This is a genomic window from Dissulfuribacter thermophilus (genome assembly GCF_001687335.1).
Taxonomy (GTDB): domain Bacteria; phylum Desulfobacterota; class Dissulfuribacteria; order Dissulfuribacterales; family Dissulfuribacteraceae; genus Dissulfuribacter; species Dissulfuribacter thermophilus.
Map to the genome: position 1 here is coordinate 1 of NZ_MAGO01000008.1, position 115,343 is coordinate 115,343.

99 protein-coding genes, 1 tRNA gene and 1 riboswitch (1 of these 101 running past the window's edge) are annotated in these 115,343 nt (G+C 43.1%); of the genes, 44 read left to right on the forward strand and 56 right to left on the reverse strand.

The window, feature by feature from the left end; translation table 11 throughout:
• Positions 1-194 precede the first annotated feature (194 nt).
• On the reverse strand, positions 195-914 hold the full coding sequence (locus DBT_RS07780) for a phosphoribosyltransferase (protein ID WP_067618784.1): 720 nt from the start codon (positions 912-914) through the stop codon (positions 195-197).
• A gap of 893 nt (positions 915-1,807) precedes the next feature.
• Here DBT_RS07780 and DBT_RS07785 point away from each other — a divergent pair.
• Complete coding sequence (locus tag DBT_RS07785; protein WP_067618787.1) at positions 1,808-2,518, forward strand: YwaF family protein; 711 nt, start codon at positions 1,808-1,810, stop codon at positions 2,516-2,518.
• 141 nt (positions 2,519-2,659) lie between these two features.
• On the opposite strand, the gene DBT_RS07790 is transcribed toward DBT_RS07785, so the two are convergent.
• A complete protein-coding gene (locus DBT_RS07790; protein ID WP_067618789.1) occupies positions 2,660-3,562 on the reverse strand; it encodes an AEC family transporter in 903 nt (300 codons plus the stop codon).
• A 230-nt stretch (positions 3,563-3,792) separates the two neighbouring features.
• On the opposite strand from DBT_RS07790, the gene DBT_RS07795 reads away from it, so the two are divergent.
• Positions 3,793-5,427, forward strand: coding sequence for a multiheme c-type cytochrome (locus DBT_RS07795; RefSeq protein ID WP_067618791.1), 1,635 nt, complete (start codon positions 3,793-3,795; stop codon positions 5,425-5,427).
• Positions 5,428-5,527: 100 nt separating this feature from the next.
• Here the strand turns inward: DBT_RS07795 and DBT_RS07800 are convergent, their stop codons facing one another.
• Positions 5,528-6,637, reverse strand: a complete 1,110-nt coding sequence (locus tag DBT_RS07800) for a DEAD/DEAH box helicase (protein WP_067618794.1) — start codon at positions 6,635-6,637, stop codon at positions 5,528-5,530.
• Positions 6,638-6,980: 343 nt separating this feature from the next.
• Between DBT_RS07800 and DBT_RS07805 the strand changes: the two genes are divergently transcribed.
• Complete coding sequence (locus DBT_RS07805) at positions 6,981-7,490, forward strand: hypothetical protein (RefSeq protein WP_067618798.1); 510 nt, start codon at positions 6,981-6,983, stop codon at positions 7,488-7,490.
• Between the two features lie 368 nt (positions 7,491-7,858).
• On the opposite strand, the gene DBT_RS07810 is transcribed toward DBT_RS07805, so the two are convergent.
• A complete protein-coding gene (locus DBT_RS07810; protein ID WP_067618801.1) occupies positions 7,859-10,585 on the reverse strand; it encodes a cation-translocating P-type ATPase in 2,727 nt (908 codons plus the stop codon).
• Positions 10,586-11,186: 601 nt separating this feature from the next.
• Here DBT_RS07810 and DBT_RS07815 point away from each other — a divergent pair.
• A complete protein-coding gene (locus tag DBT_RS07815; protein WP_067618803.1) occupies positions 11,187-11,762 on the forward strand; it encodes an HDIG domain-containing metalloprotein in 576 nt (191 codons plus the stop codon).
• 22 nt (positions 11,763-11,784) lie between these two features.
• The gene (locus DBT_RS07820; protein ID WP_083186708.1) at positions 11,785-12,507 is read left to right on the forward strand and encodes a metal-dependent hydrolase; all 723 of its coding nucleotides are present in this window, start codon (positions 11,785-11,787) and stop codon (positions 12,505-12,507) included.
• Positions 12,508-12,673: 166 nt separating this feature from the next.
• Here the strand turns inward: DBT_RS07820 and pabB are convergent, their stop codons facing one another.
• Complete coding sequence (gene pabB / locus DBT_RS07825) at positions 12,674-14,578, reverse strand: aminodeoxychorismate synthase component I (RefSeq protein ID WP_067618808.1); 1,905 nt, start codon at positions 14,576-14,578, stop codon at positions 12,674-12,676.
• A gap of 60 nt (positions 14,579-14,638) precedes the next feature.
• On the opposite strand from pabB, the gene DBT_RS07830 reads away from it, so the two are divergent.
• The 5 genes from DBT_RS07830 to DBT_RS07850 all read left to right on the forward strand — a co-directional run bounded on the left by DBT_RS07830 (position 14,639) and on the right by DBT_RS07850 (position 19,727).
• A complete protein-coding gene (locus DBT_RS07830; RefSeq protein WP_067618811.1) occupies positions 14,639-14,962 on the forward strand; it encodes a hypothetical protein in 324 nt (107 codons plus the stop codon).
• A gap of 12 nt (positions 14,963-14,974) precedes the next feature.
• Positions 14,975-16,072, forward strand: coding sequence for a hypothetical protein (locus DBT_RS07835; RefSeq protein WP_067618813.1), 1,098 nt, complete (start codon positions 14,975-14,977; stop codon positions 16,070-16,072).
• A gap of 69 nt (positions 16,073-16,141) precedes the next feature.
• Positions 16,142-16,216, forward strand: a tRNA-Val gene (locus DBT_RS07840).
• Positions 16,217-17,107: 891 nt separating this feature from the next.
• Entirely contained in the window at positions 17,108-17,605 is a 498-nt protein-coding gene (locus tag DBT_RS07845; RefSeq protein ID WP_067618816.1) for a hypothetical protein, read from the forward strand.
• Positions 17,606-18,401: 796 nt separating this feature from the next.
• Positions 18,402-19,727 carry an endo alpha-1,4 polygalactosaminidase gene (locus DBT_RS07850; RefSeq protein ID WP_161939937.1) on the forward strand — a complete coding sequence of 442 codons (1,326 nt, stop codon included), beginning with the start codon at positions 18,402-18,404 and terminating at the stop codon, positions 19,725-19,727.
• Here the strand turns inward: DBT_RS07850 and trpC are convergent.
• The 7 genes from trpC to DBT_RS07880 form a co-directional block, all read right to left on the reverse strand.
• The gene (gene trpC / locus DBT_RS07855; RefSeq protein ID WP_067618821.1) at positions 19,636-20,475 is read right to left on the reverse strand and encodes an indole-3-glycerol phosphate synthase TrpC; all 840 of its coding nucleotides are present in this window, start codon (positions 20,473-20,475) and stop codon (positions 19,636-19,638) included. The two genes, DBT_RS07850 and trpC, sit on opposite strands and share 92 nt — an antisense overlap.
• Positions 20,444-21,478 (reverse strand): anthranilate phosphoribosyltransferase, encoded by a 1,035-nt coding sequence (gene trpD, locus DBT_RS07860; RefSeq protein ID WP_067618824.1) that lies wholly within the window; start codon positions 21,476-21,478, stop codon positions 20,444-20,446. Before trpD ends, trpC begins: the two co-directional genes overlap by 32 nt.
• Positions 21,479-21,546: 68 nt before the next feature.
• Complete coding sequence (locus DBT_RS07865) at positions 21,547-22,119, reverse strand: anthranilate synthase component II (RefSeq protein WP_067618827.1); 573 nt, start codon at positions 22,117-22,119, stop codon at positions 21,547-21,549.
• A 16-nt stretch (positions 22,120-22,135) separates the two neighbouring features.
• Positions 22,136-22,303, reverse strand: a complete 168-nt coding sequence (locus DBT_RS12105; protein WP_153304058.1) for a hypothetical protein — start codon at positions 22,301-22,303, stop codon at positions 22,136-22,138.
• Positions 22,293-23,771 carry an anthranilate synthase component I gene (trpE, locus tag DBT_RS07870; protein ID WP_067618830.1) on the reverse strand — a complete coding sequence of 493 codons (1,479 nt, stop codon included), beginning with the start codon at positions 23,769-23,771 and terminating at the stop codon, positions 22,293-22,295. Before trpE ends, DBT_RS12105 begins: the two co-directional genes overlap by 11 nt.
• Positions 23,772-23,851: 80 nt before the next feature.
• Positions 23,852-24,556, reverse strand: a complete 705-nt coding sequence (locus DBT_RS07875) for a type 1 glutamine amidotransferase (RefSeq protein WP_067618833.1) — start codon at positions 24,554-24,556, stop codon at positions 23,852-23,854.
• Entirely contained in the window at positions 24,553-25,701 is a 1,149-nt protein-coding gene (locus tag DBT_RS07880) for a 3-deoxy-7-phosphoheptulonate synthase (protein WP_067618836.1), read from the reverse strand. Before DBT_RS07880 ends, DBT_RS07875 begins: the two co-directional genes overlap by 4 nt.
• A gap of 485 nt (positions 25,702-26,186) precedes the next feature.
• Here DBT_RS07880 and DBT_RS07885 point away from each other — a divergent pair, with 485 nt between their 5' ends.
• The 3 genes from DBT_RS07885 to DBT_RS07895 all read left to right on the forward strand — a co-directional run bounded on the left by DBT_RS07885 (position 26,187) and on the right by DBT_RS07895 (position 27,978).
• Complete coding sequence (locus DBT_RS07885) at positions 26,187-26,534, forward strand: CGGC domain-containing protein (RefSeq protein ID WP_067618840.1); 348 nt, start codon at positions 26,187-26,189, stop codon at positions 26,532-26,534.
• 370 nt (positions 26,535-26,904) lie between these two features.
• Positions 26,905-27,309: a pancreas/duodenum homeobox protein 1 gene (locus tag DBT_RS07890; RefSeq protein WP_067618844.1), complete on the forward strand. Its 405-nt coding sequence runs from the start codon at positions 26,905-26,907 to the stop codon at positions 27,307-27,309.
• 21 nt (positions 27,310-27,330) lie between these two features.
• Positions 27,331-27,978 carry a metallophosphoesterase gene (locus DBT_RS07895; RefSeq protein ID WP_067618848.1) on the forward strand — a complete coding sequence of 216 codons (648 nt, stop codon included), beginning with the start codon at positions 27,331-27,333 and terminating at the stop codon, positions 27,976-27,978.
• Here the strand turns inward: DBT_RS07895 and rfbD are convergent.
• From rfbD to DBT_RS07910, 3 genes are read right to left on the reverse strand one after another with little or no spacing between them, the layout of a single operon-like run.
• Positions 27,952-28,809, reverse strand: coding sequence for a dTDP-4-dehydrorhamnose reductase (gene rfbD, locus DBT_RS07900; RefSeq protein ID WP_067618851.1), 858 nt, complete (start codon positions 28,807-28,809; stop codon positions 27,952-27,954). The two genes, DBT_RS07895 and rfbD, sit on opposite strands and share 27 nt — an antisense overlap.
• Positions 28,810-28,817: 8 nt before the next feature.
• The gene (gene rfbB, locus DBT_RS07905) at positions 28,818-29,828 is read right to left on the reverse strand and encodes a dTDP-glucose 4,6-dehydratase (RefSeq protein ID WP_067618854.1); all 1,011 of its coding nucleotides are present in this window, start codon (positions 29,826-29,828) and stop codon (positions 28,818-28,820) included.
• A gap of 22 nt (positions 29,829-29,850) precedes the next feature.
• A complete protein-coding gene (locus DBT_RS07910; protein ID WP_067618857.1) occupies positions 29,851-32,232 on the reverse strand; it encodes an EAL domain-containing protein in 2,382 nt (793 codons plus the stop codon).
• Positions 32,233-32,694: 462 nt separating this feature from the next.
• On the opposite strand from DBT_RS07910, the gene DBT_RS07915 reads away from it, so the two are divergent.
• The 4 genes from DBT_RS07915 to DBT_RS07930 all read left to right on the forward strand — a co-directional run bounded on the left by DBT_RS07915 (position 32,695) and on the right by DBT_RS07930 (position 36,814).
• A complete protein-coding gene (locus DBT_RS07915) occupies positions 32,695-33,351 on the forward strand; it encodes a Crp/Fnr family transcriptional regulator (RefSeq protein WP_067618860.1) in 657 nt (218 codons plus the stop codon).
• A gap of 172 nt (positions 33,352-33,523) precedes the next feature.
• Positions 33,524-34,180 carry a Crp/Fnr family transcriptional regulator gene (locus tag DBT_RS07920; RefSeq protein WP_067618862.1) on the forward strand — a complete coding sequence of 219 codons (657 nt, stop codon included), beginning with the start codon at positions 33,524-33,526 and terminating at the stop codon, positions 34,178-34,180.
• 145 nt (positions 34,181-34,325) lie between these two features.
• A complete protein-coding gene (cooS, locus tag DBT_RS07925; RefSeq protein ID WP_067618866.1) occupies positions 34,326-36,203 on the forward strand; it encodes an anaerobic carbon-monoxide dehydrogenase catalytic subunit in 1,878 nt (625 codons plus the stop codon).
• A gap of 227 nt (positions 36,204-36,430) precedes the next feature.
• Positions 36,431-36,814: a carboxymuconolactone decarboxylase family protein gene (locus DBT_RS07930; protein WP_067618869.1), complete on the forward strand. Its 384-nt coding sequence runs from the start codon at positions 36,431-36,433 to the stop codon at positions 36,812-36,814.
• A gap of 7 nt (positions 36,815-36,821) precedes the next feature.
• Here DBT_RS07930 and DBT_RS07935 read toward each other — a convergent pair whose 3' ends face one another.
• The 25 genes from DBT_RS07935 to DBT_RS08055 all read right to left on the reverse strand — a co-directional run bounded on the left by DBT_RS07935 (position 36,822) and on the right by DBT_RS08055 (position 64,587).
• The gene (locus tag DBT_RS07935; protein WP_067618872.1) at positions 36,822-38,114 is read right to left on the reverse strand and encodes a TRAP transporter large permease; all 1,293 of its coding nucleotides are present in this window, start codon (positions 38,112-38,114) and stop codon (positions 36,822-36,824) included.
• Positions 38,114-38,566, reverse strand: a complete 453-nt coding sequence (locus DBT_RS07940) for a TRAP transporter small permease (RefSeq protein ID WP_067618875.1) — start codon at positions 38,564-38,566, stop codon at positions 38,114-38,116. Before DBT_RS07940 ends, DBT_RS07935 begins: the two co-directional genes overlap by 1 nt.
• A gap of 4 nt (positions 38,567-38,570) precedes the next feature.
• A complete protein-coding gene (locus tag DBT_RS07945) occupies positions 38,571-39,608 on the reverse strand; it encodes a TRAP transporter substrate-binding protein (protein ID WP_067619095.1) in 1,038 nt (345 codons plus the stop codon).
• Between the two features lie 45 nt (positions 39,609-39,653).
• Positions 39,654-40,904 carry a phenylacetate--CoA ligase family protein gene (locus tag DBT_RS07950; RefSeq protein ID WP_067618877.1) on the reverse strand — a complete coding sequence of 417 codons (1,251 nt, stop codon included), beginning with the start codon at positions 40,902-40,904 and terminating at the stop codon, positions 39,654-39,656.
• Between the two features lie 449 nt (positions 40,905-41,353).
• A complete protein-coding gene (locus tag DBT_RS07955) occupies positions 41,354-41,935 on the reverse strand; it encodes a MotE family protein (protein WP_067618881.1) in 582 nt (193 codons plus the stop codon).
• Positions 41,919-42,383, reverse strand: coding sequence for a flagellar export protein FliJ (locus DBT_RS07960; protein WP_067618883.1), 465 nt, complete (start codon positions 42,381-42,383; stop codon positions 41,919-41,921). Before DBT_RS07960 ends, DBT_RS07955 begins: the two co-directional genes overlap by 17 nt.
• Positions 42,384-42,474: 91 nt before the next feature.
• A complete protein-coding gene (locus DBT_RS07965; protein ID WP_067618887.1) occupies positions 42,475-43,785 on the reverse strand; it encodes a FliI/YscN family ATPase in 1,311 nt (436 codons plus the stop codon).
• Positions 43,786-44,622: a FliH/SctL family protein gene (locus tag DBT_RS07970; protein ID WP_067618890.1), complete on the reverse strand. Its 837-nt coding sequence runs from the start codon at positions 44,620-44,622 to the stop codon at positions 43,786-43,788.
• Entirely contained in the window at positions 44,615-45,652 is a 1,038-nt protein-coding gene (gene fliG, locus DBT_RS07975; protein WP_067618894.1) for a flagellar motor switch protein FliG, read from the reverse strand. Before fliG ends, DBT_RS07970 begins: the two co-directional genes overlap by 8 nt.
• Before the next feature lie 12 nt (positions 45,653-45,664).
• Complete coding sequence (gene fliF, locus DBT_RS07980) at positions 45,665-47,269, reverse strand: flagellar basal-body MS-ring/collar protein FliF (protein ID WP_067618897.1); 1,605 nt, start codon at positions 47,267-47,269, stop codon at positions 45,665-45,667.
• Entirely contained in the window at positions 47,269-47,571 is a 303-nt protein-coding gene (gene fliE, locus DBT_RS07985) for a flagellar hook-basal body complex protein FliE (protein WP_067618899.1), read from the reverse strand. The genes fliF and fliE overlap by 1 nt, the downstream gene beginning before the upstream one ends.
• Positions 47,572-47,878: 307 nt before the next feature.
• Positions 47,879-48,322: a flagellar basal body rod protein FlgC gene (flgC, locus tag DBT_RS07990; RefSeq protein ID WP_067618901.1), complete on the reverse strand. Its 444-nt coding sequence runs from the start codon at positions 48,320-48,322 to the stop codon at positions 47,879-47,881.
• Positions 48,322-48,780 (reverse strand): flagellar basal body rod protein FlgB, encoded by a 459-nt coding sequence (gene flgB, locus DBT_RS07995; protein WP_067618903.1) that lies wholly within the window; start codon positions 48,778-48,780, stop codon positions 48,322-48,324. The genes flgC and flgB overlap by 1 nt, the downstream gene beginning before the upstream one ends.
• Positions 48,777-50,147: a sigma-54 dependent transcriptional regulator gene (locus tag DBT_RS08000; protein ID WP_067618906.1), complete on the reverse strand. Its 1,371-nt coding sequence runs from the start codon at positions 50,145-50,147 to the stop codon at positions 48,777-48,779. The genes flgB and DBT_RS08000 overlap by 4 nt, the downstream gene beginning before the upstream one ends.
• Entirely contained in the window at positions 50,144-52,468 is a 2,325-nt protein-coding gene (locus DBT_RS08005; protein ID WP_161939938.1) for a tetratricopeptide repeat protein, read from the reverse strand. Before DBT_RS08005 ends, DBT_RS08000 begins: the two co-directional genes overlap by 4 nt.
• 251 nt (positions 52,469-52,719) lie before the next feature.
• The gene (locus tag DBT_RS11790; protein ID WP_083186710.1) at positions 52,720-55,746 is read right to left on the reverse strand and encodes a 1,4-alpha-glucan branching protein domain-containing protein; all 3,027 of its coding nucleotides are present in this window, start codon (positions 55,744-55,746) and stop codon (positions 52,720-52,722) included.
• Positions 55,733-56,074, reverse strand: coding sequence for a histidine triad nucleotide-binding protein (locus DBT_RS08015; protein ID WP_067618915.1), 342 nt, complete (start codon positions 56,072-56,074; stop codon positions 55,733-55,735). Before DBT_RS08015 ends, DBT_RS11790 begins: the two co-directional genes overlap by 14 nt.
• 10 nt (positions 56,075-56,084) lie before the next feature.
• The gene (locus DBT_RS08020) at positions 56,085-58,226 is read right to left on the reverse strand and encodes an ATP-dependent helicase (RefSeq protein WP_067618917.1); all 2,142 of its coding nucleotides are present in this window, start codon (positions 58,224-58,226) and stop codon (positions 56,085-56,087) included.
• Entirely contained in the window at positions 58,216-59,646 is a 1,431-nt protein-coding gene (locus DBT_RS08025; protein ID WP_067618918.1) for a sensor histidine kinase, read from the reverse strand. Before DBT_RS08025 ends, DBT_RS08020 begins: the two co-directional genes overlap by 11 nt.
• Positions 59,643-61,172: a uroporphyrinogen-III C-methyltransferase gene (gene cobA / locus DBT_RS08030; protein ID WP_067618921.1), complete on the reverse strand. Its 1,530-nt coding sequence runs from the start codon at positions 61,170-61,172 to the stop codon at positions 59,643-59,645. Before cobA ends, DBT_RS08025 begins: the two co-directional genes overlap by 4 nt.
• Positions 61,159-62,127 (reverse strand): hydroxymethylbilane synthase, encoded by a 969-nt coding sequence (hemC, locus tag DBT_RS08035; RefSeq protein WP_244155335.1) that lies wholly within the window; start codon positions 62,125-62,127, stop codon positions 61,159-61,161. The genes cobA and hemC overlap by 14 nt, the downstream gene beginning before the upstream one ends.
• Positions 62,087-62,314 carry an FmdB family zinc ribbon protein gene (locus DBT_RS08040; RefSeq protein WP_067618927.1) on the reverse strand — a complete coding sequence of 76 codons (228 nt, stop codon included), beginning with the start codon at positions 62,312-62,314 and terminating at the stop codon, positions 62,087-62,089. Before DBT_RS08040 ends, hemC begins: the two co-directional genes overlap by 41 nt.
• A gap of 145 nt (positions 62,315-62,459) precedes the next feature.
• Positions 62,460-63,404, reverse strand: a complete 945-nt coding sequence (locus DBT_RS08045) for a GSU2086 family protein (RefSeq protein WP_279614871.1) — start codon at positions 63,402-63,404, stop codon at positions 62,460-62,462.
• A complete protein-coding gene (locus tag DBT_RS08050) occupies positions 63,404-63,988 on the reverse strand; it encodes a D-sedoheptulose-7-phosphate isomerase (protein ID WP_067618933.1) in 585 nt (194 codons plus the stop codon). The genes DBT_RS08045 and DBT_RS08050 overlap by 1 nt, the downstream gene beginning before the upstream one ends.
• Positions 63,985-64,587, reverse strand: coding sequence for a flavodoxin family protein (locus DBT_RS08055; protein ID WP_141674253.1), 603 nt, complete (start codon positions 64,585-64,587; stop codon positions 63,985-63,987). Before DBT_RS08055 ends, DBT_RS08050 begins: the two co-directional genes overlap by 4 nt.
• A 144-nt stretch (positions 64,588-64,731) precedes the next feature.
• Between DBT_RS08055 and DBT_RS08060 the strand changes: the two genes are divergently transcribed.
• Positions 64,732-65,316, forward strand: coding sequence for a type I restriction enzyme HsdR N-terminal domain-containing protein (locus DBT_RS08060; protein WP_067618936.1), 585 nt, complete (start codon positions 64,732-64,734; stop codon positions 65,314-65,316).
• On the opposite strand, the gene DBT_RS08065 is transcribed toward DBT_RS08060, so the two are convergent.
• The 3 genes from DBT_RS08065 to DBT_RS08075 all read right to left on the reverse strand — a co-directional run bounded on the left by DBT_RS08065 (position 65,317) and on the right by DBT_RS08075 (position 70,080).
• Positions 65,317-66,525: a radical SAM protein gene (locus DBT_RS08065; RefSeq protein ID WP_067618939.1), complete on the reverse strand. Its 1,209-nt coding sequence runs from the start codon at positions 66,523-66,525 to the stop codon at positions 65,317-65,319.
• A gap of 19 nt (positions 66,526-66,544) precedes the next feature.
• A complete protein-coding gene (locus tag DBT_RS08070; RefSeq protein WP_067618943.1) occupies positions 66,545-66,886 on the reverse strand; it encodes a cupin domain-containing protein in 342 nt (113 codons plus the stop codon).
• Positions 66,887-67,083: 197 nt separating this feature from the next.
• The gene (locus DBT_RS08075) at positions 67,084-70,080 is read right to left on the reverse strand and encodes an EAL domain-containing protein (RefSeq protein ID WP_067618946.1); all 2,997 of its coding nucleotides are present in this window, start codon (positions 70,078-70,080) and stop codon (positions 67,084-67,086) included.
• A gap of 308 nt (positions 70,081-70,388) precedes the next feature.
• Between DBT_RS08075 and ruvB the strand changes: the two genes are divergently transcribed.
• Both ruvB and DBT_RS08085 read left to right on the forward strand, forming a co-directional pair.
• On the forward strand, positions 70,389-71,402 hold the full coding sequence (ruvB, locus tag DBT_RS08080) for a Holliday junction branch migration DNA helicase RuvB (protein ID WP_067618948.1): 1,014 nt from the start codon (positions 70,389-70,391) through the stop codon (positions 71,400-71,402).
• 36 nt (positions 71,403-71,438) lie between these two features.
• Complete coding sequence (locus DBT_RS08085) at positions 71,439-73,850, forward strand: Lon protease family protein (RefSeq protein WP_067618951.1); 2,412 nt, start codon at positions 71,439-71,441, stop codon at positions 73,848-73,850.
• Positions 73,851-73,885: 35 nt separating this feature from the next.
• On the opposite strand, the gene lpxB is transcribed toward DBT_RS08085, so the two are convergent.
• From lpxB to DBT_RS08125, 8 genes are all read right to left on the reverse strand, one after another.
• Entirely contained in the window at positions 73,886-75,019 is a 1,134-nt protein-coding gene (gene lpxB / locus DBT_RS08090; protein WP_067618955.1) for a lipid-A-disaccharide synthase, read from the reverse strand.
• The gene (locus tag DBT_RS08095) at positions 74,995-75,960 is read right to left on the reverse strand and encodes a Gfo/Idh/MocA family protein (RefSeq protein ID WP_067618958.1); all 966 of its coding nucleotides are present in this window, start codon (positions 75,958-75,960) and stop codon (positions 74,995-74,997) included. The genes lpxB and DBT_RS08095 overlap by 25 nt, the downstream gene beginning before the upstream one ends.
• A 137-nt stretch (positions 75,961-76,097) precedes the next feature.
• Positions 76,098-76,919 (reverse strand): LpxI family protein, encoded by an 822-nt coding sequence (locus DBT_RS08100; protein ID WP_067618961.1) that lies wholly within the window; start codon positions 76,917-76,919, stop codon positions 76,098-76,100.
• Positions 76,909-77,718, reverse strand: coding sequence for an acyl-ACP--UDP-N-acetylglucosamine O-acyltransferase (gene lpxA / locus DBT_RS08105; RefSeq protein WP_244155336.1), 810 nt, complete (start codon positions 77,716-77,718; stop codon positions 76,909-76,911). Before lpxA ends, DBT_RS08100 begins: the two co-directional genes overlap by 11 nt.
• 51 nt (positions 77,719-77,769) lie before the next feature.
• Complete coding sequence (gene fabZ, locus DBT_RS08110; protein ID WP_067618964.1) at positions 77,770-78,201, reverse strand: 3-hydroxyacyl-ACP dehydratase FabZ; 432 nt, start codon at positions 78,199-78,201, stop codon at positions 77,770-77,772.
• Complete coding sequence (gene lpxD, locus DBT_RS08115; protein ID WP_244155337.1) at positions 78,188-79,258, reverse strand: UDP-3-O-(3-hydroxymyristoyl)glucosamine N-acyltransferase; 1,071 nt, start codon at positions 79,256-79,258, stop codon at positions 78,188-78,190. The genes fabZ and lpxD overlap by 14 nt, the downstream gene beginning before the upstream one ends.
• Before the next feature lie 118 nt (positions 79,259-79,376).
• On the reverse strand, positions 79,377-82,034 hold the full coding sequence (gene bamA, locus DBT_RS08120) for an outer membrane protein assembly factor BamA (protein WP_067618967.1): 2,658 nt from the start codon (positions 82,032-82,034) through the stop codon (positions 79,377-79,379).
• Complete coding sequence (locus DBT_RS08125) at positions 82,027-82,650, reverse strand: ABC transporter ATP-binding protein (protein ID WP_279614875.1); 624 nt, start codon at positions 82,648-82,650, stop codon at positions 82,027-82,029. Before DBT_RS08125 ends, bamA begins: the two co-directional genes overlap by 8 nt.
• 352 nt (positions 82,651-83,002) lie before the next feature.
• Between DBT_RS08125 and DBT_RS08130 the strand changes: the two genes are divergently transcribed.
• From DBT_RS08130 to DBT_RS08140, 3 genes are read left to right on the forward strand one after another with little or no spacing between them, the layout of a single operon-like run.
• Complete coding sequence (locus DBT_RS08130) at positions 83,003-83,560, forward strand: TorD/DmsD family molecular chaperone (RefSeq protein ID WP_161939940.1); 558 nt, start codon at positions 83,003-83,005, stop codon at positions 83,558-83,560.
• Entirely contained in the window at positions 83,547-85,841 is a 2,295-nt protein-coding gene (locus DBT_RS08135; protein WP_067618970.1) for a molybdopterin-containing oxidoreductase family protein, read from the forward strand. Before DBT_RS08130 ends, DBT_RS08135 begins: the two co-directional genes overlap by 14 nt.
• A 12-nt stretch (positions 85,842-85,853) precedes the next feature.
• Positions 85,854-86,612: a 4Fe-4S dicluster domain-containing protein gene (locus tag DBT_RS08140; protein WP_067618971.1), complete on the forward strand. Its 759-nt coding sequence runs from the start codon at positions 85,854-85,856 to the stop codon at positions 86,610-86,612.
• A 43-nt stretch (positions 86,613-86,655) separates the two neighbouring features.
• On the opposite strand, the gene DBT_RS08145 is transcribed toward DBT_RS08140, so the two are convergent.
• Positions 86,656-87,579: a rhomboid family intramembrane serine protease gene (locus DBT_RS08145; RefSeq protein WP_141674255.1), complete on the reverse strand. Its 924-nt coding sequence runs from the start codon at positions 87,577-87,579 to the stop codon at positions 86,656-86,658.
• Positions 87,580-87,742: 163 nt separating this feature from the next.
• On the reverse strand, positions 87,743-88,174 hold the full coding sequence (locus tag DBT_RS08150; protein ID WP_067618980.1) for an MOSC domain-containing protein: 432 nt from the start codon (positions 88,172-88,174) through the stop codon (positions 87,743-87,745).
• Positions 88,175-88,443: 269 nt separating this feature from the next.
• Positions 88,444-88,560: riboswitch (TPP riboswitch) on the forward strand.
• A 55-nt stretch (positions 88,561-88,615) separates the two neighbouring features.
• On the opposite strand from DBT_RS08150, the gene thiC reads away from it, so the two are divergent.
• The 16 genes from thiC (at position 88,616) to DBT_RS08230 (ending at position 105,553) form a co-directional block, all read left to right on the forward strand.
• A complete protein-coding gene (gene thiC, locus DBT_RS08155; RefSeq protein WP_067618984.1) occupies positions 88,616-89,914 on the forward strand; it encodes a phosphomethylpyrimidine synthase ThiC in 1,299 nt (432 codons plus the stop codon).
• Between the two features lie 22 nt (positions 89,915-89,936).
• On the forward strand, positions 89,937-90,710 hold the full coding sequence (locus tag DBT_RS08160) for a sulfide-dependent adenosine diphosphate thiazole synthase (protein WP_067618986.1): 774 nt from the start codon (positions 89,937-89,939) through the stop codon (positions 90,708-90,710).
• A gap of 246 nt (positions 90,711-90,956) precedes the next feature.
• A complete protein-coding gene (gene cysS, locus DBT_RS08165; RefSeq protein WP_067618991.1) occupies positions 90,957-93,317 on the forward strand; it encodes a cysteine--tRNA ligase in 2,361 nt (786 codons plus the stop codon).
• Positions 93,296-94,957, forward strand: coding sequence for a murein biosynthesis integral membrane protein MurJ (murJ, locus tag DBT_RS08170; protein WP_083186713.1), 1,662 nt, complete (start codon positions 93,296-93,298; stop codon positions 94,955-94,957). The genes cysS and murJ overlap by 22 nt, the downstream gene beginning before the upstream one ends.
• Positions 94,958-95,298: 341 nt before the next feature.
• Positions 95,299-96,042: a dethiobiotin synthase gene (bioD, locus tag DBT_RS08175; protein ID WP_161939941.1), complete on the forward strand. Its 744-nt coding sequence runs from the start codon at positions 95,299-95,301 to the stop codon at positions 96,040-96,042.
• 2 nt (positions 96,043-96,044) lie between these two features.
• Positions 96,045-97,412 carry an adenosylmethionine--8-amino-7-oxononanoate transaminase gene (bioA, locus tag DBT_RS08180; RefSeq protein ID WP_067619003.1) on the forward strand — a complete coding sequence of 456 codons (1,368 nt, stop codon included), beginning with the start codon at positions 96,045-96,047 and terminating at the stop codon, positions 97,410-97,412.
• Positions 97,370-98,302, forward strand: a complete 933-nt coding sequence (bioB, locus tag DBT_RS08185) for a biotin synthase BioB (protein ID WP_067619005.1) — start codon at positions 97,370-97,372, stop codon at positions 98,300-98,302. The genes bioA and bioB overlap by 43 nt, the downstream gene beginning before the upstream one ends.
• A complete protein-coding gene (gene pstC / locus DBT_RS08190; RefSeq protein ID WP_067619008.1) occupies positions 98,289-99,215 on the forward strand; it encodes a phosphate ABC transporter permease subunit PstC in 927 nt (308 codons plus the stop codon). Before bioB ends, pstC begins: the two co-directional genes overlap by 14 nt.
• Positions 99,212-100,057: a phosphate ABC transporter permease PstA gene (gene pstA, locus DBT_RS08195; RefSeq protein ID WP_067619011.1), complete on the forward strand. Its 846-nt coding sequence runs from the start codon at positions 99,212-99,214 to the stop codon at positions 100,055-100,057. The genes pstC and pstA overlap by 4 nt, the downstream gene beginning before the upstream one ends.
• Positions 100,058-100,190: 133 nt before the next feature.
• On the forward strand, positions 100,191-100,964 hold the full coding sequence (gene pstB, locus DBT_RS08200; RefSeq protein WP_083186714.1) for a phosphate ABC transporter ATP-binding protein PstB: 774 nt from the start codon (positions 100,191-100,193) through the stop codon (positions 100,962-100,964).
• A 383-nt stretch (positions 100,965-101,347) separates the two neighbouring features.
• The gene (gene cmk, locus DBT_RS08205) at positions 101,348-101,995 is read left to right on the forward strand and encodes a (d)CMP kinase (protein ID WP_067619017.1); all 648 of its coding nucleotides are present in this window, start codon (positions 101,348-101,350) and stop codon (positions 101,993-101,995) included.
• On the forward strand, positions 101,988-102,461 hold the full coding sequence (locus DBT_RS08210) for a MarR family winged helix-turn-helix transcriptional regulator (RefSeq protein ID WP_067619020.1): 474 nt from the start codon (positions 101,988-101,990) through the stop codon (positions 102,459-102,461). Before cmk ends, DBT_RS08210 begins: the two co-directional genes overlap by 8 nt.
• Before the next feature lie 93 nt (positions 102,462-102,554).
• Positions 102,555-102,962: a hypothetical protein gene (locus tag DBT_RS08215; protein ID WP_067619023.1), complete on the forward strand. Its 408-nt coding sequence runs from the start codon at positions 102,555-102,557 to the stop codon at positions 102,960-102,962.
• 406 nt (positions 102,963-103,368) lie between these two features.
• The gene (gene modA, locus DBT_RS08220) at positions 103,369-104,118 is read left to right on the forward strand and encodes a molybdate ABC transporter substrate-binding protein (RefSeq protein ID WP_067619026.1); all 750 of its coding nucleotides are present in this window, start codon (positions 103,369-103,371) and stop codon (positions 104,116-104,118) included.
• 6 nt (positions 104,119-104,124) lie between these two features.
• Entirely contained in the window at positions 104,125-104,790 is a 666-nt protein-coding gene (gene modB / locus DBT_RS08225; protein WP_067619029.1) for a molybdate ABC transporter permease subunit, read from the forward strand.
• Positions 104,780-105,553, forward strand: coding sequence for an ATP-binding cassette domain-containing protein (locus tag DBT_RS08230; protein ID WP_067619032.1), 774 nt, complete (start codon positions 104,780-104,782; stop codon positions 105,551-105,553). Before modB ends, DBT_RS08230 begins: the two co-directional genes overlap by 11 nt.
• Before the next feature lie 151 nt (positions 105,554-105,704).
• Here DBT_RS08230 and DBT_RS08235 read toward each other — a convergent pair whose 3' ends face one another.
• From DBT_RS08235 to DBT_RS08245, 3 genes are read right to left on the reverse strand one after another with little or no spacing between them, the layout of a single operon-like run.
• The gene (locus DBT_RS08235; RefSeq protein WP_067619037.1) at positions 105,705-107,831 is read right to left on the reverse strand and encodes an ATP-binding protein; all 2,127 of its coding nucleotides are present in this window, start codon (positions 107,829-107,831) and stop codon (positions 105,705-105,707) included.
• A gap of 1 nt (position 107,832) precedes the next feature.
• Positions 107,833-108,702 carry an HDOD domain-containing protein gene (locus DBT_RS08240; RefSeq protein ID WP_067619041.1) on the reverse strand — a complete coding sequence of 290 codons (870 nt, stop codon included), beginning with the start codon at positions 108,700-108,702 and terminating at the stop codon, positions 107,833-107,835.
• A 15-nt stretch (positions 108,703-108,717) separates the two neighbouring features.
• Positions 108,718-109,416, reverse strand: a complete 699-nt coding sequence (locus DBT_RS08245) for a Crp/Fnr family transcriptional regulator (RefSeq protein ID WP_067619045.1) — start codon at positions 109,414-109,416, stop codon at positions 108,718-108,720.
• A 544-nt stretch (positions 109,417-109,960) separates the two neighbouring features.
• Between DBT_RS08245 and DBT_RS08250 the strand changes: the two genes are divergently transcribed.
• The 5 genes from DBT_RS08250 to DBT_RS08270 all read left to right on the forward strand — a co-directional run.
• On the forward strand, positions 109,961-111,112 hold the full coding sequence (locus DBT_RS08250) for an ABC transporter substrate-binding protein (protein WP_067619113.1): 1,152 nt from the start codon (positions 109,961-109,963) through the stop codon (positions 111,110-111,112).
• Positions 111,113-111,329: 217 nt separating this feature from the next.
• The gene (locus DBT_RS08255; RefSeq protein ID WP_067619046.1) at positions 111,330-112,205 is read left to right on the forward strand and encodes a branched-chain amino acid ABC transporter permease; all 876 of its coding nucleotides are present in this window, start codon (positions 111,330-111,332) and stop codon (positions 112,203-112,205) included.
• On the forward strand, positions 112,205-113,167 hold the full coding sequence (locus DBT_RS08260) for a branched-chain amino acid ABC transporter permease (protein WP_067619049.1): 963 nt from the start codon (positions 112,205-112,207) through the stop codon (positions 113,165-113,167). The genes DBT_RS08255 and DBT_RS08260 overlap by 1 nt, the downstream gene beginning before the upstream one ends.
• Complete coding sequence (locus DBT_RS08265; RefSeq protein ID WP_067619051.1) at positions 113,145-113,918, forward strand: ABC transporter ATP-binding protein; 774 nt, start codon at positions 113,145-113,147, stop codon at positions 113,916-113,918. The genes DBT_RS08260 and DBT_RS08265 overlap by 23 nt, the downstream gene beginning before the upstream one ends.
• Before the next feature lie 9 nt (positions 113,919-113,927).
• Positions 113,928-115,343: the 5' portion of a hypothetical protein gene (locus DBT_RS08270; RefSeq protein ID WP_067619054.1), read on the forward strand. It continues 201 nt past the right edge of the window; 1,416 of the gene's 1,617 nt are visible here — the first part of the coding sequence; its start codon is at positions 113,928-113,930; its stop codon lies beyond the right edge, outside the window.

A 115,343-nucleotide genomic window follows, 5' to 3' on the forward strand; every position in this document is an offset into this window, starting at 1 on the left:
CTTAGGGGCTATACCTGATGGATTCATTATATCTTTAACACGAAGAAAATAGTTTGTAGTTGAAGCACAATTTTTGAAACATAGCCCATGGAGTCATATAGTCCCACGAGCATCAAAACAGATTATTGTTTTATTCCTAGCTCTTAAGGCCCATCACGAGCTTATGCCATTGGCCATTAAGGCAACAAAAGAGATCAATGATTACCATGGCCTGGATAGATATTTTCTGGCAGGGTAGAGAGCAATCGTATGACGTCATTTCTATCCAGGTCGTACCAGTTTCTATAGGATTCGGCCACGGCATAGTAGTGCTCGGTCCTGAAATTGGGACAGTAGATCTCATCTGCCAGCTCCCCCAACCGGACCTTGGCCTGTTCCGAGGAGGTTGGAACCGCCACAACTACCTTCCCAGCACCTTTTTTTCTAACTGTGTCCACGCTGGCTAGCATAGTGTAACCTGAGGCAAGGCCATCGTCTGCCAGGATCACGGTTTTCTCTGCTACATCGGGTGATGGCCTCCCCTGTCTGAAAACCCTGTTCCTCTCCTTGAGTTCCTCTTTCACCTTGAGGATCTGAGCCTCTACGTCCTCTGGAGTTAGGTGAAGATAGCTAATGAGTTGTTCATTCAAATAGAGTCCACCATCAATGGTTAGTGCGCCGATGCCCGCTTCAGGATTTCCGGGAATCGGAACTTTCCTGACGATCAAGAGATCCAACGGAAGGGAGAGACCGAGAGCTATCTGGATACCTACAGGTACACCGCCAGAAGGTATGGCAAGCACCACCACTCTATCCGATTTTTCCTGGTAAAAGGGCGACAACATATCTGCAAGTACCTTTCCCGCCTCTTCCCTGTCTTCAAACACGAATTTTTTGTCTCTGAGCCTGATAAGCTCATGCATTTTGACGGACATAAGCGAGTCCTTTCAATGCCCCCTGATCTTGGGAGCTGTTATCCCAAATTATACAGTTCGCATGATTGCCAAAGAAACGAGGCTAAACAAAGATGTAAGGCTAAAAGACTGCAGACATGCTTAGGTACTTCAACAAAATGAACCCGACCATCCTTGTTAGCCATTTGAAGTGCATAATCCGGGGTTATTAAAAATAATAATAAGACGGATAGAAAAAGGATACAACGAAATTTTTAAATCAGACTATTTTTTCTGATTAAAACTCCCCAAAAATGCGCTCCAGACCCTGAGGAAGTTTATAAACCCAAATTATGCATGGTCGAAGTTCGGCTCAAAGTTTGGCATTCAGGTTTCCTCGAGTCCCCACTTCAAAGTGTCGCCCTTGCTGTTGTCCAGCAGTGTATGCTAAGCTTATATTTGATAGTGGTTCAACTGCATGGGAATTTCAGACCATGAGCTCATGCCAAAGCTACTAAGAAGGGGCATTTGACACCAATTCCTCACGCTCCATTGGCGCCACAGTGTTTTGTCATTCACAAGAATAATTTCATACCAACAGGGAGTTTCGTTTAAAAATGGTAGGGCTTTAGTTGTTTTGATATTATCTAACTTGACACAACAAAGTTCGTTAACATCAGTATTGACTGACTTATCTTTAGATTTTTTTGGTTGTGCATTTTATAATTTTGATTACTTATTTTATCGTCACACCAGGCATCCCAGATAATCGGGATAATATTTCTAGTTTTACTCTAGCGATTTTCTGGTCTATATTGATATATAATCCTTTCCTTTTCCTTGACTATTATATAACAAATATATCCTACCCTAATTTAGGATTATTATATCTTTTTTTATACAAAAAATATCTGATCCATAATGGCTGACTTTATATGGAAATCACTACAAATATTCACATTTTAATGCTGATAATTTCATGTGTTATTATTTACTTAGTCCTTGAAAAAGGGAAAAAATCAATAGAGGACGGGCAACTATCTAGTTATGATAAAAAAATTGGAATAGGTGTAATCACAATATGGTTATGTTATGATATATATTCTTTTTTACCAGGAAACTTTGATTGGGCAACAAGCTTACCACTTCACTTGTGTGATATTACAGCATTTTTTTCTGCAATAGCAATTATTCATCCCTCAAAAATGCCCAGAGCAATTCTTTACTACTGGGCATTTACCTTTTCACTCCAAGCATTCTTTTTTCCTATAGGTGATCAAGACCCTAGGAGATTGAGATTTTGGTTTTTCTGGTTTTTACATATTGGCATACTATCGTGCTCTCTATACGATATCATAATAAGAAATTATCGCCCAAAGTTTTATGATCTTTTTATAAGCATTCTCGTAGGTACGATTTATATATGTATTTTATTTCCAATAAATTATTTATTTAAATGGAATTATGCATATATTGGAAATATTAAGCCCAATATCCCTACTCCTATTGATCTTCTAGGCCCCTGGCCCTTAAGAGTATTATGGATGTATTTGTTAATTATCTTCTTTCAGTTTTTAATAACTATACCATGGTATATTTATCCAATGTTAATAAAAAAATATAAAAAATATTATAGTAATTATTAATATTCCTTAAAGGATAGCCTATTATGAAAGATTAATCTGTTGCATTGTCAAGCAGTTGAAGTGGCTAAGTTCGTCTGCGTACCCTCCCCCTTGGATCTTCGGCAAACTTCCAAGCTGCATAATCTGGCTTCATCAATTGGTTCACAAAAATTGAAACAGCACAGGAAGGGTTACAAAACTTAAAAATATCCCAAGCCCTACCAGTGCCGCTGTAAGACGGGGAGATAGCCCTGCCATTATTGCCAGAGCGCCGGCAGATACCATAGGTGGCATGCCAGCCTCAAAAACCGCAACCTTTACTGCCTCTCCCTCAAGCCCCAATGCCTTTACCAGCATCAATGCCGCCAAGGGAGCTAGCCCCAATTTAACTCCAAGGCCTGTGAGAAGCGGCTGGAAGGTCCCTGGTTCAAGTCTGAGACTAAGTTGATAGCCCACGGCAATCATGACAACTGGAACAAGTGTTCCCCCAAGGCTTGAAAGGAGTTCAGTGACCGGGCCTGGATAGCTCACCCCCCTAGCTAAAAAGGCAAAGACAAGGGCTATGAAAGGTGGAAAGGTAGCAATTTTCAATACAATATCCTTGATGCCAGGCTTTACTCCGTCTGACTTACTGAACAATGCAAGTACAAAAGACCCATATGTGGACAAGGCCAAAAATGATCCAAGCTGGTCGTAAATCATTGCATAGGCTATTGCAGCTTCACCCAAAAAGGCCCTGACCATGGGGATTCCTAAAAAAGACGTATTGCCAAGGGGTACCATTAAAAGAAGACACCCAGTAATTGTCCTCTGCCACCTAAATATTTTAGCAAAAAACAAAACAGCAACTGCCGAAAATGCCACCATGACCCACGGAAGGACGATCACGAAGAGCAGATGATTGCCAAACCCCATCTGAGGTACCTTAAGGAGTACTAGAGCGGGAAGAGAAACATATATGACGAAAAGATTCAGGCAGTTTGAAAAATTGTCTGGAATGCCCCTAATACGCCTCAAAATTATTCCAAGAAGGAGATATGAAATGGTGATTATAAAAGTATCCATGCTTTATTTATCCCCCAATAATCTTACTGCAAGCCGAGGGATTATAAATCATTTTAAAAGAGATTTCAGGCATCTTTTTCCCCCATATTTGAGACTCTCAACGCAATAGTACTTTTAACAACGTATTTTGAACGCAGAGAATGTGATTTTTTTGTCTTTTTTATTGTCTCTTTTAATTTTGAAGCATAAAATTTAAGTAACTTAAAAAAATCCCTTTTCTGGAGGAATATATGAAACGATCTTTTTTGATGGCCTTTCTGGGGCTTATTTGGTTAGGTTCTTATGTCCATGCCTCGATCTGCGAATATGAATACCCAGCCTTTGAACCTGAAACAAAAGTGGTGGACATACCCTGTATTGACTTTATGAGCCAGTGCTACCACGTCGTAATCAGCATCGATGATAAAAATAGGCTAATCTTAGAAGAAGTGGAGGATGTAGGCGCATCTGTTCCAACATCTGCACTCGAGGCCTCAGTAGTCCCCTTTGTGGATTTCGATGCTATGGTACTGCACATACCAGAGCTAAGGGTACAACAAAACAATGGTGATCCCTCAGTAAGTGCCTTTTCTGTTGATCTTAATATACTTCCAGCAAAAGAAGAAACTTTTTTGGAGATTGGAAAAGTAACTCCCGTGGCCGCCTCAAATGTTTGTGGAGGAACGGAGGGCAATGATACCAATAGCCAAAACAGCAGCAATAGTTCCGTTCATCTCAGTCCAACTACTGAGGATTACATTGTGGTTGCATACAATGACCTTGGAATGCATTGTATGAATCAGGATCATTCAATCCTTTCTCTACTCCCACCATATAACACGCTTGTTGCTCAGGTCATAAAAAGGGGCGAAGATCCAGAGATCATCAGCAATGGTGTTACACTTGAATACAGGCTCCTCGAAAATACAACATGCCAGGGCTCAAACTTCTGGGATTATGTCTTTGATCTTTTTGGGAAAGATATTCCATTTTGTACCGGACTTACAGGTAATAGCCTACAAGGTCAAATGGAGCTTCGAGGAGACAGATTCTTTGCAGAGGGTATTCCTGTTACACCCTTTAACGACGATGGCAGCTTCAACCCTTACCCCCTTGCAGAGGTTGTGGCAAAAGACGCTGCTACAGGACAGGTTCTAGCATCTACTCAGACAGTCATTCCTATCTCTTACGAAATGAATTGCCAAAAATGTCATGGTGGAACAGGCGGTTCAGACACTATGACTACTATCCTCAAACTACATGATCAAAAAGAAGGGACAAGCCTTGCCACAAACACCCCTGTACTTTGTCAGGACTGCCATGCAGACCCTGCCCTTAACGCCAAAGGAGTAAGTGGCATACCAAACTTGTCATTGGCTACTCACGGCAAACACGCAGGAGTCAGTCCACAACCCACCTGTTACGACTGTCACCCTGGCCCACAGACCCAGTGCCTGAGGACAGACATTGAAGGCATGCAGACCTGTGAAAACTGCCATGGGACCCTCGAACAAATGGCCCAAGGTCTCAGAAACGGTAGGACTCCATGGCTTGAAGAGCCAAAATGTAGTCAATGTCACCAAGGTTCTGAGATTGATACAGGTAATGAGCTTTACAGAAATGCCAAGGGCCATCACGGCGTATACTGCGAGACCTGTCACTATGAGCCACATGCATGGTGGCCATCAAAACTCGATCGCGACAACCAGCAGGCCATAACCCTCCAGGGCGGCACAGGACCTCTCGGGAGTGTGAGCTGTCTTGCATGTCATACATCAGTACCTGATGGAGACGAGGGCCCCCACGGATTAGGCGCAAATGGTTCAAAAACATCAGAGTCTGATCACGGGGAGAAGAAGGCAAAAATAGGTGATGATGACGACTAATTGGCCATAGCCCTACAGCCTCTTCACAAAACGCCAAAAACAAAAGGCCAATTTAAAATTGGCCTTTTGTTCACTCTTTAGATCAAATAGAGACTGTACGCTATGAGATCTTTCTACCTGTTAGTCTCTCTATCTGAGACAGTTTCTTTCTATCCTGCGGACCAACAAAAGATATGGCGGTTCCTTTAGAACCAGCCCTCCCTGTGCGACCGATCCTGTGTATATAATCTTCTGCTACCATTGGAAGATCAAAGTTTATTACGTGACTTATATCAAGTATATCAAGGCCCCTGGCAGCCACATCAGTGGCCACCATGAGCTTGATTCTACCCCTTCTCAGAGAATCAATTGCCCTCCTTCTGGCAGGCTGACTCATGTCGCCGTGTAGTGAACCAGTCCGATATCCGAGGGAATTGAGTCTTTCGGCCAGGCTCTTAGCGCTCCTTTTTGTAGCCGTAAAAATGAGCACCTTTTTTAGGTCCTCGGATTTTAATATGCGTGTTAGCATATCTGTCTTTTCCCCAACATTGTGTGCATGAAACACCTTTTGTTTGATTGAGGTATGTATTTCGCTGTTGGACGTCAAAGTTATTCTAATCGGCTCTTTTAGGATATTTCTGATTACCTTGTCCACACTCCCTTGAAGAGTGGCAGAAAAGAGTAGTTTTTGAGCCTTGTCTGGGAGTTTAGAAGATATAGTCATCACTTCATCTAAAAATCCCATTGAAAGCAACCGATCTGCCTCATCCATTACAAATATGGACACATCGCTCAGATCTACTTTCCTCTGTTTTAGTAGATCAATCAATCTTCCAGGAGTAGCCACTATAATGTCCACTCCTCTTTGTAATTTCTTTATCTGAGGTCCATAGGCCTCTCCACCCACAACCGTCACCACTGAAGGTGAGATAAATTTTCCGAATTTCTCGATCTCTGCAGCAATCTGCATGGCAAGCTCCCTAGTTGGAGCCAAAATTAGCGCCCTAGCCTTTCCTGCTCTGACTTTTTTGTCTGATGACTGTATTCTTTGAAGCATAGGCAACACAAAGGAAGCGGTCTTTCCACTTCCTGTCCGGGCTGATGCAGCTATGTCTTTGCCAAGTAGTGCATGAGGTATCACTGCCTCTTGAACCGGCATAGGTGCTTCAAATCCGCATGCTTTAGTTGCACGCACAAGTTCACGGCTTAGTCCCATTTTTTCAAACGACATAAAATTCTCCTTATTTTTAGATAAAAATCTATATTTTTTGAAAGGGGACTTAATCTTGAGATGTTCCCTTTCTGACCCCAATTTTCCTAAAAATTCAGGCCAGATAGGGTAAACCTATAGGGGTGAACTCTCAGAAAATTTGAAGGTGAGTCATATTAACCTAAAAATAATATTTTACTACCTTTTTCTTTGTATGTCTCAATTAGATGAGTCACATTTTATCCTATGGCCAATAGTCCAGACAATGGACCTTTTTTATTTTTCTGTGCATGGTACTCTTTTACTTATTTTATGAATCTTTAAAGTCTAAAATACTATCTTTTACTTTAGGCGGGATTTTAATATGATTACACGGTCTTTTTTTTTAACTTTGTTCCTGAATGTCTTTTTCCTTTTTATTTCTTCCGGTGCCAAGGCAGAAGCCCCTAACTCGTATCATCAATATTTTAGGGAGGAGATAAATTCTCTCTCCACAATTGATTTTAGAATTGAAAAAGGCTGGGCCAAATTTGATCTCATTGGAGGATTTGCAGACGGGAAATATAAATTAAAGACATGGAAAATAAGGCCATTTGGCCAAAACGTGTATGTGCTTTACTTGGTTTTTCAGAAAAAAAGTGGATCATTTTTAAAATACAATCAAGAAGTGAAAATACCATTTTTCTATCAAAAAAGAGATCGTTTAGTTTTTGCCACCCCAAAAGGGAAAAAAACATTTAACCTGAAAGAACTGGAAATTCTCGAAGCGATAAAAACTCAAAATGGATACAAAATAATTCATAAGAGTCAAAGATTAGAAGTTAAATTGCCCGTTACTAATGGAAAGGTATATCTTACTTTTATTTTTCCCTGATTTTTTGTACCTGACAAGGCAAACTCATTAAAAAATCCCTTTCTAAGACATTTGAGCTGCATAATTTTATCCGAAAATACCCGTTGGGATAATTCGCCTAATATAACAGGTAGAAGGCAGAAGGTAGAAGGAAGAAGCAAGCACTGCCTGTACTAAAGCCAGAGGCTGGAGGGCGAAGTTGTCATAAAAAGTTCAAGGTTCAAAGTTCTCTTCCTTCAACTCAACACTCAAAACTCAACACTCAACACTTCTAAAGTCCTTTTCCTTCAACTCAAAACTCAACACTCAAAACTCAACACTTTTAAAACTGCTCAAAACTCAACACTTTTATACGGGAATGACGAATTCGTTTGTCATGAAAGCTTGGGTCAATGGCTACCATTGGATTTTAATGAATTGATCCATTTTTCAATCTCGACTATAAAGAAAGACATGATACCCACTGCGAATATCCTGGCCCACGATTCAATAGAAATAGGTTGGCTTTGAAAAACCAAATTCATGGGGCCAAAATATGTATAAACAAGCTGAAGCAGCAACATTGCCGTGGTTCCTCCAAAGACCCACGGGTTTGAGAAAAATCCAAGGTGAAAGACAGATTTCGTCAATGAACGGCAGTTGAAAAGATAGCATAACTCTACCATTACAAATACGTTAACTGCCACTGTCCGTGCCTGGGCAAGAGATGAGCCGTGGGTCAGTTCCCATTTAAATAGTCCAAAAGCCACAATAAGTAGCAATCCTCCAACCAGTAATATTCGCGTCGCAAGGGACCTTGTGAGAATAGGGATTCTGGGATCGCGCGGAGGTCTTCTCATAATATCAAGTTCTTTTGGTTCAAAGGCTAGCATCAGTCCCAAAAAACCAGCAGTAGTCATGTTTATCCAAAGAATCTGGACAGGTAGTATTGGCAATGTCACGCCGAGCAAAATCGCCGCCAGTATAACCAGGCCTTCTCCGATATTGGTTGGAAGGGTCCAGACAATAAATTTCGTTAGATTGTCAAACACTCCCCTTCCCTCTTCAACGGCTGCTACTATTGACTTAAAGTTGTCGTCAGTAAGTACCATATCTGCAGCTTCCTTAGAGACCTCAGTTCCTGTAATACCCATGGCGATTCCAATATCGGCCCTCTTTAGGGCGGGAGCATCATTTACTCCATCTCCAGTCATGGCAACAACATTTCCTTTTGACTGTAAGGCCTCGACTAACCTTAACTTTTGTTCAGGGGCAACCCTTGCAAACACCACTGTCTTATCTACCTGGTCAGACAGTTCTTTATTCGTCATTGTCTCAAGGTCCTTGCCTGTTAAGACCTTTGTTGCAATCTCATCACTTACTCCTGGGTCATAGAGCCCTAATTTCCTGGCTATAGCCGTGGCAGTGGCTGCATGGTCGCCAGTTATCATTTTCACCTTAATACCTGCGGCCTTGCAGTGATTCACTGCCTCTATTGCCTCAACCCGAGGCGGGTCCAGCATGGCCACAAGCCCCAAAAAAATGAGTCCTGAGCTGACATCCTCATGGGTGATGCTCGATAAATTTCCAGGCATCTCCTTTATGGCAAAGGCAAGCACCCTAAGCCCCTGCTCTGCCATTAAATGGACCCTTTTGGCAATGTCGTCTTTTTTGAGCTCGCTAAACTCCCCATTTGCACTGAGCTGAACACTGCACCTGTGGGTAATGGCCTCTACTGATCCCTTGACAAAGACCAGTCGTTTTTCCCTGTCATAGGTATCATGGAGAGTTGCCATGTACTGAAATTCAGATTCAAATGGTATAGTATCAAGACGAGGGTAAAATCTCTTTATTTGTTCAAGGTCCAATCCACCCTTGATGGCAGCAACAAGTAGTGCGCCTTCAGTGGGATCTCCCTGGACCTCCCAGTTTTCGCCGTCATTTTTAAGCACACTGTCATTACACAATGCCCCTGCCAAAAGGCATAATTTGAGCTCAGGATAGTTGTCCAGCTCAATTTTCTCTCCTTCCTTTAAAATCTTGCCTGAAAACGGATTATACCCAGAGCCAGACACCTCATACCAAACTCCACCTGCCAGAATTTCCTGGACTGTCATCTGGTTTTGGGTAAGAGTGCCGGTCTTGTCAGAACAAATAACCGTAGTTGATCCCAGGGTCTCAACTGCTGGAAGTTTACGAATAATGGCCCGTCTTTTGGCCATTCTAGAGACTCCAATGGCAAGAGTTATGGTAACAGCAGCTGGCAATCCTTCAGGAATGGCACCAACAGCCAATGCTACAGCTGCCATAAACATATCTAAGAACGGTTTGCCTCGTAGCATACCTACCGCCACCACCATTGCGGCAAGGCCCAAGATTACATAGAGAAGTATCTTACTAAACTCACTAATCTTTCGAGTAAGAGGTGTCTCCAACTCTTCTGCAGTGCTTATAAGCTCGGAGATACGCCCCACCTCAGTGTGATCTCCTGTTGCAGTCACAACCCCTAGTCCGCGCCCGTAGGTGACAAGCGTGGTTGCATAGGCCATGTTTTTCCTATCAGCCAACAATGTGTCTGCTGGTACTGGGTCTGCGCTCTTTTCAACTGACAATGATTCCCCTGTTAAGGCCGATTCATCAATCCTAAGATCACGAACCCCATACAGTCTGATATCAGCTGGCACCTTATCGCCACTCGACAGCAATACCACATCACCTGGCACCACCTCAGTTGATGGAACCTCTTTTTTTTGCCCGTCTCTTATAACCATTGCCCTTGTAGTCATGGTCTTGGCCAGGGCCGAAAGGGCACTCACGGCCTTTGCTTCCTGTAAATAACCTATAATTGCATTGACCAATACCACTCCAAAGATGACCCCTGAATCCACCCATTCCCTGAGCAACGCCGTTACAATACTAGAGATTAGTAGAATATAGATAAGTGGCTGATTAAATTGAAGTAAAAAGCGCATCAATGGTCCCCTTCCCTTTTTCTTGGTAATCACATTGGGACCAAAGGATTCGAGGCGTCTTTTGACTTCTTCTGTAGTTAATCCCTTGTCTGGATCTGTCTCAAGGAGATCAACTACCTGCTCTGCTGAAAGACTATGCCATTTATATCCCGTTAGGCGTGTCACATAATTTCCCTGTATTTTTATCCTAAATTATGCAATTGGCGATTTTGCCCAAGATTCGAGGCGCGAGGGGCGAAGACGTACTTAGGTACTTCGAGCCCCGAGCAACAAAGAAGATTGGGCAAAATCGCCAATCCCAAAGGGCTGCGAAAGGAGGCAAAAACAGCATGAATATTGCCTCACCAAAAAGGTGAATATTCAGTAATAGGTTACAATAAGGCAATTGTTTGATGTAAAAAAGAAAAAACATTTTTGCCCTTTTTCGCAGTGCATAATTTGGGTTTATAATCTTTTTTAATTATAATTAGTCAAGCAATCCAGTCTATAAATTTGCTTTATAAATATTATGAGTTCTCTTGATTTAGTTTACGATTAATTTAATTTTATAAAAACATTTAAACAGTTAAAAGAAATAGTTAACTATTTCTTTTATTGTTAGTCTAATATCCCTTACAACAATTGTATATATCTATTTTAAATTAGGAACTGTTTTTGCGCTGGGAATCATCCAATAGGTCCACAAATATGGATTTTTTATGGGAGCCTTTCCAGTTTGCCCCAATTTCTAGTTGTCTTGCTCCATGTTTCAAAGTAAAAAAGCCTTATGAAATACCTTCCGACTGTACAAGAGTGTTTTGAACTCTTAGAAAAAAATCAGGTTCCCAAACACATAATTGCCCACTCCACAATGGTTGCCAATGTTGGGTATTCTATTTTTATGGCATTAAAGAAAATCAAGGACCTCGACCTCAAAAAAGACTTGGTCCTTGTCTCTTGCCTTTTACACGACATAAAAAAAATGGAATGCATAGAACTGGACTGTGATCACGCAATTGAGGCCTTCAAGTATTTAAAGGGTCTGGGGCTTTCCGAGGTTGCTCACATAGTAAGACAACACTATAGATTGGACCCTGAAAACAGGGATTTTTCCGTAATCAAGGAGGTTCACATCTGTTATTATGCAGACAATCGCGTCAAGCACGCAGATGTGGTTTCAGTTGACGAGAGATTTCGAGATCTCATTGAACGATATGGAACAGATGAAAAAACAATCAGTTTTCTTAAAAAAAGGCTACTTGAAACAAGGGAGCTAGAACGTAAAATTTTTAGCCAATTGGACTTCTCGCCAGGTGCCCTGATTGAGCACTTGTGGGATGTAAGACGACTTTGCGAGAGTTGAAAATCACAAAATGGAGGGAAAAATGGGAAATAAAATCCAGTTTCTTGGTCATTCAGCGTTCTTGATCCAGACCAGCGGTGAAAAATCTATCCTAATAGATCCTTGGCTTGATAATCCCCAGGCACCAAAAGATGTTGACATCCCAACTCCAGACCTCCTCCTAATCACCCACGCCCATGGTGACCACCTTGGGAATGCGGTAAATTTGGGCTCGTCTTCCAAGACAGAGGTGATCGCCATCCATGAGATTCAGCAATATCTACTCACAAAGGGTGTACCCAATGTTACTGGCATGAACATTGGGGGGACATATTCAACAAAAGGAATTTCCATCACAATGGTGCAGGCCATTCACAGTTCCAGTTTCCAAGAGGGAAATGAAATTATTTACGGCGGAGACGCAGCAGGCTTCGTTATAAGGCTTGAAGACGGCACTTCAATATATCATGCTGGAGATACAGGCCTTTTTGGAGATATGGCCCTTATTGGTGAGCTATACTCACCTCAAATAGCCATTCTTCCCATTGGAAACCACTACGTCATGGGGCCCAACGAGGCTGCCTACGCCGTAAAACTCATTAAGCCCAAGGCCGTGATCCCAATGCACTATGGCTCGTTTCCGGTCTTGACTGGAACCGTGGAGGAATTTGAAGAGGCCATTAAAAAACTGGGTCAAGAAGTGGAGGTCGTGGGACTTGCACCTGGCCAGATCTATGAACCCAGATTATGCACTTCAAATGCCTGAGAAAAGGATTTTTTCTAAATAATTCAATAGCTAGCTGCATCTTTTTTTAGCTGATGCCTTTACCCACAAGGTAAAGCTTTATCAGTCAGTCAAATCTCAGGCATTTGAAGCCGAAAGGGGCTCGCAATTTTGCCGATGTATCTTTGTTGTCGGGCACTTGAAGTAGCTAAGTACGTCTATATGCCCTCTGCCTCGCATCTTCGGCAAACTTGCGAGCCGCATGATCTGGGATGAATGCCCTTAAAAGCCCCCTGACAGAATTACCCAAATAGACAGGGAAATTTTTGAGATCGTGGAGGGTAAGGCGCCCTACTCTTGCCCTCCCCTCCTCAATAAGTTTCCCTCTAAGGATACCTGCAAGGAGTCCTGCACTTATGGGAGGAGTGATTAGGCTATCGTCTTTTTCCACAAACACATTTGTTACGGCACCCTCGGTCACCTCTCCGCTTTCATTTATAAAAATGCAGTCCCAGAACCCTCTTTCTCTGGCTCTTTTCAGTTCCCGGTCGTAAAGATCCCTCTTTGTGGTCTTGTGATACAAAAAGCGATTTTTAGGATCAATCCTTACATCTGAAATGCAGACCCTTATCTGGTCCAATTGGTGCTCCAGTGGTCTCGTGGAAAACCGTATTTCACCAGTCCTCTTGAGTTCGCACTTTAATATCAAAGAGTTAGAGATGGGTAGGATACTTTGAATCTCTCCTTCAATTCTTTTTAAAATCTCTTGTCTATCAAAGGGGAATCCAAAATAAAATGCGCTATTTTCCATACGATCCAGGTGCTCCTTTAAAAGAAAAATGGATCCATCCTGGTCGAGCCTCATGGTCTCAAATATGGAAAAGTCTTCAAAGGAGTTCTTTAAAAAGGCCATCTTTAGCAGTGTCTCATCGTATTCGCCCTCAGGGTCTGAATCCATAGTTACCCCGCTACCGATTCCAATCTCTCCAATATTTTTTTGTAGAGTCAGGGTACGAATTGCTACGTTGAACACAGCCTTGGGCCCAGGTCCCATAAATCCGATTGCGCCACAATATACACCTCTGGGACTCTTTTCGAGCTCACCTATTATCTCCATAGTCCTGATCTTTGGGGCCCCTGTAACAGAACCACACGGAAAAATCGCCTTAAAGATGTCCAAAAGACCTGCTTTTTTATCGAGATTTCCCATTACAGTAGAGGTCATCTGAAAAAGCGTATCGTATCTTTCAACCTCAAATAGCTTGGGGACGCTCACACTTCCTATTTCACACACCCTTCCAATGTCATTCCTGAGTAGATCCACGATCATCACATTCTCAGCCCTGTTTTTTTCATCGTTCATGAGCCAAGAGGCAAGATCATCATCTTCCTCTAGGGTCATCCCCCTTCTCACAGTACCCTTCATTGGCTTAGAAGAAATTTTTCCGTCCTCAATCCTGAAAAAAAGCTCTGGGCTAAGGGTAAGTATCCAAAGATCCTTCCATCTTATAACTCCCCCATAGGGGACAGGCTGTTTTACTCTGAGATTCTCATAGAGATCAATGGGATCACCTGAATACGAAAATCTTCCTCTTACTGTGTAGTTGACCTGATAGGTATCCCCGGAACGAATGAATTCCTTAATCTTGGTTATTGATTCCACATATTCGCCGAGGGCGGTATCAATCTCTAAGCTACTGATCTCATCCTTCAAATCCTTAACACTGGAGACACTCCATGGCCCTTTTTCAGAGTGCTCAAATACCTTTGGCTGCTTAAAGACCCCAAGCCACGCAAGTGGATAACGAAGGGATTTCTTAGGGAAAAATCTCTTTAACTTATCTTCCAATAGGTAGCCAAGCTCGTAAGAAAACCAACCGGCCAGATAGAGTCCATTTTCTATAAAATCTTGGGCTGATTGAAAAAAATCTTGTATATCGTCCTCGGTCTCTATGATGAGTTCCTCAATGGGGTTCTCAAAGAGGTAGCTCTTAAAATCTATCCCTCGCACAAGACCAGTTTCTAGGAGTACGAATGGCCTGTCACCTTGGGCCAAGGTCCTGAGCGTATCTGAAAAGTCATATGGAAGTGCCCTTCCTGTTATGTATTTCATTTTCTCGCTCTCAAAGGATTCCACCTTGAAATTATCGGCATTTTTTGGTTTTCTTTACGCATGAGACAGTATTTAATTGATGACCTAAAAAAAGAAGAAGTCGATAAGATAAAACGTATCCTCAAAGACAGGCTTGAGCAAGGGGGAACAGAAAATATCTTTTGGCTAAACCTTCCAGAAGACCTTCTTAGCTCCACACAATTTGAACACAAGGCCTGTCAGCCATTTTCATTTGCCATTGAAGTGGGTGATTCTTGGGTCAAATTTGAGGAGCTTGTGCGTTCGCGGACGAATCTCCACTGTGGCTGTATCTCCTACGCAACTTGGAATCAGAGACTTTTTATGTTTCGCTTTATTGACTCCCTGTTATCAGAATTATCTTAGGAGAGGAAAATCATGTCTTTTGTCGCCCTGGACTGTGAAGGCCCAATCACGTTAAACGACAATGCCTTTGAGCTTGCAAAAGAGTTTATTCCAAACGGAGACAGTTTTTTTTCCAACGTAAGCAAATATGATGACTTCTTGGCAGACGTGTTGAAAAGGCCTGGCTACAAGGCAGGAGACACTCTAAAGCTCATCTTGCCTTTTTTTAAGGCCTATGAGATCACCAACGAACACATGAAGAACTTTTCTGAAAAGACCCTTGCTTTTGTCCCTGATGCATCTGATATGCTAAGAGAATTAAACTCAATGGTGCCTTCGTTTATCATCAGCACCAGCTATAAACCTTATTTAGAGGCGCTTTCCAATGAAACGGGGTTTCCATTGGAACATATTTACTGTACAGAAGTCGACATTGACGCTTACGACATATCTGAAAATGATGCAAAAAACCTCCGGGACATGGCCCAAGAGATAGCAAATATGCCACAGCTCACCTGGCCAGACGATGCTAAAAGGGCTGATGACCTTGGTAAAGAAGACCAGGCCATATTTCGACGCCTTGAGGAAATATTTTGGGCCCATATCCCAAGTATGGAAATAGGCAAAATATTTAAGGACGTTAACCCTATTGGCGGGCCTGAAAAAGCTTCAGGGGTGGAAGATGCCTCAAGAAGGACTCAGACTTCAATTCAAGATTCACTCTATGGTGGAGACAGTATTACGGATGTAGAGGCATTTAGGCTTGTAAGGGAACACAACGGAATCACCATATCCTTCAACGGAAATTCCTATGCAGTAAAAGCAGCAGAGTTTGCCCTCATATCGCCTTCATCACTGGCCCTACATGCCATCATTAAGGCCTTTGTCAAACAGGGCGCTGATTCCGTAAGGTCGGCCTTTCACGAGGCAAAGGATGGGCTTAGCGGCACTAACCTTTTAAATAGACTTGATGACCTTGGCCTGGAAAAAAACCTTTTGGATTTACTTGATAAATATAAAGATCAAATAAGCCTCTTTTACACCAGTCCTGAGAACCTCAACTCAATAATTAGCCAAAGTGAAAAGATGCGGAAGTTTGTTAGGGGGAACGATGTAGGGAATCTTGGGTAGATTCAAAGAAAATCTATACTTGAAAACCTACTTGATTTAGGCTAATAATCAATGTGTACATAACAGTCAGGGCGGTTAACTCAGCGGGAGAGTGCCACCTTCACACGGTGGAAGTCACTGGTTCGATCCCAGTACCGCCCACCACTCGATAATTCAAAGGAGTACTTTAAAGTACTCCTTTTTTTATTTCTAGATGAAGAGATTTTAGAGCACAGATAAATTCATTGGGAGTTTTCCCCCAATTTGTCCCAATTTCTATAGGAATGACCATCTGTGGCGTTGATGAAGGGTGAAGGGCTGTACTCCAAACGGAACATGGCCTCATTTTTCCGCCATTTTTCGCTTGGCCGACCTACACGGCATCCATGCCGTGAAGGTCGGTGAGTGCATCCATGCACTCACCCTCAGCCCCTACGGGGCTTCGGGCCTTTTTCGCTCCAAATGGCGGACTCGGCCAAACCGTTCCTTATTGGAGCACAGCCCTATTCCGCCTACACTAAATAAAGTCTTTGCTTGAGAAGCCTTATAATATACGGGTAACACCTGTATCTAGTACAAACCGAGAATGCTCCCAATTCAAGCTAATTGGCCTTTTATAATCCTTACTTAATAAATGCTTGTCCTGCGTAAAAAATTGTCCAGTGCCTTGGCAATCTACGAAGTGCCCTCTTTGCCCAGTCCATTAAAAATAGACTATCAACTACAAGCAGGTCATAGAAAAGTATTATATAGAAATTCCCGATACATTTCTCATCTTAAAATCATCTAACATCCTACTAGGGAGAAAAAATTAATAAGATAACATATTGACATTTAAAATATTATTAGCATAAGAAATTCAATTAAATCATATATTATATAGCTATGGAAATATTATATGACTTTTCAAAAAAGAAATATCTCTAAAAAAATATAAAAACACATAATTCTAACAAGCGCTGCAGGTAACTGCTTTTCCGATGCGTTCCATAGCGGAAACTGAATTTTGTAGTATACATAAAAAATATATGAGCTTTATCGTAAGAGACTAAACCTATGGCAACAGGACGTAGCGTTCAACTCAACAAACAAATCGGTGAGTATCTTGTTGCAAGTGAACTTGCCAGAAGGGGCTTGCTTGTTGCAACTTTTTCCGGCAACGTACCCGACTTCGACATTATAGCTGCCGATGCTAAGGGAAATTCAATTCCGATTCAAGTTAAAACAATCCGCAAGGGGTCGTGGCAACTGTCTGTGGACAAGTTTGTTGAAGTTCGATTCCAAGGCAAGAAACAGATACTTGGTTCCAAAATTGCCCCACGAGTCCCCAACCTTCTGTTTGTATTTGTCCTTGCTACTATATATGGAAAGGATCGCTTTTTTATTCTTGAATGGGACGAACTTCAAGATGTCGTTATATCCAGCTACAGCACATGGCTCGCTTCCAAGGATGGCGTGAGGCCCAGAAACTACAAATCGTTACATTGCGCTGTAACTCCTGAACAACTTGCTGTATTTGAAGATCAGTGGGAGAAGATTAGCGAAAGGCTCTAACAATTGTGTACCTTTAGGCGAAATATGTCATATGTCAACCCTCTCCTGAGAGGGATACAGAGTTTACAAAAATGTCTCTCTTTCAAGTCGGCAGCTGAGTTGGTTCCAAACTAGCAATGATACTATGCTTCGGTCCTAAACCATAGGGATGGGATCGGTACTGCCATACTTTATCGGCCAGTTAGAGAACTCCTTAATAGCTTGTCCTTGAATTCCGCAGCATAGAGCGTTATTCACTCATGCTGCCTTTTCAAGGCCTTAGTACTCATTTCTATTTATGTAATAATACGAGTTTTACAACTAATGTCCATGTCATCAAACAGGACAATCAAAATCGTTCTGAATATGATATGAACTTTATAATGAGTGTTTCTAAGAAAGACAATATATGGAGAGATTATTATGTGATCACAGTGCCTAAAGTGCCTTATTCAAAGATAGGTATCCGAGAAATAAATGCGGAGGACTATTCCGTTCTATCATCTAAGATCTTATCTGGGCTGTTAAAATAGGAATAGCCACCTAATGATATGAAGGGCGGTGAACCTCTCCGCCCTTCCACTACTCTCTATCCAATTCTTTATGGTTAAAATATTTTTTGAGATTATCCCAGAGTATAGACTTTTCTTGTGAAAACAATCATTCTATTTTTCTATCTTCAGAATTCATGATAGACTTTATAAGTGAAAATATTTACCCAAACTATGGAGGTGGCAAAATTATAAAAACAAATTTGATCCAATCTTATTTCTTTTTCATTCTGTTCTCATTCTTAACCATCTCAGGGGCTTTTGCTTTGCCAAATCCGGCTGCGGTATTTTGCAATGATCTTGGTGGAAAATATGAATTAAGCAGCGGAGATTGCTTGTTCACAGACGGTCTTAGCTGTGACGCATGGACTCTCTTTAACGAAAGACAATGTGGGAATTCTCATGTATGCGCATCGAATGCTGACTGTTCGCAAGAACAATTTTGTTGGAAGAATAAGTGCTCTTCAAAAGGGCTTTGTAGGCCCAAACCCCAGATGTGCATACAACTATATGATCCAGTATATGGCTGTGACGGCAGGACCTACTCAAATGCATGCATGGCAAACTCAAACGGTGTCAATGTGGCCTATCCTGGTGAATGTGGCAAAGAAAACTCTATCATTCTTAATCTTCAGCTTTACGGAAATACTGTAATGGCACAGTGGAGTGCAAACTTTAAGCCTGAAAAATATGTACTCTTCTACGCCCCATATCCCCAAATGGATCCAATCGCATCTGTTGATCTGGGGAAAACAACGTCTTTAGAAGCGACTCTACCCAAACAAAGCCAATATTTTATTGCAATTGGAGCAAAAGACTCAAAAGGCGGATATGTATACTCCAATATCGAATACTTCAGAATCGCCGACATAAAAGCACTTTCACCAGGCACTTCCTGGCAGTGGCAGCTCACAGGCCCAATTGACACCACTATTGATGCAAGGATGTTTGACATTGATCTTTTTAATACGCCAGTCGAAACTATTTCTGAACTACACAAAAAAGGACGGATAGTTATCTGCTATTTTAGCGCTGGGACCTATGAAAACTGGCGGCCTGATGCTGACCTATTTCCAAAATCTCTGTTGGAAAAAAATCTTGAAGACAGGCCTGATGAAAAGTGGCTCGACATAAGAAAATTGGATACCCTTGCCCCAATAATAAAGGCCCGTCTGGATCTTGCCGTATCAAAAGGATGCGATGGAGTGGAACCTGATAATGTAGATGCCTATTTAAATGACAGCGGATTCCCAATAACTTACGATGATCAACTCCATTACAACATCTGGCTTTCCTCAGAAGCCCATAAACGTGGGCTTTCCATAGGGCTTAAAAACGATCTAGAGCAGGTAAAAGACCTGGAGCCTTTTTTCGATTGGGCATTGAATGAAGAGTGTTTCTCTCATGGAGAATGCGAACTTCTTTTGCCTTTTATTGAACATGGAAAGGCCGTTTTTGGAGTAGAATACATCCTTCAACCAGAACAATTTTGTACCCTGGCTAACTCATTTGGCTTTGACTTTTTGAAAAAACACCAGGACCTGGACGCCTGGCGTATTCCTTGTGGCACCTTGAAACGTGTCCGATACTAACGAACTCTCTTAGAAGTTCAGGGTCTCTCATAAAACTCTCTCCGATCAAGGCCCCGTGTACCCCATGCTCAATCAGCCGCTTGAATGCCTCTGTCGATCCTATGCCGCTCTCACTTACAACTATGGTATCTGAAGGAAGAGCTTCCATTACCCTAAATGTAGTATCAAGGGAAACTGAAAAGTCCCTGAGATCTCTATTATTAATACCAATTATCCTTGCCCCTGCCTTGAGCGCCTGCTCTGCCTCCCGCTCGTCGTGTACCTCTACAAGGGCATCCATGCCTAGCTCTTCCACATGGTGAAGCAACTCTTTTAAAAGTGATATTTCCAGACACGCAACGATCAAAAGTATTGCATCTGCTCCAAGGGCATTGGATTCCTCTACCTGGATATGATCGATTATAAAGTCCTTTCTAAGACATGGGATGCTTACATTTGCCTTTATGGTGCTCAAGTATTCTTTTCTTCCCTGAAAGAACCTTTCATCAGTTAGGACTGAGATGGCCCTTGCCCCTGATTCTTCGTAATATTTTGCTATGTCAAGGGGACGGAAGTCTTCTCGAATTACGCCCTTTGACGGCGAGGCCTTTTTTACCTCTGCTATAATCCCAGGGTGTGGGGGATTTTTTAATGCGTCGAAAAAACTCAATCGCTCAAAAGAGCCGTCAAAAACTTCCTCTATGCCCTTTTTCTTAAGGGCCTGGATCTCCTCTTTTTTATGCTGAATGATTGTATCTAAGATATGCATCTAAAACCTTCAATGCCTTTCCTGAATCGATAATCTCCTTTGAGAGCTCTACGCCCTCTTTTAGATCCTTGGCCTTGCCTGAAATGACAAAGGCTGCCCCTGCATTGAGGAGTACTACGTCCCTTTTAGGGCCCTTTTCCCTTCCAGAAAGAATTTCCCTCAAAATCTCGGCATTTTCCTGTGCATCGCCTCCAACAAGGGTCTCAATACCTGCCCTCGCTAAGCCCACATCCTCTGGAACGACTTCGAATTCTTCAATCTTTTCGCCGTCCCACTGAGCCACAGTAGTTGGTCCGGAAAGGCTCATTTCATCAAGTCCGCCATGGCCGTGAACCACCCAAGCACATTTGGCCCCCAACATTCCCAGCACCTCACAGAGAACAGGACACAATTCCTTTGAAAAGACCCCCATTAGTTGCACAGTGGCTCCTGCAGGATTTGTTAACGGCCCTAGAACATTAAAGATTGTCCTTATCCCCAATTCTCTCCTTGGGCCTGCAGCATATCGCATGGCAGGATGAAGATTTGGGGCGAATAAAAATCCTATGCCTACGTCTTCTATCTCCCTTGCAACATCTTCAGGAGTCAAATTCAAATCCTTGCCAAGGGCCTCAAGGCAATCTGCGCTTCCGGATTTGCTGGTTATGGACCTATTGCCATGCTTTGCAACCTTCACCCCACCACCTGCCACCACAAAGGCCACAGTGGTTGATATGTTGAATGTGGAAGATCCATCCCCCCCTGTGCCGCATGTATCCATGACGGGTTCGCTCCCCTCAATTCTCACAGGGATCTTGGTGGCAAGCCTCCTCATTACCCTTGCAGCCCCCAAGATCTCCTTTGGGGTCTCGCCCTTAATTCTAAGCCCCATGAGGAGCGCACCTATCTGGGCCTGGGTAGCCCTTCCCTCCATGATCTCAAGGAATGCCTTTTCTGACTCGGTTTCACTGAGGTCCTGGCCCTCTACCAACTTATCAATGCAAAGTCGAATGACATCCTCCATTGCTAGGTCCTCTAAATTAGGTTCAAAGTTCCTTCAACTCAAAACTCAACACTCAAAACTCAAAACTTCTAAAAGCTCCTCTGCTCCATGAAATTTTTCAGTAGCTTCCCGCCTTCTGGAGTCATTATGGATTCTGGGTGAAACTGTACACCTTCTACCAAAAGTTCCTTATGCCTAATTCCCATAAGCTCATCTCGCTCACTTCTTGCCGTAACATAGAGACATTCTGGAAGGGTGCTTTCATCCACCAGAAGCGAGTGATAACGCATGGCCTCAAATGGATTGGTAAGTCCACTGAATACACCCCTTCCATCATGTGTGATCATGGAGGTCTTACCATGCATGAGTCTGTCTGCTCGAACCACCTTACCTCCAAAGGCCACTCCAATAGACTGGTGGCCGAGACACACACCCAGAATGGGAATTGAACCTGCAAATTCCCTTATTGCCTCCACAGAGATCCCTGCCTCATTGGGTGTACAAGGCCCTGGGGAAATGAGTAGATGGCTGGGAGCAATTTCTTTTATCTCTTGAATGGTAATCTCATCGTTTCTCTTTACCATGAGATCATAGCCCATTCCCCCAATGACCTGGACAAGGTTATAGGTAAAAGAATCATAGTTATCTATAATCAGTAACATGGCCTTGACTTCTTCCTTAATCCACTGCCTTTCTAATGGGATACGTCGCTACTTTGACACCTGTCTTTACCACCTCGCCAGCAACTTCGACAGGTGTGGTCACTAGGGCGCAAGAGGTCAACATACATGCACTTGCACCCAATACGGCCAATACAATAAATATTTTTTTTATGCTACAATTCATAACCCGTCTTTTCCACTGCCCGCATCAGGGCCTTTGCCTTATTGATGGTCTCCTGCCATTCCTTCTCAGGATCGGAGTCTGCCACAATGCCAGCCCCGGCCTGAAGGTATAGCATATCCTTCTTTTGAAACAATGTCCTAATGGTTATGGCAAGGTCCATGTTCCCGCCAAAACCAAAATATCCCACTGCACCTGCATATGGGCCACGCCGTACTCCCTCAAGTTCCTCAATGATCTCCATGGCTCTTATCTTCGGCGCACCTGATACAGTGCCTGCTGGGAAACACGCCGTAAGGCAATCGAACATATCTTTCCCTTTTTCAAGCTGGCCTACTACCCCTGACACCAGGTGCATTACGTGGGAATAGCGTTCCACTGTGAGAAGATCCTTTACCTTGACTGTCCCCATCTTGGAGACCCTTCCGATATCATTTCTTCCGAGATCAACGAGCATAAGGTGTTCTGCACGCTCTTTTGGATCTTTTAACAGGTCTTGCTCCAATTTCTTGTCTTCTTCTTCTGTCCTTCCCCTTGGTCTCGTGCCTGCAATAGGACGTACATAGACCTCATTGCCTGTGAGTCTCACCAGGATCTCCGGCGATGATCCTATAAGGACCTCATCGCCGAGGGTGAGGTAAAAGAGGTATGGAGAAGGATTAATACGCCTTAATGTCCTGTAGATATGGAAGGGATCAATAGAATTTTTTCCGGAAAATCTCTGGGAAAGTACTATTTGAATGCAATCACCTGCGCGGATATAATCCTTTGCCCTCCGTACGATCTCCTCAAATCGTTCCTTTTCCATCTCAGGCTTTAGTTCCACCCTTGAAGGGGTAGCCATACTGATGGCTGGGTAATCGATACCGCGCCTGATTCGTCTCTCCACGCCTTCAATGGTTCTGATTGCCTGTTTATATGTCTCCTCAAGATCATCACCATCTTCAAGGAAACAATTGTATATGATCTTTAGCTGAAGCTTTAAATTGTCATGTACAAGGAGAATCTCCGGAAACATCAGGTGGATGTCGTGAAATCCTGCCGTGTCGGGAAGTTGATCGGGTATCCTCTTTTCAATGAGTTTAATTATATCATAGGCAAGATACCCAACTGCTCCTCCGAAAAAACGAGGAAGGTCCTCATAAGTCTTGGCCTTAAAGCCCCCGAATAGCTCCTGGAGGACCTTTAGTGGATTTACGTCAGTTATGGCCTCCGTCTTTCCTCGCCTTTCAATCCAGAGGTCTCTTCCCTTTGCCCTAAAAATCATATAGGGTCTCAATCCTATAAGGCTGTATCGGCCAAACTTTTCTCCACCTTCCAGGCTTTCGAGCAGAAAAGAGTAATCACCTCCGTCCACCTTTGAGAACAGTGATACCGGAGTGTCAAAATCCACATCTATGGTCTTCAAGACTGGTATAACGTTTGATTCCTTAGCGGCATCCAGAAAGCCTTTATAGTCAGGTACTATCATCTTTTAACCACTCACAGAATTTAGAGCAGCAAGCCTCCTATAACTTACTGTCTCTGTAAGACCTTGTTGGGTCTTATCCATCACTTACACATTTCCTTAAGTCTATCCATAAGTTTATAAAGGTTATGTCGAAGCCCTTCAAGCCTTTGCTTTGCCTTTTCTAAAATAACCTCTTTCTTTTGCACAAACGGCCCCTCATCTTCCATGTCTTCGGGGCTTCCTTCCATTATCTGTTTTAGGCTATCTTCAGTAGTCTCCAGGTGAAACTGTAGTCCGAGTACTTTTTCTCCGTAGAGGAAGGCCTGATTTGCACAACCTTCACTTGAGGCAATGTGAATTGCCCCTTCTGGGATAGAAAAGGTATCTCCATGCCAGTGAAGCGCTTCAAAAGTAGCATCGATTCCTTTAAAAATCGGATGATCCCAGGCAAGCGGCGTAAGCGAGACAGGGAACCAGCCCACCTCTTTATATTTATTTTTCCTCACCACACCTCCTAATGCTTCACTCATAAGTTGTGCCCCAAGGCATATGCCGAGAACACATTTATCCTTTGCCATAACATCCTTCAAAAACTGTTTTTCTTCATTGAGCCACGGATAGTCATCAATGTCACATACCCCCATGGGTCCTCCCATGACAACCAGAATATCGAAAGAATCTGGTGCCGGGAGGGATTCTTTGGCATATAATCTTGTGTGGGACACTTCTAGGCCCCTGTCTTGGGCCCAATCCAAAATAGAGCCGGGTCCCTCAAAAGGGACATGCTGTAGATAATGCAATTTCATGATTTATTTAGTCCCCCTTTTCCAAGCTGACGAAAGAGTTCTCTTTCTCCAAGTGCCTTTCTTTCAAGATAACACTTCCTTACAAGTTGCATATCTGCCAAGAAGTGGTCAAGCTCGTTCATGGTCAATGCCTGAGGCCCATCACATAGGGCCTGCTCCGGCCTTGGATGAAACTCTACTAAAAGCATATTTGCCCCAGAAATCACCCCCTGGGCAGCCGCATGGAAAATATCATAGATACCGTCAGGGGCCCTATCCTTTAGACCGACTGAATGGGTGGGATCAACACATACAGGCAGACGTGTAAGCCTTTTAACTACTGGAACATGCCCGAAGTCTATAAGATTCCTATGAGGTAGGCCCAACATTGACTTCACGCCACGAAGACAAAATACGATATTTCTGTTTCCCTCACTTGCTATGTATTCACAGGCATTGAGGCTCTCTTCAAGGGTAAGACCCATACCCCGTTTATAAAGAATAGGATAGGTACTCTGAGACCCTACAGCCTTTAGTAGTTCAAAATTCTGGGCGTTTCTTGTACCAATCTGGAGCATTACCCCTGTTGGGTTGCCAGTCTCTTGGAGTGCCTCATGGATTTCATCAATATGCTCCGGCCTCAGGACCTCCATTGCAATGATCTTGATATCATATTTGCCGGCGAGTTCAAATAACCATGGAAGACAGGCCTTTCCATGGCCTTGAAAATCGTAGGGGCTGGTCCTCGGTTTATAGGCCCCCATTCTTGCGGTCTGAATATTGTGCTGCTTGAGATGCCTAAAAATGATTTCTACGTGTTCAGGGGTATCAACAGCACAAAGGCCAAGAAATATGTGAAAGGCGTCTTGATTGAATTCAAGGCCCTGATAGACAAAACCCAGTTCTCCTAGCTGCCCTCCATGGCGACCAATCTGTCTGTATTTACTGGACACTCTGACTACTCTCTCGACGCCGGGCATCTTTTCAATAACTTCTGAGGGTATATCGTGGGTTGGACCAATTAGATAAATCTCAGTGACGACTCTACTTGTCCCCCTAACCCCTGAAATCTGCGTCTTTATATCAGGAAACTGTCTCAAATATCCCAATATATTTTGTATCTCTACCCCAGAGGGATCTATATCTGGTTTCAGTATAATTATCATCTCTTACACTCCATTGTTTTTGTCTATCTAACTTTTTTTAAAATGAGTAACACTCCTCTGTTAATTGGTAAAGCCCGACTTGACCTCATCTCCTTCCTATAAAAGAGACCCGAGTAAAATCGCCAATCCCTAAGGGCTGCAAAAGGGAGCAAAAAATACATGATCCCATATTATGCACTTCAAATCTATTCATAAAAAAGATTTGTTTATAGATAATTACAAAACATATACTAGTTATCAATAAAAAAACAAGACTTAAGCAAAAGAGACAACATAAATATTTTTTATAAATATCAAAATAAAATTTATCAAAATCTACAAAATTGTACTCAATAAAAAATCCTGGACTTTTGTATTTATTGCTGCTAAAAACCGATGAAACCAGTTTGCGATTGCTTTCACCTGTGTATTGCACGGGCTAGGCACTGGCAATATAATTCACATTAATCTTAATTCTTGAAAATCCAAAAAAGGAGGTGTTTCTTATGCCAAGAGTGCTAATTGTAGGCTGTGGTTCCTATATGAGGGATTCCTATGATTGCCCTTCTGATTGGAAGTGTCTTACGGCAGCAGCTGAAAAAAGGGGTGCCTTTAAGGATTATGATGACGAAGTCAAGGTAGTCGGTTTTTTGAGATGCTCATGTCCTGGTAGAGCCTTAATCAATAATGTTGGAGCCACGAAAAAACGCACGGATTTTGACGTCATACACCTAACTAATTGTATTACAAAGGCAGTTCCACTCTGTAAAAACCACAACCTAGAGGAACTCCCAAAACTCCTGGAGGAAAAAACCGGATTAAAAGTTGTAGTTGGTACCCACGATTTTGCTTAAACTGAATCGTGCTATTGTCAAATTTGCTGAAAGACCAATGCAAGGGGGCGAAGGCGTAGATAGAAAACGCCAGGTCCCCTGCACTATAACTAGTTGAGCAAAAAATCTTTAATATATTTGATATCAAATATTGAGATATATCTTTTGCTTTTATAATGCAAAATTCAGGTTTAAACCTTGACCATAGTTCTTCGATGAATAAAACGATTTCAAGATATTCCATACCAGCTCTACGTTTTAGATGTGGATTGGTGATCATTTCAGCCGAAAAACAGATCACCTTCCCACCTAAACCGCATTTACCTCATATTGTAAACTTTTTTGGGCCCATTCCCCCCTAAGAATCAAGGAAAGGAGGAGAAGGTAAGCTTTGAACTCTGACAAAATAAAATCAATATTTAATGATGATTTTTTAAAAGACCTCTTTCCACCCACAAGGGCAGATGAATTCTTTGATGCCTTATATGATGGGGCAGAAGAAGGGGCATTCGACATCAGTCTTGGCTTTAACGGGTTTGATCCCGGATCTTCAGTGATAAATTTAGAATTTAGACTTACAGAGAGGCCTGGAAAGTGTATGGCGTGTAGCCTTACCTATGGGCTGCCGCCAGTCTTTGAAAAACACCCAATAATAGACATAAAAGGCATGATAGAGAAGATCGAAAAGGCCTTACCAGACGGATTTTCAGTTAAAGACTGGAAGCTCGGCGCCACTACTCCAGTTGCTCCCAAAGTCAATGTAATTCCATTTTTAATAACTATTGAAAAAAAATAAAAAACAAGGAGGTCCTTTTTTATGAAGATTGCCGCCTTTGGAGATATCCACATGAATGTCGACGCCATTCACAATATTCCACTCAACGATTTTGACCTCGTGATCATAACAGGAGATCTTACAAACTTTGGAAACAAAGAGGATGCCCAAAAGGTAATCAGTGCCATTAAAAACAAAACTGACAACATCCTCGCTGTTCCTGGAAATTTAGATCATCCATCAGTCCTTGAATTCCTTGACGAAGAAGGCATAAGCGTACACGGAAAAGGGACTATCCTTAATGGAATCGGAATCTTTGGCTGTGGAGGATCAAACGTAACACCATTTAATACCCCAATTGAATACTCAGAGGAGGAACTAGAAGCCCTTCTCAAGGCCGCGTATGAAAGTGTAAAGGATGCAGACGTACACATATTGGTATCGCATACGCCCCCCAAAGACACCGGGCTTGACAAGATCAATGCTGGAGTCTGCGTGGGCAGCCCGGTTGTTAGGAAGTTCATAGAAGAGGTTCAACCGGACCTATGTTTAACCGGCCACATACATGAGGCAAAAGGTGAAATCAATCTAGGTCCTACAAAGGTTATCAATCCTGGAATGCTTCAAGATGGAGGATGGGTGGAGATTCAATTGCAAGACGACTCAAAGCTCTTTGCCAAGCTTTATTAATTGTAGATAATCACGAAGGCCGTCTTTCCAATGAGGAGGTCTGTGGCCTGTAGTGGACTGATATTTAGTAGTATCTAGCACCGAATAAGACGGCCTTTGTGCTTCTCTAGGAAATTCTTTTGTGGAAACTGGTATAAGTTTCGTGTTCTTTCCAGCCAAAGATATAATTTCCTCGGCAAATTCAAACCACGTACAGTGACCGGTATTTGAAAAATGAAAAATCCCATTTGCTCTGCAGCTACAGAGCCTAAAAATGCCATCCGCCAAGTGATGGGTATAGGTGGGTGAACCTCTCTGGTCATCTACTACTCTAAGTTCCTTCATGCGCTGTGAGAGACCTAGAATAGTTTTAACAAAATTTTTCCCATAAGGCCCAAAGAGCCAGGAGGTCCTGACAATTAAAAACTCGCCCCCTTCCTCCTCAATGATCTCTTCCCCAATGGCCTTTGTCTTGCCATAGGCATTTATTGGTGCCCTTCTACAATCTTCCCTATAGGGTTTGCTCCCACTACCATCAAACACATAATCCGTACTAATGTGTACAAATTTTGCATTGTTCAACTTAGCTGCCCTTGCAATATTGCCTGGCCCTAGCGCATTTACCCTGTAGGCCTCCTCAAAATTTTTCTCTGCTCCGTCTACATCAGTGTATGCCGCGCAGTTGATCACTACATCAGGGTGTTCATCTTCAAAGACCGCCCTCACCTCTTCCTCGTCACAGATGTCAAGCTCTTTCCTTCCAAGGCTCACAACATCTACATGCCTTGAAAATACGGCTGTAACCGCCCTACCAAGCATGCCATTTGCACCAGTTATAAGTACTCTATTCATGTACGCGCCTACAAGTTTCCGTAGTGTTCTTCATAATAACGTCGGTACTCTCCTGATATGATCCGCTCCCACCAGTCCTTGTTTTCCATATACCAATTAATTGTGCTTCTAAGGCCTTCTTCAAACGAAATCACTGGAGTCCAACCAAGCTCGGCCTTAGCCTTTTCAATATTCATGGCATAGCGCCTGTCATGGCCTGGTCTATCCTTCACGTACTGAATAAGATCTTTTGGGGCACCAAGGATATCCAGAATTGTATTGACTATTTCAATATTTTGCTTTTCACACTCTCCACCTAAATTATAGACTTCGCCTATCTTTCCCCTTTCTAGTACGGCCAACACCCCTCGACAGTGGTCTTCCACATGTATCCAGTCTCGAATATTCTTTCCATCTCCATAGATAGGAAGAGGCCTTTTATTCATGGCATTTATAGTCATAAGGGGAATCAATTTTTCAGGGAATTGATAGGGACCATAGTTGTTGGAACAACGGGTGATTACCACAGGCATACCATGTGTCTTAAAAGCTGCACGGACCAGGAGGTCTGACGAGGCCTTTGAGGCAGCATAAGGGCTATTGGGTCTCAGAGGATCAATCTCCCTGAAGGGAGGATCATCTGGCCCAAGGCTTCCATACACCTCGTCGGTAGACACATGAAGAAATCTTTTTATCCCCTTTTTTCTTGCCACATCAAGGAGGGTCTGGGTTCCAATACAATTTGTCACTAAAAAGGGCTGAGCATCCTTTATGGACCTGTCCACATGGCTCTCTGCTGCAAAGTGGACCACAGCATCTACCCCATCCATGACCTCTTCAACCAGCTCTTTATCCTCAATCCTTCCATGGACGAATTTATACCTTGGATTGCCCTCAAGAGAACTGAGATTTTCAAGGTTTCCAGCATAAGTCAAGGCGTCGAGATTGACTACTTTCCAGTCCCGCTCCTTGATTAAGAGGTGAATAAAATTACTACCAATAAATCCTGCACCACCTGTTACTAATATAGTGTTATACATCCCCAATGATTACTCCATCTCCTTATTTAAAGTATGAGTCCGAGTGGTATCTTTCTATATACTTCATACAGTCTTCTTTTGGAATGGGCTTTGAGAAAAAATAACCCTGTACCTCATCTACTCCAAATTTGTCTAGACATTCCAATTGTTCTCTGGTTTCAACTCCTTCTGCCACGGTTTTTTTACCCAGGTTTTTAGCAAGAGCTATTATGGCCTTTATAATTTCAACGTCATCCCTATTGTCTGGAAGGCCTCTTACAAAAGACATGTCTATCTTGAGGTGAGATGCGGGTATTTTCTTTAAATAGGAAAGAGATGAATATCCGGTTCCAAAATCATCGATAGAAATATTGAAACCAAAGTCATTGAGTACTTTAAGTTTATTTAAGGAATCTTCAATATCTGTCATTAGGGCACTTTCTGTGACCTCTATCCGTAACCTCTTGGGGTCGACACCTTTTTTTTGTACTATGTCTATCAGCATTTTTTCAAACCCCTTTTGCTTGAACTGTTCAGGGGACACATTAAATGAGATGCCTATCTCCTCTCTATCACAGAATTCATTCTTTGAAATGTAGTGGCACACCTGTTCAACTACCCATTTTCCAACCTCAATAATGAGCCCCGTTTCTTCAAGTACGGGTATGAACTCAAATGGGGCAATTATGCCACGATCTGGATGCACCCACCTTATTAGGGCCTCGACCCCACGAATTCCTCGAGTTTCTAGACTAATATGTGGCTGAAAATACAATATAAATTGATTTTCTTTAATTGCATTTCTTAAATCTTTTTCCATATTTAAAAGGGATGAGACCCTCTCAAATATCTCCTTTGAATAAAACTTTAAACTACCAGGTCCTTCATTCTTTGCCTCTTTCAAGGCAATACTCGCGCAATTCATAAGCTCTGATCCATCTTCTGCATCGTCGGGGTAAATTGCACATCCAATGGAAAAACTCAAGCTAACCTCATCTCCATTTATCCTAATGGAGTGCTCAAATATCTTTCTAAGCTCACCAATTATGGTCTCAATCTTTTTATAGGTGGCATAATATATTATACTGAATTCGTCAGGACCGGTCCTACATACCTCACCTCCATCTTCTATGACTTGATTCAACTTCTTTGAAATCTTCTTAATAATTTGATCTCCTAAATTATATCCAAGGGCGTGATTTATGTTTCCAAAATTGTCGATATCAAGGGACAATACAAGAAACTTTTCACCTTTCTTTCTGGCAATATTTACCTGAGCATTCAAAAGATTCATAAAATAGTTGAGATTTCCAAGTCCTGTAAGTTCATCAGTAAAGAGTACCTTTTCTGCCAGTTTCTTTTTTTCTATATATTGTAAGGACAAAGAAAGATCGTCTGTCACCTCTTCCAAAAGATTTATTTCTGCGTCGGAAAAGAACGCCCATTTTTTAGAATAGAGCAAGATAGCCCCTATTGGGTGTTCATCTACTTTTAGGGGCAAACTTATCATGGATCGAAAGCCATATCTGCTCGCCCGTTCCCTCCAGGGTATATATTTCTGATTTTTTAAGATGTCGTTTACTACAACTACTCTTCCCTCTCTCAAAGAGATCCCGCCTGGACCGCAACCTTCTGGAACATTGGGATCAGTGGATACGACAAGCCCGTCTAAATACTCTTTTTTCCCAGCTGCAGCCACTGGGACCAGTAGATTTTTTTTGGCATCGTGTACCCCAATCCATACAAGGTCAAATCCACCCAGGTCTTTTAGAATCTTACTTGCATCTTTAAAAAGGCATTCCCTGTCCTTAGCTCGAACTATAAGAGAATTGATCTCACTTAACATCCAGTAAATCCAATTTAATCTCTCTAAGTCTTTTTGAGCATTTAACAGCCTGTTTTCCCTTAGGAAAAAATATGAATATAAAATTGTTATTAAATCCAAAAATATAATCTTCAATAGAGATCTTATTATGGATAGAGCCAATTCTTTATCTGCCATTTCAGACTGAATATGCTCAATTATCATAGAACAATATGTGCTGAATGCCCCGAAAAATTCCACTGGAGCAATTCCTTTACGATAATGACAGATCCCTATCCTAGATCTGTTTAACAGATATTCCTTGTCATATTTGCCAGAGATTAATTGTTTTAAATATTCCGATTGGTGATGTTTCAACAGGGTAAGACCATTCTGTCCATCAATAATTTTTTTTATATCCTTAAACTTCATAAGATTTGAATACAGCCTTTCCCAAAAATCAGGAGGTAGATCGTCTTTCATTCTATTCCTCAACAGCGCTATATTATCTAAATCGTCTTGGGTTAGACAAACGTACTTCTTGATTTCATCTACCTTTCTTTGGTCAAAGCCCATTTCATTTGCCATGTCCCTAAAAAATTTTTCTACATCCACTTTCATTATCTCTTCCTCCAATTTTTTCTAACCATAACAATTTTTTATAAACACCATTGAGCATAAAATTAATTAGCACTTTAAATTTTTTATTTTTTTATATAAATTAATTTGAGACTATTTTAAACTTTTTTTAAAATAAATAAAGTTTACATTTTATCTTCTTCGATTTAACTTCAGATTATTAAATGATAGGGCTTTAACACAGGGAAAAATACTTAGCCCAAAATAAAAAACGATATTGGGTCGTTACTCTTTCTAATTTCCTAGAATCGATGGATATCATCATGAATTGCCTAGCAGCTTAACCTGGCGAGATGTTCTCAATTGTGATCACGCTTAAAAAACAAGACTAGTCAAATCATCAATTACTATAATTATTCTAACATTAAAGTGCATTAATTGACTAGACCTATTTGAGATGCTAGCCTGTCCCTTGCAAGGATCTACTGTCAGCATGGTGCCAGGATGAAAAAAAAATTTTCCACAATAAATTTATTAGATGAGCTATGCCGTAGTGAATATGCTCAAATCTGCCAAGAATTTAGCGAAATAAATTATAGCAAGGGGCAACTAATCTATACTCCTGGTCACAGTGATGACCTCATTTTTATAGTTAAAAAGGGAAAAGTCAGGATTTATCTCGCATTGGAAGATAAAGAATTCTCCCTTGCAATCCTAGAACCCGGAGACATATATTCGACCCATACTAGAGCATACGTGGAGGCTGTGGAAGATGTGACACTGCTTACCATGCCAACAGAAAAATTTCACCTCTACATTGCCACCCATTCTGCACTCTCTAGGACCATTATCAGTGTATTAGGTGAACTACTCAAACAATCCTTCTCAATTATTGAAAATCTCGTCTTCAACGACATTTCAGGTAGGCTTATCAATTTCCTTCTACAGGAAGCAAAAGATAGTGGACAGGTTACTGATGAAGGCGTTATTCTAAATCTTGACTTGACTATGGAACAACTGGCTGCTATTATTTGTACTTCGCGTCAAACAGTCTCCACCATTATTAATTCTATGCAACGCGCTAATGTTTTACAGAAAAAAAACCGTGGCGTCTTTCTAATTCCCGATCTGGATAGGCTCAAAAATTTCTCCACATTTTAAGTAGTTCCCTCAAATTCTCCAAAAAAATGATAGACTGTCAGCTATCTGACAGTCTTTTATTTCCATTATAACTACCATCCGATCGTAATTGGAATAGGTCCTCTATCCACATCCTTTAATTGTTAGTTGATATCACGACGATGCAGCGACCTACTATCATTATGGTGTTCAAATGAGGAAAAAATTTTCCACAATCAATATACTAGATGAAATATGCAGTAGTAATTTCGACCAAATCTGTCAAAATTTTAGTGAAATAAACTATAGTAAGGGACAACTGATTTATGATCTGGACCATAATGAAGACCTCATTTTTATCGTAAAAAAAGGAAAAATCAGGATTTATCTCGCCTTGGAAGATAAAGAATTCTCCCTTGCAATCCTAGAACCCGGAGACATATATTCGACCCATACTAGGGCATACGTGGAGGCTGTGGAAGATGTGACACTGCTTACCATGCCCACAGAAAAATTTCACCTCTACATTGCCACCCATTCCGCACTCTCTAGGACCATTATAAGTGTACTAGGGGAACTACTCAAACAATCCTTCTCAATTATTGAAAATCTAGTCTTCAATGACATCTCAGGTAGGCTTATTAACTTTTTTCTACAAGAAGCAAGGGAAAGCGGACAGGTTACAGATGAGGGAATTATTCTAAATCTTGACTTGACTATGGAACAACTCGCCACTATAGTTAGTGCTTCACGTCAGACTGTTTCGACTATTGTAAATTCCATGCAGCGTGCTAATATCTTACAAAAACAAAGACGCGGCGTCTTTCTAATTCCCGATCTGGATAGACTCAAAAATTTCTCCACATTTTAAGTACTTGTCATAAATCCTCCCAAAAAGTGATAAACTGTCAGCTATCTGACAGTTTTTTATTTTCCTTATCACTATCATTTCATTATAACTATAATAAGACTAGGGCCCTTACCCTTATCTTATAAAAAATAGGAGGAGAGTTTTTATGGCGGGAAAAGAATTAAATATTGAAGAATTGTCCATTTGGGAAGATGCGAAGCAAATGCTTCTAAAGGCAAAAAACGATGGCGTCGAAACGGCCTGGGACCGTTTACAGCAACAGGCCCCTCATTGTAAATTTGGAGAAAGTGGTGTTTGCTGTCGAATTTGTACAATGGGCCCATGTCGAGTCAGTAAAAAGGCACCCAGAGGGGTGTGTGGTGCTGATGCAGACGTTATCGTAGCCAGAAATTTTGGCCGTTTTATTGCCGGTGGTGCTGCCGGACACTCAGACCACGGCCGTGACTGTATCGAGGCACTTCATGCCGTTGCCCACGGTGAGACAAAGGACTACACCATTAAAGACGCAGAAAAACTGATGCGCATAGCAAAAGAGGTCGGCATTGAAACAGAAGGCCGTGAACCACTTGAGGTGGCTAAAGATCTGGCTGCAGACTTTTTTGAAAACTATGGAACCACCAAAGGTGAAGTTTCTTTTATTGTAAGGGTACCTGAAAAAAGGCGTAAGATCTGGGATAAACTTGGCATAACTCCACGCGGTGTCGACCGCGAAATTGCTGAGATGATGCATCGCACCCACATGGGTTGTGACAATGATGCTGCCAATACTGTACTACACGCGGCCCGTACCTCCCTTGCTGATGGATGGGCTGGATCAATGATCGCAACCGAAGTCTCTGATATCCTATTTGGCACTCCTACCCCCAACAAAACTCAAGTGAATCTTGGAGTCCTAAAAGAAGATCATGTTAACATCTTGGTCCACGGACATAATCCCATCGTATCCGAAAAAATAATGGAAGCAGTAAATGACCCAGAGCTCATCGCTCTGGCTAAGGAAAAAGGTGCTAAAGGCATCAATCTCGCTGGTCTCTGCTGCACTGGCAATGAGTTGATGATGCGCCATGGAATACCCATGGCAGGTAATCACCTGATGACCGAATTGGCCATCGTTACCGGTGCAGTAGAACTCATTGTAGTGGATTATCAGTGCATTATGCCAAGCTTGGTCCAGGTCGGCTCCTGTTATCATACCAAAATGGTGACAACTGCTGACAAGGCACGTTTCACTGGTGCCGAACACATCAAATTTGAAATACACAATGGCATGGAACAGGCCAAAAAGGTAGTCCGCATGGCAATTGAACGATTCCCTCTACGCGACCCGGCACGCGTGAAGATTCCTAATGGTCCTGTAGAAGTCGTAACCGGTTTTTCAAATGAAGCCCTTTTAGATGCCCTTGGCGGTTCTCTAACCCCACTGATTGATGCAATAAAGGCTGGAAAGATAAGAGGTGCTGTGGCCATCGTTGGATGCAATAATCCAAAATACAAACATGATTATTGCAACCTGAATCTGGCCAAAGAGCTTATAAAGAGAGATATTTTAGTAATCGTCACTGGTTGTGTAACAGTGGCCGCAGGGAAAGCTGGTTTACTTGTTCCCGATGCTATTGATCAGGCAGGTCCTGGACTAAAAGAAATTTGTGGGGCCTTAGGCATTCCTCCAGTCATTCATATGGGTAGCTGCGTAGATAACGCCCGTATACTCCAGCTCTGCGCACTAATTGCCGACGAACTCGGAGTAGATATTTCTGATCTTCCTGTAGCTGCTTCATCACCAGAATGGTATTCAGAAAAGGCCGCAGCTATTGGTACCTATGCTGTGGCATCAGGTATTTATACCCACCTTGGACATCCGCCAAACATAACTGGTTCCGAAGTAGTTACCAATCTGGCCCTTTCAGGTCTTGATGAACTCGTCGGAGCCTGCTTCCTAATTGAACCCGATCCCTTTAAGGCAGCAGAACTCATTGATGAGAGGATCAAAAGTAAACGTTTAGCATTAGGACTAAGTGCCTAACGTCCGTTTAAGAAAAAAGGGGGCAGCAACATTGCTGCCCCCAACCACTCCTTCATTTCTTACTCTTGGCTAAAACACGAATTACCAATCCACCTTGTTGCCATCCATAGTTGTAAATCTACAATATTTTTTATTCCCTAAAACTTTTCCGCATACTTGAAAGTATTATAAAAATAAATTAAATAATTGTTACCTTGCTATCAAACTTTATAAAGGGAAGGTGTAACATGCAGGGAATACTCGAAGAAGACAAGGCAACAGGCACAGCAAAGGAACTCTACGATGAAATCAAGGAATCACTGGGCATGGTTCCAAACTTCTTTAAGGCCATGGCAGCAGTTGATCCTATATGGGCAAAAACGAACTGGGAACGGGCGAAACATATTATGCTAAAAGAAGGGGCCCTAGATAGAAAGACAAAAGAGATCATTGCATTCGTCGTGTCTCTTATGAATAAATGCGAATATTGTCACATGGCCCATAAGGCCATGGCCCTTATGAATGGAGTAACTGAAGATGAACTTCAAGAAGCTATAATGGTGATGGAACTTTTTCAGAGTTTTAATACCATCGCCACCTCGCTACAGGTGCCATGTGATATTTCTCAATAGTTTGGGATTAATACCACAATGTGACTATTTTTGGAAACAAAGTAAATAGAACTATCGCAAAAATATAGGCTGGGATAAAAAATAGCGTTCCCTTAAATACAGTCTCCAGATCAGTGTCTCTTGCAACTGAGGCCACTACAAAAGTATTTATCCCCACTGGTGGAGTAATAGCTCCAAGGGTGGTGATCACCGTTACCACTATTGAAAACCAAAGAGCATCATAACCAATGTTGTTTACAACTGGGAAAAATATGGGGATGGTTATCATGAGAAGTCCTAGTGCATCCATTATGGCGCCGCCGACAATATAAAGCAAAAACATGGTTATCAGAACGATATAGTTAGGAACATTTAATGAAGCAACCCAGTCTGCCATCTCAAACGGCAAACGAGTAACAGCAAGGAATCTTCCAAAAATCACCGCTCCAGCCACCACAATGTAGATCATACACGTGGTTCTTACCGTATCCTCAATTGCATTCCACATTACCTTTAGATTGAAGTGTCCATTCAAAATTACTATGAGGAGAGCAAAAAATGAGCCAGCTGCCCCTGCCTCAGTAGGAGTAAACCAGCCTAAGTAAAGCCCTATCATGACAAAGCAAAACAGACATAACATTTCAATGGAGCCAGGAAGACTCTTCATACGCTCTCTAAATGTTGCCCTTTTCCCTGGTGGCCCCCACTCAGGTCTAATACGACAGACTATCCAGACACTCAGGGCAAGTAGAAAAGTGATTACAAGTCCTGGGATAATTGCGGCTAAAAAGAGCTTTGTTATGGATTGTTCTGTGGCAAGGCCAATCACTATGAGGACAACACTTGGAGGAATTAAGACACCAAGTGTGGCACCACTTGCCACAGAGCCGGTACTAAGGGCTGGATCATAGCCAAGCCTCTTCATCTCAGGAAGAGCCACTGAACTCATTGTGGCGGCAGTTGCGGCATTTGAGCCACAAATGGCGGAAAAAGCCGCACATGCAAGCACAGTGGCCATTGCAATACCACCTCGTACATGGCCGATCCAGGCATGGGCTGTTTCATAAAGACGTCTGCTCACTCCTGCGTGGACACATACTGCCCCCATAAATACGAAGAAGGGTACTACTGAGAGACCATATGAGGAAAATAGGCTCCAAAGATTTGAAGAAATCATTGAAACAGCGGGCCTAAATCCAACCTCTAGCCAAAAGCCTAGGAACCCCACCACTGCCATGGCGATTCCCACAGGCATGCGGGTAAAAAATAAAACTAATAAAAGGATTATAACGCCATATAGACCGCTAGATATGGAATCCATCACTTTATGGCCTTAATTGCGCTCCTCAATAGATTAAGACCAAACAAGAAAAAGCCCAGGGTCACCAAAAATACCACAGGATAAAAAGGAATTTGTAGGGTTTCTGAGACCTCATTGACTCGAAAATACCTTATGCCAAGTTTCCCGACTCCGTACACTGCAAATAGAAAAAAGGCCCCTGAGATCAAGAACCCAAAGGCCTCAAGCCACTTACCAATGCCTCTAGGCAGAAATCTAAACAGAATATCCACTGAGATATGCACCTTTTCACTACCTGAGTAACCCAATCCAAGTGCCACAAATGCCGCACTTCCATAGCCAAGAAGCTCGTAGGCCCCTGGGATTGAGTGCCCAAGGGGCCTTAAAATCATATTTGCCACTGCAAGGGCCATCGACCCAAGAAAAAAAATGGTGCCTAGGAATAAAAGGGACCTATTGAACCAGTTCAGCACTTTACTAGAGTTCTCCGAATTCTTTTTCGTACTTTTCTTTTAGCTGATAGAGGTCTTTCAAGAATGCCTTGGCAGGAAGTCCCTTTTTCTCTGTGGTCCTTACCCACTCGTCTATAATGGGAGAGACTTTTTGGTGCCAGAGCTTGTATTCGTCATCTGAAAGCCTTATCAGAGTGAGGCCTTTTTCCTTTTCAGACCAACTAATGGCCTCTTTCACGTGATCATCAACATACTTTCCAGTCCAAAGTGAGTGTTCCCTTGAAATGGAATCCAAGACCTTTTTCACATCTTCTGGTAACGAATTCCAGGCCTCCTTGTTCATTACTACTGCAAAGGTAGCGGTCTGCATGTGACAGATAGTGGCATACTTACAATACTCAGCAAAGCGAAAGTCTTTTAAGATCTCAAGAGATGAAAAAATCCCCTGCACTATCCCCTTTTGGAGGGCAGCTGGTGTCTCACTCATGGGCATTGCCACAGGTTTTGCGCCAAGGAGCTTTAGGGGTTTGACTCCAGCACCTGTACATCTGAGCTCATATCCTTTTAGATCTTTCAAGGTCCTGAGAGGCTTTTTGGACATGATATCTGCAGGAGGCGCAGTAAAGAGGCTGAGGACCTTTACTTGTTTTAGAGAAGCCGGCCTATACTTTTCAAAAAGGTCGTATAGGACCATATTGGCCACCTTTGCATTGGTAAATCCAACGGGAAGATCTACACCTGCAAGCAGTGGGAAACGCCCTGGCTGATAGGGAAGTACCACGCATCCGATCTCTGCAATCCCATCAATGACTCCATCCATCATATTTTTTGCACCAAGCAGAGTTGAACCTGGAAAGGTCTTTATCTTCACCTTGCCACCGGTCTTCTCCTCAACAACCCTTTTCCACCTCTCCATTTGGACACATGGGAATGTAGGTGCAGGTGGGAAATTTGCATAACGAAGCACAATCTCTTTGGCAACAGCCCCTCTTATCGAAAAAGAAAAGGCCATAAACCCTAAAAAGATCACAAACACTAAAACCTTAGAAATCGTCTCCCTCATAGAAACCTCCTCTTTTTTTATAAAAAGATATGGCCTCACCAGCCTCTAGCTCCCCCTGTAGTCAAATACACGCTTAGATTTCTTTTCAGACCTTGGAAGGCTACCATAATCCACTATCTCAACCCTAGGGGACACCATAAGACTGGCCTTAATCCTTTGGTAAATCTCCTGGGATACATGTCGATCGAGGTCTTTATTCATGGCCCGTTTGCGTTCCACCTTGAGGCACATGTGATCAATACCGTTTTCCCTTGTTATCTCAATAATATATTCACTTGAAACCCCTTCTATGGAAGACAATATCTCATCTATGTGCCCAGGATAGACATTGACCCCTCTTACTATGAACATGTCATCGCTTCGTCCCAAAATCCTATCATGCCGTGGATATGGCAGACCACACGGGCAATCTCTCGGAATTAGCCTGGTAAGATCTCTGGTCCTATAACGGATAAGGGGAGAGGCTTCCTTCTTAAGAGTAGTTACTACCATCTCGCCTATCTCCCCAGGTTCTACTGGTTCAAGGGTCTCAGGATTTATGATTTCAAGGATGTAGTAGTCATTCCAATAGTGGATCCCTTGGTGATACTCACAGTCAATACCAGCCCCAGGACCGTAGAGCTCTGTCATACCAGTAATATCGAATATGTGATCGAGTCCAAGGAGTTCCTTTATCTGGCGCCTCATGGCATCGCTTGCCCTCTCAGCACCCATAATTACCTTTTTGAGCCCTAGCTTTCCAGTCAGCCCTCTCCTTTCTGCCTCTTCAGCAATCAGTAGGGCCATACTTGCAGTACAACACAGACAATTAGGTTTTAAATCTACAAGGAACTGAAATTGCATATCAAGGTTACCTGGTCCTACGGGAATGGCCATAGCCCCTGCCCTTTCACATGCCGCCTGAAATCCAGCTCCAGCTGTCCACAGTCCATAGCCAACTGCTATCTGGACTCTATCTCCTGGTCCTATACCTGCAGTCTTAAAGGCCCTCGCAAAAAATTCCTTCCAATCATCGATATCCTTCTGGGTATAGGCAAGCACCTTCCTCTTACCAGTAGTCCCTGACGATGAGTGTATGCGGACTACCTTATCAAAAGGAACACTTAGGAGTGGAAAGGGATATCCGGCCTTGAGATCTTCTGCTGTAGTAAAAGGAAGACGCCTCAAATCGTCCATTGATTTAATTGAATCAGGCCCTATTCCCGCCTCATCAAGGCGTTTTCTATAAAATTGACTTCCCTCATATGCATGCCTAACTGTCCACTTCAAACCTTTAAGTTGCTGATCTTCCATCATAAACTCCTTTCAATTAACCGGATACCTAACTGTAGCTCTCAAGGTTTCAAAAATAAACTGTAGTGCATATCCTGTAAACCGCTCCATGCTACACGACGCCTACTCTTTTGCCAATGTTATATAGGCCATATACACATGGTTTTTAAAGAAGCTTCATCATAAGAAATATTCAATTTACTGTGAAAATACCCGTTGGGGTAATACGCCTAATATAACAGGTAGAAGGCAGAAGGTAGAAGGAAGAAGCAAGCCCTGCCTGTACAAAAGCCATAGGCCGAAGGGCGAAGCCGTTATAAAAAGTTCAATGGACAGAGCTCACTTCCTTTAACTCAACACTCAACACTCAAAACTCAACACTTTTAATTAGATGGCCTTAAGACTTTTTCTGACAATCAAAGGAGGGGTAACGTATAGATAAGGAGATCACTATTGAATATAGTTTAATCAAATCACATAGTCCCAGGTTTTGAGAGCTTTCCGCTGATACGGGCAGCCTTATCTGGGTCCATAAAAGAGAGTATCTTCGCCACCTTTTTACTCTTCATAGAGGAAAAGAGACGGACAACAGTATTTTCATCCATCTTTTCTAGAAGTAGAGCAGCCCTTTGCGGTTCCATAGAGCTATAGACACCAACCAGGTGTGAGAACCGCTCTTGAGTTAGCTTCGCAGTCCTTGCCATAGGGCCACTTAGGCTTGCTTGAAGCGCTTTTAACTCGCTGATTCGCTTTTCAATCTCTGTTTTGAGAAGTTTTAGATCCCGTTCCTCTTGCTTTAGTGCCTGTTCTTTCTTCTTCACCTCTCTTAAACGGGCCTTCAAAAGCAACTTCACCTTTTGATTGACATCAAGGCTGTCTATGTCTAACAGATTCTGTGAACTGGCGGTCTCAGCCTTCTTAGAAGTTTCTTTTGCCTCTGCCCATGAGACGCCTTCAAAAATAGGGTTCTTCGTAAGATATCCCCATGTAGCAAATCCAATAAAGGCAACCTTCAAGGCAAGCCCAAGTTGAATCAACCTAATAATGACTTTCACCAGTACTACTCCATATACTTTTTATGGAATTTGCTAGGTCATCCAGTTCTGCCTGGTACCTCTTGGCCTCTTCCATCTGAAAGGCCTTAAATGATCTTTCTCTAAGCCGTTCAACAAGCCTTTCCTTAATATGTATGTCCAGAAGCCTTTTTTTTGCCTTTTCAGCCTCAATCTCCCGTTCTCTCAACATCTCCTCTAGCTTAGAGGCCTCTTGCTCCAGGGATTCTATCCTATTTACCCACATCCTGTATTCTTCTGAGTTCATCCCAGTTTTAAGTCGCTGGCCAAGGTTGTCATTTAGGGCCTCCTGTTCTTTTTCGAGCATCATCAACATTCCTCGGACCTCCCTGACCCTCGCCAATTTAAGGGACAGCTCAAGTTCAGCAGCCTCTTTTTGGTGCTGCAATAATCTCTGATATGGCAAAAGCTTAAATTTAAAGACTGCCAAACTCGTCGCTCCTTTTTCTGCACAATCTGGTTGTACCTAAATCCTGTAAAAAATTCATTTTTGTCCCCTTTTGCTGCGCAGGATTCAGGTTTTATTGAAACAACCTAATCAACCTCTCAATACTCTCATCCAGACTTGAGGCCTCTTCCACCCTTTGCCTCAAAAATTCTCTAATAGGCCCTATTTTTTGCAAGGCATAATCGATCTCTGGATTCGTTCCAGTTTTATAGGCCCCCAGGTTTACAAGGTCCTCGACCTTCTTGAATGTAGATAGACACTGAATCAGCTTTTCATAGGATGGAATTTGACCAGGCACCTGAATATCCCTCATGATCCTGCTAATGCTCTGGAGTATGTCTATAGCAGGATAGTGTCCCTCTTGAGCCAGTTCCCTGGTAAGGACTATATGGCCGTCTACGATAGATCTTACGGCGTCTCCTATGGGCTCATTCATATCATCACCCTCGACTAAAACCGTATAGATACCAGTGATACTTCCTGCCCCCTGTTTTCTCCCAGCCCGTTCCAACAACCTTGGTAGTTGTGCAAAAACGCTAGGGGTGTATCCACGAGATGTAGGTGGCTCTCCAAGCGAAAGCCCTACCTCTCTATAGGCCATTGCAAACCTGGTTACAGAATCCATCATAAAAATGACATCGAGCCCCTGATCTCTAAAATATTCGGCAATGGCAGTTGCAACATATGCTCCACGGACCCTGATCAGAGGGGGCTGGTCAGAGGTGGCAACAACTACCACTGATCTCTTTAGGCCCTCAGGGCCGAGATCTCTTTCGATGAAGTCCTTGAGTTCCCGTCCTCTCTCTCCAATGAGGGCAATCACATTGACATCTGCAGTAGTGTGCCTGGCAATCATCCCAAGCAATGTGCTCTTTCCAACCCCTGAACCTGCCATTATGCCTATTCGCTGGCCCTTACCAATAGTAAGACAGGCATTTATGGCTCGAACCCCTACATCTAACGGTTGATCGATTCTGGGTCTCGCCATTGGGTTGATTGGCTCTGCATATATGGGATAATGCGCGTCAGCGTGTAAAGCTCCCTTGGAATCGATTGGATTTCCCAATCCATCAACGATCCTTCCCAGCAAATCCTGGCCTACTTTGACTGTTGCAGCATGTTCTTTGGCCCAGATCTTTGTCCCAGGCCCTACTCCGCGAACGTCCCCTAAGGGCATTAAGAAGAGCTTTTTATCCTGGAAACCCACAACCTCAGCAGGCACAGATTCATTAGGGGTCAATTCAATATTACAAATTCCTCCCACAGGAACCGGAGGTCCGTGACTCTCTATTAATAGCCCCACCACCCGATTGACAGTACCCAAAATTCTAAATGTCTTTACGCCATCAATGGCATCTATATATCGGGAAAGATCTATGTCCATCTATTCAGCCTTTTTTGACAATATGTCTTCCAATGACTCTTCAATTGCCTTCCATCGCGTCCCAAGAGAGGCATCAATTAGGCCAAAGTCTGTCTCTATTATGCATCCTCCTCTCTCTATAGATTCCTTGGGCAAAAATTCAACCTGGCTTCCTCCAGTGAGATCCACACCTTTAAGTACTGCATCTTCAACAATCTCAAGATCTTTAGGATTAAGATAAATCTTTAATATATTGGCCTCTATTACCTGCCGGGATGCACTCCTTATAGCTTCCAAAATTAGCTGAGGTGTGGTGATGAGTTCATGCCCAACCACCTTCTTGGCAATCTTAATGCAGAGTTCCACCATCTGGGCCTCATATTTTTCAAAAAGGTCGAGACCCTGCTTATTGAGATTTTTTATCAAGGCATCTAAACGCCTTGAAATTGCATCAAACTGCCTTTTTCCCAGTTCTTCTCCGTCTCTCTTTCCCTGTTCAAATCCATCATTATATGCCCTACTCTCGATCTCTTCTGCCTTCTTGCTAGCGTTTTCTAGGGTTTCTCTGGCCTCTTTTCTCAGCCTATCTGCCTCTCTTTTTGCCTCCTCAACTATCTCTCTGGCTCTGGCCTTGGCCTCTGCCTCTAGGACGACAAATTGAGAAGGATCAGGTCCTTGCTGTTGTGGCTCTTGGCTAATCTGTTCCTCTTTCTCTTTCTCTTCTTCTTTTTCTATAAAGCCCAGAAACGGACTAAAAGGTTCATCCTCTCCATCAAATGACTCTTCATCAATAATCTTAGGAATGATCCTCTTTACATCCAATATGGGGGTATCCTCAGACTTTATTAGCTTAGACAAGGACCTCTTCGCCTCCTTTACCGCCAAGGACTATCTTTCCTTCACTCTCAAGCCTCTTGGCCACTTTAAGGATGGACTGCTGGGCATTTTCCACATCTTTGAGCCTGACAGGCCCCATTACTTCGAGATCTTCTTTAAGAAGTTGTGCGGCGCGTTCACTCATATTATTAAAGAACTTGGCCTTTAGTTCATCACTGGCTGCCTTGAGAGCAAGCTTGAGCTCTTCTGTACTAATCTCTTTGAGTATTGCTACAATTGCAGAGTCATCCACTCCTAGGAGGTCCTCAAACTTGAACATGAGCTTTCTGATCTCTTCAGCCAGTTCCTCGCTACTTTCTTCAATCTTTTCCATCAAGGCGTCTTCAAGGGTCCTGTCAACACTGTTGAGGATAGCTGCAACCCTCTCTGCGCCACCTACCTTCTTAGCATCACTCATCTCTACTGAGAACAGTTCTTCCTCTAATACCTTGTCGATTTCAGCCACTATCTCAGGATTGATCTTCTCCAAATTGGCAATCCTTATCATGACATCAGATTGCAGCCGTTCAGGAAGTTCTTCAAGGATGTCGGCAGCAAGCTCTGGTTCAATATTGGCCAGGATGACAGCAATGGTCTGTGGGTGTTCGTTTCTCAAAAAGTTGACTATTACCTTTGGCTCAAGACTGGACAGCTTCTGAAATGTACTTGGATGGAGCTGCTTCATTATGTCATCATATATCTTTTTTGCCTGTTCCTCTGGCATTGAGGAAAATAAGACTTTTTTAAGGAATTCCTCCACAGAGACTGCTACTTCACCCTGAACCATTGACATCTTTTCTCTTACTTCCTTTAAGACCTTGTCAACAGCCTCTCCAGGGATGTATTTGATCTGGGCCATAAGGGTAGAGACTTTCTTTATTTCCTCTTCTTTTAGGTACTTGAAGACCTCTGCGGTAAATGCCTCCCCCATGGCCAACAGAAAGATGGCAGCCTTATAAGGGCCTTTTGGATCACTAAGGTCTATTGCTGGAATATTTGCCTTTTCTTCCATAACAAGTCCCTGTTATTCCTCAGATCCTACTGGTTCTCTCAACCATATCTTTACCAAGGCAGCTGCCCTTTCAGGATACTCTGAAGCAAGCCCCCTTAATTCATCTTGAGCACTGGACAAGGGTTCAATTGTCGGTGGAGTTTCAATCTCCTCTATCTCTTCCCCTTCAACAGCCTCTTCAGCTTCAGGGGCAGCAAGCTCTTCAGGGGCTGGGACCTCCTTTGGCCCAAACACATACTTATTTAAAAGGGGCCTTACTACAAAAACTAAGAACAGTATGGCCAAGATCAAATTTGTAAGCGGTCTTATAAGCTTTGATCCGATGTCAACCGCCTTGGCCAAAGTACCGGCCTCAACAGGTTTAGTGCCACTAAAGGGGACGTTGACTACTTGAACCTCATCTCCCCTCTCTTCATTATAGCCTACTGCTGCCTTCACTATTTCCTCAAGGCTCTTCATCTCCTCAGGGGTCCTTGGTACATAGACTAGCTTATCATTTTCCTTCTTATAGGTACCATCTACGATCACCCCTGCTGATATACGCACTATCTTACCCACAGCCCCAACGATCTTCTTTTGGGTACGTGTTATCTCATAATTTTTTACTTGCTCCTGCTTTACTAACCCTGACCTCTTTTGCTGTAGCCCAACATTGCCCTGTAGCTTTGATGCAAGTCCACCTTTGACCCCTGGGATTCCGCCGTTTTTAGTCCCCTCATCTCTCACAACCACATTTTGCTCGCTTCTTATAGCAACGAGATCGGGATCATAGCGATCCTCATTGACCTGTATCCTATCAAAGTCCACCTCAACAGATACCCTGGCCACTGCCTTTTGAGGCCCAAGTGCCTCTTCCAGCATACTCTGAATCTTGTGTTTATAGTACATCTCGAGCCTTCTTTGATATTCGAGTTGATTTTGAGTTAGATTCGAAGGCTCGGGCTTGATTTTTTCTCCCTGTAAAAGCACAGCGCCGCTCGTATCCATAATTGTGACGCGGCTCTTTTTCAATCTGGGGACAGCACTTGAAACAAGATTTACTATACCGAGCAGTTGTCTCTGACTCAGTGTTTCATCCTTTTCCAGAGTAAGCAATACAGAGGCAGACGGTTCCCTTCTCTCTGTCACAAAAAGAGACTCCTTTGGCTCGGCAATGTGGACCCTAACTGCCCTCACCTGAGGATAACGGGCAATTGTCCTCTCAAGCTCTCCCTGAAGTGCCCTCTGATAGTTTACATGCTGAACAAAGTCTGTAGCCCCCAGATTTGACTTGTCAAAGATTTCGAATCCGACACCTGATTCCTTGGGTAATCCTTCATTTGCAAGGGCAAGCCTTATGTCATAGACCTTTTCCTTTGGTACCTGTATTGAAGTCCCTTCCCTAGTGAGTCGATATTTTACTCCCTCCTTCTTGAGCCAATTCACGATCTCAGCCGCATCTTTAGAGCTCAAATCTGTATAAAGCGTTGCGTATTCCACCTTATTGGCATATAGAAACAGTAGGCCAAAACCAATAATAGAAACGAGGATTACTCCAGCCACTGTCAACTTCTGACGCAGATTGAGATTTTGATAGATGGCTTTAGCCTGATCTATGTAATCCCTTGGAGTAGCCATTAGAACTGCATCCTCATTATTTCTTCATAGGCACTCAAGGCCTTATTTCTAACCTGCAAAAGGAGCCTAAACGAAATATCTGCCTTACTCATTTCAGTCATGACCTTAGCAATATCAACTGGTTCCCCTAAGGCCAACTGCGTGGAAAGTTCCTCTGCATTGATGAGCCTCTGGTTGACTGAGTTCACTGCATCTTTAAGCATGTCACCAAAGCCCTTGGCTTCCCCAATATTGTCCTTACCGTTTTGGACCTCGGACGGTAGAACCGTTAACAGTTTTTGTGCATTGCCTTCAATCTTCATCTCTTCCTCCTAAGAGAGACTAGATCTCCCAAGCCTATTTTTTTATTATCCCAAATTATGCAATTGGCGAGTTTGTCCAAGATGCGAGGCGCGAGGGGCGAAGACGTACTTAGGTACTTCGAGCCCCGAGCAACAAAGCAGATTGGGCGAAATCGCCAATCCCGTAGGGCTGCGAAAGAGGGCAAAAACAGCAGGAATATTGCTTCACCAAAAAGGTGAATGTGAAGCAAACGCTTCCAACAGAGCAACTAGTTGATATAAAAAGAAAATTCATTTTTTGCTCTCTTTCGCAGTGCATAATTTGGGATTATCTCCCTATTTCTAAGGCCTTAAGGGCCATCTGTTTGGCAGTATTCATTGCTGTAACTCCTGCCTCGTAGGCCCTAGCTGCATTCATTAGGTCCACCATCTCCTCAATGACATTTACGTTAGGGAGCCTTACAATTCCCCTTTCATCTGCATCTGGATGAGAAGGGTCATATACCTCTTTAAAAGGCTCAGGGTTGTCCACAACCTTGGCAACCTTAACCACTTGAAGCTTATTCAAGGCCTTATCCAGGGCGGAATCAAAACTAGTTTCCTCTCTCTTTAGAGGTACCGACTCAAATACCACTGATTTTGCCCTGTATGGTCCTCCATCTATGGTCTTGGTCACATGGGCATTTGCAAGATTCATGGATGCAATGTTGATTCTAGTGCGCTCAGCAGAGAGCCCTCGGGCACTGATTTCAATAGCTGTAAGTAAATCCATTATGGCCTACCTCCTTCTGTCACTGCATTTTTTAGGCCTTCAAGTCTTCTAATCAAAATTTGAAGTGTTGCCTGATACTGAAGATTGTTTTCTGCCAACTTTGCCATTTCTATGTCTAAATCCACGTTATTGGGTGTTCCTCTCTCCTCAGACTCGACTATTATTCCCTCATCAGACTGGGAAAGTTTTTCCTCATTCACCTTTGGCAGATGTTCAGGATGGGTCCTTGAAACAGGCGGTTTTTTAGGTAGATGGACGGAGTTGGTCTTTGCAAGCTCAAGCCCTTTGGGTTCCTTTGAAAGGTATCGGGCCATGACCTTTTCAAAGGGAATGTCTTTGGCTTTATAGCCAGGGGTATCGACGTTGGAAATGTTTGCACTCAATACTGCATTTCGCTTAGTTCTAACACTGATTGCCTTTTCTAGGATGTTAAACCCCTTTCCAAAGAGTCCCTTCATAGTACTAACCCCATTTTTCTATATTCTGAAAGCTTGTTTCGAAGTGTCCTTACACTGATACCAAGAAGTTTGGCTGCATGGGTGCGATTGCCACCAGTCTTCACTAGGGCCTTTTTTATAATCTCCCTTTCAACATCCTGAAGGTTGAACATATCATTTAAAGCCATTGATCCTTCACTTATGCCTTCAGATTGATTCACTTCGTTTTCATCAAAAAATAGATCTTCCAAAGTAACCTCACGCCCCCTTGCAAGAAGAACTCCCCTTTCAATAATATTGCGAAGTTCTCTAATATTTCCTTGCCATCTTCTTGACATCAGCTCTTCCATAACATTGTTAGCAAAAATCAGTCCAACTTTTCCATACTCTTTGGAAAACTCCTTTAAAAAGTGCTCTGCAAGGAGTGGGATATCTTCAGTACGGCTCCTCAGAGGAGGTAGTGTCAAAGGAATGACATTTAATCTAAAATAAAGATCTTCCCTAAATTTACCCTCACTGATTGCCTGCTTTATGTCTCTATTGGTTGTGGCAATTACCCTCACATCAATAGAAACTGGAGAGGTGCTTCCCAGTCTGTCTATTTCACCCTCCTGCAATATTCGCAAAAGCTTTGCTTGCAGGGAAACTGCCATCTCAGTGACCTCATCAAGTAGAATTGTCCCCTTGTCTGCCAGCTCAAATTTACCCTTCTTTCTAGTAACCGCTCCTGTAAAAGCCCCCTTCTCATGGCCAAAAAGTTCGCTTTCCAGAAGTGTATCCGGTAATGCTGCACAATTTACAGCAACAAAAGGCCCATTTCTCCTGTCACTTTCCTGATGTATGAATCGAGCCAGGAGTTCTTTTCCCGTACCACTTTCACCCTGAATTAGTACAGATGCCTTGCTTGGAGCTATACTCCTTGCAATCTCAAGGACTTTTAGCATCTTTGGGCTCTTGCAGACAATATTCCTTTGTTTTTGTCTAAGCCTTTGTAAACTCTTTTTTTGCCTCAAGGGGAAATTGATGAGGGCCCCTTCAATAGCTACCTTTAAAGTCTGTTCCTCCCATGGATGCAAAACGAGGTCTTCAGCTCCTGCCTGCATTATCCTTATGGCATCTTCGATGCTACATTCTGTTGCCAATACTATTACAGGCATTGATTGAAAGGCCGATGCCTTTCGAAGCATATTGTCTGCATGAAATTCTGACTTTCCGTGGGTAACTATGGCGAGATCAAAATCCCCACTTTTAGAGAGTTCAAAAAACTTTTCTTCATCATCACAAGGTATGACGACAATACCTAGGGGTTCCAATGAATCCTGAAGCATAAGCCGTGATTGGGTGTCTCTCATTAAAAGCAGCAATTTTACTGGATCATTTCCCTTCATTTTCCCTGTGCACCCCTTTTTAAGTCATTTTTTATTGTAGAAGGAACCTTTTTCCAAAATTCTTCATTCCCTAGGATTGCCTTTGCCGAATCTCCCCACAAGGATCCCTCCTCAGTGCTGAGTGCCCTAAGCACCCCTGATGCACTATCCAGCTTTTCCTGTCTCAGGAGACAAAGCGCCATCTTTGCCTGCACATCTGGTTGTTTTGGGTCTAGTTCTAGGAGGAGGTTATAGAACAAAAATGCCTCTTCATAGGCCCCCATGTCAAAAGCAGTGTCAGCCCATTGACTCATGAGGCTACGTCTTTCTGAATCATTTAAAAGTGGATCCAATTCCCTAAAGGCATCCCTTGCAACATCCCACAAGCCTAAATGAACACTGGATTTGATAAAGTCTTGAAGCAAGAGTTTTCTTTCATTGCTCTTTTTAGAATTGCTAAGCCCTTGAGATGACAAATTATATGCTTGATCCCAATTCCCCTTATTTTGTTCATATAAGACCTTTAGGTGTAGATATCTGGGATCAGTCTTTCCCTGCGGAAATCTGTCTAGGTATGAAATTATCTGTCCTAATCCATTGAAGTCCCCTGTCTCCAACGATGCTTCAGCCCATTTTAAGAGTAGATCGTAGTCTGTCGGGGTATTGCCTCGGCTAAAAAATGCCTTTCCCATAAAAAGACCTGCCTCATCAGGGCAACCAAGTTCATTCCAGGCCATCCCCACACTAACCAAGTGATTGCGGTCCAAAATGTCATTAAATAGATCCCCTTTTGAATAAAAGAAATCTAGGACCACAAGTGGCCTTTCATCCTTCAAAAGCTTTTTAAAATAGCTGTTCAGTGCCTCTTTTCTCAATGAGTTAGAAAATCTTTTGACACCCTCATCCCTTGGAAATCTATCCTTAAAGGCTTTTGCCTCTTTAATGGCTGCAACATAATCTCCTTTTTCGTTAAGAGATTGGATAATACGTTGCCACATTCTCCTTCCATCTTTATAAGATGGAAATTTCTCAAGGAGCTTCTTTGTCTCTAAAAGCGCTTGATCATAGACTCCTTTTCTAGTCAGGTCCTCTATAATCTTTTTCCATACGGCTTTAGCAGTATCATCAAATCCTGGCATTACATTTTTTAAGGCTCTGTCGTTCAAAACGCTCAGACAGGCCGTTAGGTTCTCCCTAAGTCTCGTGGAGTTTTTCTCCGCTATCATCCTAGCCCGAATTTTCTTGGAAAGTTCCAAAAATTGCTCCCTTAGCGCACCATTGGGACTGTTTTTAAAGAAACGTTTAACTAGTTTAAGTGCTCCGGGCAGATCACCTCTTTCAAATTTTAGCAATGCATACTCAAACTCTACTTCCTGGGTTATCGAATGCTTTGGAAATTGCCGCAGAATACGATCATAGATCATGGCTGAGGATTCATCCCTATAGCCCTTGTATCTACTCCAAGGAGTGATCTTTCTTTCTCTTTCTCTTATCTGAGCGAGTCTAAAACGTGAAAACAACGCATAACTGAACTTGGAATAATCCCTTGCACAAAGGGCATAGTATTTTCTTGCTTTAAGTAGATCCCCAAGCCTTCTATATGCCTCACCAATCTCAAAGAGAACTGCTGCCTGTTTCTCTCTTGACACAGTAAGATTCAAAAAGTGCATCCAGTAATCAATGGCGCTCTTTTCATCACCCTTTAAAGATGCTAGCCTTGCCTTCAACTCAAGGTACATAGGTACCTTGACAAATACGTTGGGATCAGCCGCCTCAAGACGCCTTACCTCTCTTTCGATAAAATCTACGTTCTTTTTCTTTTTCAAAGAATCGAGGGCAAGAGCCACCCAAGCTGCCTTGGCAGCAGTGGTGTCAGGATATTGACGAATGATCTCTTTTAAAAAGGTGTGTTTCTTGTTTATCTTGCCTGTTTCATCATAATAAAGGAGGATTTGTAAAAGGGCCTCATCAGCCCATTTACTATCTGGAAACTCCTTTGCCACTATTCTCCAGTGGGATATGGCCTCCGGGATAAACCCCACCTGTTTATACGCACTTCCAATGATATAGTAGGCCTCAGGGACCTCTTTCGCCTGTGGATAATCTACAATGAATCTTTTTAATAGATCTATGATCTGCCACGCTGTCTTTTTAGCAGCAAAAGGCCTTTCCTCCACCTCTTTCCAATAGATGTTAATGGTAGGGACAATCCTCTTCCAGGCCTCATGTGCCTGCTGTAGCTCTATTGCCGTCATTTTTGCCTGGGAAAGGCCAGGACACGGCCAATATAAAAAAATCCCCAAAACAATTGCTAATAGGGTCTTTTTAGAAAACTGACTCATGCCCATAAAAACAGCAAAAAAGATGCCAACCCTCTCTCATTCTGAACCTAGGACACACTTGAAACCGTGGGATTGTTTGGGTTTTGAGTGTTGAGTTTTGAGTGTTGAGTTGAAGAAAAAGCGTCTAGATCTGAAGCCTTGTCATTTTTTTGACTTAACTAAACCCTCATGTCAATTATTGTTGACACCCCGCAGCATAAAAAAATGCGGGCACGAGCTATATTCGAGGAGCGGCAAGTTTTTCCTCCAACTCAAAACTCAAAATTCTCACTCAGAGCCTCTGCAAAGATGGGATTTTCCAATTCCATTCTGAGGAGCTTGGCCTCTAGGTCCCTTTCTTCTGTAAAATTCCAATACATGGAATGAAGCTTCCAAAAACGCTCAAGAGAATTAAAAAAGAGTTCTTTCATATTCTCCACAAAATGACCATTTGATATGACAAAAGCTATGTCACTGTTCATTGCCTGAAGGGCCTCTCTGGCAGCCTGCTTAACGATCCTTTTTCGAATAGATACTGTTTCGTAAGGTTCTTCAGATCTAGATTTGAGATCCTGGACCATCGCCTCAAACTCCCTTAAGGCCTCGTGGGCATGCCTGTACATCCAGGAGACTGATCCATACATCCACTTGTCAAATGTGCCCTTGTCTCCCCAAGACGATGGAGTGATATGCATATCCTGATTCCTAGGATAGCGATTCAAATACGCCGATGGCGTTATTAGTTCTGTCTCATTTTGGTCATAATAGAGCTTCTTCAATAGGAAATACAGAAATTCAGGGCCCTCATACCAGTGATGTCCAAATAATTCGGCATCATACATGGCAACAACTAACGGCTTTTTCCAAAACCAATTTTGTATGTAATTGAATTTAAAATTCCTTGCCTCCATAAAGTGCTGCGCATGCTGAGCAGCCCGCTCTATGGCCCTGGCCCTAACATAGGGTTCTTTGTGATCACTGGATCTAGACGTTATCCTATTGTACTTGAGTGGGCCGCCTTTTATATGGAATTCCAGATAATCAGGATCACCTGGATAACCTTCGTCACCACTCCACACCTGTTTGCCGGTCTCTGGATCACGGGCAAAACAGGCAACATTACTCCCCTTTAAAAAGACCGGGGCATGGGTACCAAAGGCGCTCGGTGAATCCCCTATTAACACTGCGTGGGACTCTGAAAAGAAATAGTGAAGTCCTACCTCTTCCAAAACTTGTTCTATTCCTGGGGTATAGGCACACTCTGGGAGCCATATTCCATTTGGCTTCCTCTCAAAGGTATTTTCATAATCCTTGACTGCAACCTGAATCTGATGCCTCAACCCTTCTGGCGTCATTGTATAAAAAGGCAGGAAACCGTGTGTTGCAGCACATGTAGATATCTCAAGATAACCTTGATCCTGAAACTCCTTGAAAGCCCTAGTAAGATCACAGTTATATCTTAAAAAGCAGTTTCTAACGTCAATAAAACGCTCTAGATGCATCCATGCAGTGTCGTGAAACTGGGGGGCCTGTCGTCTGGTCCTCTCAATCTCAAGACGGGCAAGACTTATGTGCGCATCCATATAACGCAGGAATTCGTCCTGCAACATGGAACAGCGCATCATGTTGGAAAGGGTTGGCGATATGTCAATTGATAGCCTAAAGTCCACCCCTTCTTTTCGAAGCCTTTCCATAATCAGCAAGAGTGGGACATAAGTCTCGCGCACTGCTTCATGATACCACTCTTCAGGAAACCCTAGAGGATGCCACACCCCTGATGTGCCATATGAAACCCTTCTCCTCAAATATGGCAGATGCGCATGTAAATGGAGTATCAGAAGACCCTTTGAATACCTTGGGATATCCATCTTGGAATCAAGCGGCCTCAAGGTTGGGTGATCTATCTTCAACTGCACCTCTTTGAATTCAATTGGAAGGGTCCCAGTATCTTTTCGCATGGTTTGAACCGGATTTGAAATCGGAGATAAAGAGACTACTTCACCGTAGTTTGAAACTGCAACGATCTCAGCTCGGTATACCTTGTCCGGGTCAACGTTCAGATACCAGTTGTCATGAAGCCCGAGGTGAACCTCAACATCCTTGTCTGGATGATGATGCAACTCGCCTGCAAATTCATGATAAATTTTAATATATGTCTTTACCTTGCCACATTTTTCCTGTAATGGGGCCAATAATTCTGGAAGACTGTCTTGGTCAATATGCCAATATGCAAAAATCCTGGATTCATCAATTGGCATCAGTGTAATACGATTTTCTTCAAATGGGACAGAAACGGGATTTGATTCAAGTAGACTCCATAGCTCACCTCGTATCCCTCGCTGCCTCAATACTAGGGTCGCCTTATAGGTATTTCCACGCTTGAGCCCAGTAAATAGCCAGTCTGATGTGCCTGGAATGATTTCCCTTTCTTCTTCAGGCATCAATTCTATCGAGTTTCCATTTGAAACTTGAAAAAGCCTTATTGACAAGTATACATCGTCCCAACTGAGCCCTTTGGGATCGAGTATTTCATCGTTAATTCTGGTCCAGTCACTGTCTTTAATGCGCCAAAAGGCCCTAAGTTGCACAGTATCCCCTTCCCACACCTCTCTTTTAAGTCTGATGGAACTAAAAATTCCAGGATACCTAAATGAAGTAGAACAGATACGGCTTTCTCTTGGCCCAGGATCGAATCCAATGGCAACAATTTCTTTTAAAAATCTCTCTCTTCCCTTTTTTCCCTTGGTCCAAACCTCGAGCGCCACCTCCTTGAGACTGCCTAAAATTAGAAAGTTGTCTGTAATCCCTGGAGATACATACTCTTCAAGAGGGAATCTAGCCACTTCATCAGGCCATCTCTTTATGTGAAGGCATACGTCAATGTCCCTTTCCCAATCTAGTCCTGCCTCTACCTTGACCTCATCTTTAAGCCCTTTCCAGTCTATATCCTTCCAGAAAAGGTGATGACGCCGTTCATTCTCAGAGATCAATGTAACCCCTGGAGTATAATAAAAGGAGGAACGCATTTTCAGGCCAATCTTCTTTTTTGAAAACAACTCCACATGGATAAGTGAGGCCGTGTCTGGCAAGATGCACTCAGCACTCAACAGATGAGAGACACGCTTTTCATGGTAAAACTTTCCATCCTCCGCCCTAAGACGCAAAAATAGATCTTCTTCAAGAAAATTTACCCTATTAAGGACATCAATGTCCCATTGGACTAGAAGAAGGTCACCTGCGGTCTTTAACCTTATAGGTCCGTCGGTCTTCTCAATAGACAAAAAATTACTTTTTAACATTTTTCCAACCACCTACTAAATGAAGATGTATATGAAATACCAGCTGGCCTCCTCCTCTTTCCACATTAAAGATAAGCCTATATCCGCTCTCATTAATGCCAAATTTCTTGGAAAGGGTCTTTGCCACAATCGCCATCTTACCCACCAGAGGGGCATCCTCCTCTTCCAGGGCATTGATTGTAGGTATGTGCTTTTTGGGAACTATAAGAAGATGAACCGGGGCCTGGGGGTGTATATCCTTGAATGCGACGATTTCATCGTCTTCATGGACAAACTCTGCCTTGACCTGCCCTGAAATTATCTTACAAAAAATACAATCTCCGGCCATGAGGACCTCCTCAGATCTTAGAAAGTTTGGCTACCTGAGTGTTTATTATCTTGGACCCTACCACATCAAAATCAATGGCCACCTTTTCATTATCGATGACCTTAGTTATGGTTCCTGGCCCAAATACCTGGTGTCTTACCCTTAATCCGACCCTAAAGCCATTTCCTCCCACTTTTACAGGTTCAGGAGTTGTGAGCTCTTGTTTTCCCGGTGTATTAAAACGCCTGGATTTGTTCCCCCAAATCTCAAATAGACCTGGCGGAATTTCATCGAGAAATCTTGAGCGCTTTCCAGGGACTACCCCCCCGCCGGAGACATTCACTAGTCTTGGAGCCACAAAATACAGGACATCTTTTGCCCTAGTCGCAGCCACGTAAAAGAGCCTTCTTTCTTCTTCGAGGTCCTCATCTCTTTCCAAGGCCATAGGAGACGGGAAACGGCCTTCCACTAGGGAGATAATAAATACCACCTTCCACTCCAAGCCCTTGGCAGAATGAATAGTGCTCAGACAAACTGCATCGCCCTTACCATAGGTCTCTTCCTCATCAGGCGGATCAAGGGCTACCTCAGTCAAAAATTCTCCTGGATCTTCAAATGCCCCTGCAATGAGTGAAAGCTCGTTTAATTCCTGCAGTCGTCTTGGATAATCGTCCGGGAACCTATCTGTAAGATAGGGTTCATATATAGATGTGAGCCCTTTTAGTAGATCGCTTAAACCAAGATCCTTTTCCTTTATTGCTAAAAGCCTATGAACAAGTTCTTTAAGAGGCTGATGCCACTTTGCCTTCGTTTTAAATTCGGCAACTGCCTTTAGGGGGTCATCTACCTTTATCATAGCCTCATATATCCTCTGAACCCCCTTTTCTCCAAGCCCTGGAATCAGGGTAAATACCCTCAATACAGACAGCCTGTCCACTGGATTCAAAATGATTCTCAAAAACGCCAGGAGGTCTTTTATATGTGCGCCCTCAAGGAGTTTGAGTCCTCCTCGCTTCACATATTTGATCCCGTACCTATTTAATAGCCCCTCTAACTGAAAGGAATGAAAACTGGCCCTAAAGAGAACGGCAATTTCCGAAGGCTCCACCCCTTTTAAAATGAAATCCTTTATGCGGCTTACTACGAATTCTGCCTGATCATTTTCATCCAGGGCCTCGTAAAAAAGTGGCTTTCTACCACCAGATCTTACTGCAACCAGCCGTTTTGCAAATTTTTCCTGGGCATTTGCAATTATTGCATTGGTGCAATCCAAATTGGGCTGGTGAGTCCTATAATTCTTTTCGAGTTTTATTATTCGTGTCCCAGGAAAAAGCTCTGGAAATTCAAGAATATTCTTGAAATTTGCACCTCTAAAGGAATAAATACTCTGAGCATCATCGCCCACAGCCATTACGTTATCGTGGGTGTAGGCCATAAGGCGTACGAGTTCGGCCTGTACCCTATTGGTGTCTTGGTATTCATCCACCATTATAAAATTGAATCTTCGAGAGACTGCCTCTTGGATCTCTGGGTAATTTTTCAAAATCGTCTTCCAGTTAATCAAAAGGTCATCGTAATCCATTAGGGCATGGCGCCTTTTGTACTTCTGGTAGGCATCAAAGAGTGCTTCAAGGATTGGGGCTAGGTGAGTGAGATGTGCATATCCCCGTTTTAGCACCCAGAGACAGTCTTTCATGCAGTTTCTCTTTTTCGAATAGATCGATGCAAGGGCACTCTTTTTTGGAAATCGTGCCGTCTCCTTTTTCAAACCCAATTCCTCGGCCAATAGACCAAGGATGTCCTCAATATCACGTCTGTCAAGTACTGTAAAATTAGATGGATAATCTAATACCCTGCAATATGTCCTGAGCTGCGAATAACAAAATGAATGAAACGTGCCTCCGCTCACTAGATGTGATTTGGGCCCAACGAGTTCACTGGCCCTTTTTAACATTTCATGAGCGGCCTTCCTGGTAAATGTCAGTAAAAGAATGGACTCAGGGTCTACTCCTTCTTCAATTAGACGAGCTACTCTGTAGACCAGGGTCCTAGTCTTTCCGCTGCCGGCACCGGCAATCACAAGTACTGGTCCATAGAGCGTATTTACTGCCTCAAATTGTTCTGGATTTAGGTGCTCGTTAAAATCTATTTGGCTCAAATCCTTAATACCCATCTAATTGACAACCACCCATTTCCTTAATAGCCATGTGAAGGGGTAATATGAAATAGAAATTGTTTCCCAACTTGACTGGTTCGTAACCAACAACACCACCATGAACCTCAATTACTTTTTTCACAAAATGAAGACCATGGCCCACGCCTCTTGTCTCTTTTTGGGCATCAGGAGTCCTAAATCCCTCGTCAAAAATGTGTGAGGCATATTCTGGAGGTATGTGGGGACCAGTTGTAAAGACATTAAATTTGATCCCGGATTTCCCAGGACCAAAGAAGTCATTTATGATCTCCCTACCATAAGCGATAAATTTGACTGGTTGTCCCTGCTCATTGAGGACTTCCTTACAATACTTTTCCGCATTGGAAAAAAGATTTGCGTATACCTGTGATATAAGCCCAACATCCACCATTAAGGGTATGTCTTCTTCCTCTGGTATACCTCCCATAAGATCATCGATCCTAATACCACGCCTCTCAAGGCGGGCACGATAACGTTCCAGTTGAGGATCGATAACCTCTTTTTTGAATCTACACATACGGCGTCTTAAAACCAAGTGTCCCTTTTCAAAGTGGTCTCGTCTCAGCAAACTCTCTAAAAAGAGACTGGTATTTTGATAGTGTTTTTCTAGTTCTTGATACTGGGCCAAGAGATCATTATACAGGGCGAGCATACGTTTTTCTGCTGACTCGAGTTCCTTCACATGAGGACAACCTTTTTGCCTGTGCTCATCAATCTTTCCCTTTAAGATTGCATGAATATCCTTTGCCTCTTTCAATTTCTTATTAAAGCTATTCAAAAAGACCTTGTAACGCATGTTTGGGACCAAAACATTGTGCTCTATGTCTGCTACAAGGGTATTGACGAACTTAATGTGTTCTACGTTCTGCTTTACAATGAGTTTATAGTGTAGATTGTATCCAATTCTATTGGCATACTTTTCAAAAAAGAGTTTGTCTTTTTCATCTAGCCTAGAGAGAGGAAACACCTCAAACATCCCTATTACGTCTTTCGCCTTCTGGATGGGATGCTGTACAAAAAGTCGTCTGTTTCCCTTAATGGGTGCCACAAAAGAATCATTTATCTCATAGGAGTGATCCCTAATCTCGATCCCCTTTGGAACAGGCATCCCACAAATCTCCAAACCATTCATTGAATCACAAATGACTTCAAGCATACCAGAATCAGGGGAAACAAGATAAAGGCAGGTATCTACACCCAAAAATTCTTTGGGCACAAACACAGAGACCCTGTAAAAATTCTCCAAGGTCTCAAATTCCTGTGCAAGATCAAAAAATGCCCTAAGCGCCCGGCCTTGAGTCTGAGTAAAATTATATCGTGCATAATCTTCTTTTTTCTTGCGAATACGAGCAAGAACTGTAGCAAGACTCGGCGGATCTGTTGGGCAATATATGCTCATGTGTTAAAGGCCTTTTCAATCTCCTGGACCAGAGCCTCTATGGTAGCACATTCAGGTTCTATGGCACATGTGAATCCATAGCGCTCAACACTATTTCTGGTTATAGGACCAATACAGGCTATCTTTGCCCTGTCAAGTAGAGTGTCTACAATATCTTTTGGGCACAATTTCATAAAATTATCCACGGTTGAGGAACTGGTAAAAATAACGCAATCCACATTGGCGTCTCTCAATTGAGATATCTCTTCTTCTTTCAACTTTGGAGGTCTGGTCTCATAGGTGACAACGCTGTTTACATTGAGGCCGAGGGTCTTAAGCCCCTGTTCAAGGTTGGGCCTAACCACCCCAGCCCTTGGATATAGGACAGATTGTCCTTTGATGTCTTCGAGTCTTCCAAATGCCTCCAATATGCCTTCTTGCTGGAACTTCTGTGGTATGAGGTCTGGCACAATACCAAGATTTTCCAGATACTTTGAAGTAGCCTTACCCACAACTGCGATCTTAACGCCACCTAGTATTCTAAGATCCTTACCTAGTTGTTTAGCCCTATCTAAAAAGAATTTAACTCCATTTACGCTTGTAAAGATTATCCAATCATATTGTCCAATATTTTTTATTGATTCGTCAAGGCCGGACGTATCTTGTGGTGGGACCTGCTCTATCACAGGAAACTGAATGCACTTGGCACCCCGTCTTTCAAGAAGATCTCGCAAAAGACTTGCCTGGCCTCTTGACCTAGTGATAAGGACAGTTTTTCCGAGAAGTGGCCTCTTTTCAAACCATGCTAATTCATTTCTCAAGGCCGCCACTTCTCCTACTACAACAATTGCTGGTGGCCTTATACCAGCCTCTTTGACCTTTTCAGCAATATTGCTCAACTTACCGTCTATTGAAAAGTGATCTGGAGTGGTTCCCCATCTAATCACAGCTACAGGGGTATCAGGGGATCTTCCGAATCGAATGAGATTTTCCGCAATCTTTGGCAAATTTGTCACTCCCATCAAAAAAACCAGGGTACCTACTCCCTTTGCAAGACCTTCCCAATCGACATCAGCCTCATTTTCACAACTTCTATGCCCGGTTATAAATGCAACTGAGGCTGTATAGGACCTATGGGTAAGTGGTATTCCAGCATATGCTGGCACAGCTATTGCGCTTGTCACCCCAGGGACAACCTCAAACGGGACCCCAGCCTTTACGAGTATCTCTGCCTCTTCGCCACCTCTACCGAAGATAAAGGGATCTCCGCCTTTTAGACGGACGACAATTTTGCCTGTGAGTGCCTTTTCCAGGATGATCTTATTTATGCCATCCTGGTTAAATGTGTGTTTTCCAGATCTTTTCCCAACATAAATGAATTCTGCATTATCAGGAGCAAGCTCTAGTAATCTGGGATTTGCGAGCCTATCGTAAATGACCACCTCTGCCTGCTCTAATACCTCTTTTCCCCTTAAGGTAAAAAGCCCTGGATCTCCAGGGCCTGCTCCAACAAGATATACAAATCCTACCTTCTTATTTTCCCTCATAGACTGCCTCTAAAATCTCTTTTCCTCCTGCGTCGAGCATTTCCTTTCCAAGCTCATCACCAATGAACTCCGGATCATCAACTGAGCCCATTTTCTTCATGCGAAGGATCTTTTTGCCATCCTCATCACCTATCAGGCCTTCTAATGTGAGCTCATTTCCTTCAATTGTGGCATAGGCTCCGATTGGAACCTGACATCCACCCTCAAGACGTGCTAGGAAGGCCCTCTCTGCCCTAACTCTAATGGTTGTCTCCTCATGAGATAGGCTAGAAAGGATCCTCCTCGTCTCATGGTCTTCGCTTCGAAATTCTATTCCCAATGCCCCCTGGCCTATTGCTGGAAGTAGGACCTCTGGAGAAATGATTTCTGTTATTCTGCCTGAGAGTCCCATGCGTTTCAGCCCAGCAGCAGCCAAGATTATGGCGTCAAAATGCCCTTCATCAAGTTTATTCAATCTAGTATCAAGATTGCCTCGTAGAGATTCAATGACGAGGTCAGGTCTCACAGCCCTAAGCTGAGCCATCCTTCTAAGACTACTAGTTCCCACCTTAGCCCCTGGAGGAAGCTCCATTAGGCCCTTCCCATCCCTGGCAATCAGGGCATCTCGCGGGTCTTCCCGCTCAGGGAACACTGAAACCTCTAGCCCCTGGGGGAGTTCTGTGGGGACGTCTTTTAGGCTGTGAACCGCAAAGTCTATCCTACCATCTAAAAGGGCCTCTTCAATTTCCTTAACAAAAAGCCCCTTTCCTCCGACCTTTGCCAAAGGGACATCAAGGATCTTGTCGCCTTTGGTGGTTACCTTTACGAGTTCTACCTGGACATCAGGAAATCTCTTTTCTATCTCCTGCTTAACCCAGTTACTCTGAGTTAAAGCCAGCTTACTCTTTCTCGTTCCAAGGCGAAGTATCAATTCTCTATCCTCCGCACGAGCTACAACTAGAACTGGTGCAACCACTACAGCTACTTGATGCCTTCTTTCCAGTCCCTACAAACTGGGTACCAGATTTAAAAGCAAAACACGACATCTTTTTTGTGCATTTTTTCGAAGAGCACTTGGGACATGCCACATCCTTTTTTGATCCAAGTACGAGCTCTTCAAACTCTTCACCGCACTCCTCGCAGACAAATTCATAAATTGGCATCTTGTCCTCCTAAATCGTTATAAACGATAAATATTAAGCGTTAAGTATTATGAGAGATCTAATTTTCTCTACTGAGAGTGTCTATTTTAGTCATATACGTGCAGCTAAAATAACACCTTTTCATTAGATAGGGAAGTGAAAATACTTATAAGGTCACTAGTTCTTCCATGATCATTGCTGCAAGTAGCGGGATCATAATCTCATGGTGTCCTGTAAAGTTAAATCCGCGGCCACCACAAAGAGTTGGGCGGTGGACTACATTGGTCATTGGTCTATAGTGACGAATAAAATCGAAATTGGCAGTGACAATCCTTTCCACCCTATGCCCTAGATTTCTAACAAGGGTCAAGGCCTTTAAAAACACCTCTGGTAGGAGGACCGCTGAACCAACATTTGCAAATACCCCACCTTCTAGCTGGGCTATGAGTGCTGCAAATCGCCTAAAATCCATGTGACTAGCTGCTCCGATGGCTGCGCCATCACAAGACGGATGTATATGAACAATGTCTGTTCCCATGGCAACATGGACAGTAAGCGGAATATTGAATTTATAGGCGTTATAGGCAATGCTAAGCTCTTTGTACGGATAATCCCCTTGGTAAAGGGCCTTTCCAACGGCTTCACCAAGGCCAAGTCCTGACTCATGCGCAAAACGTGCGCATTCATTCAAAAATTCTCCTGTCTCCCTGGCATTCCCAAAGTCTCCATGGCCAAGGGATGCTTGGACATCTTCAGAGGTCTTTCCCGCAGCTGCAAGTTCAAAATCGTGGACGAGACATGCCCCATTTTGGGCGATTGCCGTAATAATGCCCTTTTCCATTAGGGAAATAATGATTGGATTTAGGCCAACTTTTATGACATGTGCCCCCATTGCAAGGATAAAATGCCTGCGCTCCTTTCTCGCCTGGGCTACAGCCTTGCTAAATTCCCTCAAATCCTTTGAAGCCAGCATGTTGGGAAGCGTTTCTAAAAACTCCTTGAAGCTCATCCCCCCTTTAGGAGGCTTTGAGAAATCACCAATTTCCACCTTGCTTGGCCTATCATAGAGGGAAGTAGTCCTGAGTCTACTAAGGTCTATTGGTTTGATCACTATTCCTCTCCAAACAGCATTTGCTCCACTATATCGCAGAAAAGGTGCTCTAGAAAAAGGTGGACCTCCTGAATCCTAGGGGTCTCTGTACTTGGAACGGCTATTACAAGATCAAATTCATCTTCCATCGCCTTTCCACCTGCCCCAGCCAATAGGGCAGTATACGCCCCACGGGCCTTTGCTGCCTTAAGACCATGGATCACATTGGGACTCTGGCCACTTGTACTGATTCCAAGGACTATATCATTTGAAGTTGTAAGCGCCTCTATCTGTTTTTTAAAAATATCATTGAAATCATAATCATTTCCAATACTTGTAAGCACACTTGTATCAGTGGTTAGGGCAATTGCAGGAAGAGGAGATCTATCTAGCCTAAACCTATTAACAAACTCCGCTGCCAAATGCTGAGCATCTGCAGCACTTCCTCCATTTCCAAATGTAAGGAGCTTCCCTCCCCTTCTAAAAGAATTAACGTACGCCTTTCCCAGCTCAATAACCTTCTGGGCCTCCCCATTAAATGTGCGGTTGATGATTTCTATCAATGCATCTCTGGAATTATTTAAGAGATCTCGTTTCCAACTCATGGTGTTTCCACTCCAAGCTCTGATAAATCTTCATTTTTTGCCAAGCGCATACCAAGGACTCTTGCCTCTTCAAGGACTTCTTTACGTTGTCTTATTTCACCTTTTTTCTCTATTTTCCTGTAAAGAAAGGCCCTTTCAAAGGGACAATCAATGGCATCAAAGAAGTATTTCATAACCATTAGTACTCCATCAAAGAGCTTTTTCCCCTTTGTTGCCCCAATAGAGACAAAGATCCCCCTCCTATGAGGATTGGCTAAACGTTTTTTCAAAACATATTTTCTAATCCAAAGGGCCTGAGACCTTTCAACCAAAGCCTGAGTCCTAGACGATACATTGTAAAAAAATACCGGAGAGGCCACAATTATAACATTTGCTTCATCGAGCTTCCTATAAATGTCTCTCATATCGTCATTGAGGACACACACCCCTGTCAAATCACATCCCCCACATTCTATACATGGGGTTATGTCAATCCCATAGAGGTTTATCTTCTCTATTGAGGCGCCATTGGCCTCTGCAGCACTTAAAACCTCCTTGAGATAGATGTCCGTATTGCCTCCAAACCGTGGAGACCCCATAAATGCAAGGAGTCTTTTCACTATTCTTTTGGCCTCCCTTTACAAAAACAGTCCTAAATCCAAATCAGACTAAACGCCTCACATACCTAAAGCATATCATCAAATGTTTAAAGTCTAAAATCCCTTTTTTCGATATCAAAATTGGGGGTAAAATACTTTTGGAAAATGAAAGACAAAAAGGATATTCCCACACACCATCTCATCTATGGCACCTTAAAGGATTTCATCACTGGAGATGAAATCCTAGACACAGACGACGAACGTTTTCGGCAGGCCATAGCACGATTGTTAGTAGAGAAAAAAGGCTGGTCACGGCATGACATAACTCCACGAAAAAAGATTGAAACACTCTTTGCCGGAAATTTCGTGGTCTCAACTATTGATTTTTTCGTCCAATATGAAGGCACCCCTTTTATGATCGTACGATATGGCCCAGGGTCAATCGTCACAAGAGAGAGACCGGCCATTGCGGCGGCAAGGGTGCTTTTACCAGACACCAGGATTCCATTGGCAGTTGTAACCAATGGGCAAGATGCGGTCATCTTGGAAACACAAAGGGGCAAGAAGATAGGCGAAGGCCTTGAGGCCATCCCTGAAAAATCAGAGGCAAAGGAGCTCTTAAGCACCTATTGGCCTGAACCTTTTCCAGAGGAAAAAAGAGAAAGGGAACTTAGGATCTTAAATGCCTATGACGTAGAGGTCTGTTGCGCCGGGGCTCCATGTCCCCTGCCAGGAGCACCAGAGGGTTAACTAAAGAAAAGGTACCAAGATATACATGAATAACGGGATCTTGGAGACTGATTTTAAGTCAAGGACCGTTCTTTTTATCCTTCCAAAGCCCCAATTGCTCCCTACCATAGGCGAGACGAAAACATAGCCTTTTCCCATATAGTTGGCGGTTGATAGCCATTTTAAAAGGAATTTGAGGTGATTAGCGCCTGTGTGTTCACCGAGCAAGAAGTTGACGCCAATTTCAATTTTTTTTGTTTCACTGTGAATTTGATTAATTTTATTAAGTGCAGACTGTGCATCTGACAATTTGAAGGGCCGTCCAATGATTTCCAATGTTTCCTCGTCTAGTGATTCAATACCAACATTTATGTGTATTCTATCAAAAGGGAGTCCATCCAACTGTCTGAATTCAGAAAGGCTCTTTTCCAAAATAGAGGTAGGACTTCCAAAGAGAAATAACCTCTTTTCCTTAAAAAAGCATCCATCTTTTCCAAATTCGCCAAAGGCAGTGGCTGCTGTATTGGCCAGTAGATCTATATGGACTGACAAGGCATCGTTTTGCCCCAAAAATATAGATGAAAAATTGACTGCCTCTGGCCCGAACCAGGATTTGGTCTCTCTTATGGATTGGCGGACTTCGGTATATGAGCGTTGCCTAAATTCGCTGCCAGTCTTGACGCAGCAGAATTTACAGTTTGCCCTACAGCCTTCCGAGACTATTACTGGCCACACCTCATAGTCTACGAATATTGTCTCTGGAGGAATGACCGGTATGGTAGCCTTTAATATATTTCTGAGCTCAAAGGCCATTTTGGAAAGTCCTCTCGTGTCTAACACACTCGTCCCATTTACAGTTGGTGAAGAGGACTTCGTCCAATTATCCCAATGGCGTAAGGCCTTATTGAGCAAGGCCTTTTCATGGCTATATTCTGCAAGCTGTCCGAGATCCAGTGCTACAGGCACATAATGCCTTCCACACAGACTATATGCCTCTGAGTATAATGATCCGTCGTAATACAGCCACTTTCCACCTATGGTCTGCCTGAATAGATAGCCGGCCTCAAAAATATTTGAAGCCGACTCAATGAAAATCCATTTTAGTCTACCAGCCAGATCTAAGATGTATCTAATACCATCTTCAACACATTCATGATAAATGCCCCGAAATACTACATGAGAATAGGAATCAAAGTCTGATCTACCCTTACGGTTTGAAAATACCTTCACTTAATAAGAGCTTGAGGCCCTAAAAAAGTGGTGGAACGTGGACTATAAATAGTTTTAACACCTGGTTTCCGGTATTTTTCACTCCGTGTTCTTCACCTGATGGAACCAGTATATAGTCTCCTTCTGATATAGCCTGCCACTCGCCATTTACAAAGGCCTGGCCCTCTCCTGAAAGAACATAAATGGAGTCTGCTTGGGTTTCATGAATATGAATAGGTATCTCAATACCCGGCTCAATTTCGAGCATTGAAACACTAAGTCCCTGGTCCTGGGCTTTATCAATTAATGGCAGGAATCCCACTCCTTTAAAACGCGGATGAGGTTTAAATTCCATAGAATCCTTTTTAAAAAAATATGCCATGTCAAAGACCTCCTTAATGCGATTCTTAATGATTTAATGCGACCGATTAGAGTATAATATCTAGCATATTATTCAAAATAATGCACTTATAATCCAGAATAAAAGGATAATTAAAAAAATCACAATTTATCTTAACTATAATTTAAATTGATGTCTCACCCAAACAGTGAACAAGACTTTCGTGTTAAGGAAAAAGACTACTTCTTGACTAGGTTAGTAAATTCCTCAGCAGGGATTGGTGGGCTAAAGAGATAGCCTTGAACCATATCGCAATTGAGTCTTTTTAAGAACTCAAGTTGTTCTTCAGTCTCCACTCCCTCAGCCACTGTTTCCAGCCTTAGACTCTTTGCAAGGGAAATTATGGCCGTGGTGATGGCCTTGCTATCCTGCTTGTCAGGAATTCCCATTACAAAAGACCTATCGATCTTTAATTCGTCTATGGGAAATTGTTTCAAGTAATAGAGAGACGAATAGCCAGTGCCGAAATCATCCATGGACAATCTAATCCCAATCTCTTTAAATCGTCTTAACAGTGATATGGCATTCTCTTCGTCGTCCATAACCACACCTTCTGTTATCTCCAGAGCAATACAATCAGCAGGAATACCATTTGAGCTAACGACCCTGTGTATCTTTTTAACGAGTTCCTTATCCCTAAACTGCCGTGGTGAAAGGTTTATTGCCACATGTATGTCTATACCCTGTTGTCTCCATAATCTTACCTGGCTACAGACCTTTTCGAGCACCCATTCACCAATTGATATTATGAGGCCTGTTTCCTCAGCAATTGAAATGAATTCACCAGGAGAAACAAGATCGCCCTGGTCATTTTGCCATCTAATGAGGGCTTCTGCCCCCTCAATCCTTCCAGATTTGATGTTGATCTTTGGCTGAAAAAATATTCGAAACTCCTCATTTTCCAGTGCCTTATGGAGTTTTTCTTCGAGCTGAATCCGTCTTTTGATCTTTTCATTCATCTGTGGAGTAAATATATGGAGGGCATTTTTCCCATGCTCTTTTGATTTATACATGGCAATTTCGGCATTTTTTATTAGCTCTTCAGCTTCTCTCCCGTCATATGGAAAAAACGTTACCCCCATACTAATGGTCAATCGAATATTGTGATCTCCAATCCTAAAGGGGTTGGCCATAGCCTCTAATATTTTCTTTGATAGATTCAACACATCTTCGTTATTTGAAAGTGAATCCAAGAATACGGCAAACTCATCTCCACCAAGGCGGGCTACAGTATCACTTCTTCCAATACATTTTGTGAGGCGCCTGGCCATTTCCTGGAGTATCTTGTCGCCTACATTGTAACCTATGCCCTCATTTATGAGCCTAAAGTCGTCTATATCAAATAAAAGGATAGCCAGTTTTTCATTGTGACTCTGTGCATGCCTAACTGCCAAGTTCAACCTGTCTGTAAAAAGTTGCCTGTTCGCTAGACCAGTAAGAGCATCATAATTTATCTGAAAATCTAGGGACTCTCGCATCTCTTTTATCTCTGAAATATCGTGAAAGAGTGCAATGTAATTAGTGATCTCCCCGTTTGAATCCTTTATGGCTGTAATGGTCAGATGTTCTGGATAGGCTTGACCGTTTTTGCGCCTGTTCCATATTTCCCCACTCCACTGGCCTTTTTCTAGAATGTCATCCCACATCTTCTTATAAAATTCTGGGCTATGCCTGTCAGACTTGAGGATCCGAGGATTCTTTCCAATCACTTCTTCTGGGCTATAACCAGTAATCCTGGAAAAGGCTGGATTCACCATTAAAATGGTTCCATGTTTATCTGTTATGGTGATACCTTCTATACTGTTTTCAAATATTTTCGTAGCAAGTTCTAACTGCTTTTCATTATGTCTAAGGGCTGTAACATCTTGAATAGTACCAGTTATATATTGGGATCCTCCTTCAATAGAAGGTGAAAAGACAAGTTCACAATGGATCTGTTTGACTTGAACGTGTCCAATTGGTTTTATCTTTAAATCCAGACTTAAAGGCTCTCTTTTTTCCCAAACTCTATGAATAGCTTCAAGAAAGGTCTTTCTATCTTTTTCGCAGATAATTTCTAAAAACTCATCTAGTTTTATCTCCGGATCTGTGGTCTCTTTACCAATGAGCCTCAATAGTCCTTCTGAACATATTATGCGCCCTGTATCTGGATTGAGTTCAAAACTCCCTAACCTTGCAAGTCGCTGTGCATTTACTAGATGAGTTTTGCTGCGCTTCAGGGCATCTTCCATATGTTTTCTATTAATTTCATAAGAAAGAATCTGTCCGAGCACCTTTGATAGAGTCTCGAGGAACTTCAGCTCTTCATCATTTTTTTTGTGACCGGCTTGAAAATAAAGGCAGAGTACACCTAGTAATTCACCTTTAAATTCAATGGGAACTACATAATGACCATGATCAGGCATGGTTGAATGCCTGATATCGTGCTCTTTGGTGATGTGATCGCAAAAAATAATCTCCCGTTTTAAAGCGGCCTGTCCACAAATACACTTTCCGAGTTCAATTTCTTCACATATGTGCTGGAGCTTTTCTTCAAGGTCCTTGTGGACAAAGAGCTTTAATGATCTACTCTTGTGATCATATAAAAAGATGGCCCCTTTTGACTCAAAAGATAGCCACGGAATAGTAAATATCGTCTTCAAGATCCTTTTCATCCGCTCTTTAAGAGGCATGTTTTCCCAGGCCAGGGAAAGAATGGCATTTATTACCTCTAAATGGCGACCTTGACTCTTAAGCGAATCTTGAGCTCTGATTAGTTCAGTAACATCTCGGCCAAATACCACCAGGCCTTTTCTAGAGCCATCTGGATTAAAGATTGGAATTTTGTAGACGTCGAATACCAGTGTTTCCCCATCTGGACAGGAAATGTATTCTTGACTTCGTGTAAGCTTACCCCTTTTCCAGGCTATTTCGTCAATCTTCTCAGAGGTCAAAAATGCATCTTTAAAATGTGGTGAATATTGGGCCAGTTCTGAATCCCGTTTTCCTCTAAAATCAATGTTTTCAAGCCTAAAAAGACTCAAATAGGCTGAATTGGCCTCAAGCCATCGTCCTTCACCATCCTTAAAGCATACTACATCTGGTGTCGCCTCGAACAGTGTCCGCAGTCTCTCCTCGCTTTGTCTAAACTTACTTAATTCACGCAGGATAGTGTCGAGATCTTTGATATCAGCCATTTCTTCCTCTTCACATTATATTAATAAGAAAATAAGAACAGTTTTTTCTATTATCTTTTCGGTGGTAGTCTACTCGCACTTGAGTATTTTTTTCCAACCCCTTGCCTTTTTCATATTAGACATCTATAGTTTTTTTGTAAGCACTCACAGGGAACCCCATCTGAATTGTCGCAGAGTGCTTGACAACGTATAAGGAATACGTTGTGGTGCTCTCAACCTCGCATGTTGACTAACCTGCGAGCGCTTACAGATAGGGGATTTGCAAGAATATGACATTGCTACATCCTGTGAGAGGAACACATTTTTAGATGTTGGCTAATCCAAAATTAAAAAAAGAAGAACTTTCCCCAAATCCCACTATCGAAGACTTTGACTTTGAACCTGGGGTGCGACCCAGGACCCTAAAGGATTTTGTTGGACAAAAAGAGGTTAAAGAAAGCCTAGAGGTCTTTATCAAAGCTGCAAGGGCTAGAGGTGAGGCCCTTGACCACGTACTATTACATGGCTCTCCTGGGCTCGGTAAGACAACATTGGCCTTTATCATAGGTGCAGAGCTTGGAGTAAACGTAAGAAGTACCTCTGGCCCTGTAATAGAACGTGCTGGAGACCTTGCGGCGATACTTACAAATCTTTCACCAGGCGACGTGCTATTCATAGATGAAATACACAGATTGAGCCCTGTAGTGGAAGAAATCCTCTACCCTGCCATGGAAGACTATCATCTAGACCTTGTGATAGGGCAAGGTCCTAGCGCAAGGACCATAAAGATAGATCTTCCTCCATTTACCTTGGTAGGTGCCACAACACGAACCGGTCTTTTATCGCCTCCACTTAGAGATCGATTTGGAGTAATCTTGAGGATAGATTTTTACGATGACTCCGCACTATTCAAGATCGTCAAGCGCTCTGCTTCTCTAATGAATATTCCCATTAGCGATGAAGGTGCCATGGAAATTGCCAGGCGCTCCAGGGGCACACCCAGAATAGCTAACCGACTTCTACGAAGGGTACGCGACTTTGCTGAGGTAAAGGCAGATGGCTTTATTTCAAAAGAAGTAGCGGACATGGCCTTGCGATTACTCAATGTGGACCAAGAAGGACTAGATCAAATGGATCGTATGATACTAGTTACGATTATTGATAAATTTGGAGGGGGTCCAGTAGGTATCGACACTATTGCCACCACTATAGGAGAAGAGAGTTCGACGATTGAAGACGTTTATGAGCCATTCCTTATACAAAAGGGCTATCTACATAGAACTCCAAGGGGTAGGGTGGCTACTAGGCTTGCCTATGAACATCTTAACAGGACTTGGGACTAATTAGTTCCCTTGTCCTCAACTTAGAGAGGATAGGAGATGGATTCTAAAAGACTGACAATCAATGACCTTAAATTAAACCTTGAACCAGACGCACTGGGCTTTGAACGCCTGAGCGAAGTAGGCACTCCACAAGAAGTCAATGCCTTTGGCCAGGAAAGGGCCGTAGACGCCATGGAATTTGGACTCAGGGTAAAACACCCTGACTTCAACGTTTACGTTGCAGGTTACAAGGAGACGGGCTTATTTGAACTCGCTGAACTTTTGGTAAAAAAAGCAGCTCTCAGCATTACCAAGGCCCCATCGGACTGGGTCTACTGCTTCAATTTCAAAAATCCAGATTGTCCTATTGCCATTGAACTTCCCAAGGGTAAAGGCAGTGAGTTCAAAGCCGATATGGCCACCTTGATAGACAACCTTAAACTACAGATCCCACAGATCTTTGAAAGTGAGACCTATGTTACCAGAAAAGAAGAGGTCATACGGGAATTCAACAAGGCTAGAAGTCAGGTGTTCGAGGAGTTGGATAAAAAGGCAAAGGATAACGGTTTTATCCTTCAGGCAGACCAGACTGGAATGATGGTAATACCTGCCAAAGAAGACGGTTCTCCTTTTACTCCTGACGACATCTCTAAACTGCCAGAAGACAAACAAGAAGAATTTAAAAAGAAAAGTGAATACCTCCATAGGGAAATGGGGGTGGCCATGCGGCGTATTAACACTCTGGAACAAGAAGTACGCCAACGCCTCAAGGAACTTGATCAGACACTGGTATCCCAAACTGTAGAAACCTACATAAAGAAGGTCAGGGAAAAATATCACTATAACGAGCTAATCCTCGATTATTTAGAACAGGTCCACAAAGACATCGTAAAAAATCTGGAAAGCTTTAAACCAAGACCCCAGGGCCAAACCCCTTTTCCATTCATGGGAATGGAGCCGACCTTTACCCAGTACGATGTAAACTTGTTTGTTGACAATTCCGAGACAGAAGGAATCCCAGTCATAATCGAGACCAATCCAAGCTATAACAACCTATTTGGGACTGTGGAAAGAAAAGCACAATTTGGTGCCCTTTTCACAGATTTTACCATGATAAAAGCCGGCTCAATACACAAGGCAAATGGTGGATTCCTTATAGTAAAGGCCCTTGACCTTCTCAAAAAACCATTTGCATACGAGGCCTTAAAAAGGGCCATAAAAGAGAGGAAGATTGAGATAGAGGACCTTGGAGAACAGTTCGGGCTATTTACCACCAAGGCACTAAAGCCAAAGGCCATTCCCCTAGACATAAAAATCGTGCTAGTAGGCGACCCAGGTCTATATCAGTTGCTCTACAATTTGGATGAGGACTTCAGGGAAATATTTAAAATCAAGGCCCACATGGACGTTCACGTGGACAGAAAAGACGAAAAATTAAAGGAATTTTGTCAAGGTCTCTACGATATAGTGAAACGTCACGATCTTCTTGATTTACACAATAGCGCTGTAACAAGACTAATAGAATACAGTGCACAGCTAGCAGGGTCAAAAGACAAGCTATCATTAAGGGTAAAGGACCTTGAAGACCTACTAATTGAAAGTAACTTCTGGGCCCAACAAGACGACAGCCAGATCATAGAGGAACGCCATGTAGAACAGGCAATCGAAAAGCGCAGGTACAGAAATAGCCTATTTGAAGACCACATAAAAGAATATCTTGAAAAGGAAAAGATCAAGGTTGCAACCACCGGTTATAAGGTTGGCCAGGTCAATGGATTGGCAGTATATGACCTTGGTGACTACATGTTTGGCAAACCCTCGAGGATCACTGCCACTATTGCCCTTGGTAAAGAAGGGGTAATTGACATAGAGCGTGAGTCCGACCTCAGCGGGAATATTCATACAAAAGGGGTAATGATTCTATCTGGTTATCTTCGCTCAATATTTGCAATGGATCAACCTCTTACCCTTACAGCTACACTTTGTTTTGAGCAAAGTTATGGAATGGTAGACGGCGACTCTGCCTCTGGTGCCGAACTCTTTGCACTTCTTTCAGCCCTCTCTGATGTACCAATTGACCAGGGTAAAGCGGTCACCGGCGCTGTAAGCCAAAAGGGAGAGATCCTTCCTGTAGGTGGCGTCACTCAAAAAGTGGAAGGTTTCTTCGATCTCTGTAAGGCAAAGGGACTAACTGGTTCTCAGGGAGTCATAATACCCAAGGCACACGTAGAAAATCTAATTTTGAAAAAGGAAGTTGTAGAGGCCGTGGAACAAGGCAAATTCCACATCTGGGCCATAGAAAGAGTGGAAGAAGGAATTGAGATCCTAACAGGCCTCCCAGCCGGAGAAAGGGATGCTACGGGCCAATTCCCCGAAAACACCGTGTTTTATAGAGTAGAACAGAGATTAAAGGAGTTGTCAGAAAAGGCGAAAAACTTTCTAAAAGATAAAAAAGAACAAGAAAATTAGTAGCATAAATAGGCTAGCATGACGGCAATATGGGTTTATTGGATGAGCTCAAGGGCCATTTGAGCAGCACGCCTGCTTGCCCCCGGTCCGCCGAGTTTGTCCTTAACCCTTTTTAAATCGCGGATGACTGCTAGCCTTTTTTCTTTACTTGAGAGGAGTTCTTTCAAAGCGGAACTCAGTGTGGCTGGATTGGCATCTTCTTGAATAAACTCCTTTACTACCTCCTTCTCTGCTACGATATTCGTAAGAGAAATATGTGGTATTTTTACAAAAATCCTACCCAATGTATAGGTGATCGGAGATACCCTATACATAACAACATGCGGGACCTCAAGGATCGTAGCCTCAAGAGTCACTGTCCCAGAGGCCAAAAGGAGTGCGTCAGAGGCGTTCATTGCATCATAGGTCTTGCCTACTACTATTTTAATACCAGCCTCTTTAAGAAGAGTATCCATGTCTTGAGAGATTATGGCTTTGTCAATTATTGGAAGTACAAATTGACAATCAAAATCCTTCTTCAAAAGATTCGCCGTTTCTACCATTATAGGGAGATGTCTCCTGAGTTCTCCCTTTCTGCTGCCAGGTAGTAGCCCTATAGTTGGCAATCCTGGATCAAGACCCAAACTTGACAAAAATTCTTCTCTATCGTGCTCCACATGGATTACATCTACCAACGGGTGGCCTACAAATCTGGCATTCACTCCCCTTTTCCTCAAAAAACCTTCTTCAAAGGGAAGGATCACAGCGCAGGCGTTGCAAAAGGATCGCAAGAGCTTTGTCCGATGCTCCTTCCAAGCCCATACCTGGGGGGTGATGTAGTACATCACAGGGATTCCAAGTCGAGAGGCATAGCGTAGGACTTTCAAATTAAATCCAGGATAGTCTATAAGCACCAGGAGATCTGGCCGTTTATTTTTCAAGTATCTTTTTACTAGGCTGTATGCTGAGTAAATATGCCTGATTTCTCGCAAAATCTCGGTGAGGCCAACAACGGAAAGAAGCGATGCATCATAGAGCGTTCTCAGGCCCTGTTTCTTCATTAGCTCCCCGCCGATTCCTGAAAAGCCTATTTCAAAGGGAGCTAACTCTCGGATGGCCTTTATTAAGTTTGCTCCATGAAGATCTCCTGATGCCTCTCCTGCAATTAGAAAGATTTCTTTCCTATGCACTCTTCATAAACTCCGAGCCCTTCCTGAATTTTTGCCTTGATCTGTTGGGCTACCTCGAGGGCCTTGAGCCCGTCTTCTCCGGCAACCTTGGGCTTTACTCCATTTTTGATGCAATCAACAAAATGCATGAGTTCATCCATCAATATATCTGACCTTTCATGAGAGATTGGCCTGGGAACGATTGCCTCTGTTGGAGGCCTTTCTAAATCTGCTGTCACCATGAGGTTACTTTGTTCAAGACAGTCTGCGGACAGATATAAGCCTGGCTGGAATATCCTGATTCGCCTCATGGTCTGAAGGGATATACGGCTTGCAGTAAGGTTTGCATTGCAGCCATTTTCAAACATTATCCTTGCGTTGGCGATATCTATCTTAGGACTGAGCACAGGGACTCCAACGGCCCTGATCTCTTTAATCTCTGAATTCACAAATGCAAGGGTAAGATCAATATCGTGGATCATGAGATCGAGAATGACGTCCACGTCCAATGCCCTTTCCTTAAATCCGCTGAGCCTATGGGCCTCGATAAAGAGTGGCTTCTCAACGTGATCTTCCAAAAATCTTATTGCTGGATTAAATCGCTCCAAATGGCCCACCTGAAGAATACACCCTTTTTCCTTAGCTATCTCGATGAGCGCTTCAGCCTCATAAAGATGTTCAGTAATTGGCTTTTCAACTAGACAATGGACCCCGGCTTCAAGGAAATATTTTGCAATCTCAAAGTGTTGATTTGTAGGCACAACTATGCTGACGGCATCTACTTCTGAAGCTATCTCTCTATAATCTTTTATAAAACGCGAACCAGTTTCTTTTGCTACTTCCTCTCCTCTCTTTTCTGAGATATCACACACATACAAAAGTTCAACATCTTGCATCGATGCATATTTCTGGGCATGAAATCTGCCGAGATACCCTACTCCTATAACTCCTACCTTCATCATATCTCACTCCATAATCTACGATTAGTGATTCACGGTGTAGGAGCACGGTTCACGGCGCCAGGTGCATAATCGGGGGTTTGGAGAGATAACGTACACCGTTTACCGTGTACCGTGGACCGTTTACCGCTCTGTGAAGTTTACGTTGGATCAATTCCAACGATGGCTATTCCATGTTGATCAGCCAATTCTATGGCCTTTTCTCTGTCAAAAAAAAGGCTTTTTCCAGCCTCTAGGGCGAGCACCCTTGCCTTTGCCTCAATCATTTGCCTTATGGTGCCAAGGCCGGCAGAGGGAACGTCAAATCTCAGATCCTGATCTGGTTTTGCAACCTTTACCACAACTGCTCCCTGACCTGTGAGCCTACCACCTCTCGCAATTGTCTCATCTGTCCCTTCCATGGCCTCTACTGCCACAACTGTTCGATCTTTAACCACTATAGTCTGTCCGATGTCAAGGGCCCCTATCTTTTTTTGGATTGCGTAGCCAAACTTAATGTCTTCTTCTTCATCCTTAGTGGGCCTACGCTTTGTCAATATACCTTTAGGGGTATATAGGTCCTCTAGAAAATATGTGGAGGGAACGATTTCTATCCCCTCTTTTTCCAATTCCCCTGAAACGGCTCTTAGGATAGAATCATCAAGTCTTGAACCAATTTTTCGCCATAAATTTAAGGCCCTTATATCAGGCCTTACATCATAGAACATCCTCTTTTTGGTGATGGTTCCTGCAAACAGGGCCTTTTTGCATCCATTTTTTTTTAGGGTCTTGATAATCTTTCCAAGCTGCCCAAGATGTACCCATTTGGTCACATGGGCGTGTTTTTCTATCTCTTGAGATGTCTCGCCCTTGTGGGCAATGGCTATTACTAGCTTATTGGCCTCCCTTGCCGACTTTGCACAGAGGATGGGGAAATTACCTCCCCCTGCAACAATGCCAAAAGGTTCTTGGTTAGCGTCCATTCTCCTCTTCACCTGCCCTAGGAATTCCCATCTTGGAGTCTTCTATAAACTTCAAAAAATTCAACACCTCTTGAAATTCCCCATATATTGTTCGGGCTTCCTCTATTGCATCTTTTAGATGACCCTCTCTTTGAAACACTATCCTATAGCTGTCTCTTAAGGCCTTTAGGACATCTCTTGAAAAACCGTGACGCTTGAGCCCTATGAGATTAAGTCCATAGACATTTCCTCTCTGGCCCCAATAGCGAAGATAGGGAGGTATATCCTTATTTACACCACTCATTCCACCTAAAAAGGCATATTCTCCAATTTTACAAAATTGATGGACTGCACTAAGGCCTCCTATCACTACAAAGTCTCCTACCACTACATGGCCTGCAAGGGTTGCTCCATTGGCCATAATGACCCTATTGCCCACCTGACAGTCATGTGCAATATGGGAATATGCCATTATCATACAGCCCTTTCCTACCCTGGTGACACCGCCACCATCCTTGGTGCCCCTGTGTATGGTAACAAATTCCCTGACCTGAGTCCCCTCTTCAATAATCACCTTGGTGGGCTCACCAGCATATTTAACATCCTGAGGCGCTGCACCAATTGAGGCAAACTGAAATATTTTGCACTGAGGTCCAATGGTAGTATTACCTTCTATTACTGCGTGAGGGCCTACATATACCCCATCCTGGAGCTCAACCTCTTTTCCTATTACTGCATAAGGGCCAATTGTCACATTATTACCGAGCCTAGCCCCGTCTTCCACCACTGCTGTTTTGTGTATGTTAATATTGCTTCCCAAAGTTTTCCCCCATTATGACTTTTTATGTTCCTGCGGCCATCATCCCGTCACCTATTCTTCCTTTTGAACAGCCGCCATCAATTCGGCCTCAGCCACTATCTTTCCATCTACAAACGTCTCACCCTTCATCTTCCATATATTAGCCTTTTTCTTTAAAAGGGTAAGTTTCATTAAGAGCTGATCCCCTGGTCGAACAGGACGTCTGAACTTGACCTTGTCCATACCTGCAAATACCAACAAACTGTCTTTTAGCGATGGCTCAGTCTTTTTTGCAAACAAAATCCCGGCCTGAGCCATGGCCTCGAGTATTAGTACTCCGGGCATTATGGGTTCACCTGGAAAGTGCCCCTGAAAGAAGGGTTCATTTATTGTACAGTTCTTGATGCAGGTTATTGACTCGTCAGCCACAAAATCTGATATCCTATCTACTAGCAAAAAGGGATATCTATGAGGTAAAAGCTCTAAAATCTCATTGTGATCCATCAATCCCCTCCTTCTTGAGTTCTCGTACGGCCTTCTTCAGAGACGACACCTCTTTGAAGAGCTCTGGAAGCCTTTTCACTAGAGAAGACACCTTTAACCACACCCTATGCGGTACAGCAGGACTCCCTGAGACAATTGAGTCGTCTGGAATGCTTTGAGCAACACCACTCTGTGCCCCAATCTTCACTCTGTCGCCGATCTTTATATGACCAACTACTCCAACCTGGCCTCCAAGCATACAATTTTTACCTATGCTAGTGCTCCCTGCTATGCCAACCTGGGAGACAATTATGGTATTTTCACCAATATTACAATTGTGGGCAATCTGTACAAGGTTATCTATCTTGGTCCCCTTTGAGATCCTCGTTTCACCAAAAGTGGCACGGTCAATGGTAGTATTTGCTCCAATCTCGCAGTCATCCTCTATAACCACTCTGCCTACCTGAGGAATTTTTACAAAACTCAAGCCATCCTGGGCAAATCCGAATCCATCACTCCCAATGACAGCTCCTGCATGTATGATACATCTTCTGCCTATAACTGTTTTGCTATAGAGCGTAACATTGGCATATATGGTTGAATCATCCCCGATCTCACAATCATCACCTATGAAAACCCCTGGATAGATAGTGACCCTTTTTCCTATTTTCACTCTATCGCCTATGTAGGCCCCAGGATAAATGGTGACTTCCTTTTCTATTGACGCGTCTTGGCCAATTCGTGCCCCTTCCATGACCCCTTTAGCCAAAAAGGGTTTGCTAATAAAGAAATTGAGTACCTTTGCAAATGCCAGATACGGATCCTTTACAAAGACTGAAGGCACAGGGCTTTCCATTGACCAGTTCTGTGGAAGAATTAGAGCTGAGGCCCTAGTCTCTAGCACTTTGTCCTTGAGACGTGTTCCTACGGCAAAGCTAATCTCACCGGGACCCGCCTGGTCAAGGGGTGCAATGGCCCTTATTTTAAGGTCCTCAGGGCCTGCTAACCTACCATCTACAAGCTCACTTATCTCTTTAAGAGTCAATTCCTTCATATCATTATCCTTTATATGAGTCATCATCCAATCTTTTGCCACAGGCTGGAAGACCTCACCACAGCCTGAAAATTTATATCTAAAATCGCAGTCCGTCTTTTACACTTTCCAGACGAACGCACTCAGGCGCTCTTGTAAAGTATTAGAAACTTCCTCCCATCCTAAATTCCCAATTACTCTTTTCTTCACCCACTTTGGTGTTGAGATTATAACCCCACTCGATTCTAAGGGGTCCCATTGGAGAAAGCCAACGGACTCCAAAGCCAACAGAGTAACGAACATCTCCAAAACCAGCGTTGGAAAAATTCTCCCAGACGTTCCCAGTGTCAAAGAAGACCACACCGTGAAGGCCCATGTCCCTTATCAAGGGGAAGATACCTTCTGTCTGTGCATAGGCCATGAATTCACCACCTACCCTCTCACCTGTTGCTGGATCAATGGGGCTGACCCTGCCGTACTTATAACCTCTAATAGAGTCAATACCGCCCAGGAAGAATCTCTCATATACTGGAAGTTTTCCCCCGGTTCCTTGTGTAATATAGCCTGATCCAACGCGGATGTGTCCAACAAGACTCTTCCACAATTGGTGATAATAACTCAATGTACCTTCAACCTTTATATAGGCGCTATCACCTCCGAGCACTCCACCTGCATACTCGGTATTTATGCTATTATTCCATCCAATAGTGGGAAGATAATAATCATTTCTGGTATCATATCTAAGTCCAAGGCTTATTGCCCTTGTAGTGTGGATGTCTAAAGACTCTCTGATTATCTGTGAGGAAAATACAGAGAGGTCTGAAAGTGTGGTGTTATCGATCCTCAGCCCCCAATATATGTTTAGATTATCTGAAAGGGGATAGCCAAGCCTCACTGCTCCACCACTGCTATCCTTAGTATAGTCATCATATTGCCTATTCCAATTATATAAATCAAAACCAAATGAAAGACGGGTATCTCTCAGATATGGTTCCACAAAACTCAATGAATACCGGTTAGTGGTGGAACCAAGTAGGCCTTTAAAGCTCAATGTCTGGCCTTTTCCGAGGAAGTTTCGCTGGCTTATCTCGCCCATCAAGATCAATTTATCGACTGAACTGTAACCAGCACCTATACTAAAGGTTCCGGTGGGGCGCTCCTTTACCTTTACTCTCAGACGCATTGTGTCATCACTAGAACCCCTTTCTGGTGTGAGATTTATATCCTCAAAGTATCCAAGACGTCCCAGTCGCTGTCTGCTTTTCCTAAGTCCAGACGCACTAAAGGGTTCAAGTTCGTTGACCCTCAATTCACGCCTGATCACCTTGTCTCTAGTTCTGGTATTCCCGACGATCTCTATACGTTCAAAATGGACCTTAGGGCCAGTTGCAACCCTGAATGTAATATCTACGATCTTCTTATCACGATGTTTTTTGATATCCGGTGTCGTATCTGCATAGGCAAAACCTTCATCTGCAAATATATCATTCAACTTGATGATATCTTGCCTCAAAGTCTCCTGATTAAATTTTTCCCCTGGTTTGGTCTGAATTTTGCTTAAAAGAAGTGTCTTATCTTTAAAATAATCTTGGGCTACATCAACCTTGCCTATCTTATAGACTTCTCCCTCTTCAACTGGAATGGTTATGTATATCCACTTACCCCTTCGTTCTACCTTAGGTTTCCCAACCCTTGCATCTATGTATCCTTGATTGTGATAATATGCGCTAATCCTACCCCTGTCTCTGTCCAATGCATCCCATTTAAGTACTGCCGCATCCCCCTTTAACAAGGACAACCAGTTTGAAATAGACGGTTTCCAAATAGGCTGCTTTTCCTTGGTTTCCATGAGGGCTTTGAGTTCATCATCTGAAAATGCCTTATTACCCACGATCTTGATTTCTTTAATTAATACCTTTTCTCCTTCAAATATATCAAAGGTGACGTCTGCTGCCTCTTGAGACACCTGTACATAAGACGGTGTGACCTTAGTACCAAGATAGCCCTTTTCAGCATACAATGCTTCGATCTTTTGGGCGTTCTCTACAAGTTTTTTGTCATTTATTATGTCATACCTCTTTAAATCTATCGCCTCTTTTAGCTTATCATCCTTAATCACCTTATTTCCTTTAAAAATGATCTTTCGAATGGAAGGCTTCTCCCGTACTATATAGGTAATGATCTTTCCATCTGGACTATCTTCAACATCAACCCGAATATCATCGAAAAAGCCCATCTTAAATATCTGTTTTATTGAATCCCTAATCTTAACGGGATCATACATATCATCCTCTTTGATGAGCGATTTCTGAAGAATTGCATCGGTGTCCGCACGTCTATTTCCAACAACCCGTAGCTTTGCAACTTTTAGCGGTTGAGTTAATTCATCTGCCAAGATATCAACGAGATGCGTAACCAAAGGAGATTGATCGGCAATAGTACCTTCCTTTGACAATAGCTGTTTCTTTTTCTTTCCAGGCCCTAACCACATTGCATCTAAATTGATGCTCATGGCCTTCCCCATGACGATCAAAGAGCCTGCAACCAAAAACTGGGCCCCTTGGTTCGCGCAGGCCTTGGCGACATCTGATTCATCAGACTTTGAAGAATCCTCAATGGGAATTGCCTCTATACCTTTTCCAGCAAGCTTTCGAATGATTGAGTCGCGGATATCCTTAGATAATCCCTTAAAATCTAAAGGACCTATATATTCTGGTTCAAGGATGCAGGCCTTAATGGGAGGAGAAATGACCTTGGCATCACAGATCTTAGACAGTGGGAAAATAAGATAAAGAATACATAAGAATAAAATCTTATTCATCTCTAAACTCCTCAAGCACACCTTTTGAAAGGAGGAATGTACGTGTAGCTATACGGGAAAGCCTTGGGTTGTGGGTTACAAACACGATAGTTGTGCCGAACTCTCTATTTATTAAGGAAAAAAGCTCTGCGACCTTATCAGTAGCAGCCTCATCGAGATTGCCCGTAGGTTCGTCTGCGAAGAGGATATCAGGCTGTTTTACCATAGCACGGATTATTGCCACCCGCTGTTGTTCTCCCCCTGAAAGTAATTTAACAGGACTGTTGATCCTATCAGAAAGATCAAGGAGATCAAACAGTTTCTTAGCATGTTCCTTGACCTTCTTCAATGAGGCCCCTTGAATTAAAAAAGGCATACAGGCATTTTCAATAGCAGAAAACTCCGGAAGCAGGTGATGCATCTGAAATACGAACCCAAGCCTTTCATTTCTCAATCTTGCGAGTTCATTTGAGCCGAGCTGGGAGACATCGGTACCAAAGAGCAAGACTTTACCTCGTGTTGGCCGGTCAAGGGTGCTCAAAAGATGAATGAGAGTGGTCTTTCCCACTCCTGACGCCCCCATGATACTAATAATCTCGCCTTGGAAAAAACTACAGCTAAGCCCCTTCAGGACCACTGCGTCATGGCCGTTGAATAAATATTGACGATAAATCGATTTAGCTTCTATAATAGGCTGCAATTTTTTTATCTAATATAAAAATTAAACACTCACAAATTCGATCATTAAAATTTTAAAAATAACTAAATAAAACAGGCACACTTAAATTATGAAAATATCTTGCTATAAGCCTATTCATGGTTTATTATATCAAAATTTGAATATCGAATATATTTAAAATTTCAAATTCACTCTTTATAGTAAGTTGGCAATGATAGTTCAGGACTTTACTTCAGTCAATGAGGACAAAGTGACTCAACTAGAAAATTTTTTATTGATTAAATTTCCTAATCATGTTAACTCAGTGCCCATGTCAGAACTCGGGGATGCCTTCAGATTCCTTGCTCGAGGGTTTCAATACCCCACGGAATTGGAATTCATCCAAATCGGATGGGAAGTAATCGAAAAGTTATCTAATGACCTTTCCATTACAGTCCCACCAAATAGACCACCACAAGACCTCAAAGAACTCCAGGCAGAATATGTGAGGCTATTTATAAGTTCACCATTAGGTGTAGCTGCCCCACCGTACGCATCTTATTACATGAACAAAAGTGGGCTTCTGCTTCAAGAAGGGGCACAGGAGGCCCTTAGGTTTTACCGGGAGATAGGTGTTGAGCCTGAGAACAGTTCAGAGGCCCCAGACCACATTTCCCTTGAACTGGCCTTTATAGGCATGTTGCTTGACCAAAATAGAGTGCAACTACTCAATACTTTCATAGAAAAACACATGATGATTTGGTATCCCAATTTTTTAAAAGACCTTTTAAAGGCAAACCCCTCATATTGGTACCAGCAATTGGGGCTAGTAACTCAGGCATTGTTAGAGAAAATCACTAGAAAGGAGGAATTAGATGAAGCGACGTGATTTTTTAAAGCTCTCTGCCTCATCCACACTGGCTTTGGCAGCACTTGGGATGGATAAACAAGGAGGGTTTTTTAAGCCATCGAAATCCTTTGCCAAGAGCCAGGATCTTCCGGGAAGCCTTGGGGCAAAAGAAATTACTAGTGTTTGCGAAATGTGTTTTTGGCGGTGCCCTATTGTGGCAAAAGTAAAGGATGGAAAACTCGTCAAGATAGAAGGAAATCCCAAGAGTCCTGCAAATGGGCCAAGGGTCTGTGCAAGAGGTAATTCAGGAGTCCAGCTACTCTATGATCCAGACAGGCTAAAATACCCTTTGAAACGAGTTGGAGAAAGAGGTGAAGGAAAGTGGGCAAAGATCACCTGGGATGAAGCCCTGGATGAAATTGCCTACAATATGGATAAGGTCAGGAAAAAATATGGTCCCCATGCCCTGGCATACTTTGACCACGGCGCAAGTGCCGAATTCATGAGGGAGATCTTTAAGGCCCTGGGAACTGAGAATTATTCCAGCGAACCCGCTTTCTTCCAGTGTGTTGGCCCAGTTGTCATGGCTTATATATACTCAATGGGATACGTAGTATCTGGCACAAGGCAGTGGGTTGACATGGCTAATGCCAAGGCCATGCTTCTCGTAGGTTCCCATATTGGAGAAAACGTCCACGTTTCCCATGTGAGGGAATTTGTCGAAGGCCTTAGCAAGGGAGCAAAGTTGATCGTAGTAGATCCCAGATTCTCTGCTGCGGCAAACAAGGCCGATATATATCTCCCAATTCGTCCAGGCACAGATACTGCACTCCTTCTCGCTTGGATAAACTATGTCATACAAAACAACCTCTATGACAAAAAATTCGTTGAGAAAAACTGCATTGGTTTTGAGAAAGTCAAGGCTTCAGTCAAAGATTATAGTCTTGAGTGGGCAGCACGTATCTGCGATCTCAAGGTAGAAGACATAAAGAGGGCCATAGAGATCCTTGCAGAAAACAGGCCTCATGTAGCCATTCACCCAGGACGCCACAGTACTTGGTATGGAAGGGGTGATGTTGGCCGCCATCAGGCACTTGCTATATTGTCGGCCCTCTTTGGCGCAGTAGGACAAAAGGGCGGACTGTATTTCCCCACTCCAATAAAAAAACCCCATGCACATTGTACGGGATGCGAAGGTGAAAACGAAATCGAAGAACCTGAAACATCTCTCAGGGACAACTATCCGTTTATTGGACCACTGCCGGGTACACCAACAAATGAGATTATAAAGGCCACAATTACAGGCAAACCTTATCCCATTAGGCTGTGGGGAATAAATGGAGTAAACGTAATACAGACCATACCAAATCCCTATGAGACCATGAAGGCCATCAAGAGCCTCGACTTTATCTTCTGTGAAGAGATGCTCCCTGGAGAAACTGCCATTTGGTCAGATATCGTTCTTCCAGGGGCAACGTATCTTGAACGCTACGATGCCGTCTACACATACGAGGGGCTCACCCCATATTTGACAGTGCGTCAACCAGTTACAAAGCCACTCTTTGAAGTGAAAACTCCATACTGGATTGCTCAACAACTCGCAAAGAGATTGAATCTTGAATGCTTTACCTGTAAGGACGAAGTTGAATTCATTGAAGAAGAACTCAAAGAGGTCGGCCTCAGCCTGGAAAAACTCAATAAAGAGGGTGGAATTGTCACCTTTAAGGCAAATCCATACAGAAAACCAGATGAACTAAAGATGCCGACTGAATCTGGGAAGATCCTCCTCGCCGTGGAAGATTTTGAAGATGAGGACTTTGACCCAGTACCTCGATTTATTCCAACCCCAGCACCTCCAAAAGGCTATGCCAGACTAATATATGGCCGCGTGCCAGTACATACCTTCTCAAGGACCATGAACAACCTATGGCTGAACCACGAGTGTCCTGAAAATCAGGCATGGATAAACGATGAAGTTGCAGCCAAAATAGGCGTCAAGGACGGCGATGAAATCATCCTTGAAAACCAAGACGGCTATAAGTCCAATCCTATAAAGGCAAAAGTGACTCCGGGTATTCGTCCTGATTGTATTTATATTGCACATGGATTTGGAAGCAAATCAAAACACCTTACAAAGACCTATGGTAAGGGCGCAAGCGATCAGTTCCTCATAACTAACAATCAAAATGATCCTTTTATGGGAAGCACAAGCAAGAGAACCAATTTCGTTAAAATCATAAAGGGCAACAAATCCCTTGCTATTCCTGAGATTAGGCCTGTGCCTAATGAGATCCCGCGCTTCCAGGCAAAAAGGGCATAATGGGAGGTGACTATGAGCCAATATGCAATGGTAATCGATCTTGACAGATGTGTTGGATGTCATGCCTGCGCAGTGGCATGTCGTGCAGAGTGGAAGGTCCCTACAGAAGAGGGATATCGCAGAAATTGGGTTAAACGCATAGGACCTGAAAAGACCCCCTACGGGCTTTCATATACCTTCTATCCAGGATTGTGTAATCATTGTGACAATCCCGTGTGCGTAAGCGTTTGTCCGGCCGATCCGGAAGAGAGGGAATTCAAATCCTTCAAAGACGGTAAGACCAAAAAGATGACGATCAAGGCAACCTTTAAAGAGCCATTTACAGGGATTGTCCTTATAGACAAAGAGCGTTGCCTTGGTTGCGGCTCATGTGTAGATGCATGTCCATATGGGGCAAGATATCTGAATGAGACCCTAGATGATCCCAAGGCTGACAAGTGTACATTTTGCTTTGAACGTATTGCCTTAGGGGAAAAGCCAGCGTGCGTAAAGACCTGTATAGCCGATGCCAGAATCTTTGGCGACCTTTCTGATCCAAACTCTGAGGTCTCAAAGCTGGTAAAAGCCGGTGCAAAAAGGCTTGAATCCAAGGTTGTAAAAATAGGGCCAAATGTCTATTGGAAAGGCAAGGAAAAAGACATTTACGCACTGTTGAAAAACTACGCTCCCCAAACACGGACATGGGAAGAAGTGAAGAATGGTCCGGATTTCAAGAGGCGGACGATATTAAGGGCAGCAATAAAAAATCCGTTATTTAACCCAAAGGGTTAGGAATTTCTGGGGGTCGCAAATTGCGGCCCCCTTTTTTTGTCTATCACCATAGGCTAGACATTAAATACCTTGCAGAATCAACTATTACATGCCACTTACCCGAAGCATTGATTGCAGTTACCCATGAGACAATCACTATAAATATCAGCATACTATATATCAAAAATTCCCGTCGCTTACTGAACCCCACCAGCGATTCCGGATTGACACCGATTAGTCCACCCAATAATATCCCAACAAAAAAGCCAGTGAGATGCGCCATTCGGTCAGTGGTCTCATCACCCACTCCCAAAAAAGAAAGGAGCGCCACCCCAGCCCCCAAATAAATAAAAGGTCTTCGAAACGAGTATTTTTCTCTTATGGCCCTTATGAATAAGAAACCTGAGATCGACCCCAATGCCCCAAAAACCGCGGTGGATGCCCCTACAGAACTCCCAACATTATGGTTCAAGATTATTGAAATGAAATTGCCAAGCACCCCAGAAGAAACTACCAGGGTCCATGCCAGTGGTGGCCCCACCATATTGGCCAAAAGGATCAAAAAAATTGTACCCAAAGACATATTTGAAAGCAGATGTACTGGATCAACGTGTAGGGTCAGGGCAGTGACTGGACGCCACCATTGGCCATGTAGGACTGCGTCCCTCTGATTTGCCCCTATGTTAAAAAGCGTTGGCCTCAATGCATCTGATACAAATAGGGAAAGTATTGAAGAAACGACAATACATACAAATACTATTCCCTCGACCCTCTTGAGTTCATACGTAGTTTTGGGCCTCTTTGGCCATAGGTAATTTTCCCTTTCAAAGGCCTCTATCTCTAGGAGTGCCTCACGATAACGATCCTCTTCAACGACAATCTCAATATAGTCATTTTGGAACCGTATGGTATGTCCAATCCCTCTGGAATGAAGGACTAATGACCAAATACTTGCAGTCTCAGGATCTTGAGCCCTTATAACATTCATCAAAAGCTTCGTAAGCCATTTAAGGCCAAAGACATGGTATAAATTCTCGATAGAGCTCCTTGTAAGAGCTTGTAGGAACCATGGAAGCAAGGGACAAAGGGTGCTGAGAGGCCCATGCCTCCCGCACCCAATAACAAAGGGAAATGAGTGTCCTCGTAAACGCTTACAGAAATTCTATTTCATCCCCTACCCTAACAGTACCTCCTTTGAGGACCCGGGCAAATACGCCTTCTCTAGGCATAATACAGTCTCCGGCCATCTTATATATAGCACACTTTGTATGACACTTTTTGCCAATTTGGGTGATCTCCAAAAGGGCCTCTTTTCCTATCTTAAGCTTTGTTCCAACAGGAACTTTGGGCCAATCTATACCAACGGTTGCTATGTTTTCCGCATAGGCTCCAAACCCTACATCGAGCCCCTTTTCTTTTTGTGCCTCTATTCTTTCAGAGGCCAGGAAACTAACCTGCCTATGCCACGGTCCGCCATGGGCATCTCCCTCTACTCCAAAATCCTCGATTAGCCTGACTTCTTCAACTGGGAGCTTCTGTACCCCCTTTTCCTTACTTATGGCCAGGGATACGACCTTTTTCATATTTACCTCCTAAGTTGTTTATCCTAAATCCTGGCTGACATATACCAGAAAAAATTTCCTCTGCCCTCTTCTATATTTGACGAACTCAGCAATTACACGTTTAACATTTTTAAAAAATCATAAATTCGATTTTCAATATATCAATATACATTATAAATCCCCATTGTGTCTATAGTGAATCAAGATTGATTCTATTTCAACATGCCATCTTCACTGGGCTTTAAGAATGTTATTGACATAATGATGCTTGTTTGTTAGACACTTAATAAATAGCTCGTTGGGGGAGCCCGGGGTAACGGGCTGAGAGGAAGGCTTATCAATCCCGCCTTCGACTCCTAACACCTGAACTGGGTAATACCAGCGTAGGGAAACGAGTTTTACTAACTAGAAAAAGTAAAGCCGTCCTTATGCTGGACGGCTTTTTTATTTGTTGGAGGCGTTATGAACAAAACTTTATTACAAGAGCTTAGACAAGGAATAATTCCAGAATGGCTTAATCAACTAGCAGAAAAGGAAGAAATTTCCCTCAACAATCTGGTAGATAACATCCTCAAGGGGGAGGCAGTAGTCCTGGGCCACAGAACAAACCGTGGTCCTATGGTAGTTGGCAAGGGGGTCAAAACCAAAGTCAATGCGAACATTGGAGCAAGTACCCTAACATCCAATCTGGAAACAGAGCTCAGGAAACTCAAAGCAGCACTCAAGGCCAAGGCAGATGCAGTAATGGACTTGTCCCTTGCAGAAAACATCAAAGAAATCAGGAAAAAGATATTGGCCTCTTCTCCAGTTCCCGTGGGTACTGTACCAATTTATGAGGAAGCTACCCTAGCCCGGACCAAGCGCGGGGCCACTGTAAGGCTTGATGCCGACGAGTTCTTCACTGTAATCGAAGACCAGATGAAAGACGGAGTTGATTTTGTCACTGTTCACTGTGGAGTTACCAAAAGGCTTGTGGAAAAGCTCAGTGAAAAACCACGCTTAGCAGGCATTGTCTCAAGAGGTGGTGCCATTACCGCTGCCTATATCAAACATACTGGAAATGAAAACCCACTTTATGAATACTATGATAGACTCCTTGATATCGCAGAAAAATATGACTGTGTACTCAGCCTCGGCGATGGAATGAGACCAGGGGCCATAAATGATGCATCGGACTTTTTTGAAGTTGGTGAGCAAGAAATATTGGGCGAACTCCAAAAAAGGGCCTTTGAAAGAGGCGTGATGACCATGATTGAAGGGCCTGGTCATGTACCACTTCATCTCGTAGCCGAGTCAGTAAAGAGGATAAAGGCCCTTACAAACAATGCACCTCTTTACCTCTTAGGACCATTGGTAACAGATATTGCCCCTGGCTACGACCACATCACATCAGCAATTGGGGCAGCTGTAGCAGGGATGTCTGGAGCAGATTTCATATGTTATGTGACCCCTTCCGAGCACCTTGGACTTCCGTCTGAACAAGATGTGTTCGACGGAGTCATTGCTTCAAGAATCGCTGCACATGCAGCAGATATAACCAAGGGCCTGGAATCTGCCATCAAGTGGGATGAAGAATTGTCTATTGCCAGGAGAGACCTGGATTGGGACAGGCAAATTGCACTTTCTATTGATCCTGAGAAGGCCAGGCGTATACGAAAAGAAAGGTCTGGTGAAGGTGCCTGCACAATGTGCGGGGAATACTGCGTATTTTTAGTGCTCAAGGACGTAGAAGAGATCAACGCAGATCTAGTCAAAAAATAAAACCAAGAGGAATTTAAACACCATGAGAGAGATAGACATCACTAAGGCAATAATTGATAAGCATATAGAGGAATTGAATAAATGCCTGTGCAGTGATGTAGTGATTGTAGGAGCTGGACCATCCGGTCTTGTAGCTGGTAGTATTTTGGCCCAAAAGGGATACACAATTACAATATTCGAAAAGCGTCTTGCCCCAGGTGGTGGAATCTGGGGTGGTGGAATGGGCTTTAAGTATGTGATAATACAAAAAGAAGCCCTAGACATAGTAGAAGAATTCAATATACCCTATGAAAAGTACTCTGACGATTTATATGCCGTTGACGCAATAAACTTTGCCTCTGGTCTGATACTAGAGGCAGGAAAACGCGGTGTGCATATTTTCAATCTCATTGCAGTCGAAGATCTATTGGTGAGAGAAGGACGTGTACAGGGTGTAGTCATCAACAATACTTTTGCCAAGATGAATCAGTTCCCAATAGATCCACTTACAATAGAGGCAAAGGCCGTTGTAGATGCAACGGGTCACGAACACGAGGTAGTAAAGACCCTTAGCCAAAAAAACGACGTGACGCTAAATACTCCTACTGGAAAGCCCCTGGGAGAAAGAAGCCTTTTTGCAGAAACTGCTGAAAAGGCTGTTGTCACCAATACCAAGGAGGTATATCCTGGACTGTACGTATGCGGAATGGCAACTGCCGCTGTATACGGTGGATATAGAATGGGCCCGATCTTCGGTGGAATGCTCATGTCAGGCAAAAAACTTGCCGGACTATTAGAAGAGGCCCTCAAGGCATAAACCCAGATTAGGCAGCTCGAAAGTTTGCCGAAGATGCAAGAAGGCACCCCTTTATAGAGGGGCACTTCCTGTGCTGCAGTGCCTAGGACTTGCAGCACAGGAGATAACGATCTCGCAGTACCTTTCGCCTTGCTTTAAAAAAAACTGTGAAGGCATATGAGAGGTGCTATCGCAGCTTTTGGCTATTAATGGCCAGGCAACAGATTATAATAAAATGAAATACGAGGACTGAGTAAAAATAGGACTATGACAGTACTAGACCTAATTGGGAATACCCCGCTCATTCCAATCCGGAAGCTTAACCCTTATAAAAACGTCCAGATTCTCGCCAAACTTGAAGGATTCAATCCTGGCGGCTCAGTAAAGGACAGGGTCGCCCTTTCCATGATAGAAAGGGCCGAAAAAAGAGGGGAACTCACAAAAGACAAAATAGTCCTTGAGGCAAGTAGCGGCAATACTGGCATAGGCCTTGCCATGGTGTGTGCTGTTAAGGGCTACAGATGCCTTATTGCCATGAGCGAGGCAGCAAGTATTGAGCGTCGAAAGATCATGCAGGCATTTGGCGCAGAGATAATGCTCACACCTGCGAGGCTCAGCACTGATGGTGCCATAGAGGCCGTGTACGAACTCTATCGCAAAGAGCCAGAAAAATATTTCTGCACAGATCAATTCAACAATCCCGACAACTGGAAGGCCCATTACTACGGTACTGCAATGGAGATATGGGAGCAGACCCAGGGAAAAGTAGATTGCATATGTGCCACCATGGGGACAACTGGAACATTGATGGGCATAGCCAAAAGGATGCGAGAGCTAAATCCAAAGGTCAGGATCGTTGGTGGTGAACCCAATTATGGCCACCGCATCCAGGGCCTGAAGAATATGAAGGAATCATATAAACCGGGAATTTATGACAAGAGCATCGCAGACCGCATAAGGACTGTAAATGATGACGAGGCCTTTGAACTCGCTCGCGAGCTCGCACGGGTTGAGGGAATATTTGTAGGCATGAGTTCCGGAGCCGCCCTCAGCCTGGCTCTCAAAGAGGCTTCCGAGATGAAAAGTGGCACAATTGTTGTCATATTCCCAGATGGTGGAGAAAGGTATCTCAGTACCTCATTGTTCCAGGTTCCTGGAGAATTTGAGACGGAAAAGTCTGGGGTACTACGTTTTTACAATTCTCTAACACGCAAAAAAGAGCCATTTGAGCCAATCTCCAAGGGGAAAGTGGGTATTTATTCATGTGGCCCAACGGCCTATGAACACGCACATCTTGGACTTTGCAGGCGCATGGTAGTGGCTGATCTGTTGAGAAGGGTCCTGGAGCATATTGGCTATAAGGTGACCCATGTAATGAATATTACTGATATAGACGATAAAACCGTTAATGGGGCCCTAAAGTCTGGACAAAACTTAAAAGATTTTACAGAAAAATACATCAAAAGCTTTCTTGAAGATGCCAAGACATTAAATATAAAAATCCCAACACATTTGCCTAAAGCCAGCGAACACATAAATGAAATGATTGATATCTCTAAGCGTCTCATAGACTCTGGCATGGCCTATGAAAAACACAGTTCAGTATATTTTGATATATCCAAACTCCCTAGTTACGGTGCCCTTACCCATATAGACACAGACAAGGTAATTGTGGGCAGAACAGTTGACCTTGACGAATATGATAAGGACAGTCCTTTGGACTTTACACTTCTCAAGCGGATTAGCCTCCAGGAGCTAAAGGCGGGCATTGGCTTTGAAAGCCCGTGGGGGAAAATAAGACCTGGCTGGCACATTGAGTGCGTGGCCATGAGCATGAAATATCTAGGGGAATTCTTCGACATCCACACAAGCGGTACAGATCTCATGTTCCCCCATCATGAAAATGAAATTGCCATCTCAAAGGCGCTAAATGGGACGTCTCTTGCGAAGACTTGGTTACACAGTGAACTCGTATTCGTCGATGGCAAAAAGATGTCGAGGTCTGCTGGAAATGTCGTGACCCTAAAAGATCTCATAAAAAAGGGTTATACAGGAAGGCAGGTAAGGTTTTTCCTCTTACGTTCATACTATAAAAGCCCCATCCAGTTCTCATTTTCATACCTTGAAGAGGCAATACGTGCATTGAAGAGACTGGATAACTTCACTGGAGACCTGATTTCCCTAACCATGGAAAGAAAACTCGAGGATAATGAGCAGATTCCTGCATCAGAACAGGAAAATAATTTCATTGAAATAATCAAAAAATATGAGCATACCTTCTGGGAAGGCATAAACGACGATCTCAACACCCCAAAGGCCATTGGGTCCATTTTCCAACTTGCAAGATACTTTAATCCAATAATCTTAAAGGGTGAGATTTCTACACCATGCCTCGAACGGCTTTTATCAGTACTAAAAGAATTCGATTCAGTCCTATCGATACTGAATCTGAAATTTCCAGACCACGACGATGTCATCAAGGTCCGAGAGCTCATCCAGATGAGAGAACAAGCTCGTTCAAAAAATGATTGGATCAAGGCAGATGCTATTCGAGATGAACTTGCTCAGATGGGCATAGAGATTCTAGATACCCCACATGGTGTAAGGTGGAGGATGGTCACAGACTAAAAGGAAACTGCTCCCTTGACCAAAAAGGAGAACGGGCGACTTGTAAGCGCCCACACGCAGAGGGAAAAAAGGAATCAAGCTTAGCCCGTTCTGCTAGTAAGGTAAGCTGCGCTGTTTTTTTCTCCCGCATCCTAGGACTCGTCAGAGAACAGGTCCTTGCCGGACTGTTTGGTGCTGGGACCCAGATGGATGCCTTTGTTGTGGCATTTCGAATACCCAATCTCTTGAGGGATCTCTTTGCAGAGGGAGCACTCAGCTCAGCATTTGTCACAGTCTTTACTGAATTCGATGAAAAGAGGAGCAAGGCAGAAACCCTCCATCTCGTCACAAGTGTCCTCACTGTCCTCACAGTCATCGTGTCTACAATTGTACTTTTGGGCATATTGTTCTCAAAAGAGCTCGTGCTCCTCATGGCACCTGAATTTCAGCAAATAGCTGGCAAGGTCGAACTTACCACTGTCATGACACAGATAATGTTCCCCTTTCTCTTGGCCATCTCTACTGCATCGGTCTTCATGGGGATATTAAACGCCAGGTCTTACTTTTTTCTCCCTGCCTTTGCCTCAGCCATGTTCAATCTGTCCTCCATACTAGTGGGAGGAGGCCTTGCTATTTATCTGCCCAGGCATGGAATAGACGGAATCATTGGAATGGCCATAGGCACACTCATAGGCGGAATTGCCCAGATGGCAATTCAGCTACCGCCTCTAGTGAAAATTTTTCGTCCATCTCTTAAAGACTCCTCAATCTCCATACTCAGGCCAGTACTTTTCCACCCTGGGGTAAAAAAGATTCTCAAGTTGATGATTCCAGCCATAATAGGACTGTCTGCAACCCAATTGAACATCTTCATAAACACAAACTTTGCATCACGATGCGCAGAGGGAAGCGTAGCCTGGCTCAACTACGCCTTCAGGCTTATTCTGTTTCCCATTGGTGTATTCGGCGTAGCCGTTTCCATTGCTGCCATGCCAAGGTTTGCAAAAGGGGCTGCCAGAACGGATCTAAAGGTCCTTGGTGACATACTTGTTTCATCACTCACACTTTCAATGGCCCTTACCATCCCTGCCTCTATTGGATTGTGGGTACTGGGGGAACCCATAGTCAGGCTCATATTTGAACGAGGACAGTTTCGCCCTTTTGACACATTAATGACTGTCCAGGCCCTGAGACTTTATGCAATCGGCCTTTTTGCCTACTCCTCAGTAAAGATCGTAGTACCAGCCTTTTACGCACTAAATGATACAAAATGGCCTGTCACTGGGAGTTTCATGGCAGTCGTATTAAATGTCATTATAATCCTTGCAACTTTGAGTTCCATGCAGCACAGGGCCATTGCCTTGTCCACCTCCATTACAATGATAGTGAACTTCGCTTTTCTCACAGTAATACTCTATAGGAAAATTGGTGGTTTTCCCTTGAGAAACTTGTTTGTAGAGGGTTTTAAAATACTCTTTGCCTCCTTACTCATGGGATTTGCAGTAAGCAGGCTATCCTTTTTCATAGATCCAGACAATGGAACCCTAGTCTACGCACTTGAGATTCTGGCTGTTATAATTGTAGGAGCATTCATCTACTTCATATCGGCATACCTATTGCGTATTCGCTCTATAAGAATGCTTACGGCACGACTCTTTTAGTATAAAAGTGTTGAGCAGTTTTAAAAGTTTTGAGTGTTGAGTTTTGAGTGTTGAGTTGAAGGAAGAAAACTTTGAACCTCGAACTTTTTATAATAGCTTCAGCCTCTATCCTCTGGCTTTTGTACAGGCAAGGCTTGCTTCTACCTTCTACCTATTAACTAACCGGAAGAATTTTAGGGCTATAGGGTAAAATTTAACTTTTTAAGTCCATTCAAACCTGTTAGAATTTTTAACGCATCAGTCAACATTGTGGATTGCCAATTTTAGCAAATCCGCTGTGTTGCCAGGGGTGGAAGTGCTGTATAGTAAGTGCTCTACATTTCCCCCACAGCCTTGCAAATTTGGCAAAGTCCATAATCCGGGGATTCAGATTTAAAGAACAGACAAAGGAGAAAGGTATTGGCATGATCATATTTGTCTCTGGAACGGACACTGATTGCGGAAAGACCTTTGTTGCCTCTCATCTCTGTCTTGCATTTAAAAGGCTTGGAGTAAAAGTAGGCTACCAGAAATGGGTGAGCACTGGGAACAAAGATTTCTCAGATGACGCCCGCATGGTTTACAGGCTACTTGGAAGAGAGGACTTTCCATTACCAGGAAGCCTTGAAACCCCCTACTGTTTTTCCATTCCGGCCTCCCCTCACCTGGCAGCGGAAAAAGATCAAGCCATTATAGAGTTAGACACACTAAAAAAGGCCACATTAGACCTCAAAAAGCAACTAGAAGTCCTAATCATTGAGGGGGCTGGTGGTTTATTGGTCCCAATTACCAGAGATGTATTGTTGGCACAGTTTGTAAAGGAAATGGATATCCCTGTCCTACTGGTAGCCAGGGCAGGAGTTGGTACCATCAACCACACACTGCTGTCACTAAACTACATAAAACAAGAAGGTTTAAAATTCAAAGGGCTCATAATGAATGAACAAGAACCAACTGACCCAAAAATTTTTATGGACAATTTAAAAATTATTGAACAATTTTCTGGAATTAGCCCTCTTTGTAAAATACATTTTAGTTCATCCATTGACAATTCTCCACTTGATGAAGTAATAGTGGCGGCCAGAAAACTATTAAATGAAAGTTGACTATGAACACACACTTAGCGAAAAAATTCATAAGCATAGATAGGGATTTCATCTGGCATCCCTATACCCAGATGAAGGATTTTGAGCATAAGGACCCCCTCTTCGTTGAAAGGGGTGAAGGTGTATTTCTCTACGACGTCTATGGTAAGGCATACTACGATACCATCTCTTCATGGTGGTGCATTGTCCATGGGCATAATCACCCCCATATAAAAGAGGCCATAACAAGACAGATCAATATCCTAGATCAGGTCCATTTTGCAGGCACCACACATGAACCAGCCATAAGGGTTGCTGAACTCCTAAGAGAGTTCGTTCCTAAAAGACTTTCTCGCATCTTCTTTTCAGATAATGGCTCCACAGCAGTGGAAGTTGCGCTAAAAATGGCTGTTCAATACTGGCACCACGCAGGATTTAGCGAGAAAAACACCTTTGTTTCCTTGGAATATGGCTATCATGGAGATACCATAGGGGCCATGAGTCTGGGAGGCGTCCCGCAATTCAAGGGGCCCTTTGATGCCCTCACCTTTGATTCTATTAGATTACCTGCCCCCTATTGTTACAGATGTCCCATGGGCCAGGAAAAGGGAGAATGCGATATAGATTGCCTAAATCCCCTTGAAGACATCCTAAAAGAAAAAAGGGACCAAATTGCTGGAATCATTCTTGAACCTCTATTAATGGGCGCAGGGGGTATGCTTGTTTACCCCGAAACCTATTTGAAGAGACTCGAGGCCCTCATTAAAGACAAAGAGATATTCCTTATCTTTGATGAGGTGGCTACAGGGTTTGCGAGGACCGGTGAGATGTTCGCCTTTATGAAGGCTGGCGTAATCCCGGACTTTTTATGCATCTCAAAAGGCCTTACAGGCGGCATTCTACCCCTAGGAGCCACTTTGACCACTGAAGATGTCTTTAATTCATTTTATGCTGAATATATAGAGGGGAAGACCTTTTATCACGGCCACACATTCACAGCCAATCCGCTATCTACTGCTGCTGCCCGTGCCTCCTTGGAACTTTTTAAGCTCAATCCCATAGTTGAATCTGTGAAAGCAAAAGAGCTTATATTACAAAATTCCGTAAAGGCATTCATGGATTTCCCATTTGTAGGTGATATTAGAGGGATAGGAATGGTTTGGGCCTTTGAGTTAGTAAAAGATAAAGAGACAAAGACCCCTTTTCCAACTGAGTTCCGGGCTGGCTGGAAGGTGTATCAGGAAGGCCTTAAACATGGACTGATTTTAAGGCCCTTAGGGGATGTAACATACCTATTCTTGCCACAGTGTATTACAAAAAGGCAAATTGAAGATTGTCTCCAGAGACTATGGACAACATTCGAGGCATGCAAGAAGACTTTTTCGAGTTAATAAAACAGGCCCTCTTAGTAAAGATTTCCCATAGAGGCCTAAAATTTGGCATGTGTTCTATAATGAACGTCAAAAGCGGCAAATGTAGCGAGGACTGTGCCTTTTGTGCCCAGTCAGCAAGGCATACGACTAATGCTCCAGTATTCGGACTGAAGTCAAAAGAAGAAATCTTGCGCCACGCCCAAAGGGCAAAAGAATTAGGAGCTACACATTTTAGTCTAGTTGCAAGTGGTCGTGGTCCCACCCAAAGTGAACTCGCTGAGGTTATAGAGGCGATAAAATATCTAAAAGATAGGGTAGACATCAAAATCTGTGCCTCACTTGGAATCATAGACGAAGATGGACTCAGGGCCTTAAAGGAAGCAGGCCTCAGCAGGTATCATCACAACATTGAGACATCCAGGGAATATTTTCCAACGATCTGCTCTACCCATACCTTTGAAGAAAGAATTAACACCATTAAGAGTATCAAAAATGTGGGACTGGAGTGTTGCTCTGGGTGTATTTTGGGCATTGGAGAGACTAAAAAAGATAGAATATCAATTGCTGAGACACTTAAAGAGATTGGAGTCGACTCTGTCCCCATCAATATCCTAGTGCCAATTGAGGGTACAAGACTTGGGGGGAAACCATCCAGCATCACCCCACTTGAGGTTATTGAAACCATTGCCCTGTTTAGGCATACTTTAAAGACGCCAGCGATTAGATTGGCTGGAGGGAGAGAAGAAGGACTAGGCGACTTCCAGGCCTTGGCATTCATGGCTGGCGCAGACGCATTGATGATTGGAGGATATCTTACGACTCCAGGTCGTGATCCAGAATTGGATTTAAGATTAAAAAGAGATGCAATAGAATTTTGGAAAAGGTTTAGAGATAATGCTGAAAAATAGAGGCAGAACACCAGAGCTCTTATTTCAGTTCCTTACACGCTTTTCCGGAAGCTTTATCCTGATACTCCTTTGCGCAATGCTAATTTCCCTTACGTGGGAGGCATGGCCATCCATACAAAAATTTGGGATTGGCTTCCTCTTTTCCACGGAATGGGACCCTGTAAGGGGCAATTTCGGGGCACTTACCACAATAGTTGGCACTGTTTTATCCACTGCCATTGCAATGATCATAGCCGTACCTCTAGCCATTGGGGTTGCCATCTTTCTGACGGAACTTGCTCCTTTTTCCTTGAGACCCATCTTTGGTACGGCAATTGAGCTACTGGCAGCAATTCCCAGTATAATTTACGGTATGTGGGGGCTCTTTTCCCTTGCTCCCATACTTGCTGACCACGTGCAGCCATGGATCACAGAACACTTCGGTTTCATACCTCTATTTGACGGCCCACCTATGGGTGTTGGAATGTTTACAGCAGGTCTTGTCCTCTCCATCATGATCCTTCCATTTATGGCCTCAGTCATCAGAGACTGTTTTTTAATGGCGCCACAGGTGCTCAAAGAATCCGCCTATGGTCTTGGTGCCACCACATGGGAAGTAGTCAAGGATGTGGTCATTCCCTATAGCAAACGGGGAGTCATCGGTGGATTGTTTCTTGGACTGGGGAGGGCTCTTGGAGAAACAATGGCAGTCACATTTGTGATTGGAAACGCCCATGAACTCAGCATTTCCCTTTTTGATCCAGCCAATACAATTGCCTCAACACTTGCAAATGAATTTACCGAGGCATCGGATCCACTCTATTTGTCTGCACTGATAGAGCTTGGTCTTGTCCTCTTTATGATCACCTTCATCATACTTGGTTTGGCAGAATGGTGGCTCAATAAGAGTAGCCCTGGAGGAAAATCTAGATGACATTAAGGTCAAGATCACTGCGAAAATTTGTAAATCTCGTGGCACTCATTTGCGCGAGCGTGTCTGCCTTAATTGGTATCTTTTTCCTCGTTTGGATCCTTTGGGAAATAACGGGAAAGGGGATATCATCTGTAAATTGGGAATTTTTTTCTGAGCTTCCAACACCACCTGGCGAACCAGGAGGCGGTCTTGCCAATGCCATAGTCGGCAGCATAATAATCACTCTTTTGGCAATGGTCCTAGGAGTGCCAATAGGGATACTTGCAGGTACCTATTTGTCAGAATTCGGACACGGTCGTTTTGCTGATCTAATACGTTTCATTACAAATACCTTTGTTAGCGCACCTTCCATCGTAGTTGGCGTCTTTGTGTACTCCATTATGGTGGTCCCAATGAAGAGCTTTTCAGGACTTGCTGGTGGGGTATCCCTTGGGATCATAATGTTGCCTGTAATAACCAGGACTACAGAGGAAATACTAAGGCTAGTCCCAGTAGGACTCCGAGAAGCTGCCCTGGCCCTAGGTACCCCATATTGGAAAATGGTAGTGAGTATAGTATACAGGGCGGCAAAGACTGGCATGATTACAGGAGTGATACTTGCCGTTGCGCGCGTTTCAGGAGAAACTGCTCCGCTTCTATTTACCGCACTCAATAGTCCGTATTGGCCCAGCGGCCTCACTGAACCCATGGCGAATCTAACAGTTACCATTTTTAATTATGCAATGAGTCCTTATGAAGATTGGCAGGCAAAGGCATGGGGTGGTGCTTTTTTAATAACTGCTGCAATTCTCGCTATTAACATACTCTCGAGATTGTTTGCACAGAGAGGTAGCAAAAAATAGATGCAGTTGACTCATTCAGCCTGCCCCTACAATTTTATAGCCACTCATTTGGTAATTAAAATTACCACTATGTACATAGATTTATCATGATGGATTAACTAGTTAAAAAAGTGATAAAACTCTGGAGGTCATGATGCTACTTCCCAGTAATGTTCCCGTAAAGATAAAGGTTAGGAACTTAAACTTTTTTTATGGTTCTTTTCAGGCGCTATTCGATAATAACCTCGACATTGCTGAAAGAAAGGTGACTGCATTCATAGGGCCTTCAGGGTGCGGCAAATCCACCCACATCCGCACGTATAATCGAATGTTTTCTCTTTATCCAGACCAACGTGCCAGTGGAGAGATCATCATTGAGGGCCAAAATATTTTGGCTGAAGATGTTGACTTGATTGAGTTGAGAACAAGAGTTGGGATGGTGTTTCAAAAGCCAACCCCTTTTCCAATGAGTATCTTTGACAACGTAGCCTATGGACTGAGATTGAAGGCTAAAATGCCCAAGTCTGAATTGGAAGGAAGAGTAGAAGAGGCACTCCGTGGTGCTGCGTTGTGGGACGAAGTAAAAGACAATTTAAATGCCATGGGAACAGACCTTTCTGGTGGTCAGCAACAAAGGCTATGTATAGCTAGAGCCATTGCAGTTGAACCAGAGGTCATATTGATGGATGAACCCTGTTCTGCCCTCGATCCTGTGGCCACATATAAGATTGAAGAACTAATTGATAAACTCAAAGAGAAATTTACAATAGTCATTGTCACCCACAACATGCAACAAGCAGCAAGGGTGTCTGACTACACTGCCTTCTTCTACCTTGGAAGATGTGTAGAATTTGGACCCACCGAAAGTATCTTCACAGCCCCGTCTAAGAAAGAAACAGAGGATTACATTACTGGGCGTTTCGGTTAATCTATGCCATTAGTTATGTAGCACATAGCAAGTTTTTCCAAATTGATTACAGTTCATATGGATTAATATTGAAAGTTTATCCCCATTTCCAATGGGACAAAGAGTAAAAATGTTTTCTGTTTAAAACATAGCAATAGATATTCAATATTTTGAATATATACACTCTTGAAGATAAATAAAAATATATTTTTTGTGTGTATCTATGTTCATCTAATGAGTGTAGAAGGAGTTAAGGCTTACTATAAAATGTGACAAAAAATACATTCAATTTATTTGCTAACATGTGAATTTAATCTGTAAACTTGACTATATAATGAGCTAATATTAATGATAGCTGAACACTGCTTCACTTTCAGTGAGGCAGGATTTTCTAGGAGGGGAATGTGACTGTTATCGCTATCGATGGACCAGCAGGCTCTGGAAAGAGCACCATTGCCAGACTCCTTGCTGAGAGACTCGATTTTCAATACCTGGATACAGGTGCAATGTATAGGGCTGTGGCACTGGCGGTTCATCGAAAAAATTTGGATCCAAACGACGAAGAGTCAGTAAGAAAATTGCTTCCAACACTCAGTATTGACCTTAGAGGAGATAGGACCTTTTTAAATGCAGAAGACGTCTCTCATCTCATTAGAACGCCAGAAATTGACCTCCTTGCATCAACGGTATCCAAACTTCCTTGTGTAAGGGAATTTTTAACAAAACTACAGAGAGACTTTGCAGAAGGCCGTGATATTGTTGCAGAAGGTCGCGATATGGGAACAGTAGTCTTCCCAGAAGCGCCCTATAAATTCTTTCTAACAGCATCACCAGAAGAACGGGCCAGGAGACGAAAAAAACAGCTTGAAACCCAAGGTGAAAAGGTGTTATATGAAACTATATTGTATCAAATAAAAAGCAGAGATAAACAAGACAGCGGTCGTTCAATCGCCCCATTAAAGGTCGCCAAAAATGCCGTAGTGGTTGATACCACTGGTAAAACTATAGAAGAGGTATTAACTGAAATAATAAGGAGTATGGATCGTGGCTAGGAAAAAGAATTCAAAAATATGCGAAGAGCAAAATCGTTTTAGCATAGACGAATGTCTTGGTTTTATTGCCAACAGATTGGTAAGGGTATTTCAAAAGGCATTTGACAAAAAACTCGAAGCCCATGGTCTCACAAGTGCCCAGTTCTGTGTCCTTGCCAAACTCTTGGAAGAAGAGGGTATTACTCAAACTGAGCTTGCCCATAGGCTCTATATTGAAAGCCCTACCCTCGTAAGGACACTTGATAGGATGGAAGAGGCCAATATTATTGAAAGAAGACGTGATCCAAGCGATAGAAGAGCCTATCATATTCACCTTAAACCCAAAGGTAAGAAGATGAGGGACTTCGTGGATGAAATCGGATTTGCAGTACATCAAGAGGCCACAAAGGGGCTCACAAAGGATCAAATAGAGAATCTTCGCAGTACGCTCTTCAGAATCTGGCAAAACTTAGAAAATCTACAATAAAAAATCATAAAAATTTTACTTGCATGCCTTTCGAGGCATGTTTATTTTGTAGTTAAAATTAGCATACTAATTTTAAGGAGGCTGAAAAGTATTATGACTATAAAAAAAGATTTCAGCAAAAAGATTATATTCAGCAAGGTAAGTATCCTTGGCCTCCTACTGTCGATTCCATTTTTATTCATTTCATGTGCTCCAAAGGGGGTGATATGCAGTAAAGGCACCCCTGAAGAAAGGGCCGGATACCAAGGCTATATCTACCTAGGTACTCAAAAGCACTCCAAGGTAAGAGATAGTCTGTGCGCAGGCGATATCGACAAGATCTTGATGGTGGCAACCAATCTAACGCCCTTTCAAAAAATAGAACTCCGAGACCTTACATGTGGAGACAATGCCTCTGTTGAAGGATTCAATAAATTTTTCAATAGCCTTGACGATGCCACAAAGGCAGATCTAATTCGCGCCTTTGCAACCTACGGCTACTATATTCACGGCTATGGGTGATAGCCTAAAGTAAATGGCAGTTGCCATTTGATTTAAAAGGCTTCTACCTTCTTCCTAGACTAGTAAACAGGTAGAAGGCAGAAGGGAGAAGGTAGAAGCAAGCCCTGCCTGTACAAAAGCCAGAGGCTGGAGGGCAAGGTTCAAAATTTTCTTCCTTCAACTCAAAACTCAAAACATCCAAAGCTCTTTTCCTTCAACTCAAAACTCAAAACTTTTATACGGTGGTGACGAATTCGTTCGTCACGAAAGTTTGGGTTGAAGTATCTCGTTAGGAAAACATCGTCTCAATCCTAATAAATTCCACAGGAGTTAAAATGCCTTGATCGTTATTCCCAAATGGGTATAATGCTTTTGGTACAAATTTTGCCCCTATAGAAAATATTAAGAAAAAAAAGGAGGTATGATCATGAGGCGATTTGGGACACTCTGGTTCGTAATTCTCGTATTATTGGGTATTAGTTCAGTTTCAGCAGCAGATAGCACAAGTCTAAATGTCGCAGTTGCTGCCAATTTTGAAAGGCCTATGGAGGAACTTGCCTACATTTTTGAAAAGAAGACTACAATATTGTTAAGGCCTACATATTCTGCCACAGGAAAATTCTATGCACAGATAAAAAACGGTGCGCCTTTCGATGTTTTTCTTGCGGCGGACTGCCGCAGGCCAGATCTGCTTTACAAAGAAGGATTAGCAGAAAAGCCAGTTATATATGCCCGTGGACAGGCAGTGCTGTGGACACGAATAAAGGCTCTTTGTAGTGAACAATCTTGGCAGGATGTCATAAAGAAAAACAGTCTAAAAAAAATTAGTATCTCAGACCCGATAACAGCTCCATATGGTGAGGCTGCTGCCAATGCCCTGAAAAAAACAGGTATCTGGGAACAGATTTACCCAAAATTGATATTTGGCCACTCAGTAAGCCAGGCATTTCAATACGCAGAGATGGGAAGCACAGACGTTGGTTTTACAGCACTTTCCTATGCCCTTTCAAAAGAAGGCAAGAGAGGGTGTTACTGGCCCATTCCTGAGGCGCCACCAGTAGTGCAAAAGGCATGCATACTCAAGAGGACTGAGAACAGACATGCTGCAGAACTGTTTATCAAGTTTCTAAGATCTGATGAGATAAAACCCATCTTAATGAAATACGGCTATAGGTAATCAGACATGGATTTGACTCCTCTGTATCTCACTGCAAAACTTGCCCTTGTCACCACAGCCATACTTTTGGTTATTGCTGCGCCAATAGCCTACTGTTTTGCCTATGTGAGATTACCGGCCAAACCCTATTTGGAGGCACTGGTCAGTATGCCTCTGGTACTTCCACCCACTGTCCTTGGCTTTTACTTATTAATCATAATGGGGCCCAACGGAGTGCTTGGCCACTTCTGGGAAAGGGTTACTGGCGAAAGGCTCTGTTTTACCTTTACGGGTATCGTCATCGCATCCCTAGTATATAGTTTTCCATTCGCTGTACAACCACTTAAGGCTGCATTTGAAAAGATCGATCGCCGGATGCTGGAGTCAGCCTATGTACTTGGCTGTTCCCGGATTCAGACCTTTTACAAGGTTATCCTTCCCAACAGTCTGAACGGCATCTTGGTTGCGGCCATCCTCACCTTTGCCCATACCATGGGGGAATTTGGAGTGGTCTTGATGGTCGGAGGTAGCATTCCTGGCAAGACAAAGGTGGCCTCTATAGCCATTTATGAATACGTGGAGTCACTGAGATACAGTGATGCCAATATGCTTTCACTTGCCCTAGCAGTAACAAGCTACCTGGTCTTAGTGGCCGTAAATTCATTGAACCGGAGGAATAGCCATGGAACTTAAAGTAAAAATATACAAAAAACTCTCAGGGTTCGACATTGATATCTCATTCTCGTGTCCTAATGGCAGCCTTCTGGCACTAATAGGCCCCTCTGGTGCTGGTAAGACCACTATAGTGCGCTCAATTGCTGGGCTTGAACGCCCAGATAGTGGTTTTATTGCCTGTAACGGGATTGTTTGGTCCGATACAAAGAAAGGCATCTGGGTGCCCCCTCAAAAGAGGAGACTGGGGTACGTCTTTCAGGAATATAGTCTCTTTCCCCACCTGACTGTGGAGAAAAACATAGCCTTTGCCGCTGATGACCTAAAGGAGGTGGAAGAACTGATTGAGCTGCTGGGGATAGGGCATCTAAGAAGACGAAAACCGCATCAGATCTCAGGTGGAGAACGCCAGAGAGTGGCCCTGGCTCAGGCACTGGCCAGAAAACCCAGCGTCCTTTTACTCGATGAACCCTTCTCAGCACTCGACATAGCTACACGACAAAAGTTAAGAGAGGAACTAAAATCCCTCAAAGGCCGTCTCTCCATACCGATTGTCATGGTAACCCACGACCTCAATGAGGCCCAATTTCTGGCTGATGAGATGTTGCCCATCGAACAGGGAAAGATGGCCCCAGAATGGCTCTCCCGATTCCTATCTACCTGTTGGCACGGAGACTCACCTTCAAGTGCACCATCTCCTGATGCCCCTAAGGGCGAAACCACTCTGTCTTATCCTGGGATTCAGGCTGAACACCACTACAATGAGTTGGTCCGAATCATCTAGGCTCTTGGCATAAGTGCCACGAGGCGCTGAGAGCTGCCAATTTAGGCAGCTTCTCATAGCCATAGAAATTTATGATCCATCCATCCATGTCGATCGAGCTGAGGATAGAGCCATAGACGCCTAAAGTGTACTGAAAATGGAGAATACCTTTTTAAAAGAGACGCTTTAGAATAGCCTGGAGGTCTTTGGATTTAAAGGGTTTACTCAATAACCCATCAATACCCTTATCCTTCAAATCTTTTTCTTCGTATTCAGCTCCCCACCCAGTAATAAGCACCACCTTGACCTTCGGATCCTTTTTCTTGACCATGGAAGCCACATCGAATCCACTCATCCCAGGCATTCCCAGGTCCGTTAATACCAGATCAAACTCTTCTTGCTCAATGACTCTTTTTACTTCTCCAGGATCAGTAATTCCCTTGGCAAAATGTCCCATTTTCTCTAAGAGCATTGTCAATAACTCTACAATGATAAACTCATCGTCTACCACCAATACCCTGAGCCGTGGCACGTTGACTTCTGACTCTGAATCAGAATTTTTGCAATTGGCTTCACACTTCTTGGATTGAAAAATTGGCAATTCAATTACAAACCTGGCGCCTTTTCCAACTTCAGATTCAAACCAAACCCTGCCTCCTATCTGTTTTAACAGTCCTTGTATAACAAAGAGCCCAAGGCCAGAGGATTTCACTCCCTTTGTGGTATAAAATGGGTCGAAAATTTTATCTCTTTCTTCCTCTGGTATTCCTATACCTGTATCTTCCACCTCGATTATTGCTTGGCCAGATTCCCTTCTAGCAGAAATGGTTATTATCCCGCCCTTTGGCATGGCATCGATGGCATTAAAGATCAAATTGGCCAATATCTCTTTAAGGTCTTCAGGTGAGATGAGAATTTGCCCTACATCTTCTATATTTTTTCTAATTTCAATTGGTATTCCAATTCTCTCTACACACTCTTTTATTCGGGGACTGACAAACTCAATGACCTGTTCTACAAGCTGTCTTAAATCATCAACCTTGGTCTCAGGTTGTGGGTACTTCTTACCAACGTAGGCATTTAGTCTTTTTACAATGTGTGAGCCATCTGAAACGGCAGTCTTGATCCGTTCCAACCTTTTCAAGTGATCGGAATTGTCTATCTCCTCCATGAGGATTTCAACATTTCCCATGATCATTGCCAAAATGTTGTTAAAATCGTGAGCAACGCCTTGAGCCATTAAACCAAGGGCCTTCATCTTCTCTATTTGAACCATCTCTTCAAGGCGCTTTTTTTGCCCTCTCAGATCATGGAAGATGATCATTCCGACAATGCAGTGATCCTCAAGATGAAAAGGATGATAGAAGATATCTACAGGTATAAGCTCTCCGTCAAAGGCCCTTAGAATACCAGCGTTAATTTCTGTCATCCTGCCATCTTTAATGGCTGCTCTTATGGCCTGAACATCACATTGCCTGTGCAAAAGACGCTCGAATGGCTGATCAATTAGGCCCTTTGCAGTGCTATTGGTCAGTATGATCAGGGCTTCGTTAACAGAATAAATTCTTCCAGCAGGATTGAGCAGTGCCAAACCTTGGGGCACACCTCGGATAATTCCATCTAGTATTTTGAGTGCGTCCTGTAATTCTTTTTTACTGTTGGAAATTTCTTTCGTCTTTGTCTCGATGAGCTTTTGAACGTGAAGGTGTGATAATATGGGCTTTCCCTTCAAGTCAATCGATTCGAGGAAATTGGCAATTACCTGCGTGATTATGACAAGGTCCTGCCGTTCACGAACATTAAAGCTTCTGGGCACAGAATTACTAAGATTCAAGACCCCTAGTTCACCAATTGGAAGACATGCCAAGGAACGAATATTGACAGCATTAATCCCATCCAATAAGGGCACGTGTGTGTCATTAGTATCTTCAATAAAAATGGGTTCCTTTGAATCAAAGACCTTCCAGGCAATACCTTCATCGCGCTTAAATTTGAGATCTCTGTTATATTCTATTGAAGATCCAACATCGAAATGATCCAAAAGCCCCTTTGCAGCCAAAAGCTTCAGGGAATCATCTGAAGAGTCATAACGTAGGATAGATGTGTTTTCAAAACCGAGTTCAAGGGAAAGGCAATCAACGATCTTTTGGGCACCCTGTACCAGATCTCTAGTGTCTTTAGCAATATGGATGAGATTTAAGATTATGCCAAGACTTCTGCTATGAATGTCATATGAATCCTTAAAATAGGTTAAGACCCGAGAAATGGCCTCTTTTTTTTTGGAGTCGGGAGAGTTCATTTTAACCACCTGAAATCATCTTTAGCACATCCTCTGCCTTACCCAACAACATATCGACATTATCGATTGTATTGTTTAGAATTTTTTTTGTCCAAGGATATTGATTCCTGATAGCCTCCAATTCCTCCTCAAGACTGTCAGAATCCTCTCGGCCAAGGGCAGTTTTGGATACTAAGTTTGCAATCCCTGTAAATACGCCTTTAAATGACAGGGGGCCTGATCCAGAGGGGACGAAATGGTGTTCAGCAACTGCTTTCTCTAGATCTTTGGGTAACTGCCATTTTCTTACAAGCCACTTACCCACTTCTGTATGTAGAAGACCCACTCTACTTTCTGCCTCAATTGCTGAAAGCCCTTCACGTTTGATTAGACTTTGAATTTGTTCGTACTCATCCATATAGTATGAGGCCATTATGAGCCTGCCGATATCATGTAGGAGCCCAAAACTCATGGCATCGTGAAAAGGCTCTGAAGCATCGCCAATTCCCCTTGCCATGTAATCTTCTATAATCCCAGTAAAAAAAGAATGTAGCCAAAACTGTTCCAAGTTGAACGAGGGGGAGAATGAGATCTTGGAAAACTGCTGTTGCAAGGCCACACCTAGGGCAATATTCCACACCTCTTTAGGTCCAAGTAAAAGTATTGCCTTTGACACTGTGGAGATACGGCCAGAAAAACCAAAATAGGCACTGTTGGCAATTCTTAGGACCTGAGCAGTGATACCAGGGTCTACAGAGATGGTCTTTTCTAATTCATCAATATCTCCCTCATACTCTGGAAATATTTCAATCAATTTTGCAATGACCTGAGGTGGGGAAGGCAGACTTTCGACATTAAGTATCCTTAGACTTAACTCTAACTTTTTATCCATGCTAGATACCCGTCTTTACGTCAATTTATCGAGCCCTTCAGCGAGGTCGGAAAGAAGCTCAAAATTTTTTATTTGGATGACGTCATTGTGTCTCTCTAAGAGCCCATTTTCCTCCATCTTTTTAAAGGCCCTGGACAATGTTTCAGGAGAGGTACCAAGTATAGTGGATAGAAGATTTTTTGAGACGTTCAACCTGATTTCCTTGGCCTCTTTACCGTCTCCCAGGCCAGATAGAGCTAAAAGGTAGGCTGCCAGTCTTTGGTGCACTTCTTTAAGGGCCAGATCTTCGATCATCCTTGTAAAAGACCTCAATCGCATGGAAAGGACACCTAGCATGGAGAGCGCAATGGAGGGGTGTTCTTTTATCATTGCGATAAATGAATCTTTTGGGAAAAATAAGGTCTCGCACTTTTCCATGGCCGCTGCAAAGGCCGGATATTCTATACCCACGAAAACAGCTACTTCTCCAAAAGGCTCCCCAGGACCTAATATATGAAGGGTCTGTTCACGACCTTGATTTGACACCTTAAATATGCGAACAAAACCATTAAGGACCACATAAAATCCAGTTGCAGCATCACCTTCAGAAAATATCATCTCGCCCTTTTTAAAGACCTTTTTTGCGGCAATTTTTAGAAAGAGCTGGAGATTTTCTTCACTAAGACCAGAAAATAGCACTGTCTTTTTTAAAAAAGCCTTTAAAACACTATCCATAAATGATACCAGGCTCCTTTAAGAATTAATTAATCATAAACCTTACAATCTCTAAATACAATAAACCTATTCTAAGTCAAATCTTTATATAAAGATTTTGCCTTCTTAGCCCAAGATCTCCCAATTTCCACAAAAGGCTAAAACGATCGGTCCTTCTTCTTCTAGTGTCCTGATGTTTTTCGGCCTCGTTGAAAAAATCATTAGAAAAAAATGATCCCTGGCCTAAGATTAGATGAAGGCCTGTCAAGCACATTTTTTGTGTTCCGACCCTCAATAAGCCTCAATTTCACGTTAAATTTCAGCAAAAAACTCATTTCTTGACAGCACGACTAATATTACTTAGGATGCAACAAATCTAAATTCTGCAGTTCTATGCAAGCCAAAATACATTTTGAGCTTGCTCAATTTACACTAACAGCTGTGGTATTGAGTCAAGGACACCACATTTTTTAAAATGAAGGGAATATGAGGTCCATACAAGGCCAATCCCCACAGCTGATTGCAGGATTTAATAGAATCATTTTAAGGAGGCTTAAGAGGGATGATGAAAGTTTCTAAGCTTTTCCGTGGTCTTCTGTTATTTTTTCTTTTGGGGCTATTTGTCCTTCCATCTGGGGCTTTTGCCAATAGACCCATAAAAATCGGTTCTTTTCTAGCACTCACTGGCCCAGCTTCTTTTCTTGGTGATCCAGAGCTAAAGACCCTCAAGATGTACATTGAGGAAGTAAACGCCAAGGGCGGTATCGACGGCCATAAGGTTGAACTAATCTACTATGATACCGGAGGAAAGGCAAAGGAGGCCAAGGATGTAGTAAAGCGCCTAATCAAAAAGGATAGAGTAGACGTCATAATTGGCGGAAGTACCTCCGGCACCACTCTGGCAGTTATAGACATTATAGAAAGGGCAAGGATTCCATTTATTTCTCTTGCAGGCTCAATCAAGATTATTCAGCCAGTCAAAAAATGGGTATTCAAAACCCCGCATACAGACAGAATGGCTGCTGCAAAGATTTTTGAAGACATGAAAAAACGTGGGATAACCAAAGTCGCACTCATTACCGGAGACGGTGGTTTTGATAAATCTGGCCGCGCACAGTGCCTCGATCTCGCACCCAAGTATGGAATCCAAATCGTAGCTGACGAAAAATACTCCAACTCCGACACAGATATGACTACACAGCTTACAAAAATACGTTCCACAGATGCACAGGCCATCTTGAACTTCGGTTTTGGAAAGGCCCCGGCCATCGTCACCAAGAACGTGAGACAACTTGGTATTAAACTCCCTCTTTATCAGTCTCACGGCGTAGCCTCAAGGAAGTTCATCGAACTTGCCGGCAAGGCAGCTGATGGTGTGAGGTTCCCTGCTGCTGCCCTCCTTGTGGCTGAAAAGCTCCCAGATAACGATCCACAAAAGAAGGTCCTTATGGATTACAAGACCAAATACGAGGCCAAATACGGCCCAGTCTCAACATTTGGTGGCCACGCCTATGACGGACTCTTTATTGTCTTAGAGGCCATAGACAGGGCCAATTCCCTTGACAAGGCAAAGATAAGAGACGAAATCGAAAGGACCAAAAATTTCATTGGAACCGGTGGTATCTTCAACATGAGTCCAACAGACCATCTGGGTCTCGATCTCAGTGCATTCAAAATGCTCGAGGTGAAAAACGGAGACTGGATACTTGTAGACTAAAAAGAAATAGAAGGACTGAGGACGCTATTTTGTCCTCAGTCCTTAACCCCTAATCCTGCAAATCCATTACAATGGAAAATAAATTTGCTAAACAGCGACGATAAACTTGCCAATTGCAGGATTTAGGTTACTTTCCTACCCTCGATATTGAAAATCACTGATTACTCTCTAACTCGGTAAAAACGACGAATGGAGAGTTTTGTGAATAGGTAACGAGATGTTTGACCAATTTATTCAGTTCCTCATTACAGGCATAACCGTCGGCTCGATATATGCACTAGTGGGCCTCGGATTCGCTCTAATTTACAATGCATCGGACGTAGTAAACTTCGCACAGGGCGAATTCGTAATGATAGGGGCCATGAGCGCCATTTTTCTACACATGAGCGGTGTCCCATATTTTCTTGCTATCATAATCGCAGTTTTGATTAGCATGTTGGTTGGAATGGCCCTTGAGAAACTTGCAATAGAACAGGCAAGAAATGCCACTGTGGTAACAACCATTATCATCACTATTGGGGCATCCATTTTTTTACGAGGAGCTGCACTCCTGATCTGGGGGAAAGATATCTATGGATTTCCACCCATTTCAGGTGATGACCCCATAAAGATCGGAAATGTCACAGTACTGCCTCAGAGCCTTTGGATTATCGCCGGAACCTGTGTGTTCGTTATAGGACTTCGCTACTTCTTTCAAAATACCCTGATCGGAAAGGCCATTTTAGCCTGCTCATATAACAAAAAGGCCGCTTACTTGATGGGAATAGAAGTGAAAAAGATGCTACTCATAGCATATGGAATCTCTGCCCTACTTGGCGGCATAGCCGGAGTTCTCATAGCACCCATTACCTATATGACCTACGGCGCCGGAGTCATGCTAGGGCTCAAAGGATTTTGCGCCTCTATCTTAGGGGGTATGGGAAACTCCATGGGAGCGGTAATTGGAGGCCTGATTCTCGGGATAGTAGAGTCCCTGGGAGCAGGTTTTATCTCCTCAGGGTATAAGGATGCAATAAGTTTCTTTATCATACTACTAGTCCTCTTTTTCAAGCCCACTGGACTATTTGGAAAATCTGGGATGGAGCGAGTCTGATGCGACTATTGGGGCTTTATGTTTTCCTTGTCATTTCTATAGGTCTCGGGCTATTGTTCCCAGAAAATTATTACGTGAGCGTTGTTGGCACAACCGCCTTCTTCAACATTATACTTGCAGTGTCTCTTAATCTCTTTATGGGTTACGCTGGACAGATATCGCTGGGGCACGCTGCCTTTTTTGGAATTGGCGCATACACCTCCGCCGTACTCACTACCAGCTATGGCCTACATCCTTTAATAGCCCTTTGCATAGGTGCCATCATAACAGGGATTCTGTCATTTCTTCTCTCAAAACCCATACTTAAACTAAAGGGCCATTATCTTGCCATGGCTACCCTTGGACTAGGGATAATTATTCATATAATTTTGGTCCAGGAAGAGTGGTTAACTGGCGGACCAGACGGCCTATCAGGCATACCAGTACTACAAATACTTGGCTATGACTTTGACTCAGACATAGAATGGTATTTCTTGTTGGCCATAATAGCCTCAGCCACCATATGGATATCCCTAAACCTTGGAGAGTCAAGGATGGGAAGGGCGTTGAGGGCCATACATGGAAGCGAAATCGCCTCGCAAACCCTGGGGATTGATACCTCTTCTGCCAAGGCCCAGGTTTTTATCCTCTCAGCAGTGATCACATCTATTGCAGGAAGCCTGTTTGTCCATCAACAGGCCTTTATTAGTCCAGATTCCTGCAGTTTTGCCTTCTCTGTCGAACTGGTAACCATGGTGGTATTGGGAGGACTTGGTTCCACCTTTGGCGCAGTATTTGGCGCACTGATACTCACGATATTGCCTGAAATATTGGTCCATTTTGAGGAATTGGAAGTGCTAATCTACGGTGCCATTTTGATGGTGATAATGATATTCCTTCCAAAAGGAGTCTTTGTATCATTTTCGGAATTGCTGGAACACTTAATAAAGGGAAGATCTCATGCAAGAAGGACAACTGCTTGAGGTACGCAGCATCTCCAAGGCCTTTGGCGGAGTCCAAGCCTTAAGGGATATCTCTTTTACAGTAAATAGAGGAGAAATTTTTTCTGTCATTGGCCCAAATGGGGCGGGGAAAACCACTCTTTTCAATCTGCTCACTGGTGTATTTACAGCAGATACCGGCGCCATCCTCTTTGAAGGAATAGACATAACCACCAAAAAACCCTTTGAGATTGCAAGACTCTGCATCCAGCGTACATTTCAAAACCTGCAGATCTTTATGAACATGACCGTATTGGAAAATGTAATGGTGGGGTGTCACACCAGGACTACATCTGGCATGTTGAGTGCCTGTCTGAGGCTCCCCAAAATCTTAAGGGAAGAAAAGGCCATACGCAAATGGGCCTACGAGGCCCTGGAATTCGTAGGATTGAAAGATGTAGCTGAACAACCGGCCAATATTTTGCCATATGGATATTTGAAAAGGCTTGAAATAGCAAGGTCCCTTGCTGCAAATCCAAAGCTCATCCTATTGGATGAACCTGCTGCCGGTTTAAACGACACGGAAACCCTGGAAATGCGTTCTCTTATTGAAGAAATATCAAAACAGGGTATCACTGTATTATTGGTTGAACATAATATGTCTCTTGTTATGGAGTGTTCCCATAGAATTCTGGTTTTAGTATATGGAGAGTGTCTTACTGTGGGCACTCCAACGGAGATTCAGAAAGATCCGCGGGTAATAGCTGCATACTTAGGGGATGAGACGCAATAGACTGCACTCATGAATCTTTCAATTAGGCTCGTTCCAGGACTCTTTAGGATACTGCCCTATCCTGATGCAAGCGAATTTTGGTCCTTTGTAAAATCTTGGATTGTTCAGCCTAAGACACAGTTAGATGCCAATTCCTTTACTACCAAGTTTTCATCTGCCCAAGAACTCCTAGTATCTTTGGAGGGCTTGAGCACCGCCCTTAGGAAGACACAATTTGTACCAACAGCGGTCCCAGTGATTCCACTTCAAATGGTGGCCCATGAGGGTGCCGAACCAGAAAAGAGTTGCTGGCAGATTGCACCGCCAGGTTATCTACTGGTCAAGGCCAATGATAGTTTCCCTAAAAAAGAGCCTTGGTTATACAACTATTGCGTTGTAAATGCGGCTCATCAGTTCCCCATCAACAACCTTTATTTTCCATATCGTCTAATATACCTGGTAGGCCCATATAAAAATGAATGTTTTTTCTGTGGAAGTAGATATCATAAGACCCAAAATTGTAGCGCCTTTTTCAATGGTCTAGGAAATGGCCAAATAATACTTGAAAAATTCTGTAAATACTCACCCACTATTTGGAAAAATATAATAAAAGGAGAAAATAAAAACCTCTCCTTCCTAGAAGGTCTTTACTCGATTCTTGAAGACTTGAGATACCCTTTTAGGCCGGCATTCGCCATTAAAGTCTTTGGCTCCCAAAGACCAGATACCCTTTCCAATAATCAATTGGCCATTGAAGAGCTATCAGGCCATATAAAAAAACTTTTTGATGCTATAGCCTCAGGAGACCTGGAGACATTACATTTGCTATTGGATGAAAAGGCGCCGGATCAGCCTGAAATCTTAGTAGACATTTTAAAGGGACTTACAAGACTATATGAAGGAGAGGTCGAGGAGGCATTCGAGGCATTTCAGAGGGCAGAAGCCATCTCAAAAGTCCCTAATCAAAGGGCCTATAGCGCCCTACTTCAAAGTAGGCTTCAATTGATACTTGGGGCCCTGGATAGGGCCAGATCCTCCATAAACAGGGCCAAGGCCACTTTACCCAAAGACAAATTGATTCAATACTGGGACGCCATAATTTTCAGCATAGAAAGAAATCATAGAGGGGCAAAAAATGCCATATTCTCTCTTGCTCAAGATAACCACTGGCTTGTAAATCTTATTTGTGAACCACTAATCATTGGAAATGCATCCCAAGTAGAAGACAAATTTCGGCAGAAACTAAATGACCTTGAGACCCAAGTTGACCAGGATGTGATTTCATTGGAAACATTGATTTCGCAGACAAAGAGGGCATTTCCAAAGGCAAATTTCAATCATATCTTGGTAAAATTTAGAGACATTAACGGACGCATACCAGAAATGGGCATTGTGGGCCTTCAACAGGCCCATAATGAACTAATGGCACTGTGGAACCAGCTGTAT

What these genes read in the sequence shown, in the direction of transcription:
- DBT_RS07780 (WP_067618784.1), bottom strand. Translation starts at nt 914, where the DNA reads ATGTCCGTCAAAATGCATGAGCTTATCAGGCTCAGAGACAAAAAATTC.
- DBT_RS07785 (WP_067618787.1), top strand. Translation starts at nt 1,808, where the DNA reads ATGGAAATCACTACAAATATTCACATTTTAATGCTGATAATTTCATGT.
- DBT_RS07790 (WP_067618789.1), bottom strand. Translation starts at nt 3,562, where the DNA reads ATGGATACTTTTATAATCACCATTTCATATCTCCTTCTTGGAATAATT.
- DBT_RS07795 (WP_067618791.1), top strand. Translation starts at nt 3,793, where the DNA reads ATGAAACGATCTTTTTTGATGGCCTTTCTGGGGCTTATTTGGTTAGGT.
- DBT_RS07800 (WP_067618794.1), bottom strand. Translation starts at nt 6,637, where the DNA reads ATGTCGTTTGAAAAAATGGGACTAAGCCGTGAACTTGTGCGTGCAACT.
- DBT_RS07805 (WP_067618798.1), top strand. Translation starts at nt 6,981, where the DNA reads ATGATTACACGGTCTTTTTTTTTAACTTTGTTCCTGAATGTCTTTTTC.
- DBT_RS07815 (WP_067618803.1), top strand. Translation starts at nt 11,187, where the DNA reads ATGAAATACCTTCCGACTGTACAAGAGTGTTTTGAACTCTTAGAAAAA.
- DBT_RS07820 (WP_083186708.1), top strand. Translation starts at nt 11,785, where the DNA reads ATGGGAAATAAAATCCAGTTTCTTGGTCATTCAGCGTTCTTGATCCAG.
- pabB (WP_067618808.1), bottom strand. Translation starts at nt 14,578, where the DNA reads ATGAAATACATAACAGGAAGGGCACTTCCATATGACTTTTCAGATACG.
- DBT_RS07830 (WP_067618811.1), top strand. Translation starts at nt 14,639, where the DNA reads ATGAGACAGTATTTAATTGATGACCTAAAAAAAGAAGAAGTCGATAAG.
- DBT_RS07835 (WP_067618813.1), top strand. Translation starts at nt 14,975, where the DNA reads ATGTCTTTTGTCGCCCTGGACTGTGAAGGCCCAATCACGTTAAACGAC.
- DBT_RS07845 (WP_067618816.1), top strand. Translation starts at nt 17,108, where the DNA reads ATGGCAACAGGACGTAGCGTTCAACTCAACAAACAAATCGGTGAGTAT.
- trpC (WP_067618821.1), bottom strand. Translation starts at nt 20,475, where the DNA reads ATGCATATCTTAGATACAATCATTCAGCATAAAAAAGAGGAGATCCAG.
- trpD (WP_067618824.1), bottom strand. Translation starts at nt 21,478, where the DNA reads ATGGAGGATGTCATTCGACTTTGCATTGATAAGTTGGTAGAGGGCCAG.
- DBT_RS07865 (WP_067618827.1), bottom strand. Translation starts at nt 22,119, where the DNA reads ATGTTACTGATTATAGATAACTATGATTCTTTTACCTATAACCTTGTC.
- DBT_RS12105 (WP_153304058.1), bottom strand. Translation starts at nt 22,303, where the DNA reads ATGAATTGTAGCATAAAAAAAATATTTATTGTATTGGCCGTATTGGGT.
- trpE (WP_067618830.1), bottom strand. Translation starts at nt 23,771, where the DNA reads ATGATAGTACCTGACTATAAAGGCTTTCTGGATGCCGCTAAGGAATCA.
- DBT_RS07875 (WP_067618833.1), bottom strand. Translation starts at nt 24,556, where the DNA reads ATGAAATTGCATTATCTACAGCATGTCCCTTTTGAGGGACCCGGCTCT.
- DBT_RS07880 (WP_067618836.1), bottom strand. Translation starts at nt 25,701, where the DNA reads ATGATAATTATACTGAAACCAGATATAGATCCCTCTGGGGTAGAGATA.
- DBT_RS07885 (WP_067618840.1), top strand. Translation starts at nt 26,187, where the DNA reads ATGCCAAGAGTGCTAATTGTAGGCTGTGGTTCCTATATGAGGGATTCC.
- DBT_RS07895 (WP_067618848.1), top strand. Translation starts at nt 27,331, where the DNA reads ATGAAGATTGCCGCCTTTGGAGATATCCACATGAATGTCGACGCCATT.
- rfbD (WP_067618851.1), bottom strand. Translation starts at nt 28,809, where the DNA reads ATGAATAGAGTACTTATAACTGGTGCAAATGGCATGCTTGGTAGGGCG.
- rfbB (WP_067618854.1), bottom strand. Translation starts at nt 29,828, where the DNA reads ATGTATAACACTATATTAGTAACAGGTGGTGCAGGATTTATTGGTAGT.
- DBT_RS07910 (WP_067618857.1), bottom strand. Translation starts at nt 32,232, where the DNA reads ATGAAAGTGGATGTAGAAAAATTTTTTAGGGACATGGCAAATGAAATG.
- DBT_RS07915 (WP_067618860.1), top strand. Translation starts at nt 32,695, where the DNA reads ATGAAAAAAAAATTTTCCACAATAAATTTATTAGATGAGCTATGCCGT.
- DBT_RS07920 (WP_067618862.1), top strand. Translation starts at nt 33,524, where the DNA reads ATGAGGAAAAAATTTTCCACAATCAATATACTAGATGAAATATGCAGT.
- cooS (WP_067618866.1), top strand. Translation starts at nt 34,326, where the DNA reads ATGGCGGGAAAAGAATTAAATATTGAAGAATTGTCCATTTGGGAAGAT.
- DBT_RS07930 (WP_067618869.1), top strand. Translation starts at nt 36,431, where the DNA reads ATGCAGGGAATACTCGAAGAAGACAAGGCAACAGGCACAGCAAAGGAA.
- DBT_RS07935 (WP_067618872.1), bottom strand. Translation starts at nt 38,114, where the DNA reads ATGGATTCCATATCTAGCGGTCTATATGGCGTTATAATCCTTTTATTA.
- DBT_RS07945 (WP_067619095.1), bottom strand. Translation starts at nt 39,608, where the DNA reads ATGAGGGAGACGATTTCTAAGGTTTTAGTGTTTGTGATCTTTTTAGGG.
- DBT_RS07950 (WP_067618877.1), bottom strand. Translation starts at nt 40,904, where the DNA reads ATGATGGAAGATCAGCAACTTAAAGGTTTGAAGTGGACAGTTAGGCAT.
- DBT_RS07965 (WP_067618887.1), bottom strand. Translation starts at nt 43,785, where the DNA reads ATGGACATAGATCTTTCCCGATATATAGATGCCATTGATGGCGTAAAG.
- fliG (WP_067618894.1), bottom strand. Translation starts at nt 45,652, where the DNA reads ATGGAAGAAAAGGCAAATATTCCAGCAATAGACCTTAGTGATCCAAAA.
- fliF (WP_067618897.1), bottom strand. Translation starts at nt 47,269, where the DNA reads ATGGCTACTCCAAGGGATTACATAGATCAGGCTAAAGCCATCTATCAA.
- fliE (WP_067618899.1), bottom strand. Translation starts at nt 47,571, where the DNA reads ATGAAGATTGAAGGCAATGCACAAAAACTGTTAACGGTTCTACCGTCC.
- flgC (WP_067618901.1), bottom strand. Translation starts at nt 48,322, where the DNA reads ATGGATTTACTTACAGCTATTGAAATCAGTGCCCGAGGGCTCTCTGCT.
- flgB (WP_067618903.1), bottom strand. Translation starts at nt 48,780, where the DNA reads ATGAAGGGACTCTTTGGAAAGGGGTTTAACATCCTAGAAAAGGCAATC.
- DBT_RS08000 (WP_067618906.1), bottom strand. Translation starts at nt 50,147, where the DNA reads ATGAAGGGAAATGATCCAGTAAAATTGCTGCTTTTAATGAGAGACACC.
- DBT_RS08005 (WP_161939938.1), bottom strand. Translation starts at nt 52,468, where the DNA reads ATGAGTCAGTTTTCTAAAAAGACCCTATTAGCAATTGTTTTGGGGATT.
- DBT_RS11790 (WP_083186710.1), bottom strand. Translation starts at nt 55,746, where the DNA reads ATGTTAAAAAGTAATTTTTTGTCTATTGAGAAGACCGACGGACCTATA.
- DBT_RS08015 (WP_067618915.1), bottom strand. Translation starts at nt 56,074, where the DNA reads ATGGCCGGAGATTGTATTTTTTGTAAGATAATTTCAGGGCAGGTCAAG.
- DBT_RS08020 (WP_067618917.1), bottom strand. Translation starts at nt 58,226, where the DNA reads ATGGGTATTAAGGATTTGAGCCAAATAGATTTTAACGAGCACCTAAAT.
- DBT_RS08025 (WP_067618918.1), bottom strand. Translation starts at nt 59,646, where the DNA reads ATGAGCATATATTGCCCAACAGATCCGCCGAGTCTTGCTACAGTTCTT.
- cobA (WP_067618921.1), bottom strand. Translation starts at nt 61,172, where the DNA reads ATGAGGGAAAATAAGAAGGTAGGATTTGTATATCTTGTTGGAGCAGGC.
- DBT_RS08040 (WP_067618927.1), bottom strand. Translation starts at nt 62,314, where the DNA reads ATGCCAATTTATGAATTTGTCTGCGAGGAGTGCGGTGAAGAGTTTGAA.
- DBT_RS08050 (WP_067618933.1), bottom strand. Translation starts at nt 63,988, where the DNA reads ATGAGTTGGAAACGAGATCTCTTAAATAATTCCAGAGATGCATTGATA.
- DBT_RS08060 (WP_067618936.1), top strand. Translation starts at nt 64,732, where the DNA reads ATGAAAGACAAAAAGGATATTCCCACACACCATCTCATCTATGGCACC.
- DBT_RS08070 (WP_067618943.1), bottom strand. Translation starts at nt 66,886, where the DNA reads ATGGCATATTTTTTTAAAAAGGATTCTATGGAATTTAAACCTCATCCG.
- DBT_RS08075 (WP_067618946.1), bottom strand. Translation starts at nt 70,080, where the DNA reads ATGGCTGATATCAAAGATCTCGACACTATCCTGCGTGAATTAAGTAAG.
- ruvB (WP_067618948.1), top strand. Translation starts at nt 70,389, where the DNA reads ATGTTGGCTAATCCAAAATTAAAAAAAGAAGAACTTTCCCCAAATCCC.
- DBT_RS08085 (WP_067618951.1), top strand. Translation starts at nt 71,439, where the DNA reads ATGGATTCTAAAAGACTGACAATCAATGACCTTAAATTAAACCTTGAA.
- DBT_RS08095 (WP_067618958.1), bottom strand. Translation starts at nt 75,960, where the DNA reads ATGATGAAGGTAGGAGTTATAGGAGTAGGGTATCTCGGCAGATTTCAT.
- DBT_RS08100 (WP_067618961.1), bottom strand. Translation starts at nt 76,919, where the DNA reads ATGGACGCTAACCAAGAACCTTTTGGCATTGTTGCAGGGGGAGGTAAT.
- fabZ (WP_067618964.1), bottom strand. Translation starts at nt 78,201, where the DNA reads ATGGATCACAATGAGATTTTAGAGCTTTTACCTCATAGATATCCCTTT.
- lpxD (WP_244155337.1), bottom strand. Translation starts at nt 79,258, where the DNA reads ATGACTCATATAAAGGATAATGATATGAAGGAATTGACTCTTAAAGAG.
- bamA (WP_067618967.1), bottom strand. Translation starts at nt 82,034, where the DNA reads ATGAATAAGATTTTATTCTTATGTATTCTTTATCTTATTTTCCCACTG.
- DBT_RS08130 (WP_161939940.1), top strand. Translation starts at nt 83,003, where the DNA reads ATGTCAGAACTCGGGGATGCCTTCAGATTCCTTGCTCGAGGGTTTCAA.
- DBT_RS08135 (WP_067618970.1), top strand. Translation starts at nt 83,547, where the DNA reads ATGAAGCGACGTGATTTTTTAAAGCTCTCTGCCTCATCCACACTGGCT.
- DBT_RS08140 (WP_067618971.1), top strand. Translation starts at nt 85,854, where the DNA reads ATGAGCCAATATGCAATGGTAATCGATCTTGACAGATGTGTTGGATGT.
- DBT_RS08145 (WP_141674255.1), bottom strand. Translation starts at nt 87,579, where the DNA reads ATGAATGTTATAAGGGCTCAAGATCCTGAGACTGCAAGTATTTGGTCA.
- DBT_RS08150 (WP_067618980.1), bottom strand. Translation starts at nt 88,174, where the DNA reads ATGAAAAAGGTCGTATCCCTGGCCATAAGTAAGGAAAAGGGGGTACAG.
- thiC (WP_067618984.1), top strand. Translation starts at nt 88,616, where the DNA reads ATGAACAAAACTTTATTACAAGAGCTTAGACAAGGAATAATTCCAGAA.
- DBT_RS08160 (WP_067618986.1), top strand. Translation starts at nt 89,937, where the DNA reads ATGAGAGAGATAGACATCACTAAGGCAATAATTGATAAGCATATAGAG.
- cysS (WP_067618991.1), top strand. Translation starts at nt 90,957, where the DNA reads ATGACAGTACTAGACCTAATTGGGAATACCCCGCTCATTCCAATCCGG.
- bioA (WP_067619003.1), top strand. Translation starts at nt 96,045, where the DNA reads ATGAACACACACTTAGCGAAAAAATTCATAAGCATAGATAGGGATTTC.
- bioB (WP_067619005.1), top strand. Translation starts at nt 97,370, where the DNA reads ATGGACAACATTCGAGGCATGCAAGAAGACTTTTTCGAGTTAATAAAA.
- pstC (WP_067619008.1), top strand. Translation starts at nt 98,289, where the DNA reads ATGCTGAAAAATAGAGGCAGAACACCAGAGCTCTTATTTCAGTTCCTT.
- pstA (WP_067619011.1), top strand. Translation starts at nt 99,212, where the DNA reads ATGACATTAAGGTCAAGATCACTGCGAAAATTTGTAAATCTCGTGGCA.
- pstB (WP_083186714.1), top strand. Translation starts at nt 100,191, where the DNA reads ATGCTACTTCCCAGTAATGTTCCCGTAAAGATAAAGGTTAGGAACTTA.
- DBT_RS08215 (WP_067619023.1), top strand. Translation starts at nt 102,555, where the DNA reads ATGACTATAAAAAAAGATTTCAGCAAAAAGATTATATTCAGCAAGGTA.
- modA (WP_067619026.1), top strand. Translation starts at nt 103,369, where the DNA reads ATGAGGCGATTTGGGACACTCTGGTTCGTAATTCTCGTATTATTGGGT.
- modB (WP_067619029.1), top strand. Translation starts at nt 104,125, where the DNA reads ATGGATTTGACTCCTCTGTATCTCACTGCAAAACTTGCCCTTGTCACC.
- DBT_RS08230 (WP_067619032.1), top strand. Translation starts at nt 104,780, where the DNA reads ATGGAACTTAAAGTAAAAATATACAAAAAACTCTCAGGGTTCGACATT.
- DBT_RS08235 (WP_067619037.1), bottom strand. Translation starts at nt 107,831, where the DNA reads ATGAACTCTCCCGACTCCAAAAAAAAAGAGGCCATTTCTCGGGTCTTA.
- DBT_RS08240 (WP_067619041.1), bottom strand. Translation starts at nt 108,702, where the DNA reads ATGGATAAAAAGTTAGAGTTAAGTCTAAGGATACTTAATGTCGAAAGT.
- DBT_RS08245 (WP_067619045.1), bottom strand. Translation starts at nt 109,416, where the DNA reads ATGGATAGTGTTTTAAAGGCTTTTTTAAAAAAGACAGTGCTATTTTCT.
- DBT_RS08250 (WP_067619113.1), top strand. Translation starts at nt 109,961, where the DNA reads ATGAAAGTTTCTAAGCTTTTCCGTGGTCTTCTGTTATTTTTTCTTTTG.
- DBT_RS08255 (WP_067619046.1), top strand. Translation starts at nt 111,330, where the DNA reads ATGTTTGACCAATTTATTCAGTTCCTCATTACAGGCATAACCGTCGGC.
- DBT_RS08260 (WP_067619049.1), top strand. Translation starts at nt 112,205, where the DNA reads ATGCGACTATTGGGGCTTTATGTTTTCCTTGTCATTTCTATAGGTCTC.
- DBT_RS08265 (WP_067619051.1), top strand. Translation starts at nt 113,145, where the DNA reads ATGCAAGAAGGACAACTGCTTGAGGTACGCAGCATCTCCAAGGCCTTT.